At 64.9% G+C, this 115,343-nt stretch carries 103 protein-coding genes and 4 tRNA genes (1 of these 107 cut by a window edge); 51 read left to right on the top strand and 56 right to left on the bottom strand.

Features of this window, described 5'->3' with window-relative positions:
* The 3 genes from H292_RS0112820 to H292_RS0112830 form a co-directional block, all read right to left on the bottom strand.
* On the bottom strand, positions 1-1,519 hold the 5' portion of the coding sequence (locus H292_RS0112820) for a prolyl oligopeptidase family serine peptidase (protein WP_051127754.1). 509 nt of this gene lie to the left of the window's left edge; the window shows 1,519 of its 2,028 coding nt (coding positions 1-1,519); it begins with the start codon at positions 1,517-1,519; the stop codon falls past the left edge of the window.
* Between the two features lie 35 nt (positions 1,520-1,554).
* Entirely contained in the window at positions 1,555-2,262 is a 708-nt protein-coding gene (locus H292_RS0112825) for a SigB/SigF/SigG family RNA polymerase sigma factor (protein ID WP_230593920.1), read from the bottom strand.
* 74 nt (positions 2,263-2,336) lie between these two features.
* Positions 2,337-2,759 carry an ATP-binding protein gene (locus H292_RS0112830; RefSeq protein ID WP_019664732.1) on the bottom strand — a complete coding sequence of 141 codons (423 nt, stop codon included), beginning with the start codon at positions 2,757-2,759 and terminating at the stop codon, positions 2,337-2,339.
* A 160-nt stretch (positions 2,760-2,919) separates the two neighbouring features.
* Between H292_RS0112830 and malQ the strand changes: the two genes are divergently transcribed.
* Together malQ and fdhD are read left to right on the top strand one after the other, a co-directional pair.
* Positions 2,920-5,193 carry a 4-alpha-glucanotransferase gene (gene malQ, locus H292_RS0112835; RefSeq protein ID WP_020111670.1) on the top strand — a complete coding sequence of 758 codons (2,274 nt, stop codon included), beginning with the start codon at positions 2,920-2,922 and terminating at the stop codon, positions 5,191-5,193.
* A 16-nt stretch (positions 5,194-5,209) separates the two neighbouring features.
* A complete protein-coding gene (gene fdhD, locus H292_RS0112840) occupies positions 5,210-6,034 on the top strand; it encodes a formate dehydrogenase accessory sulfurtransferase FdhD (RefSeq protein WP_020111671.1) in 825 nt (274 codons plus the stop codon).
* Here fdhD and H292_RS0112845 read toward each other — a convergent pair.
* Both H292_RS0112845 and H292_RS0112850 read right to left on the bottom strand, forming a co-directional pair.
* Positions 6,024-6,662, bottom strand: a complete 639-nt coding sequence (locus H292_RS0112845; protein WP_019664735.1) for a CoA transferase subunit B — start codon at positions 6,660-6,662, stop codon at positions 6,024-6,026. The two genes, fdhD and H292_RS0112845, sit on opposite strands and share 11 nt — an antisense overlap.
* Positions 6,659-7,405, bottom strand: coding sequence for a CoA transferase subunit A (locus tag H292_RS0112850; RefSeq protein WP_026347735.1), 747 nt, complete (start codon positions 7,403-7,405; stop codon positions 6,659-6,661). Before H292_RS0112850 ends, H292_RS0112845 begins: the two co-directional genes overlap by 4 nt.
* A 188-nt stretch (positions 7,406-7,593) precedes the next feature.
* On the opposite strand from H292_RS0112850, the gene pcaH reads away from it, so the two are divergent.
* The 6 genes from pcaH to H292_RS0112880 are packed head-to-tail and all read left to right on the top strand — an operon-like array spanning position 7,594 to position 13,540.
* Positions 7,594-8,340: a protocatechuate 3,4-dioxygenase subunit beta gene (gene pcaH, locus H292_RS0112855; protein WP_019664737.1), complete on the top strand. Its 747-nt coding sequence runs from the start codon at positions 7,594-7,596 to the stop codon at positions 8,338-8,340.
* The gene (gene pcaG / locus H292_RS0112860) at positions 8,333-8,986 is read left to right on the top strand and encodes a protocatechuate 3,4-dioxygenase subunit alpha (protein WP_037141649.1); all 654 of its coding nucleotides are present in this window, start codon (positions 8,333-8,335) and stop codon (positions 8,984-8,986) included. The genes pcaH and pcaG overlap by 8 nt, the downstream gene beginning before the upstream one ends.
* A gap of 16 nt (positions 8,987-9,002) precedes the next feature.
* Positions 9,003-10,340: a lyase family protein gene (locus H292_RS0112865; RefSeq protein ID WP_019664739.1), complete on the top strand. Its 1,338-nt coding sequence runs from the start codon at positions 9,003-9,005 to the stop codon at positions 10,338-10,340.
* Complete coding sequence (gene pcaDC / locus H292_RS0112870) at positions 10,337-11,509, top strand: bifunctional 3-oxoadipate enol-lactonase/4-carboxymuconolactone decarboxylase PcaDC (RefSeq protein ID WP_020111674.1); 1,173 nt, start codon at positions 10,337-10,339, stop codon at positions 11,507-11,509. The genes H292_RS0112865 and pcaDC overlap by 4 nt, the downstream gene beginning before the upstream one ends.
* Positions 11,506-12,336: an IclR family transcriptional regulator gene (locus H292_RS0112875; protein WP_019664741.1), complete on the top strand. Its 831-nt coding sequence runs from the start codon at positions 11,506-11,508 to the stop codon at positions 12,334-12,336. Before pcaDC ends, H292_RS0112875 begins: the two co-directional genes overlap by 4 nt.
* Entirely contained in the window at positions 12,329-13,540 is a 1,212-nt protein-coding gene (locus tag H292_RS0112880) for an acetyl-CoA C-acetyltransferase (RefSeq protein ID WP_020111675.1), read from the top strand. The genes H292_RS0112875 and H292_RS0112880 overlap by 8 nt, the downstream gene beginning before the upstream one ends.
* Positions 13,541-13,585: 45 nt before the next feature.
* On the opposite strand, the gene H292_RS0112885 is transcribed toward H292_RS0112880, so the two are convergent.
* A complete protein-coding gene (locus tag H292_RS0112885; protein ID WP_020111676.1) occupies positions 13,586-15,475 on the bottom strand; it encodes a sugar phosphate isomerase/epimerase and 4-hydroxyphenylpyruvate domain-containing protein in 1,890 nt (629 codons plus the stop codon).
* Complete coding sequence (locus H292_RS0112890) at positions 15,472-16,362, bottom strand: shikimate dehydrogenase (protein WP_020111677.1); 891 nt, start codon at positions 16,360-16,362, stop codon at positions 15,472-15,474. The genes H292_RS0112885 and H292_RS0112890 overlap by 4 nt, the downstream gene beginning before the upstream one ends.
* 127 nt (positions 16,363-16,489) lie before the next feature.
* On the opposite strand from H292_RS0112890, the gene H292_RS0112895 reads away from it, so the two are divergent.
* The 3 genes from H292_RS0112895 (at position 16,490) to H292_RS0112905 (ending at position 19,568) form a co-directional block, all read left to right on the top strand.
* Complete coding sequence (locus H292_RS0112895; RefSeq protein WP_019664745.1) at positions 16,490-17,176, top strand: TetR/AcrR family transcriptional regulator; 687 nt, start codon at positions 16,490-16,492, stop codon at positions 17,174-17,176.
* Positions 17,177-17,369: 193 nt separating this feature from the next.
* The gene (locus H292_RS0112900; RefSeq protein WP_019664746.1) at positions 17,370-18,728 is read left to right on the top strand and encodes an MFS transporter; all 1,359 of its coding nucleotides are present in this window, start codon (positions 17,370-17,372) and stop codon (positions 18,726-18,728) included.
* A gap of 6 nt (positions 18,729-18,734) precedes the next feature.
* Positions 18,735-19,568 carry an N-acyl homoserine lactonase family protein gene (locus tag H292_RS0112905; RefSeq protein WP_020111678.1) on the top strand — a complete coding sequence of 278 codons (834 nt, stop codon included), beginning with the start codon at positions 18,735-18,737 and terminating at the stop codon, positions 19,566-19,568.
* Between the two features lie 69 nt (positions 19,569-19,637).
* Here the strand turns inward: H292_RS0112905 and clpX are convergent, their stop codons facing one another.
* The 5 genes from clpX to H292_RS0112930 form a co-directional block, all read right to left on the bottom strand.
* Positions 19,638-20,918, bottom strand: a complete 1,281-nt coding sequence (gene clpX / locus H292_RS0112910) for an ATP-dependent Clp protease ATP-binding subunit ClpX (protein WP_026347736.1) — start codon at positions 20,916-20,918, stop codon at positions 19,638-19,640.
* A gap of 343 nt (positions 20,919-21,261) precedes the next feature.
* On the bottom strand, positions 21,262-21,903 hold the full coding sequence (locus H292_RS0112915; protein WP_019664749.1) for an ATP-dependent Clp protease proteolytic subunit: 642 nt from the start codon (positions 21,901-21,903) through the stop codon (positions 21,262-21,264).
* Positions 21,904-21,951: 48 nt separating this feature from the next.
* Positions 21,952-22,602 (bottom strand): ATP-dependent Clp protease proteolytic subunit, encoded by a 651-nt coding sequence (locus H292_RS0112920; protein WP_019664750.1) that lies wholly within the window; start codon positions 22,600-22,602, stop codon positions 21,952-21,954.
* Positions 22,603-22,684: 82 nt separating this feature from the next.
* Positions 22,685-24,061, bottom strand: a complete 1,377-nt coding sequence (gene tig, locus H292_RS0112925; RefSeq protein ID WP_019664751.1) for a trigger factor — start codon at positions 24,059-24,061, stop codon at positions 22,685-22,687.
* A 150-nt stretch (positions 24,062-24,211) separates the two neighbouring features.
* Positions 24,212-24,285, bottom strand: a tRNA-Pro gene (locus H292_RS0112930).
* 201 nt (positions 24,286-24,486) lie between these two features.
* Between H292_RS0112930 and H292_RS0112935 the strand changes: the two genes are divergently transcribed.
* Positions 24,487-24,560: transfer RNA gene (locus H292_RS0112935), tRNA-Gly, on the top strand.
* A 96-nt stretch (positions 24,561-24,656) separates the two neighbouring features.
* On the opposite strand, the gene H292_RS0112940 is transcribed toward H292_RS0112935, so the two are convergent.
* The gene (locus H292_RS0112940; protein ID WP_020111679.1) at positions 24,657-25,409 is read right to left on the bottom strand and encodes a maleylpyruvate isomerase family mycothiol-dependent enzyme; all 753 of its coding nucleotides are present in this window, start codon (positions 25,407-25,409) and stop codon (positions 24,657-24,659) included.
* 128 nt (positions 25,410-25,537) lie between these two features.
* Between H292_RS0112940 and H292_RS0112945 the strand changes: the two genes are divergently transcribed.
* Positions 25,538-26,344, top strand: a complete 807-nt coding sequence (locus H292_RS0112945; RefSeq protein ID WP_020111680.1) for a hypothetical protein — start codon at positions 25,538-25,540, stop codon at positions 26,342-26,344.
* Between the two features lie 59 nt (positions 26,345-26,403).
* Here the strand turns inward: H292_RS0112945 and H292_RS0112950 are convergent, their stop codons facing one another.
* Both H292_RS0112950 and H292_RS0112955 read right to left on the bottom strand, forming a co-directional pair.
* The gene (locus H292_RS0112950; protein ID WP_020111681.1) at positions 26,404-27,201 is read right to left on the bottom strand and encodes an Fpg/Nei family DNA glycosylase; all 798 of its coding nucleotides are present in this window, start codon (positions 27,199-27,201) and stop codon (positions 26,404-26,406) included.
* A gap of 3 nt (positions 27,202-27,204) precedes the next feature.
* Complete coding sequence (locus H292_RS0112955; protein ID WP_019664755.1) at positions 27,205-27,696, bottom strand: ribose-5-phosphate isomerase; 492 nt, start codon at positions 27,694-27,696, stop codon at positions 27,205-27,207.
* A 16-nt stretch (positions 27,697-27,712) separates the two neighbouring features.
* On the opposite strand from H292_RS0112955, the gene H292_RS0112960 reads away from it, so the two are divergent.
* Positions 27,713-28,390 (top strand): DUF429 domain-containing protein, encoded by a 678-nt coding sequence (locus H292_RS0112960; protein WP_080738204.1) that lies wholly within the window; start codon positions 27,713-27,715, stop codon positions 28,388-28,390.
* Between the two features lie 52 nt (positions 28,391-28,442).
* Here H292_RS0112960 and H292_RS0112965 read toward each other — a convergent pair whose 3' ends face one another.
* Complete coding sequence (locus H292_RS0112965) at positions 28,443-29,060, bottom strand: mycothiol-dependent nitroreductase Rv2466c family protein (RefSeq protein WP_026347738.1); 618 nt, start codon at positions 29,058-29,060, stop codon at positions 28,443-28,445.
* A gap of 162 nt (positions 29,061-29,222) precedes the next feature.
* Here H292_RS0112965 and pepN point away from each other — a divergent pair, with 162 nt between their 5' ends.
* Positions 29,223-31,799 (top strand): aminopeptidase N, encoded by a 2,577-nt coding sequence (pepN, locus tag H292_RS0112970; protein WP_027498797.1) that lies wholly within the window; start codon positions 29,223-29,225, stop codon positions 31,797-31,799.
* A gap of 75 nt (positions 31,800-31,874) precedes the next feature.
* On the opposite strand, the gene H292_RS0112975 is transcribed toward pepN, so the two are convergent.
* The 3 genes from H292_RS0112975 to H292_RS0112985 all read right to left on the bottom strand — a co-directional run bounded on the left by H292_RS0112975 (position 31,875) and on the right by H292_RS0112985 (position 33,192).
* Positions 31,875-32,351 (bottom strand): DUF5130 family protein, encoded by a 477-nt coding sequence (locus H292_RS0112975; protein WP_020111684.1) that lies wholly within the window; start codon positions 32,349-32,351, stop codon positions 31,875-31,877.
* Positions 32,338-32,592, bottom strand: coding sequence for an aa3-type cytochrome oxidase subunit CtaJ (gene ctaJ / locus H292_RS0112980; RefSeq protein WP_019664760.1), 255 nt, complete (start codon positions 32,590-32,592; stop codon positions 32,338-32,340). Before ctaJ ends, H292_RS0112975 begins: the two co-directional genes overlap by 14 nt.
* 72 nt (positions 32,593-32,664) lie before the next feature.
* A complete protein-coding gene (locus H292_RS0112985; protein WP_020111685.1) occupies positions 32,665-33,192 on the bottom strand; it encodes an HNH endonuclease in 528 nt (175 codons plus the stop codon).
* Between the two features lie 331 nt (positions 33,193-33,523).
* On the opposite strand from H292_RS0112985, the gene H292_RS0112990 reads away from it, so the two are divergent.
* The gene (locus tag H292_RS0112990) at positions 33,524-34,498 is read left to right on the top strand and encodes a mechanosensitive ion channel family protein (protein ID WP_020111686.1); all 975 of its coding nucleotides are present in this window, start codon (positions 33,524-33,526) and stop codon (positions 34,496-34,498) included.
* Between the two features lie 52 nt (positions 34,499-34,550).
* On the top strand, positions 34,551-34,946 hold the full coding sequence (locus H292_RS0112995; protein ID WP_019664763.1) for a globin: 396 nt from the start codon (positions 34,551-34,553) through the stop codon (positions 34,944-34,946).
* Positions 34,947-34,956: 10 nt separating this feature from the next.
* Here H292_RS0112995 and H292_RS0113000 read toward each other — a convergent pair whose 3' ends face one another.
* Positions 34,957-35,445 (bottom strand): cupin domain-containing protein, encoded by a 489-nt coding sequence (locus H292_RS0113000; RefSeq protein WP_019664764.1) that lies wholly within the window; start codon positions 35,443-35,445, stop codon positions 34,957-34,959.
* A 263-nt stretch (positions 35,446-35,708) separates the two neighbouring features.
* Here H292_RS0113000 and H292_RS0113005 point away from each other — a divergent pair, with 263 nt between their 5' ends.
* Positions 35,709-37,292, top strand: coding sequence for a glycoside hydrolase family 13 protein (locus H292_RS0113005; RefSeq protein WP_020111687.1), 1,584 nt, complete (start codon positions 35,709-35,711; stop codon positions 37,290-37,292).
* Between the two features lie 7 nt (positions 37,293-37,299).
* Here the strand turns inward: H292_RS0113005 and H292_RS0113010 are convergent, their stop codons facing one another.
* From H292_RS0113010 to H292_RS0113045, 7 genes are all read right to left on the bottom strand, one after another.
* On the bottom strand, positions 37,300-37,986 hold the full coding sequence (locus H292_RS0113010) for a hypothetical protein (protein ID WP_020111688.1): 687 nt from the start codon (positions 37,984-37,986) through the stop codon (positions 37,300-37,302).
* A complete protein-coding gene (locus tag H292_RS0113015) occupies positions 37,979-38,443 on the bottom strand; it encodes an acyl-CoA thioesterase (protein WP_020111689.1) in 465 nt (154 codons plus the stop codon). Before H292_RS0113015 ends, H292_RS0113010 begins: the two co-directional genes overlap by 8 nt.
* Before the next feature lie 46 nt (positions 38,444-38,489).
* Complete coding sequence (locus H292_RS0113020) at positions 38,490-43,358, bottom strand: NAD-glutamate dehydrogenase (protein ID WP_020111690.1); 4,869 nt, start codon at positions 43,356-43,358, stop codon at positions 38,490-38,492.
* Positions 43,359-43,494: 136 nt separating this feature from the next.
* A complete protein-coding gene (gene ettA, locus H292_RS0113025) occupies positions 43,495-45,174 on the bottom strand; it encodes an energy-dependent translational throttle protein EttA (protein WP_019664769.1) in 1,680 nt (559 codons plus the stop codon).
* A 152-nt stretch (positions 45,175-45,326) separates the two neighbouring features.
* Positions 45,327-45,863 (bottom strand): single-stranded DNA-binding protein, encoded by a 537-nt coding sequence (gene ssb, locus H292_RS0113035; protein WP_020111692.1) that lies wholly within the window; start codon positions 45,861-45,863, stop codon positions 45,327-45,329.
* 171 nt (positions 45,864-46,034) lie between these two features.
* Positions 46,035-46,658, bottom strand: a complete 624-nt coding sequence (locus tag H292_RS0113040) for an IMPACT family protein (RefSeq protein ID WP_020111693.1) — start codon at positions 46,656-46,658, stop codon at positions 46,035-46,037.
* Between the two features lie 52 nt (positions 46,659-46,710).
* Positions 46,711-48,474 carry an ABC transporter ATP-binding protein gene (locus tag H292_RS0113045; RefSeq protein ID WP_020111694.1) on the bottom strand — a complete coding sequence of 588 codons (1,764 nt, stop codon included), beginning with the start codon at positions 48,472-48,474 and terminating at the stop codon, positions 46,711-46,713.
* Between the two features lie 116 nt (positions 48,475-48,590).
* Between H292_RS0113045 and H292_RS0113050 the strand changes: the two genes are divergently transcribed.
* Positions 48,591-49,019 (top strand): MarR family winged helix-turn-helix transcriptional regulator, encoded by a 429-nt coding sequence (locus H292_RS0113050; RefSeq protein WP_020111695.1) that lies wholly within the window; start codon positions 48,591-48,593, stop codon positions 49,017-49,019.
* A gap of 18 nt (positions 49,020-49,037) precedes the next feature.
* On the opposite strand, the gene H292_RS0113055 is transcribed toward H292_RS0113050, so the two are convergent.
* The 3 genes from H292_RS0113055 to H292_RS0113065 all read right to left on the bottom strand — a co-directional run bounded on the left by H292_RS0113055 (position 49,038) and on the right by H292_RS0113065 (position 52,509).
* Positions 49,038-51,071 carry a cytochrome c oxidase assembly protein gene (locus H292_RS0113055; protein ID WP_020111696.1) on the bottom strand — a complete coding sequence of 678 codons (2,034 nt, stop codon included), beginning with the start codon at positions 51,069-51,071 and terminating at the stop codon, positions 49,038-49,040.
* 92 nt (positions 51,072-51,163) lie between these two features.
* Positions 51,164-52,315, bottom strand: a complete 1,152-nt coding sequence (locus H292_RS0113060; RefSeq protein WP_037142065.1) for an XdhC family protein — start codon at positions 52,313-52,315, stop codon at positions 51,164-51,166.
* A 121-nt stretch (positions 52,316-52,436) separates the two neighbouring features.
* Positions 52,437-52,509, bottom strand: a tRNA-Arg gene (locus H292_RS0113065).
* A gap of 220 nt (positions 52,510-52,729) precedes the next feature.
* On the opposite strand from H292_RS0113065, the gene H292_RS0113075 reads away from it, so the two are divergent.
* Positions 52,730-53,848 carry a N(5)-(carboxyethyl)ornithine synthase gene (locus tag H292_RS0113075; RefSeq protein WP_051127759.1) on the top strand — a complete coding sequence of 373 codons (1,119 nt, stop codon included), beginning with the start codon at positions 52,730-52,732 and terminating at the stop codon, positions 53,846-53,848.
* Positions 53,849-53,938: 90 nt separating this feature from the next.
* Here H292_RS0113075 and H292_RS0113080 read toward each other — a convergent pair whose 3' ends face one another.
* From H292_RS0113080 to H292_RS0113095, 4 genes are all read right to left on the bottom strand, one after another.
* Entirely contained in the window at positions 53,939-55,117 is a 1,179-nt protein-coding gene (locus tag H292_RS0113080) for a PucR family transcriptional regulator (protein ID WP_020111699.1), read from the bottom strand.
* 216 nt (positions 55,118-55,333) lie between these two features.
* A complete protein-coding gene (locus H292_RS27135) occupies positions 55,334-55,561 on the bottom strand; it encodes a hypothetical protein (protein WP_033190614.1) in 228 nt (75 codons plus the stop codon).
* Between the two features lie 46 nt (positions 55,562-55,607).
* Entirely contained in the window at positions 55,608-56,786 is a 1,179-nt protein-coding gene (locus H292_RS0113090; protein WP_019664781.1) for a fatty acid desaturase family protein, read from the bottom strand.
* Positions 56,787-56,833: 47 nt separating this feature from the next.
* Positions 56,834-57,946: a ferredoxin reductase gene (locus tag H292_RS0113095; RefSeq protein ID WP_027498800.1), complete on the bottom strand. Its 1,113-nt coding sequence runs from the start codon at positions 57,944-57,946 to the stop codon at positions 56,834-56,836.
* A 199-nt stretch (positions 57,947-58,145) separates the two neighbouring features.
* Between H292_RS0113095 and H292_RS0113100 the strand changes: the two genes are divergently transcribed.
* Together H292_RS0113100 and H292_RS0113105 are read left to right on the top strand one after the other, a co-directional pair.
* Entirely contained in the window at positions 58,146-58,772 is a 627-nt protein-coding gene (locus H292_RS0113100; protein WP_019664783.1) for a TetR family transcriptional regulator, read from the top strand.
* A 42-nt stretch (positions 58,773-58,814) separates the two neighbouring features.
* A complete protein-coding gene (locus H292_RS0113105) occupies positions 58,815-59,648 on the top strand; it encodes an alpha/beta hydrolase (RefSeq protein WP_019664784.1) in 834 nt (277 codons plus the stop codon).
* A 2-nt stretch (positions 59,649-59,650) separates the two neighbouring features.
* On the opposite strand, the gene H292_RS0113110 is transcribed toward H292_RS0113105, so the two are convergent.
* A complete protein-coding gene (locus tag H292_RS0113110; RefSeq protein WP_020111701.1) occupies positions 59,651-60,973 on the bottom strand; it encodes an MFS transporter in 1,323 nt (440 codons plus the stop codon).
* Positions 60,974-61,067: 94 nt separating this feature from the next.
* Here H292_RS0113110 and H292_RS0113115 point away from each other — a divergent pair, with 94 nt between their 5' ends.
* The 3 genes from H292_RS0113115 to cmrA are packed head-to-tail and all read left to right on the top strand — an operon-like array spanning position 61,068 to position 64,484.
* Positions 61,068-61,595 carry a PadR family transcriptional regulator gene (locus tag H292_RS0113115; protein ID WP_019664786.1) on the top strand — a complete coding sequence of 176 codons (528 nt, stop codon included), beginning with the start codon at positions 61,068-61,070 and terminating at the stop codon, positions 61,593-61,595.
* Entirely contained in the window at positions 61,565-63,628 is a 2,064-nt protein-coding gene (locus tag H292_RS0113120; RefSeq protein ID WP_051127755.1) for an NADPH-dependent 2,4-dienoyl-CoA reductase, read from the top strand. The genes H292_RS0113115 and H292_RS0113120 overlap by 31 nt, the downstream gene beginning before the upstream one ends.
* Before the next feature lie 52 nt (positions 63,629-63,680).
* Positions 63,681-64,484 carry a mycolate reductase gene (gene cmrA / locus H292_RS0113125; protein ID WP_019664788.1) on the top strand — a complete coding sequence of 268 codons (804 nt, stop codon included), beginning with the start codon at positions 63,681-63,683 and terminating at the stop codon, positions 64,482-64,484.
* Between the two features lie 4 nt (positions 64,485-64,488).
* Here cmrA and H292_RS0113130 read toward each other — a convergent pair whose 3' ends face one another.
* Entirely contained in the window at positions 64,489-65,100 is a 612-nt protein-coding gene (locus H292_RS0113130; RefSeq protein ID WP_020111703.1) for a hypothetical protein, read from the bottom strand.
* Positions 65,101-65,213: 113 nt separating this feature from the next.
* Between H292_RS0113130 and H292_RS0113135 the strand changes: the two genes are divergently transcribed.
* Complete coding sequence (locus H292_RS0113135) at positions 65,214-65,726, top strand: hypothetical protein (protein WP_020111704.1); 513 nt, start codon at positions 65,214-65,216, stop codon at positions 65,724-65,726.
* Positions 65,727-65,757: 31 nt separating this feature from the next.
* Here the strand turns inward: H292_RS0113135 and H292_RS0113140 are convergent, their stop codons facing one another.
* Positions 65,758-67,524, bottom strand: a complete 1,767-nt coding sequence (locus H292_RS0113140) for a helicase HerA-like domain-containing protein (protein ID WP_020111705.1) — start codon at positions 67,522-67,524, stop codon at positions 65,758-65,760.
* Positions 67,525-67,628: 104 nt separating this feature from the next.
* On the opposite strand from H292_RS0113140, the gene orn reads away from it, so the two are divergent.
* The 3 genes from orn (at position 67,629) to H292_RS0113155 (ending at position 69,439) form a co-directional block, all read left to right on the top strand.
* Complete coding sequence (gene orn, locus H292_RS0113145) at positions 67,629-68,231, top strand: oligoribonuclease (RefSeq protein WP_027498801.1); 603 nt, start codon at positions 67,629-67,631, stop codon at positions 68,229-68,231.
* A gap of 87 nt (positions 68,232-68,318) precedes the next feature.
* Positions 68,319-68,394 (top strand) — tRNA-His (locus H292_RS0113150).
* A 304-nt stretch (positions 68,395-68,698) separates the two neighbouring features.
* Positions 68,699-69,439, top strand: a complete 741-nt coding sequence (locus H292_RS0113155) for a M23 family metallopeptidase (RefSeq protein WP_019664793.1) — start codon at positions 68,699-68,701, stop codon at positions 69,437-69,439.
* Here the strand turns inward: H292_RS0113155 and H292_RS0113160 are convergent.
* From H292_RS0113160 to uraD, 8 genes are all read right to left on the bottom strand, one after another.
* Positions 69,436-70,629 (bottom strand): Ig-like domain-containing protein, encoded by a 1,194-nt coding sequence (locus H292_RS0113160; RefSeq protein WP_027498802.1) that lies wholly within the window; start codon positions 70,627-70,629, stop codon positions 69,436-69,438. The two genes, H292_RS0113155 and H292_RS0113160, sit on opposite strands and share 4 nt — an antisense overlap.
* 189 nt (positions 70,630-70,818) lie before the next feature.
* Entirely contained in the window at positions 70,819-72,300 is a 1,482-nt protein-coding gene (locus tag H292_RS0113165) for a flavin-containing monooxygenase (protein WP_020111708.1), read from the bottom strand.
* A 28-nt stretch (positions 72,301-72,328) separates the two neighbouring features.
* Complete coding sequence (locus H292_RS0113170) at positions 72,329-73,189, bottom strand: SDR family oxidoreductase (protein WP_019664796.1); 861 nt, start codon at positions 73,187-73,189, stop codon at positions 72,329-72,331.
* 105 nt (positions 73,190-73,294) lie between these two features.
* Positions 73,295-74,044, bottom strand: a complete 750-nt coding sequence (locus H292_RS0113175; RefSeq protein WP_019664797.1) for an IclR family transcriptional regulator — start codon at positions 74,042-74,044, stop codon at positions 73,295-73,297.
* Positions 74,045-74,109: 65 nt separating this feature from the next.
* Positions 74,110-75,543 carry a nucleobase:cation symporter-2 family protein gene (locus tag H292_RS0113180; RefSeq protein WP_155949796.1) on the bottom strand — a complete coding sequence of 478 codons (1,434 nt, stop codon included), beginning with the start codon at positions 75,541-75,543 and terminating at the stop codon, positions 74,110-74,112.
* An 11-nt stretch (positions 75,544-75,554) separates the two neighbouring features.
* Entirely contained in the window at positions 75,555-76,445 is an 891-nt protein-coding gene (gene pucL, locus H292_RS0113185) for a factor-independent urate hydroxylase (protein ID WP_020111709.1), read from the bottom strand.
* A gap of 2 nt (positions 76,446-76,447) precedes the next feature.
* Entirely contained in the window at positions 76,448-76,780 is a 333-nt protein-coding gene (gene uraH, locus H292_RS0113190) for a hydroxyisourate hydrolase (protein ID WP_020111710.1), read from the bottom strand.
* On the bottom strand, positions 76,781-77,311 hold the full coding sequence (gene uraD, locus H292_RS0113195) for a 2-oxo-4-hydroxy-4-carboxy-5-ureidoimidazoline decarboxylase (protein WP_081631869.1): 531 nt from the start codon (positions 77,309-77,311) through the stop codon (positions 76,781-76,783).
* Between the two features lie 220 nt (positions 77,312-77,531).
* Here uraD and H292_RS0113200 point away from each other — a divergent pair, with 220 nt between their 5' ends.
* From H292_RS0113200 to allB, 6 genes are read left to right on the top strand one after another with little or no spacing between them, the layout of a single operon-like run.
* The gene (locus H292_RS0113200) at positions 77,532-77,924 is read left to right on the top strand and encodes an allophanate hydrolase-related protein (protein WP_019664803.1); all 393 of its coding nucleotides are present in this window, start codon (positions 77,532-77,534) and stop codon (positions 77,922-77,924) included.
* 14 nt (positions 77,925-77,938) lie between these two features.
* The gene (locus tag H292_RS0113205) at positions 77,939-78,766 is read left to right on the top strand and encodes a hydroxypyruvate isomerase family protein (protein WP_020111712.1); all 828 of its coding nucleotides are present in this window, start codon (positions 77,939-77,941) and stop codon (positions 78,764-78,766) included.
* Between the two features lie 9 nt (positions 78,767-78,775).
* Positions 78,776-79,657: a 2-hydroxy-3-oxopropionate reductase gene (locus H292_RS0113210; RefSeq protein WP_020111713.1), complete on the top strand. Its 882-nt coding sequence runs from the start codon at positions 78,776-78,778 to the stop codon at positions 79,655-79,657.
* A 1-nt stretch (position 79,658) separates the two neighbouring features.
* Entirely contained in the window at positions 79,659-81,449 is a 1,791-nt protein-coding gene (gcl, locus tag H292_RS0113215; protein WP_020111714.1) for a glyoxylate carboligase, read from the top strand.
* Positions 81,450-81,460: 11 nt separating this feature from the next.
* Positions 81,461-82,513 (top strand): allantoicase, encoded by a 1,053-nt coding sequence (gene alc, locus H292_RS0113220; RefSeq protein WP_020111715.1) that lies wholly within the window; start codon positions 81,461-81,463, stop codon positions 82,511-82,513.
* The gene (gene allB / locus H292_RS0113225) at positions 82,503-83,801 is read left to right on the top strand and encodes an allantoinase AllB (RefSeq protein WP_020111716.1); all 1,299 of its coding nucleotides are present in this window, start codon (positions 82,503-82,505) and stop codon (positions 83,799-83,801) included. The genes alc and allB overlap by 11 nt, the downstream gene beginning before the upstream one ends.
* A gap of 66 nt (positions 83,802-83,867) precedes the next feature.
* Here the strand turns inward: allB and H292_RS0113230 are convergent, their stop codons facing one another.
* Genes H292_RS0113230 through H292_RS0113255 form a run of 6 tightly spaced genes read right to left on the bottom strand, consistent with a single transcriptional unit; the run spans position 83,868 to position 91,436 of the window.
* Positions 83,868-84,944 carry an XdhC family protein gene (locus H292_RS0113230; RefSeq protein ID WP_020111717.1) on the bottom strand — a complete coding sequence of 359 codons (1,077 nt, stop codon included), beginning with the start codon at positions 84,942-84,944 and terminating at the stop codon, positions 83,868-83,870.
* Positions 84,944-86,380, bottom strand: a complete 1,437-nt coding sequence (locus tag H292_RS0113235; RefSeq protein ID WP_019664810.1) for an NCS2 family permease — start codon at positions 86,378-86,380, stop codon at positions 84,944-84,946. The genes H292_RS0113230 and H292_RS0113235 overlap by 1 nt, the downstream gene beginning before the upstream one ends.
* An 8-nt stretch (positions 86,381-86,388) precedes the next feature.
* Positions 86,389-88,743, bottom strand: a complete 2,355-nt coding sequence (locus H292_RS0113240; protein ID WP_230621100.1) for a xanthine dehydrogenase family protein molybdopterin-binding subunit — start codon at positions 88,741-88,743, stop codon at positions 86,389-86,391.
* Positions 88,740-90,083, bottom strand: coding sequence for an 8-oxoguanine deaminase (locus H292_RS0113245; protein WP_020111719.1), 1,344 nt, complete (start codon positions 90,081-90,083; stop codon positions 88,740-88,742). Before H292_RS0113245 ends, H292_RS0113240 begins: the two co-directional genes overlap by 4 nt.
* 8 nt (positions 90,084-90,091) lie before the next feature.
* Positions 90,092-90,565 (bottom strand): (2Fe-2S)-binding protein, encoded by a 474-nt coding sequence (locus H292_RS0113250; protein WP_019664813.1) that lies wholly within the window; start codon positions 90,563-90,565, stop codon positions 90,092-90,094.
* A 4-nt stretch (positions 90,566-90,569) separates the two neighbouring features.
* On the bottom strand, positions 90,570-91,436 hold the full coding sequence (locus H292_RS0113255; protein ID WP_020111720.1) for an FAD binding domain-containing protein: 867 nt from the start codon (positions 91,434-91,436) through the stop codon (positions 90,570-90,572).
* A gap of 112 nt (positions 91,437-91,548) precedes the next feature.
* Between H292_RS0113255 and H292_RS0113260 the strand changes: the two genes are divergently transcribed.
* Both H292_RS0113260 and H292_RS0113265 read left to right on the top strand, forming a co-directional pair.
* Entirely contained in the window at positions 91,549-93,069 is a 1,521-nt protein-coding gene (locus H292_RS0113260; protein ID WP_027498804.1) for a PucR family transcriptional regulator, read from the top strand.
* Positions 93,070-93,121: 52 nt separating this feature from the next.
* The gene (locus tag H292_RS0113265; protein WP_020111722.1) at positions 93,122-93,769 is read left to right on the top strand and encodes a TetR/AcrR family transcriptional regulator; all 648 of its coding nucleotides are present in this window, start codon (positions 93,122-93,124) and stop codon (positions 93,767-93,769) included.
* Between the two features lie 13 nt (positions 93,770-93,782).
* Here the strand turns inward: H292_RS0113265 and H292_RS0113270 are convergent, their stop codons facing one another.
* Positions 93,783-94,424: a pyridoxamine 5'-phosphate oxidase family protein gene (locus H292_RS0113270; RefSeq protein ID WP_019664817.1), complete on the bottom strand. Its 642-nt coding sequence runs from the start codon at positions 94,422-94,424 to the stop codon at positions 93,783-93,785.
* 70 nt (positions 94,425-94,494) lie between these two features.
* Here H292_RS0113270 and H292_RS0113275 point away from each other — a divergent pair, with 70 nt between their 5' ends.
* Entirely contained in the window at positions 94,495-95,220 is a 726-nt protein-coding gene (locus H292_RS0113275; RefSeq protein WP_020111723.1) for an SDR family NAD(P)-dependent oxidoreductase, read from the top strand.
* Between the two features lie 7 nt (positions 95,221-95,227).
* Here the strand turns inward: H292_RS0113275 and H292_RS0113280 are convergent, their stop codons facing one another.
* Positions 95,228-95,860: a TetR/AcrR family transcriptional regulator gene (locus H292_RS0113280; RefSeq protein ID WP_019664819.1), complete on the bottom strand. Its 633-nt coding sequence runs from the start codon at positions 95,858-95,860 to the stop codon at positions 95,228-95,230.
* Positions 95,861-96,012: 152 nt separating this feature from the next.
* On the opposite strand from H292_RS0113280, the gene H292_RS0113285 reads away from it, so the two are divergent.
* Complete coding sequence (locus H292_RS0113285; RefSeq protein WP_020111724.1) at positions 96,013-97,473, top strand: MFS transporter; 1,461 nt, start codon at positions 96,013-96,015, stop codon at positions 97,471-97,473.
* Here H292_RS0113285 and H292_RS0113290 read toward each other — a convergent pair.
* Positions 97,434-98,561: a cellulase family glycosylhydrolase gene (locus tag H292_RS0113290; protein ID WP_020111725.1), complete on the bottom strand. Its 1,128-nt coding sequence runs from the start codon at positions 98,559-98,561 to the stop codon at positions 97,434-97,436. The two genes, H292_RS0113285 and H292_RS0113290, sit on opposite strands and share 40 nt — an antisense overlap.
* Positions 98,562-98,678: 117 nt before the next feature.
* Here H292_RS0113290 and H292_RS0113295 point away from each other — a divergent pair, with 117 nt between their 5' ends.
* From H292_RS0113295 to H292_RS0113340, 10 genes are all read left to right on the top strand, one after another.
* Positions 98,679-99,386, top strand: a complete 708-nt coding sequence (locus H292_RS0113295; protein ID WP_019664822.1) for a GAF domain-containing protein — start codon at positions 98,679-98,681, stop codon at positions 99,384-99,386.
* 190 nt (positions 99,387-99,576) lie between these two features.
* Complete coding sequence (locus H292_RS0113300) at positions 99,577-101,031, top strand: sugar transferase (protein WP_020111726.1); 1,455 nt, start codon at positions 99,577-99,579, stop codon at positions 101,029-101,031.
* A 49-nt stretch (positions 101,032-101,080) separates the two neighbouring features.
* Positions 101,081-102,481 carry an O-antigen ligase family protein gene (locus H292_RS0113305; RefSeq protein ID WP_020111727.1) on the top strand — a complete coding sequence of 467 codons (1,401 nt, stop codon included), beginning with the start codon at positions 101,081-101,083 and terminating at the stop codon, positions 102,479-102,481.
* The gene (locus tag H292_RS0113310) at positions 102,373-103,446 is read left to right on the top strand and encodes a glycosyltransferase family 4 protein (RefSeq protein ID WP_019664825.1); all 1,074 of its coding nucleotides are present in this window, start codon (positions 102,373-102,375) and stop codon (positions 103,444-103,446) included. Before H292_RS0113305 ends, H292_RS0113310 begins: the two co-directional genes overlap by 109 nt.
* Positions 103,443-104,993 (top strand): flippase, encoded by a 1,551-nt coding sequence (locus tag H292_RS0113315; RefSeq protein ID WP_020111728.1) that lies wholly within the window; start codon positions 103,443-103,445, stop codon positions 104,991-104,993. The genes H292_RS0113310 and H292_RS0113315 overlap by 4 nt, the downstream gene beginning before the upstream one ends.
* Complete coding sequence (locus H292_RS0113320) at positions 104,990-106,078, top strand: glycosyltransferase family 4 protein (RefSeq protein ID WP_020111729.1); 1,089 nt, start codon at positions 104,990-104,992, stop codon at positions 106,076-106,078. Before H292_RS0113315 ends, H292_RS0113320 begins: the two co-directional genes overlap by 4 nt.
* 277 nt (positions 106,079-106,355) lie before the next feature.
* The gene (locus H292_RS0113325) at positions 106,356-107,636 is read left to right on the top strand and encodes a hypothetical protein (RefSeq protein ID WP_230621121.1); all 1,281 of its coding nucleotides are present in this window, start codon (positions 106,356-106,358) and stop codon (positions 107,634-107,636) included.
* Positions 107,626-108,735: a glycosyltransferase gene (locus tag H292_RS0113330; protein WP_020111731.1), complete on the top strand. Its 1,110-nt coding sequence runs from the start codon at positions 107,626-107,628 to the stop codon at positions 108,733-108,735. Before H292_RS0113325 ends, H292_RS0113330 begins: the two co-directional genes overlap by 11 nt.
* Positions 108,722-109,999: a hypothetical protein gene (locus H292_RS0113335; protein WP_231383833.1), complete on the top strand. Its 1,278-nt coding sequence runs from the start codon at positions 108,722-108,724 to the stop codon at positions 109,997-109,999. Before H292_RS0113330 ends, H292_RS0113335 begins: the two co-directional genes overlap by 14 nt.
* Positions 110,000-110,005: 6 nt before the next feature.
* Entirely contained in the window at positions 110,006-111,196 is a 1,191-nt protein-coding gene (locus H292_RS0113340) for a lipase family protein (protein WP_020111733.1), read from the top strand.
* 6 nt (positions 111,197-111,202) lie between these two features.
* Here the strand turns inward: H292_RS0113340 and H292_RS0113345 are convergent, their stop codons facing one another.
* A complete protein-coding gene (locus H292_RS0113345; protein ID WP_020111734.1) occupies positions 111,203-112,387 on the bottom strand; it encodes a PP2C family protein-serine/threonine phosphatase in 1,185 nt (394 codons plus the stop codon).
* Positions 112,384-113,184: an alpha/beta fold hydrolase gene (locus tag H292_RS0113350; protein WP_019664833.1), complete on the bottom strand. Its 801-nt coding sequence runs from the start codon at positions 113,182-113,184 to the stop codon at positions 112,384-112,386. Before H292_RS0113350 ends, H292_RS0113345 begins: the two co-directional genes overlap by 4 nt.
* A 35-nt stretch (positions 113,185-113,219) precedes the next feature.
* On the opposite strand from H292_RS0113350, the gene H292_RS0113355 reads away from it, so the two are divergent.
* Positions 113,220-114,134 carry an aldose 1-epimerase family protein gene (locus H292_RS0113355; RefSeq protein WP_020111735.1) on the top strand — a complete coding sequence of 305 codons (915 nt, stop codon included), beginning with the start codon at positions 113,220-113,222 and terminating at the stop codon, positions 114,132-114,134.
* Between the two features lie 28 nt (positions 114,135-114,162).
* Positions 114,163-115,182, top strand: coding sequence for an LLM class flavin-dependent oxidoreductase (locus H292_RS0113360; RefSeq protein WP_019664835.1), 1,020 nt, complete (start codon positions 114,163-114,165; stop codon positions 115,180-115,182).
* Positions 115,183-115,343 lie beyond the last annotated feature (161 nt).

Consider the following 115,343-nt stretch of genomic DNA (forward strand, 5'->3'; position numbering starts at 1 on the left):
CGTCCGTGATGGCCATGAGGTCCGTGAACGGCTCCTTGCCCCATCGTCCCCAGCCTCGCTGCACGAACTCCTGCCCGTAGCCCGTCGACAGTGCCGGATCCGGAAGCAGGACCGCGTATCCCCGAGCGACGAGGAGCCACGGATTCCACCGCCACGACCATGTGTTCCACGATCCGAGGGGCCCGCCGTGCACCCAGAGCAGGAGTGGGGCCTTCTCGGCGTCGGACGCGCCGTGCGGCCGAGCCACGTAGCCACGGAGCCGGTGGCCGTCGTCCGCGGTGGTCTCGATCTCGGCCAGAGTTCCGGGCAGGTCCGGAGCGTCCAGTCCCGAGCGCAGCCGGGTGATCTCGCCCGTCGCGACGTCGATGCGCACGGGATGCGCTGGTTCGAGATACGACGCCTCCAACGCGAACACGACACCGTCCGCGGCGGCATGGACATGCGTGTAGGCGGAATCGGTGTCGGTCACCCGGCGCGCCGCGCCACCCGACACCAGGAAGATCGGCGCTCGTCCGTTCTCGTCGGCGACCACGAGAACGCCGCTACCGTCGGCGAGCCACACCGGTTCGGACGGCCACCGATCCCACCCGGGCGCGGATTCGGTCACGGTTCCGTCGGCGAAGGCGTACTCGTGCAACGACACTCGCGGTGCATCCTCGGGGGTCGACCGAGATTCGCGCACGAACGCGACCCTCGTACCGTCCGGGGAGATCGCAGGCGACGAGAGGTCGGCATCGCTGTCGTCGACGATGATTCGCTGCTCCCCCGTGTCGAGGTCGATGCGAATCAGGACGGTGCGCGACGTCGCGAGGGCGCCGGCGATCGTCCACGTCGACACCAGAAACCTTCCGTCGTCACTGATGTCGTACGACGCTTCCTGCAACGCGCCGGCCGCCGCGTCGGTGAGTCGACGCACGGGCGAGCCGTCCTCGGAGGCGAACAGGTGCGGCGTTGCCGGGCCGAGGTCGTGGTCCCAGTACCGCACCGGATAACCGGTGTGCAGGACAGCGTCGATCTTGCCGTCCTTGCGCAACAACCGGATTCGATCGTCGTCCGCGTCGGTTCGAGCCGACGGGTGCACGGCGGAGACCGCCACGAACGTCGGTGCGGCCGTTGCCGTGACGACGCCGGAGAAGCCGGCGCCGCGTGAGGCGACGACGTACGCTTCACCTCCGCCGGAAGGCAGCGACCATATCGCCGACGATTCGTCGTCCTTCGACGCCCGACGAGTGAACAGGAGATCACCCGAGGCGGTGAATGTCGGGCCGCTCGAGCCGTCGTCGTTCCAGGTGAGGCGCCGCGCGTCGGACTCACCGGTCGCGTCGACCTCCCAGAGGGCACCGACGTACTTCGACCCGGCGGAATCGGGCCGCGAGATCGTGACCACGACGCGACGACCGTCGCGTGCGACGGCGAGATCGGTGACCCGCGGTTCGGCGACGTACCGATCCAGGTCGTCGAAAATTCCGGTCGGTCGCTGTGGCACGGGCGCGCTCCTCGGTGATCGAAGTCCAGGCATGCCCGGCCGATGTTACGGACCGGACACGCGTGGGATCACCTCGGTCCGAGCTCTTCCCTCAACTGCGTGAGAGTCCGGGCCAGGATACGAGAGACGTGCATTTGCGAGATGCCCATCCGCTCGGCGATCTGTGTCTGCGTCATGGACCCGAAGAACCGGAGGATCACGATCTGCCGCTCACGCTCCGGCAGTTTCTCGAGCGCGGGCCGGACGGTCAGGTAACTTTCCATCTTCTCGAGCTCGGGATCGTTGGAGCCCAACGTGTCCATCAGCGGCAGGCGGTCGTCGCTGACGACGGAGTCGACGGAGACGGTCTGGTAGGCACTGCGCGCAAGCAGGGCCTGCGTTGCTTCCTTGACGTCGATGTCCAGTTCCGCGGCGATTTCACTCGCGGTCGGGGCTCGTCCCAACTTCTGCGACAGCGTGCCGACAGCGCCGGAGATCATCGAGTTGAGTTCTTTCATGCGCCGTGGCACACGAACCGACCATCCCGCGTCGCGGAAATAGCGTCGAGCCTCACCCATGATCGTGGGGACGGCGAAGGAGACGAAGTCGGATCCGCGCTCGATGTCGAATCTGTCGACGGCGTTGACCAGACCCAGCCGGGCGACCTGGAGCAGATCCTCGTGCGCTTCGCCTCGACCACCGAAGCGCCTCGCAATGTGCTCGGCGAGCGGTAGGCAGCGAGTGATGATGCGGTCGCGGAGCACTTGCTTCTGAGGAGAATCCTCCATCGCCTGCATCTGCTGGATGAGAGGAACGACTTCGCTGTAGTCGTCCGACTGACGCCGCGTAGATTTTTCGTACGGCACGGGCACTAGGAGCTGCTCCTCCGCTTGACCACGTCGACTACCACCGACGAGCCGCCCTCGACCGAGGACGCGGCAAGCGAGATCGAGTCGGTGAGGGTCTGAAGCACGTGCCAGCCGAAGCTGTCTCCTCGCGGAATGCGGTCGGAGTCCACCACCGACGTCGTGGAGATTCGAATGCCACCGTCGCTGACGAGAAACGAACACGACAATTCCGCACCCGGCAGCGCGCCGGAGATCAACTCCGAACACACCTCGTCGACGACGAGCTTGATGTCGGCGATGTCGTCGAGGGTGAAGTCCCCCAGTACCGCAAGCGTTTCGGCCACCGCGCGCACCACCGGAAGCTGATCGGCGTCCGCGACCACCCTCAGCTCGACCGGTGCGCCGGAATTTCGTTCCAGCTCTTCGATCTTGCCGACGCCAGTCATTCGCGCTCCCTATCCATCGTTTCGCAACAATCGCTGTCGTTTCCCTCGGGCTGAACATAGAGGCCACACAGCTCGAGTGCGCGCCGCGATCAGAGTACCCGGGGCCGTCACGTTCAATCCTGCGAGATCCTCCCCGCGAATGTGCGCCGTCCGTTCGGACATGACGACGGCGGTGGATGCTGGCACGATCGGGAGCGTGACCTACACAGCGCTGCTGCGCGATCTTGCCCGTGAGTGTGGAGTGTCGACGGCCTACCGAGGCTGGGATCGCCGAGAGCACGAGGTATCCGAGGACACACTGCGCAGAATTCTCGCTGCGCGCGGAATCTCGGCGTCCGACGAGGCGGAGGTTCGGCAGGCGATGGCCGACCTCGAGCAGTTGCCGTGGCGTCGCATGCTTCCTCCGGTCGTCGTCACCGTGGAGGGTGACGGTGACGCGACGATCGCCGTACACGTTCCACACGGTGATCCGGTGGACGTACACCTCGAGACGGAGTTCGGGGAGCGCAGATCGCTCGTCCAGCGCCAGGTCTGGGTGGAGCCTCGCGAGATCGACGGATCACTCGTCGGGCGAGCGACCTTCGAGATTCCCGCCGACCTCCCACTCGGCTGGCACACCGTGGTGGCGGTCAGCTCGCCGGACGGCCGAGAACAGCGGACCGCGAGCGGCGTGGTCGTGACGACGCCGCAGCGGCTGTCGCCCAACGACGCCATTCTCGGTCGGAGCGGGAGTGGAGCCGGCAGGAACGACCCAGAAGGCGGGAGTGGAGCCGGCAGGAACGACCCAGAAGGCGGGAGTGGAGCCGGCAGGAATGACCCTGGGTTCAGGCAGCGGCTCGGATCGATGACGCAGTTGTACTCGATCCGATCCGATCGATCCTGGGGTGTCGGGGACTACGGCGATCTCGCCGACCTCGCGTCCATCACCGGCCGTCACCATGATTTCGATTACGTCCTGGTCAATCCGCTGCACGCGCAGAGGCCGGTTCCGCCTGTCGAGGCGTCGCCGTACCTCCCCACTACTCGACGCTTCTTCGATCCGATGTACATCCGAATCGAGGACATTCCGGAAACTGCGTACCTCCCTCGGGATCAGTACGCGAAGGTCAGGGAAGCCGCTCGGTCGTTCGCGCGGGCCAACAAGCGGACCGGCCGCATCGATCGTGACCCGTCGTTCCGGGCGAAACTGAAATCGGCCAAAAGAATCTTCGCGGTTCCGCGATCCGCGGCCCGGCAGGCGGAGTTCGACGCGTTCTGCGAACGTGAGGGAGGCGGCCTCGACGACTTCGCCCTGTGGTGCGCGCTCGCGGAGAAGTACGGACCCGAGCACGCTGTGTGGGCGGACAAGGCGTCGCACCCGGGGACCTCGTTCGCGTCGGAGTTCCGCACGACTGCCGCCGAGAAGATCCTGTTCCACAAGTGGCTTCAGTGGATCTGCGACGAGCAACTGGCACGCGCGCAGCGCACCGCGACGGCCGCGGGGATGGACATCGGGATCATGCACGATCTGGCCGTCGGTGTGCACCGTCAGGGGGCGGACGCCTGGACCTTGGGGTCGGCCTTGACCACGGGGGTGACCGTCGGCGCACCGCCGGACAATTTCAATCAGCAGGGACAGAACTGGAACCAACCGCCGTGGAATCCGGACGAGCTCGAAGAGCGGGCGTACGGGCCGTATCGGGACATGTTGCGGACGGTTCTTCGGCATGCGGGCGGTATTCGAGTGGACCACATCCTCGGCCTGTTTCGACTGTGGTGGATCCCGGAGGAGTCGTCGAGCGCTGCGGACGGGGCGTACGTCGAGTACGACCACGAAGCGTTGATCGGAATCCTCGTGCTCGAAGCGGAGCGGGCCGGGGCGGTCGTCGTCGGGGAGGATCTCGGGGTGTTCGAGCCGCGGGTGCAGGAGTATCTGGGCAGGCGTGGACTGTTCGGCACCTCGATCCTGTGGTTCGAGAACGACGGCGATGCCCCCATTCCGCCCGAGGACTACCGGGAACTCTGCCTGACGACGGTGACCACACACGACCTGCCGCCGACGGTGGGATACCTACGCGGGGAACATATTGCGCTCCGCTCGCGTCTCGGGTTGCTCGAGCGCGATCTGGAGGCCGAGATCGAGCAGGATGCCGCCGGGCGAGAGGCGGTGCTCGACCTTGCTCGGACCCGAGGACTTCTCGCCGCGGACGCGTCGGAGAAGGAGACGGTGGAGGCGCTGTACCGGCTGCTTCAGCGCAGTCCATCGACCCTGCTCGGGATAGCGCTCGTGGATCTCGTGGGCGAGAACCGGATTCAGAACCAACCCGGCACCGACGAGACGCAGTACAAGAATTGGCGGATTCCACTCGCCGATCACAAGGGCAAGGCGGTATGGGTGGACGATCTGGTCGACCACCCCAGGCTGGTGTCACTGGTTCGGGCGCTTCGCGAGTGAGGCGCATAATCGACTCATGGGACGTATAACCGCTCGCCGTCCGGTCGTCCGGATTCGCGGCTCTCACGAGTCATCCCGTCCCGACACCCTCGTCGTGGAGGAACCGCTGGAGATCAGGGTGAACGGGTCCGCGCTCGCGGTCACGATGCGCACCCCCGGCCACGACGTGGAACTCGCGCACGGGTTCCTGTTGACCGAAGGCGTGATCTCGGGCCGAGACAACATCGCTGTCGCGCGGTACTGCGACGGTGTCGACGACGAGGGGCAGAACACCTACAACGTCCTCGACGTCACACTGGCCGAGGGCGTCGCACCGCCCGAACCCGGTGTGGAACGCAACTTCTACACCACGTCGTCGTGCGGGGTGTGCGGCAAGGGGTCGCTCGACGCGGTCCGACTGAAGAGCCGTTTCTCCCCCGCCGGCGACGACGTCCGCGTGAAGGCGTCCGTCCTGGCCACGATGCCGGGGACCCTGCGTGAATCTCAGAAGGTGTTCGACTCCACCGGCGGACTGCACGCGGCCGGTCTCTTCGACGCGGACGGCACCATGCTCGCGCTGCGCGAGGACGTCGGCCGTCACAACGCGGTCGACAAGGTCGTCGGTTGGGCTGCGTCGCAGGATCGGATCCCGGCCGCAGGCACGGTGTTGATGGTGAGTGGCCGCGCATCGTTCGAACTCGCCCAGAAGGCAGTGATGGCGGGCATACCCGTCCTGGCCGCGGTGTCGGCGCCGTCGTCGCTGGCGGTGGATCTCGCCGACGAGTCGGGCCTGACGGTGGTCGGGTTCCTACGTGGCGAGAACATGAACCTGTACTCGCACACGCACCGCATCACACGCTGAGTGTTGCTCCCGTCGCCGCGCGCACCTCGTCCTCGGTGATCCCGGGGGCCGTCTCGACGAGCCTCAAGCCGTCGGCCGTCACGTCGAGCACGGCCATGTCGGTGATGATTCGCTGAACGCACCCGACGCCGGTGAGCGGAAGAGTGCAGGAGTCGAGGATCTTGGGCTCGCCCTTCTTCGACACGTGCTCCATCATGACGATGACTCGGCGAGCTCCGTGCACCAGATCCATCGCCCCGCCCATGCCTTTGACCATGTGGCCGGGGATCATCCAGTTCGCGAGGTCTCCCGTGGCGCTGACCTGCATCGCGCCCAGTACGGCGACGTCCACCTGACCGCCGCGGATCATCCCGAACGATTGCGAGGAATCGAAGTACGACGCACCGGGGAGAACGGTGATGGTCTCCTTGCCCGCATTGATGATCTCGGGGTCGAGTTCGTCCTCGGTCGGGTACGGCCCGACTCCGAGAACCCCGTTCTCGGAGTGCAGGATCACGGTGATGTCGGTCGGTAGGTAGTTCGGCACGAGGGTGGGCATACCGATGCCGAGGTTGACGTATTCACCGTCGTTCAGTTCCTGGGCCACACGAGCAGCCATCTGCTCACGCGTCAGTTTCGGGGAAGTCATGATCGCACCGTCCGCTGCTCGATTCCTACGTGTACCGGCCCGACGTGCACCACTCGTTGGACGTGGATCCCGGGCGTGTGGACGTCGTCGGGGGCGATCTCGCCCGGCTCGACGAGGTGCTCGACCTGCGCGATGGTGACGCGACCCGAGGCCGCGGCCGGAGGATTGAAGTTTCTGGCGCTGGCGTGGAAGACCAGGTTGCCGTGCCGGTCGCCCTTCCACGCGTGGACCAGCGCGTAGTCGGCGACGATGCCGCGTTCCATGACGTAGGTGACCCCGTCGAACTCGCGCGTCTCCTTGGGCGGACTCGCCACCGCGATTCCGCCGCTGCCGTCGTACCGGAGTGGCAGACCACCGTCGGCGACCTGCGTTCCGACGCCGGCGGGCGTGAAGAACGCCGGGATGCCCGCTCCCCCGGCCCGCAACCTTTCCGCGAGCGTTCCCTGCGGCGTCAGTTCGACCTCGAGTTCACCGGCCAGATACTGGCGGGCGAACTCCTTGTTGGAGCCGACGTAGGAGCTGATCGTTCGACGGATGCGTCGTTTCTCCAGCAGGATTCCCAGACCGAATCCGTCTGTGCCGCAGTTGTTGCTGACGACCTCGAGGTCGGTTGCTCCCTGCTGCAGCACCGCGTCGATCAAGATCTCCGGGACCCCGACCAGTCCGAATCCTCCGACGGCGACGGACGCCCCGTCGGGCATGTCGGCAACGGCTTCGGAGGCACTCGCCACCACTTTGTCCATCATGCCGCCGACCATACCAAAAATGTGCGCTGTGTGAACACCTCGCCACCATGCGAACATTTATGGGTGTTTTTGTTGCCTGGCCCACTACCGGCGGTCTACGATCGTTCGCATAGCGGCGAGAAGTCCACATCACGAACATGCGGTCGCCGCGCACCGTCACGTAACTTTCCCGTGAGGAACCACCGATGCTCCCTCTACCGCCGAACCACTCGATCACCGTCGACCCGGCCGGCCCGTACCGCGACCAGACCGGCGTCAACGCGCCGCGTGATTTCGCCGAGTACCGCACCACCGCACTGCGTCACCCCAAGCAACCATTGATCCTTCTGCCCCAACGCCTCACCGAGATCACCGGACCGGTGCTCGGCGAAGGACGGGTCACGGCCGCGGACGCCGACCTGACCCTCGTGAACGGCGGTGAGGCGCAAGGACAACGCATCATCGTGCACGGCAGAGTGCTCGACAGTGACGGGAAAGCCGTGCCTGACACACTCGTCGAGGTATGGCAGGCCAACGCAGGCGGACGATATCGTCACGCCGGTGACACCTGGCCCGCTCCACTCGACCCCCATTTCGACGGCGTCGGCCGAGTGCTGACCGACTCGGCAGGCAACTACCGCTTCACGACGATCAAGCCGGGCGCCTACCCGTGGGGCAACCACCACAACGCGTGGCGACCGGCGCACATTCACTTCTCGCTGTTCGGCCAGGCGTTCACGCAGCGCCTCGTCACGCAGATGTACTTCCCGGACGATCCGATGTTCTTCCAGGACCCGATCTTCAACTCGGCGCCCGAGGATGCCAGGGCCCGCATGATCAGCGCGTTCGATTACGAAGCGACGCAGGACAACTGGGCATTGGGTTTCCGATTCGACATCGTTCTTCGCGGACGCAATGCCACTCCGTTCGAAGGGGACGACCACGATGACTGAGCCTGTGTCCGACAGCGGCGCCCTTGCCCCTCGATACCCGGTTGCGCCGGGAAGCAACTTCACGACGGTCCCGTTCGGCCAGACACCCTCGCAGACCGTCGGACCCTACCTGCACATCGGGTTGCCGTGGCCGGACGGGCCAGACGTGGTTCCGGCGGGCACCGCAGGCTCCGTGGACATCTCGGTGACCGTCCTCGACGGCAATCGCACGCCGCTGGCCGACGCGATGATCGAGACGTGGCAGGCGGATGCGTCGGGCCGGTTCGATCACGCCGACGACCCACGTGGCCGCCGGACACCGACTCCGGCGGGTTTCCGCGGGTTCGGCCGAGCTGTCGCGGACGCGACCGGCACCGCAACTGTCCACACCGTCAAACCTGGCGCCCTCCCCGCCGAGAACGACATGATCGAGGCCCCGCACATCGACGTCGGCATCTTTGCTCGCGGCGTGCTCGAGCGACTCGTCACCCGCCTCTACTTCCCCGACGAGACCGAGGCCAACGCGTCGGATCCGGTGTTGTCGAGGTTGGACGCGCGCCAGGCCGCGAAGCTCGTCGCGACGGCGACTCCCACCGGATATCACCTGAATGTGGTACTTCAGGACGAGAACCCGAACGGCGACGAAACTCCGTTCTTCGAGCTGTGACGAACGAAAGCGAGTCATGACCACCACGCGAGGACCGTTGTTCGATCCCACGTTCGGTGCTGCCGCCGCTGCTGCGTTGGTATCGGACCAGGCCTGGGTGACGGCGATGCTGGACACCGAGGCGGCGCTGTCACGTGCGGCCGCCGAGCACGGCGTCGTCGAGTCGGCGCATGCCGCACAGGTGACCGAGGTCGCGTCCGAGCTTAGGCGACCAGGAGCAGTAAACATCGTGCACCTCGGTGCGCTGTCCGCCGCCGGGGGCAATCCGGTCATCCCGCTGGTGAAACTGCTGCGCGCGGCGGCGGCCGAGCACGGCGTCCCCGGCAGCGCGGTTCATCCCGGAGCAACCAGCCAGGACATCGTCGACACCGCTCTCATGCTTCTCACCTCACGCGTTCTCGCTGCAGTGCGTGAATCCCTCGCCGACGCCGTCGCCGCGGGGGCCGCTCTCGCGCGTCGACATCGCGACACGCCGGTTGCAGCGAGAACTCTCGGCCAACAGGCACTTCCGACGACGTTCGGTGCCGTTGCCGCGAGTTGGACGGCAGGCCTCCTGCGAGCCGACGACGATCTGGCCCGGGTCGAGGCGTCCGCGTCGGTCCAGTTCGGCGGTGCTGCAGGCACGTCGGCGGCCGTGTTCCCTCACGGCTTCGAGGTGGCCGACTCTCTCGCCGACCAGTTGGGCCTCGCTCGGCAGACCATTCCCTGGCACACCGACCGGACCCGGATCGGCGAGATCGCGTCCGCCCTCGGGATCGCGGCGGGGGCCATCGGCAAGCCTGCTCTCGACATCACGCTCCTCGCGTCCACCGAGGTCGCCGAGGTCTCCGAAGCCGCTCCTGGCGCCTCTTCGGCCATGCCGCACAAGCAGAACCCCGTCGCCGCCGTCGCCGCACGGGCAGCATCCGTTCGGGTGCCGGGCCTCGTGTCGACGATTCTGTCCGCGATGGCGCACGATCACCAACGTGCATCGGGGGCGTGGCATGCGGAATGGGAGACACTGACGGACTTGCTTCGACTGACTGCGGGTGCCGCCGACCGATTGGCGGTGAGCATGTCCGGTCTACGCGCGAATCCCGACGCGATGGCCCGTAACCTCGCCGCCACGCACGGACTTCTGCTCGCCGAACGAGTCACCACGGCACTCGCGGCCCACACCGACGACGCACGATCCATCGTCACCGCCGCATGCGCGTCCGGCCTTCCCCTCGAATCCGATTCCTCCATCACCGCATTCCTCGAACCCGCCGAAGTACGTGAACTGCTGGACCCGGCAGGCTATCTCGGCCATGCCGGCGACATCGTCGATCGTGTACTCGACCTGGTCCGAGCTCGACACGAAGGAACAGCATGACCGTCGACCTGTCCTACGACCTCGTACCCGGAACCGAGAACCGCGGCACCACAGTGGTGCTCGTCGGATCGCTCGGGTCGGACCGCTCGATGTGGGACCCGCAGGTGGCGGGTCTGGTCGAGTTCGCCGACGTCATCGCCGTCGACCTTCGCGGTCACGGTTCGTCACCTGTGCCCGACGGCCCCTACTCGGTCGGCGACATGGCCGAGGACGTTCTGGCCGTGATGGATTCGCTCGGGCGGGACCGAGTGCATCTGGTCGGCCTCTCGCTCGGCGGCGCGATCGCACAGTGGATCGCCGTGCACCGCCCGGCGCGGGTCCTCGGCCTCACCCTGCTGTGCACGTCTGCTCGCTTCGGAGACCCGCAGTCCTGGATCGACCGCGCGGCAACTGCGCGCGCGACGGGGACCGATTCGCTGGCGGACACCGTACTGGCCCGGTGGTTCACCGCTGAACTGATCGCTCGCGACGGTGAACTCGCCGCGCATCACCGATCGATGATCTCGTCCACGTCCGACGAAGGCTATGCCGCAGCGTGTGAAGCGTTGTCGCAGTGGGACAACCGCGCAGACCTCGGCCGAATCAGTGCGCCCACCCTGGTGGTGGCAGGTGAGCAGGACCCGGCAACGACGCCGTCGGACATGCAGGTGCTCGCCGACGGTATCGCCCGCTCGGACTTCCATGTCCTCCCCGGCGCCGCGCATCTGGCGAACGTCGAACAAGCGGGACACATCACGCGATTGGTCGTGCGACACATCGTCGGCGACACGTACGACGCAGGCCGTGCAGCAGCGCATCGAGCGGGAATGCACGTGCGGCGAGCGGTACTCGGCGACGCACACGTGGATGCCAGCATCGAGCGCACCACGGCGTTCACTGCGCCGTTCCAGGATTTCATCACCCGCACCGCGTGGGGCGACGTCTGGACCCGCGACGGTCTCGACCACCGCACCCGACGTCTGCTGACACTCGCCATTCTGACCGCCGTGGGCAATCAGCACGAGTTGGACATGCACATCAAGGCGGCCCTGCGGGCAGGATTGGATCCCGACGAGATGGCCGAGGTCTTCCTCCACACTGCGGTGTACGCGGGGGTACCGAACAGCAATGCGGCGTTCGCGCTGGCCAACACGGCACTGGCCGAACACACGGGATCGGAGACGACATGACCCAACCCGGTTCGAGCGAGCAGCAGGGTCCGTCGCCGGACTACGTGCAATCTCTCGCCCGTGGACTCGCCGTGATCCGTGCCTTCGATGCCGAGCATCCGCGCCGTACGTTGTCGGACGTCGCGAAGACGACCGATCTGACCAGGGCGACGGCGCGAAGGTTTCTGCTCACGCTCGTGGAACTGGGGTACGTGCGCAGCGACGGCTCGATGTTCTGGCTCACTCCTCGCGTCCTCGAGTTGGGGTACAGCTACCTGTCCTCGCTCTCGTTGCCGGACGTCGCAGGCCCACACCTCGAAGCTCTCGCCGAGCAGGTCCGCGAGTCCTCGTCGGTGTCGATCCTCGACGGCGACGACGTCGTGTACGTCGCCCGTGTTCCGGTCAGCCGAATCATGACCGTTGCCATCACCATCGGCACTCGCTTCCCGGCGTTCGCGACGTCGATGGGGCGCGTCCTGCTCGCCGGGTTGCCCGAGGACAAACTCGACGCCTACTTGCGCCGGGTGGAGCTGAGCCCTCTCACCGGCCGCACCATCACCGATGTTTCGTCGTTGCGCGCAGAGCTCGATTCCGTACGCGCGCAGGGGTACTGCCTCGTCGACCAGGAACTGGAGGAAGGTCTGCGGTCGATCGCGGCCCCGGTACGGGATCACGCCGGCGACGTCGTCGCGGCTGCGAATGTCTCCACTCAAGCTGCCCGCCACAGCGCGGACGCCGTACGCGAACATCTGTTGCCCGCTCTGCTGCGCGCGACGGCGGCGATCGAAACAGATCTCTACCGCGTGCAATCACAGTCCACCGATCACAAAGGAAGTCGTCATGCCTGACGCCGTCGTCTGCGAACCTCTCCGCACCCCCATCGGCCGATTCGGCGGTGTCTTTCGCGATGTCACGCCCGAATCGCTGGCGGCAACGGTGATCACCGAACTCGTCACGCGCACCGGCATATCGGGATCGGACGTCGACGACGTCATCCTCGGCCAGGCATCGCCCAACGGTGACGCCCCCGCAATCGGACGGGTTGCCGCGCTGGACGCCGGACTGGGAATCGAGGTCCCCGGTCAGCAGATCGACCGTCGATGCGGGTCCGGGTTGCAGGCCGTTCTCCAGGCGTGCATGCAGGTACAGTCCGGCGGCAGTGACCTCGTCCTCGCGGGCGGGGTGGAAAGCATGAGCCAAGCGGAGTTCTACGCAACGGGGATGCGGTGGGGAGTCAAGGCAGAAGCCGTGGCCCTGTCCGATCGACTCGCCCGCGCACGTGTCACCGCGGGCGGAAAGAACTTTCCGGTTCCGGGCGGCATGATCGAAACGGCCGAGAATCTTCGTGCCGAGTTCTCGATCAGTCGACGCGACCAGGACGAACTGGCCGTGCTGTCGCATCACAAGGCCGTTGCCGCGCAGAAGAACGGCGTCTTCGCCGAGGAGATCGTCGGGGTCTCGGTACCGCAGCGCACAGGTGATGCGCTGGTGGTCGACACCGACGAGCACCCCCGCGCGGACACCAATGTCGAGACGCTGTCCGCACTACGCCCCATTCGCGGGAAGATCGACCCCGACTCGACGGTGACCGCGGGCAACGCCAGCGGGCAGAACGACGGGGCAGCGCTGGCCATCGTCACCACACCGGAGAAAGCTGCGGCACTGGGCCTGCGTCCGATAGCCAAACTTGTCAGCTGGGCCGTGGCCGGCGTGCCTCCGCGCACCATGGGCATCGGACCGGTGCCCGCAAGCGAAAAGGCACTCGGCCGCGTCGGACTCACGCTCGCCGACATGGACGTCGTCGAACTCAACGAAGCGTTCGCCGCACAAACTCTTGCGGTGCTGCGCACCTGGGGAATCGAGCCCGACGACCCCCGGCTCAACCCCAACGGTTCGGGAATCTCGCTGGGTCACCCCGTCGGCGCGACCGGCGGACGGATCCTCGCGACACTGCTGCGCGAGATGAACCGTCGACAAGCGCGGTACGGCCTCGAAACCATGTGCATCGGTGGCGGTCAAGGCCTCGCCGCGGTATTCGAACGCCTGAGCTGACCATTCTCGGACGTGGGATGCACCGTGCATCCCACGTCCGAGATCTCACCTCTGCAGCTGGGCCGCGAGCCGCACTGCCGAGTTGACCTCGCCGTAACCGTCGTACCCACCTCGGCGTTCGCACACCTCGAAAAACAGGTCCTCCCCCACCACAGGGGTGAAGAAGTGGAAGAACTCGCCACCGGAACCGTCGGCGTCGTAAAGGATTCCGTGCTTCTCCAACTGAGTCAGCAGGTCCTGGTCCAGATCGAACCGGGCAGCGAGGTCGAGGTAGTAGTTCGGCGATATTCGCAGCGATCCGAACCCGCGCGCCGTCATCTGCTCGGCGGCGCTCAGCACATCGGCACACGCGAATCCCACGTGGCTCACTCCGCCTCGCCGTGCCGCCGGAAGCGTGTCCGTCGACGACGACCGACCGGGAACCATGTTCAGCGAGAGCCGAACAGTACCGTTCTCGGTCGGCAGCGTCAGAGCTTGGCTACGGACGGTGCCGACGGCGTCGACCACATCCTGGCCCTCGTGCGGGGTCATGCCGAACACCGACCTCAGCAACAGCATGATGCCGTCCCAACTGTCTGCCGGTACGGCAAGGGCGATGTGGTCGACCGACTCGACGATAGGAGCGGCGGGGGAATCCGGCTGTCGTGGAACGAGATCGAATGCGGACTGCCACGCCCCCGCGCTCGCGCGACTGCGAAGATCGAGTGATGTCGCGCCGGTGACGCTCATTCTGACAACATCGTGATCGGTTCCGGCGACGCCGGGCATCGAGACCGAGTCGGCGGAGACACCGAATGCTCGGGCCCGGGTCTGCCACTGGGCCGGGTCGTCGCTGCGCACCCCGATCTGGGCCACGGCGGGCAGATGCGCGGGCACCCCGGGCGACGTCCAGAGACTGTCGACGGTGGTGTCCACGGCGACGGCGAGCGGACCCTGCGTGAACAACTGCAGACCGTGACGACTGTGCGCGGCGGTCATGTCGAACCCGAGATGACGCAGGGTCCGGCCGAGTCCACCCGCCTCGACGGGACCTGCGGCAACGCGCAAGGACACGATGTTCTCGATCGGTCCCGCTGCCGGCGCCTCGAACAGCGTCGACGAGGTCGGCGATCGGCGCTCGGCCACTTTCTCCTGCAGGTACAGCAGCGATCGGTGAGCGTCGGCGGCAGTGCGGCCGGTGGCGGATTCGCGGAACACGTCGTTGAAGATCTCCAGGGACCACGGGCCGGCATACCCGGAATCGACCACCCGGGAGCCGAATTCGGGGAGGTCGAAATTGCCCTGCCCCGGGAAGCACCGGTGATGCCTCGACCACTGCAGCACATCCATCTTCAACCGCGGCGCGTCGGCCAGCTGCAGGAAGAAGATCTTCTCCCCCGGAATGTCGGAGATGCCGGCCGGGTCGTCACCGCGGGACAGGATGTGGAAGCTGTCCAGGCACGTGCCGAGCGCGTCGTGATCGGCGCGCCGCACGACGTCCCAGGCATGGCGGTAGGTGTTGACGTGGGTTCCCCACGCCAATGCTTCGTACGCCAGCCGCATTCCGCGTTCCTGCGCGATGTCCGCGGCCCCGAGCAGTTGTTCGACGAGGCGCTCGTCCTCGGTCACCGCGCCGGGCAGCGGCGACGAGCAGACCAGAAGCAGATTGCACCCGAGTTGCTCCATCACGTCGAACTTGCGCTGCAGCCGACCGAGATTGCGCTGATATCGACGGTCGTCGGCGCTGTCCAGGTCGCGGAACGGTTGGTACAGATCGACGCTCAACCCGAGATCTGCTGCCTGCTTCGCAATGTCGGACGGTGAGAACGGCGACGCGATCAAGTCGGCCTCGAAGACCTCGAATCCGTCGAATCCCGCGTCGGCGATGGCCGTCATCTTCTCTCGCAACGACCCGCTGAGCGACACCGTGGCCACGGACGTGCGCGGGGCGGTCACGACGACACTCCGGTCAGTGCCGACTCTTCCTCCAGCAAGATCAGCTCACGCATGTGCGCGGACATGCGGTCGGCGTCGGCCGCTCTGCCGGTGAAGATCTCGAACGCGTCGGCTGCCTGGTGCACTGCCATACCCGTCCCCGCCAGCGTCCGGCATCCACGTGCCGCGGCGGCGGCCAACAGTTCGGTCTCCGCGGGGCGGTAGACGACCTCGGCCACCCAGTGGTCCGGTCGCAACAGCGTCGGATCGAACGCGATACCGGGATGTGCGGCCATCCCGACCGGTGTCGCGTGCACGATTCCGTCGGCAGCGGACAGCAGTCGCGAAAGGTCGGCCGGCGCAGCCGCGGCGAACGTTGTTCCGGGGAACACTGCCTGCATCGACGACAACAGGGCGCGCGCCCTCTCTCCGTCGGCGTCGACCACGGTGACCTGCCCAGCGCCTGCTTCGGCCATCGCGTACGCCACCGCCGCTCCCGCACCGCCTGCTCCGAGCAGGACCACGTCCCGGGTCGACGCCCCGGCCAGACCGAGTTCGAAGCTTCGACCGAACCCCGACCAGTCGGTGTTGTGACCGATCTTCTTGCCACCGTCGAACAGAACCGTGTTCACTGCCCCGAGCCTGGCCGCATCGTCGGACAGTTCGTCGAGGTGATCGATGACGATCTGCTTGCACGGATGGGTGATGTTGAGGCCACGGAAACCGAGGTCGGCAGCTGTGTCGACCAGACGTGCCAGGTCGTCGGGGGTCGCGCCGACGGCGTCGAGGTCGACGATGCGGTAGACGTAGCGCAGGCCGTGCGCGGCACCCTCTCGTTCGTGCATCGCCGGGGTCAGCGACCTGCCGATGCCCGTGCCGATCAGACCGCAGACCAGTGAATCGTCCACTTCCGGACTCCCTCGATTGTGCGTATGTTCGTAATGTACGAACTAGTAAGTTATTCGAGCGTACTACGAGAATGTCCGCTACCCCACACTTCGTGAACGATTTTTTGCAGGGATAGAGTTTCGGATCATGACGTCCACGCGCCCGGGAAGCGACTCCGCTCCAGCAAGAACGAGCGCGGAGGGCCCCAAACGCAGGCGAAACAGCGATCTGACGCGCAGCAACATCCTCGACGTCGCCACCAGCGAATTCGCGGACAAGGGATACGCGGGAGCACGTGTCGACGAGATCGCCGAGCGGACGCACACGACGAAGCGGATGATCTACTACTACTTCACCGACAAAGAGCGCCTCTACCAGGCGGTACTCGAACGTTCCTACAGCGCGATCCGCGCCCGCGAACGTGAGCTCGACACCGAGGGACTCTCCCCCACCGACGCGATTCGGGCGATCGCGTCGCTCACGTTCGATCACCACGAACACAATCCGGATTTCATCCGATTGGTGTCCACCGAGAACATTCTTCGCGGTGAGCACATCAGCAAATCCGAGGCACTGAGCAACCTGGGCAACCCTGCGGCCGAGCTGCTCGAGAGCATCCTGACGCGAGGCCAGGCCGATGGATTGTTCCGAACCGACGTCGATGCTCTCGACGTGCACATGGCCATCAGCAGCTTCTGCGTGTTCAGACTCTCCAACCGGTACACCTTCGAAGCACTGTTCGGGCGCGACCTCACCGCCCCCGCGCACCGTGAGCATCTGCGGAGAATGTTGGGCGACATGATCATTGCTTTTCTGACCTCGACCGAGGTCTAGTTTCGACCTCTCTGCCGGTGTTCGTATCACGAACATGTAGGCCATACCGCATCAGGGCTTGACACGTGGCCCGGGTCACGTTCAGTATCTAGTGACGCCCAGTTTTAACCGTTTAGTACATTACGGTCCGATCGGGATGAACCCGGCTCCGTCGACCTTGTGTACTCCCCCTTCACGCGAAAAGAGACCGAAGATGAGCGATCCCGTGACGCAGCATCCCGACCCCGCCGGTGGGCGGGCCACGGCCAACCCGAAGCGCGCGGCCACCGCAGCCTGGGTGGGCAGCGCACTCGAGTACTACGACTTCTTCATCTACGGCACCGCCGCCGCATTGGTGTTCGGTCGAGTGTTCTTCCCCAGCTCGAGCGCTGCCACCGGTACGCTGCTCGCCCTGGCGACGTTCGGCGTCGGCTACCTCGCCCGCCCACTCGGCGCACTCGTCCTCGGGCACATCGGAGATCAGTACGGCCGAAAACGAGTGCTCGTTGCCACCGTCCTGCTGATGGGCGTCGCTACCCTCGGCGTCGGCCTGCTCCCCTCCTACGAGACCATCGGCATCGCGGCCCCGATCATCCTCGTCGTTCTCCGTCTGTGCCAGGGCTTCTCGGCCGGCGGTGAGCAAGCAGGCGCGAACTCCATGACTCTCGAGCACAGCCCGGACAACCGCCGCGCGTTCTTCACCAGCTTCACCCTGAGCGGCACCCAGGGTGGACAGATCCTCGCAACGGCCGTCTTCCTCCCCGTCGCCATGCTTCCCGAGGACCAGCTCCTGTCCTGGGGTTGGCGAATCCCGTTCTTCCTCAGCGCATTCGTTGTTCTCGCCGCATTCCTCATCCGCCGCTCGCTCGACGAGACCCCGGTGTTCGAAGAGGAGGTCGCCACCGGCGAACAGCCGAAGATGCCGCTCTCGGTTCTGCTCACCGATCACTGGCGTGCAGTGCTGCGCGTCGTGTTCGCTGCCGTGATCGCCTCTGTCAGTACCATTTTCAGCGTCTACGCGCTGTCCTACGCGGTGAACACGGTAGGGCTGGAACGCACGCCGATGCTCTGGGTCGGAGTGCTCGCCAATGTTGCTGCGCTGTTCGCCCTTCCGTTCTTCGGTGCCCTTTCCGACCGTATCGGACGCAAGCCCGTCTTCATCTTCGGTTCCACCGGCTGCGCGGTTCTGATGTTCGGGTACCTCTGGTCCATCTCGACCGGAAACTACCTCCTGATCTTCGCATTCGGCATCGTGATGTTCGGCATCGTCCACAGTGCCACCGGCGGCGTCTGGCCCGCGTTCTACGGCGAGATGTTCCCCGCCAAGGTCCGACTGTCCGGAACGGCGATCGGCACCCAGATCGGCTTCGCCATTGCAGGTTTCGCACCCACCATCGCCAGCGCGATCGCCGGCGACGGAATCGGAGCGTGGTTCCCGGTGGCTGTGGTGACGGCGGTCTTCTGTGCCATCAACATCACCATCGTCGCAACCTCGCGCGAAACGTTCCGAGTCCCCACCGAAAAGCTCGGACTCACCAAGAGAGAGGCAGCGGCCGTCCCGACGACGGTGTGACCTCTCATGACGAGCTTCCACCACACCTCCCCGACGGCGGCCGCGATCCGGCCGTCGTCGGACGAGCACTTCCGTCTCTACGCGGTGCAGTACGCATCGCGAACCGGTACACGCGAGCAACATTTCCACTACTGCGACGGGCGAGGGCAGGAACCACACCCGACGGCGTACTACGTGTGGCTGGCCGTCTCCGCATCGCACACGGTCCTCATCGATGCCGGAATCTCGCCCGAGACCGCCGCAGGGATGGACGGCCTGAACTACCACGGTTCGCCGCTGGAACTCGTTGCAGCACTGGGCATTGCCGCCGATCGGATCGACCTGTCGATCCTCACGCACCTGCACTACGACCACACCGGAGTCGTCGCGGACCTCCCCGAGGCACGATACGTCCTTCAAGCCGACGAGCTCGAGTACTGGACCGGCCCATGGGCACGTCGGATCGTTCGCGAACAGTGGCTGAACTCGGAAAAGGATGTTGCACACCTGCGTTCGGTCGGCGACCGGCTGCAACTCGTCGACGGTGACGCGGAGCTCCTACCGGGCATATCCGTACACCGCGTCGGTGGTCACACGGCCGGAATGCAGGTGGTGCGCGTCAAGACAGCCGACGGATACGCTGTCGTCGCCTCGGACGCGAGCCACTTCTACGAGAACATCGAGAACGACTCACCGTTCGCGATCCTTCACGACATTCCAGGCATGTACTACGCGTTCGACCGAATCAACGAACTCGCGGATTCTCCGAGCCTGGTGGTTCCAGGACACGATCCCGAGGTGGCCGAGCGCCACGCCCTGCTCGACGCATATCCCGACGCGCACGCGTTCATGATCGGCTGAGCGACAGAATCCACGAAGAAGGCCCGGTCGGATTCGACCGGGCCTTTCTCGTCTGTCGCTTGTTCCGCGCTACGCGGACTTGTCGCGGCGCTCGGGACGTTCCGGCTTGCGCGGAACGATAGTCGGGAGCACGTTGTCGTTCACTGTCTCGGACGTGACGACGACCTTCGCCACGTCGTCACGGCTCGGGATGTCGAACATCACGGGGTTGAGCACCTCTTCGAGGATGGCGCGCAGGCCACGAGCACCGGTGCCGCGCAGGATCGCCTGGTCCGCTATGGCTTCGAGTGCGTCCTTCGTGAACTCCAACTCCACGTTGTCCATGTCGAACAAGCGGCTGTACTGCTTGACCAGAGCGTTCTTCGGCTCGGACAGGATGGTGACGAGCGAGTCCTTGTCCAGGTTGGTCACCGACGCCACGACGGGGAGGCGTCCGATGAACTCCGGGATCAACCCGAACTTGATCAGATCCTCCGGCATCACCTCGGCGAAGTGATCCTGCGTGTCGATCTCTGCCTTCGAGCGGACCTCGGCGCCGAAGCCGAGTCCACGCTTGCCGACACGATCCGACACGATCTTCTCCAACCCAGCGAAAGCGCCGGCCACGATGAAGAGCACATTGGTGGTGTCGATCTGAATGAATTCCTGATGGGGGTGCTTGCGGCCACCCTGGGGCGGGACGCTTGCCTGCGTACCCTCGAGAATCTTCAGCAGCGCCTGCTGAACACCCTCGCCGGACACGTCGCGGGTGATGGACGGGTTCTCGCTCTTGCGGGCGATCTTGTCGACCTCGTCGATGTAGATGATGCCCGTCTCGGCGCGCTTGACGTCGTAGTCGGCGGCCTGGATGAGCTTCAGCAGGATGTTCTCGACGTCTTCACCGACGTACCCTGCCTCCGTCAACGCGGTGGCGTCGGCGATCGCGAACGGGACGTTGAGCATCTTCGCCAGCGTCTGGGCGAGATAGGTCTTGCCGCACCCGGTGGGGCCGAGCATCAGAATGTTCGACTTCGCCAGTTCGACGCTCTCGCCGCGGCCGTCGCGCGCTTTGTCTCCGGCCTGGATGCGCTTGTAGTGGTTGTAGACGGCCACAGCAAGCGTGCGCTTGGCCGTGTCCTGTCCGATCACGTAGTTCTCGAGGAAGTCACGGATCTCGGAGGGCTTGGGCAGGTCGTCGAGCTTGACCTCGCTCGACTCCGCGAGCTCCTCCTCGATGATCTCGTTGCACAGGTCGATGCACTCGTCGCAGATGTACACCCCAGGACCTGCGATGAGCTTCTTGACCTGCTTTTGGCTCTTTCCGCAGAACGAGCATTTCAGCAGATCGCCACCGTCACCGATGCGTGCCATGTTCGAGGTTCCTACTTCCTTGTCCGCGTCTGGCCGTGCGACACCCAACGGATGCCGACCCGACCGTGAGCAACTTCTCGATCGACAGCGCCTGAGCCCTGATGCGACCGTACCCGTGATCCGGAGATCAGGGCGAGTTGTTTCCGGTGATTCGTCGTCCGAATTCTCGCGGAACTCGGGAACCGACTCTCACCACAGCGCTACCGACCCACCGCAGCACTGTCCATTTGTCGCCTCGATGGCCTCGAAGCGTTACCTCGGCCCCCGCTCGACGTGTACCGGAGGCCGAGATCGACTCGACCCCCGGCCTCCGTGCCGCGTCCTGCGAAGATACCCGCTGCCGCTACTTCTGTGCGGACAACTTGCGGTACTCGAACACCGTGTCGATGATTCCGTATTCCTTCGCCTGCTCGGCGGTCAGAATCTTGTCGCGGTCGGTGTCCTTGCGAATGACATCGGGGTCCTTGCCGGTGTGGCGTCCGAGCGTGGTCTCCATCAAGCGACGCATGCGCTCGATCTCGGCCGCCTGGATCTCGAGGTCGGACACCTGGCCCTGAATTCCACCGCTGGCCGGCTGGTGGATCAGAACGCGAGCGTTCGGGAGAGCTGCGCGCTTGCCCGGCGTTCCCGCTGCGAGCAGCACTGCTGCCGCGGAGGCGGCCTGACCGAGGCACACCGTCGCGACGTCGGCACGCACGTACTGCATCGTGTCGTAGATCGCCATCAGCGAGGTGAACGATCCACCGGGCGAGTTGATGTACATCGTGATGTCGCGGTCGGGGTCGAGGCCCTCGAGCACGAGCAGCTGAGCCATGATGTCGTTCGCGGACGCGTCGTCGACCTGAACGCCGAGGAAGATGATGCGTTCCTCGAACAGCTTGTTGTACGGGTTGGACTCCTTGACGCCGTAGCTGGAGTGCTCGACGAAGGACGGCAGGATGTACCGCGAGGACGGCATCTGAGTGGGATCGAACAAGTTGGTCATCGTTTCTCCAAGAAGTGAGGTTTCAAGGGACGGAGTTCGAAGGGCGATCTACTCGCCGACTCCGCCTGCCTGCCGTGCGCGCGAGACGACGTGGTCCACGAAGCCGTATTCCTTCGCTGCTGCGGCCGTGAACCAGCGGTCACGATCGGAGTCCTCGGTGATCTGCTCGACGGTCTGTCCGGTGTGCAGCGCGATCAGCTCCGCCATTTCGCGCTTGGTGTGAGCGAACTGCTCGGCCATGATCGCGATGTCGCTGGCACTACCACCGATACCGGCGGACGGCTGGTGCATCATGATCCGCGCGTGCGGGAGTGCGTAGCGCTTGCCCTTGGCGCCTGCCGACAACAGGAACTGACCCATCGACGCGGCGAGACCCATTCCGTAGGTGGCCACGTCGCACTCGGCGAATTCCATCGTGTCGAAGATCGCCATACCTGCGGTCACCGAACCACCGGGCGAGTTGATGTAGAGCGAGATGTCGCGTGTGGGGTCCTCCGCCGACAGCAGGAGGATCTGTGCGCAGAGCTTGTTCGCAATGTCATCGTCGACCTGAGTACCGAGGAAGATGATGCGATTCTGAAGCAGACGCTCGTACACCGAGTCGCTGAGATTCAGGCCGGAAGCGGCCGAAGTCATGACGGGACTCTGCTGGTGCGAAGCCGCCGGATTCTGAACAGTCACGGTACCTGCCTTTTCCATACTGATCGTTGGTTCCTGATACAGACACTAACGAAAGACGGCGGCCCCGGAGTCCCGGAACCGCCGTCGTTCGCTGTCAGCGTTACTTCTCTTGTTCACCCTCGGCAGAATCGCCTGCTGCAGGCTCTTCTGCGTCTGCGGGGCTACCGAAAAGCTCGGAGGTGTCGACCGAAGCACCGGTGGTGTCGGTGACGTTCACGCGGTCGACGACGGATGCGAGCGCCTTGCCGCGACGCACGTCGGCGAAGACTGCACCGAGCTGGTTGGCCTGCTGGACTTGCTGGATGAACTCTTCCGGCGAGATGCCGTAGCGCTGCGCCTGGAAGATGATCCGCTCGGTCAGCTCGTCCTGGCCGACCTGCGTGCCTTCCGCTTCGGCGATGGCATCGAGCAGCAGCTGGGTGCGAACCGACTTCTCGGCCGCTTCCTTGACGTCCTTGTCGAACTCCTCGCGACTCGAACCCTGCGACTCGAGCAGCTCGGCAAGCTTGGCCTCGTCGTGGTCGAGACCGTGAATGGCCTCGTGCACCTGGTTGTCGACCTCGGCCTTGACGACGGCCTCGGGAGCCGGGACCTCGACGGTCTCGAGAAGCGTCTCGAGAACCTTGTCGCGGATCTGACCGGCCTGCTCGACCTTCTTGACCCGCTCGACGCGCGTCTTCAGGTCGGCGAGGAGCTCGTCGAGAGTGTCGAATTCGCTGGCAAGCTGCGCGAACTCGTCGTCGGCCTCGGGAAGCTCGCGCTCCTTGACCGAGACCACCTTGACGGTGACGACTGCTTCCTTGCCCGCGTAGTCGCCCGCGACCAGCGTGGAGGTGAAGTCCTTGGACTCGTCGACCGACACACCGACGATGGCGTCGTCGAGGCCTTCGATGAGCTGACCCGAACCGACCTCGTGCGACAGGCCGTTGGCCGACGCCTCCTCCACGGTCTCGCCGTCGACGGTCGCGGACAGATCGATGGACACGAAGTCACCGGACTGGACCGGGCGATCGACACCGGTGAGGGTGCCGAAGCGCTGACGCAGGGACTGGAGCTGCTCGTCGACTGCCTCGTCGGTGATCTCGAGCGGATCGACCTCGACCGAGATGGTCGAGTAGTCGGGCAGCGCAATCTCCGGACGAATGTCGACCTCGGCGGTGAACGTCAGCTCGTCGCCGTCCTCGATCTTGGTGATCTCGATGTCCGGCTGGCCGATGACCTTGATCTGCTCGGCGCTGACGGCCTCGGAGTACCGGGCGGGGAGAGCGTCGTTGACGACCTGCTCGAGCACTGCGCCACGACCGACCCGTGCTTCGAGAAGCTTGGCCGGAGCCTTGCCCGGACGGAATCCGGGGAGGCGGATCTGCTGGGCAAGTGCCTTGTAGGCGCGGTCGAAATCAGGCTTGAGCTCCTCGAAGGGCACCTCAACGTTGATACGGACTCGCGTCGGGCTGAGCTGCTCGACGGTGCTCTTCACGGGACATGCTCCTTCTGGTGGTCGTGCTGTGCTGTCGGTCCGATTCACCGTCACTCGCTGACATACCGCGACCAAGTGCGACGGCGAACCAGCGGCGAAGTGAACCACTCGGCGAAACCGGGCCCCTTCGAGGACCCGGTCTCATCTTTGTCGGGGTGACAGGAATTGAACCTGCGACCCTCCGCTCCCAAAGCGGATGCGCTACCAAGCTGCGCCACACCCCGTCTTACCGACGCTGTTCAAGCCGCCCGCCGATCAACTTACAGGCTCCATTGAACAGCAGACACCAGCGGTACCCGTGGGCGGGCCACCGCATCCGTCTCGACAGACTCTACATGCAGGCAATTTGTATTCTCGATCCGAGGTTATGTAGAGTTTCGAATCGCAAGCGGCGCCGATGGCGATCCCATCAACGTCGCATGCACGCCGATGTAGCTCAATGGTAGAGCCCCTGTCTTCCAAACAGGCTACGCGAGTTCGATTCTCGTCATCGGCTCCAGAAATAGCCCGCCGATCGCACTGCGATCGGCGGGCTTTTTCGTGTTCGCTCCCCTTCGCTGGAATATCACCGACGGGCGCGCCGGCACCGAAATCTCTACAGCCGAACACCGTCGTACAGCGCCTCTGCCACCGACCGGTCGCCGACGACGTCGAGCACATTCAGCGGGCGCCTGCGCCACACTGCGAGCATCAGATTCTCTGCCGAACCGCGCAGGGCGACGTCGCCTTTGCGGTGCTCGTGCGTGACCGTCACCCGGTCACCGCCGAAGTCGAGGAACAGTTCCATGGCAGTGTCGTCGACGGTATGCAGATGGACGGTGCGGCCCGCGAGTTGTGGAAGTTGTTCCAGCGGAACCCTTGTCAGGAAGTCCTCGGCCCATTCGACTACTCCGTCGGCCGCGCTCTCGTGATCGAGTGGATCGGGCTCTGCTCCCCCACGGATGTGAATTCCGCTCTGCGCATCGAATCGATGCACGACGATTTCGTGCAACTGGCGCCGAATCCAGTAGTCGGCGGTGCCCGGGCCCGCCCACGTCGGGACGGCGCGATCGAGCGGCGCGTCGCGGTAGGCGTCGAGCGCGAGGGAGGCGGACTCGCGGTACTCGTCCACTACCCGAGGTCCGCGTTCGGGCTTCTCCACCGCAGCAAGCACATTCGCCATTCCGCCGTCGGCAGGCGCATCCAACGCGGACCTCGCCATTCGATGGACGAACGTGACGTGTCGAATCAACTTATCGACGGTCCAGTCTGGCATGGTCGGGACGTCGGCGCAGACGTCGTCCAGCGACACCGCCCCCATCCTCGAGCATTCGAGTTCCAGCACTTCCAACTGACGTTCGGGGGTCATAGTCTCGATCGAAGCACGTCGGACGGTACGCCCGCGCATCGATCGGCACGCGTATCGTGAAAAGTGTCCGATTTGTCCTGAGGCGGTCGGGCACGTGCCTGAAAAATTCCCACAAGGAAGCGGTAACAGTGGAAGCTCTCTTACTCGTCGTCGTCATCGTCGCAGCAGTCGTGTTCCTGGTCGTCCGCAGTCAGAAGAACGCGGCGGCGAAGTCGGCCAGCACACTGGAGGACGCCAAGGCAGATGCTCGCCAGTCCATCGAGCGGCTCGGCGGGCAGGTCTACAACCTGATCGGTAGCGACACCGCGTCCAAGCAGGCACTCGCCGACGCGTCGGAGCGCAACATCGCGGCCGGATCGCAGATCGACCAGGCCAAGACGGTCGAGCAGGCACGGCTGGCCAAGCAGACTGCGCTGGAAGGTCTGTACTACATCCGCGCGGCGCGGATCGCGATGGGCATGGACCCCGGTCCGGAAATTCAGGGCATCGACGGCCAGAAGTCCGCGGGTCAGGTCACCGAGGACCGCAAGGTCGAGTTCGAGGGCCGCAACGTCGAGGCCTCGCCCAATCCGTCGGACCGCACGCCCAACTACTACCCCGGCGGCAAGGTCGCCGGCCGTCCCGTGCCGGCCGGCTGGTACTCCGAGCCGTGGTGGCGCCCCGCCCTCGTCGCGGGCGCCTGGGGCGTCGGATCGATGTTCCTGTTCTCGGCGATGTTCTCGGGAATGGCAGGAGTCGGCTACGGCGAACAGGAGTTCGCGAGCGGAGCCGGTGACGGTTCGGAAGGCGGCGGCGCCGACAACGGCGAGTTCGGCGACTCGGGTGACGCCGGTGGCGAGGAGTACGGCGCCATGGACGGCGGCGGCGACTCGTTCGGTGGAGATTCGTTCGGCGGGGACGGCGGCGGAATGTTCGACGGCGGGTTCGACTTCTGACGTCCCGGCTCGCTCGCCCTACCGTCTAGCTCGCCTGACCGTCTAGCTCGCCTGACCGTCTAGCTCGCCTGACAGACAGGGCACCAGAACAGATTTCGCGCCTGCATCACCGAATGCAGAATCTCGGCTCCACAGATTCGACACGGACGCCCCGCCCTGCGATACACGTAGGTGCGGGGTCGTTTCGGAGCGTAACCGGAATCTCCGTGGTCGTCCTCTGGTCGGATCGTGATGATCCTGCCGCGTCGTACACCGATCTTCATCAGGTCGACCAGGTCCAACCAGATCGCGTCCCATTCACTTCGATCCACGTCCTTACCCGGACGCATCGGGTTGATCTCGTGCCGGTACAGGATCTCCGCTCGGTACACGTTGCCGACTCCGGCGAGGACCTTCTGATCCATCAGAAGTGTGCCGATCGGCGTCCTCGATCTGGAGATGCGATCCCACGCTCGATCGGGATCGGCGTCCTTCCGGATCGGATCCGGACCGAGTCGACTCAGCAGAGCGTCGACCTGCTGCTCCGTATAGATTTCACAGGCTGTCGGTCCGCGCAGATCGGTACCGAAAGCCTCGCCCACCATCCTCAATCGAACGGCACCGACCGGTTCCTTCATCGGCAGCGTCTGATCGGTGAACTTTCCGTACAGACCGAGGTGGATGTGCACGATCAGGTCCGACTCGTAGCGATGCAGCAAGTGCTTGCCCCAGGCCTCGGCCCTCACGAGCACCAGGCCGTCGACCAACGCGGCCCCCGAGGTGAACCGCCCTTGCGGGCTGCTCACCTCGACGGGCGCGCCGGCGAATTTACGCTGATGCAGCCGCGCGAGGCGGTGCAGCGTATGCCCTTCGGGCATCGATCAGGAGCCGTCGAACTTCTGTCCGCCCGGGACGTCGGGTGCGTCGCCGCTCCGCTCGTACTCCGACAGAATGTCGATACGACGCTGGTGCCGCTCCTCGCCGGAGAACGGGGTTCCGAGGAAGGCATCGACTATCGCGAGGGCCTCTGGAAGGGTATGCATGCGTCCGCCTATACCGATCAGCTGAGCATCGTTGTGCTCGCGCGCGAGCTGCGCGGTCTCGACGCTCCACGCGAGTGCGCACCGGGCACCGGGGACCTTGTTGGCCGCGATCTGCTCGCCGTTGCCGGAGCCTCCGAGGACGAGGCCGCGGCTACCTGGATCGGCGACGACCCGTCGTGCCGCGTCGATGCAGAAGGCCGGGTAGTCGTCGACGGCGTCGTATTCGAAAGCGCCGCAGTCGACGGGCTCGTGCCCGGTCGCGGTGAGGTGTTCGATGATCTGGTTCTTGAATTCGAGGCCGGCATGGTCCGCACCCAGGTATACGCGCATGCATAGAGTCTGACAGGTGGGATTTCAGGGACGAAAAACGGTCGCCGGAGTCGACGGCGCCAAAGGCAAGTGGGTTGTGGCACTGTTCGACGGCCAGGATCTGCAGATGTCCGTCGAGCCCGACGTGCAGGCGGTGCTGGTCGCGACACGTCGGTGCGACGTCGTCGGGGTCGACATGCCGTTGTCGTTGCCCGAGAGCGGGTACCGGGCCAGTGAGCTGGAAGCGAAGAGTTTTCTCGGGCGGGCGCGATCGTCGATCTTCCATACACCGGTACGCGCTGTTCTCGACACGACGACCTACGAGGATGCGTGCGCAGTGTCCAGACGAATCACCGGCAAGGCGATCAGCAAACAGACCTGGTATCTGATGTCCTCGGTCCGGCAGTGGCAGGACGTGTCCTTCGACCCCGAACGGGTGGTGGAAGTGCACCCGGAATGCTCGTTTCGGCACATGGCACCGGATACGTCGTTCGTGTCGAAGAAGTCCGCGCGTGGCGTCGGCCAGCGTCTGAGCGCACTGTCCACGTGGCTCGATCCGGTGTCCGTACACGACGCCATGGCATCACTGCCGGTCGAGCCCGCAGCCGACGACGCGCTCGACGCCGCCGCGGCTGCCTGGTCCGCGTGGCGTTTCAGCCGTGGGAAGCACCGATACTTCGGTACGTCCGACGGCGTCGATCGCATCGTCGCCTGACCCGCTGTGAGCGGAAATATAGGTCCTGACCTACATTTCCGCTCACCTGGGGTCAGTCGAACTCGGGGTCTTCGTGACGGGTGCGCTTGAGCTCGAAGAAGTGCGGATACGACGCGAAGATGACCGAGGCGTCCCACAGCTTTCCGGCTTCCTCGCCGCGCGGGATGCGGGAGAGGACGGGCCCGAAAAACGCGACACCGTTGACGTGAATCGTGGGCGTTCCGACGTCGGGACCGACCTTGTCCATGCCCGCGTGGTGGCTGGTGCGCAGCGCTTCGTCGTACTCGGTGCTGTCGGCTGCCTTCGCCAACTCAGCAGGCAGACCCAGTTCCGCGAGGGACTGCTCGATCACCTCGGGGAAATTCTTGTTACCTCCGTTGTGGATACGGGTACCGAGTGCCGTGTACAGCGGCGACAGGATTTCGTCGCCCTTCTCCTGGGCCGCGGCGATGGCGACTCGCACGGGTCCCCATGCCGTCTTCATCATCTCGGCGTACTGCTCGGGGAGGTCGCGGCCCTCGTTGAGGACTGCGAGGGACATGACGTGGAAGTTGACGTCGATGTCACGGACCTTCTCGACCTCCAGAATCCACCGCGACGTGATCCAACACCATGGGCACAGGGGGTCGAACCAGAAATCGGCGGTGTCCTTCTGTCCGCTGCCGCTCACGTGAAGCTCCTTCGTGTCGAGATACGAGTGGGTGTCGACCGAGAACAACCCAGGATGCGGCAGAACAATTCCGCGCCGCGTCCCTACGCAAGCATGCCCGACCCGCGCCGTGATGGGATGGTGTCATCACACGATCCCTACTCGAGAAGGTGCATGACTGACGTGGTTGCTCCCAACCTGACACGCGATCAAGCTGCCGCACGGTCGACCGTGCTCGGCAATTCCACCTATTCGATCGTCCTGGACCTCACCGACGGGTCCGGCAATCCCAGCGAGAAGACGTTCCTGTCGACGACGACCATTGCGTTCGCGGCACAGGCGGGCGCATCGACGTTCGTCGACATCGTCGCCGACGGCATCAGATCCGCCACTCTGAACGGGGTGGACCTCGACGTTTCGGGCTACGACGAGGAGACGGGGATAGCGCTCGACGACCTCGCCGAGGACAACGAACTCGTCGTCGTCGCAGACTGTGTCTATTCCCACACCGGTGAGGGTCTGCACCGGTTCGTCGACCCGTCCGACGGCTCGGTGTATCTCTACTCTCAGTTCGAGACGGCGGATGCCAAGCGGATGTTCGCCTGCTTCGACCAGCCGGATCTGAAGGCGACATTCGATCTGAAGGTCACCGCTCCGGACAGCTGGAAGGTCATCTCCAACGCTGCGCATGCCGCGGAACCTGCTGCGGGAGAACACGTTTTCGACACCACCCCACTGATGAGCACGTATCTGGTGGCGCTGATCGCCGGCCCGTACGCGGAGTGGACGGATTCCTACACCGACGAGCACGGCACCATCCCGCTCGGAATCTACTGCCGCGCATCGCTTGCCGAGCACATGGATCACGAGAGGTTGTTCACCGAGACCAAGCAGGGATTCGGTTTCTACCACGCCAACTTCGGCACCCCCTACGCGTTCGGCAAGTACGACCAGTTGTTCGTGCCCGAGTTCAACGCGGGCGCAATGGAGAACGCGGGCGCCGTCACCTTCCTGGAGGACTACGTCTTCCGGTCCAAGGTCACCCGATACTCCTACGAGCGCCGCGCCGAAACGGTTCTGCACGAGATGGCGCACATGTGGTTCGGCGACCTCGTGACGATGACGTGGTGGGACGACCTGTGGCTCAACGAGTCGTTCGCGACGTTCGCATCGGTCCTGTGCCAGTCCGAGGCCACCGAGTACACCAACGCATGGACCACGTTCGCCAACGTCGAGAAGTCGTGGGCCTACCGGCAGGATCAGCTGCCGTCGACACACCCCATCGCAGCCGACATTCCCGATCTGGCCGCGGTCGAGGTCAACTTCGACGGCATCACGTACGCCAAGGGTGCGAGCGTTCTGAAGCAACTCGTCGCTTATGTCGGCAAGGAGGATTTCCTCGCCGGCTTGCGTGCGTACTTCGTCGACCACGCGTTCGGCAACGCCACGTTCTCCGACCTCCTCACCGCACTGGAGCGGTCGTCCGGTCGGGACCTGTCGGATTGGGGCAGCCAGTGGCTGCGCACGACCGGACTCAACACCTTGAGCCCTGACTTCGACGTCGACGCGGACGGCAAGTTCACCCGCTTCGCGGTGAAGCAGAGCGGCGCGGCACCCGGCGCAGGCGAGCATCGAGTGCACCGGATCGCAATCGGCATCTACGACGACGGAGACGACGGCAAGCTGGTGCGTACCGAGCGTGTCGAGATCGACCTGGAGGCGTCGGACAGCACCGACGTTCCGTCACTGGTGGGTGTGTCGCGGGGCAAGCTGGTTCTCGTCAACGACGACGACCTCACCTACTGCGCCGTGCGTCTCGATCCGGAGTCTCTCGACGTTCTGCTCGCCCGTATCGGCGACATCGCGGAATCACTCCCCCGCACCCTTGCGTGGTCGGCCGCGTGGGAGATGACTCGCCAGGCCGAGATGCGTGCACGCGATTTCGTCGCGCTCGTTCAGCGCGGTATCGGTGCGGAGACGGAGGTCGGCGTCGTGCAGCGTCTGCTCCTCCAGGCGCAGACGGCCATCACGAGCTACGCCGAGCCGCAGTGGGCGCAGGAGCACGGTCAGCCCGAGTTCGCGGACACGCTCCTCGAGCTCGCGCGCGCCGCCGACGCAGGCTCGGACCACCAGCTGGCGTTCGTCAACTCGCTGACCGGTTCGGCCTTGTCCGACAGGCATGTCGCGGTGTTGCGCGGCCTCCTGGACGGCGACGTCGACGGCCAGGAGCTCGGCGGTCTCGAGGTGGATACCGACCTGCGTTGGCGTCTGGTGTCGGCGCTCGCTGCAGCAGGTGCGATCGACAGCGACGGCATCGAGTCGCCCGAGATCGACGCCGAGGCCGCCCGCGACAACACTGCGGCCGGCGCTCGTTCGGCAGCCGCTGCGCGTGCCGTTCGGCCGAGCAGCGAGGTCAAGGAACATGCATGGACGACGGTCGTCGACGACGATTCCGTCCCCAACATCACCGCGCGATCGATCATCGGTGGGTTCGCCGGACCGGGACAGGGCGAGCTCCTCGAGCCGTACGTGTCGCGGTACTTCGACTCGATCGAGGGCGTGTGGTCGAGGCGGTCCAGCGAGGTCGCGCAGACCGTGGTGGTCGGGCTGTACCCCTCCTGGTCGATCAGTGCGGACTCGGTCGCGGCTGCGGATGCGTTCTTGGAGAAGGATCTGCCTCCCGCACTGCGGCGTCTGGTGATCGAGGGACGCGCGGGCATCGTGCGCTCGCTCGCGGCCCGCGAGTTCGACGTGACGTAAGCACTGCGCTGGAAACGAGAAGAAGGCGCCGCCCGGGTTTCCGGGCGGCGCCTTCTTCGTGTCGATTCGATCCGGCTACGGGCTCACGATGGCGGCGGCCATGACACGAACCGCGCTGACCAGTCCGTCGATGAGGTTGCCGTCGCGGAACGGCCCCGTTGCGGCAGTGATGCCGAGCTGCGCCACCCGGTCGGTCGCGCGATCCGAGACACGGCGTCCGGTGCGGATCTCGATGCCCTTGTGGTTCGGGTCCACGGCGATCAGCACGGAACGAATTGCGTCCGGCGTTCCGGGGAAGAGCGCGTCTGCACCTGCGGCGACGTCCTCACCCAGGTCTCCGAGGTAGACGTTGAAGCGAATCTGCGTCGCCCGGGTCGCCTCGGTCAGTGCGACGTCGAGGGACACGAGGTCCTGCGTGGCGAACGGAAGGTGCGCCGGGCTGGCCGTTCCGAACTCGTGAGCACCCGACACGCGTCCGCTGGACGTCAGAGCCGAGCCGTAGGGCAGGTCCTCCGCGTCGATGTCACTCTTGACCAGTTCACCACTTGCCACTTGCCGACCCTCCGATCGAATCTGCAGCGGATGCATGCGAATCGCCGTGGCCGCCACCGTGCGGTGTCACCTCGTCGGTCGCGCTCCACAGAATTGGTTCACGTGTCCATTCGTCGGTCAACCGGTACGGGGTGATGTCCAGTCCCGGCTGCCTTTCCCCCACGTAGGACAACGCTCCGATGATTCCGATGATTGCAGCCGGAATCACCCCGAAGATCAGGATCGTCTCGAGAATGCTCACAGGGTGTGAGATTAGTCGACTTTTCACCCCGAAGCGACAGCGGGGCCGGTCGGATCGATTCGAGACCGGCCGCTACGCCGCGCCCTCACCCAGGTACGCCAACCAGGACGGATCGAGTTCCTTGTTGCTGGCGAGCAACCGCCAGTGCGGCCCCTTCGGTGGAACGAGTTGCGCGCGCAGAGTCCATCCCAGCTCACTGAGCATTTTGTCTGCTTTGCGATGGTTGCACGAGGCGCAGCACGCAACGCAGTTCTCCCACGAGTGCTCGCCCCCACGACTCCGCGGGATGACGTGGTCCACGGTTTCCGCTTTGGCGCCGCAGTACGCGCACCGGAAACGATCTCTGTGCATCAGCGCAGCCCTCGTCATCGGCACGCGAGCCCGGTACGGCACTCGAACGAACGTCCTCAGACGAATAACCGAGGGCACTTGAACGGAGAAGTCGGCGGATCGAATGTACGGACCGGAGGGGTCGTCGTGGACGACGTCGGCCTTGTTGCACACAAGCAGTACCACTGCGCGACGCATCGGCAGCGCGGTCAAGGGCTCGAAAGTGGCGTTCAGAAGCAGCACTCGGCGCTTGACCCAGGCAGGAACCATGTTGTCGCTGGGAGACACCGTCTCGCCAGGAGAAACGACATGTAGTGGAGACGCCCCCGATATCCGTTCCCGCTGGTCTGCGGTGTCATGGACATCGATGGGCGGGAGTTGTCGGTGTCGGTGTTGCTTGTTCTTCACTTCGGTTCTCCCAAAAGCGTCGGCGTCCGCGCATGGCTTGCGCGGAACACGTGTCACAGTGGAACACGAAAACGCCGGGTCTGCACACCCCTTTTCCGGATCGCGGTGATGACCGATCGGTGAACTCACAGCCAACGAGCAGGTCCGCTACCAGCACGGTGGCGAGAATCCGCGCCTTCCGTAGACTCTGCAAGTGTCTGTATTCGAATCGAACTCATCGACCTACCTGACGGGCTCGTCTCTCGACACACGTGCCTTCGAACTGACCGAAACCGGTCGAGACTGGCTGGTGGACAGACCTTTACAGGTTCTCGGCTACCTTGCGCTCGCGGTGGTCCTCCGACTCGTACTGCACAAACTGATCGACCGTTTCACCAGTCGCAGCGGATCGGCGTCGGACAAGGCGCCTGCGCTTCTTCGACCACTGCGCGAGCGTGCACCGTCGACGCTGCAGAGCTCGATCCTCTCCGAACGCCGTCGCCAACGCGCCAAGACCATCGGCTCGGTCCTCAAGTCCGGCGTGTCCGTCGTCATTCTGACGTGGTTCGTACTGTCCGTGCTCGACGTGGTCGGAGTGAACGTCACCCCGTTCATCGCCTCCGCGGGCATCGTCGGAGTGGCGCTCGGCTTCGGTGCGCAGAATCTCGTCCGCGACTTCCTCTCCGGAATCTTCATGCTGCTCGAAGACCAGTACGGCGTCGGTGATGTCGTCGATCTCGGCGAAGCAGTGGGCACGGTCGAAAGCGTCGGACTGCGCGTGACGACGATCCGCGACGTCAACGGCACCGTCTGGTACTGCCGCAACGGCGAGGTCCTTCGCGTGGGCAACATGAGTCAAGGTTTCGCGGTGGCGGTTCTCGACCTGCCCGTCGCGCACACTGCCAATCTCGACGAGGCCTGCGAGGTGGCCGAGAAGGCGACGCTCGACGTCGTCGAATCGGGAGCGTTCGCGGAGGATTTGCTCGGGGATCCCGAGATGCTCGGCGTCAACGCCGTGAGCGCCGACACGGTCACCATCCGCATCACCGTCAAGACCAGGCCCGGGATGCAGTGGGCGGTGCAGCGACGGCTCCACCGCGAGATTCTCCAGGCCTTCGACGACGCCGGAATTCAGGCCCCGTACCCGCAAGGCCGACCGGCCGGCGCGATCGTCGACCTGGCAAAGTAGGCACCACCCGGCCGCACCCCGCCCGACCTCGAACGACTGGAGAGAAGCACCGATGACCGAACCGCAACAGACCTTCTACGACGCGGTCGGTGGTGCGGACACGTTCTACAAGCTGACGGCCAAGTTCTACGAGGAAGTGGCGAAGGACGACGTCGTGCGACCGCTCTACCCCGAGGAAGACCTGGGGCCTGCGGAGCGACGCATGCGAATGTTTCTCGAACAGTACTGGGGAGGACCGCGCACCTACTCGGACGAACGCGGGCACCCTCGCCTCCGCATGCGGCACTCGCCGTTCCACATCGGCCCGATCGAACGGGACGCATGGCTGCGGTGCATGCACAGTGCCATCGCGTCGATAGACGATTCCGTCCTCGACGCCACGCACCGGGCACAGTTGGTCGACTACATGGAGATGGCAGCCAACTCCATGGTCAACTCGTCGTTCTAGGAACCGGTCCTCACAGACGAGGCGCAGATCCCTCGCGCTGCGCGGTCGTCGGCTGGGCGGCGCTGCGCCCGAGTCCCTTCGCCCGTCGGAGTGCGCCACGCACGTTGCCGGCGAACTTCAGGGCGAGCAGGAGCGAGCCGGGAAGATGCTGGCGAAGAATTGCGTGCTTGCGGACGTAGTCCTGGACGTGCCACTCGGACCAGGTGCCGGCGCGGAACAGCGCCGCATCGCCGGCCACCAGCGTGCGTTCAGGATGGTCGTCGGACGAGACCGTCACCGAGCCGTCCATGATGTGCACGATCTCGTCGACCGAGAAGTACCAGCGGAAGCGACCGGCCGTGCAGTCCCACACGTTGGTGGTGGTCGTCCCGTCGATGCTGCGTGACCACTCGGCCACGCGGGCGCGGGGTTCGCCCTCGAGGATCCAGTCCGGATCGATGGGACTGTCCTGCAGAAGCACTTCACTCAAACGGACTGCTTCGATCGACTGCTCGGCCATGTGATTCCTCGTGCTCCTCGTTCCGGTTCGACGGGTACGGTACCTCATCAATCGGACAAAGCGGCTGTTTTCGGGAGAGAAACCGGGGAAACGGTATGCCTTCCTGAGCGTCGCTCGCACGTCCGCCCGGGCGTGAGCCCGCATCTTGGCCGGGCGTGAGCCCGCATCTTGGCCGGTCGTGAGCCCCCAGCCTTACGAGGTGACGAAGATCAACCCGGTCCCTGATCGAGGTCGAGCGTCCGCGTTTGGCAGACTTGACCGTTGTGACCGATCGACTCGAACCTCAGCCCGAACCGTGGTGGAAGGACGCGATCTTCTATCAGATCTACCCGCGTTCGTTCGCCGATTCCAACGGCGACGGCGTCGGTGATCTCGGCGGCGTTCGGGACAAGCTCGGCTACCTCGAACTACTCGGAATCGACGCGATCTGGCTGAGCCCGATCATGAAGTCACCGATGGCGGACCACGGGTACGACGTGTCCGACCCGAGAGTGATCGACCCCCTGTTCGGTGACCTCGCGGTGATGGATTCGCTGATCGAAGAGGCACACGCGCGCGACATCAAGGTCACCATGGACCTGGTGCCCAACCACACGAGCGACCGACATCCGTGGTTCGTCGCAGCGCTCGACTCGGCTCCCGGAAGTCCGGAACGAGCCCGCTACATCTTCCGCGACGGCAAGGGACCCGACGGCTCCGAGCCGCCGAACAACTGGCCGAGTATCTTCGGCGGCCCCGCATGGACCCGCATTCGCGAAGCCGACGGAACGCCGGGACAGTGGTATCTGCACATCTTCGCGGCCGAACAACCCGATCTCGACTGGACCAACCCCGAGGTTTTCGAGGACTTGGCCACGACGCTGCGCTTCTGGTTGGACCGGGGAGTCGACGGCTTCCGGATCGACGTCGCACACGGAATGGCCAAGCCCGAAGGCCTTCCGAACATGAGCCTGGAAACGAACGAGCTCATGAAGAACGACGACACCGATCCACGGTTCAACAATCCGGCCGTGCACGAGATACACCGTGGTATCCGAAAGATCATGGACGAATACCCGGGCTCGACGACGGTCGGTGAAATCTGGGTGCAGGACAACGTCAGGTTCAGTGAGTACATTCGCCCCGACGAGCTGCACCTCGGCTTCAACTTCCGCCTGGCCGAAGCCGAGTTCGACGCAGCAGCCATTCGAAACGCAGTGTCCAACTCGTTGGACGCGGTGGCCCTCGTCGACGGCACCCCGACGTGGACGCTGTCCAACCACGACGTCGTCCGCGAAGTCACTCGCTACGGCGGAGGCGCCCGCGGCACAGCCCGCGCCAGGGCGATGATTCTGCTCGAATTGGCGCTGCCAGGAACGGTGTTCGTCTACAACGGCGCCGAACTGGGCCTTCCCAACGTCGACCTGCCCGACGAATCCTTGCAGGACCCGGTGTGGGAGCGCTCCGGCCACACCGAGCGTGGCCGAGACGGATGCCGTGTTCCCCTCCCGTGGGAAGGAACCGAGCCGCCGTTCGCGTTCAGTTCGTCCCCGGCGACCTGGCTGCCGATGCCCACGGAATGGTCGTCGCTCACGGTGGAAGAACAGCTCGAAGACGTCGACTCCATGCTGAGCCTGTACCGGTCGGCCTTCGAACTCCGCGCACTGCGGCCGGAATTCGCCGGAACCGGAGTGGATTGGTACGGCAGCCCACCCGGATGCCTTGCGTTCCGACGACCGGGCGGGCTGATCTGCGCCCTCAACGCGACCGACGTTCCGATCCCCCTCCCGCCGGGCGAGGTCCTGATGTCCAGCGCGCCTCTCGTCGACGGGCAACTTCCCGCCGACGCCGCAGCGTGGTTGGTCTAGAGCCGTTTCAGCGCTCCACCGTGAGGGAGAGCGCGTTCTCTCGGCGGCAGAAGACCGAGCCGTAGCGCGCGTCGAGGCGTAGCCACACCTTGGTGGCGCGCACGCGCACGATCTCGTTCGAGTCGATGCGCGCGAGGTCGACGTCGGCCTTGAGCGGGTCCTCCCCCGTGTGCGGCACGAAACCCATTGCCGTGAGGGCGAATACCGTTCTCATCGTGACCGACACTCCGCCCGCGGCACCGTCGACGTGCAGGACCTGCTGATCGAGCAGCGACACCGGCGGACCGTGGCTGCTCCCGTGCTCCTTCGCCAGCGCAGCACCGCGCTGAGCGAGGTCGATCAAGACCCGAGCAGGTACGTCGTCGACATGCTCGAATCCCTGGTCGGGAGGCAACGCGCCCTTCCATGCCGAATCCATCGAGAAGCCCGGGTCGACTCTGCCGTCGACGGCCGACCCGAGAGCCGCGATCAGCTGATCGGCTGCCGCCGAGGTGTCGTCCGGAACGATCGATCCGGCGACGACCCGCACGGCGAGCGCGTCGAAACCCGTCGATGCCCAGGCCGACAGCCGCCCGTCGGTACGCGTCCTCAAGCGCACCACCGCAGCTTCGTCGAGGCGCAGCGCCTTGCCGAGGAACGCAGTCAGATTCTCCCGTTCGACCGGGTCCGGAATGGTGAGTACACGCTCAAACACGCTGCCAGCCCTCGAGATACTCGCGCTCTTCAGCGGTGAGGCGTCGCAGCTTCTGAGTGTCGATGTCGAATGCTGCAATCTGAGTCGACGCGATGATGGCCGCCGGAGTGTCCAGCGACGCACCGTTGGCGCGCACCTCGTAACCGGCCACGAAATCCACGGCCCGCACCTTGTCGATCCACATGAAGACGTCCAGGGGGCCGTCCTCGTGTCGAAGCTGACCGCGGTACTTCACGTGCAGATCCGCGATGACCGCGCCGTGCCGCAGGTTCGCCGTCGGTCGTCCGTCGACGAGAAGCCACGGTATCCGCGCCTCCTCCAGCAACGTCACCATGCGGGCATGGTTGATGTGCTGGTACACGTCCATGTCCGACCAGCGAACATCCACGCTGGTATGAAAACCGATGCGTTCCTCCGGCTCTCGATGGTCGGACAGATGGTCGGCGGGCACACTCACAGCAGTCGTCCTTCTTTCGTCGATGGCACGCTACGGGCAGAAAATGCTACGGAACCATACTGCGCACCTGCCGCGCAGCGACGGACAGTGTAGCGAGGTCGAGGGTTCCCGAGTCCGAGATCTCGCGGAGCGCAGCGCGAGCACGTGCGAGGCGGGACGAGTTGGTCGATTCCCACTCCGCGATTTTCTCCGAGGCACTTTCGTGCGGTTCGCCGCCCAGGAGAACTTCTTTGGTGATCGCCCGTAGGGAGGAGTACAGGTCGTCGCGAAGCGCCAACCGCGCCAACGAATGCCAGCGATCCCCTCGGGCAAGTCCGGACACCGATGTCAGCAACCAGTCGATGCCGATGTGCGCGTCCAGTGCGAAGTACAGCTCGGCGACTTCGGCGGGGTCGTGTTCGGTGATGTCCGCGACGTCGATGATGTCGAGCAGACTGTAGTTGTCCAGCAGTCGATACACCGCGGACGCGAGCTCCCTCGGAGCACCACGTTCGACGGCTGCCTGCACGCGGGCCTCGACGTCGCGTGCCTGATAGGTGTCGATGTACTCGCCGACGACGGCACTCAGGGATGCGACTTTGCCTGCGTACCGGCTGATCTCGGCGCCGACGGCAAGGGGTTGCGGTCGATTGGTCAACAACCACCGGGCGACGCGGTCGAGTACCCGTCGGGATTCGAGCAACAACTCGTCGGACGACGCCGTCGGCATACCCGCCGTCCGGATGTCGTTCCACAGCTCGTCCAAACCGAAGATCGCCGTCGCAGCCGCGAACGCACGCACGGCGTCGGTGCCCGTTGCGCCTGCGTCCTCGGCGAGTCGGTAGACGAAGGTGATGCCGCCCCGATCGACGGTCTCGTTGGTCAGCGTGGTCGCCACCAACTGCCTACGCAGTGGGTGCGAGGTGATCTCGTTCGCGTAGGGCTCGCGAAGAACGTCCGGGAAGTACTTCGGCAGCCGCGAGGCGAACACGTCGCTGTCCGGCAGTTCGCTGGCCAACAGATCACTTTCCAGGCTCAGCTTCACGTGAGCCATCAACGTCGCGAGCTCAGGGGAGGTAAGTCCGCGGCCCTCCGACTTCCGCGTGCGGATCTCCTGTTCGCTGGGCAACGCTTCGAGTTCGCGGTCGAGCCCTCGTCGTTCCTCCAGGTCCTCGATCACCCGTCGGTGCACGGTGAGCAACGACGGCGCGTCGAACCGAGAGGTCCCCAGCAGTTCGTTCTGCATGAAGTTGTCCCACAGCACCAGTCGGCCGACCTCGTCCGTCATCGACGCGAGGAGTTCGTCGCGATCGTCTCGGTCCAGCACACCGTCGGAGATAGCCGACTCGAGGAGGATCTTGATGTTGACCTCGTGATCGGAGCAGTCGACGCCCGCCGAGTTGTCCACGGCGTCGGTGTTGATCCGTCCGCCTGCGAGGTCGTACTCGATGCGTCCGAGCGCCGTCGCACCGAGGTTTCCGCCCTCGCCGACGACCGTGGCCCGAACCTCGTTGCCGTTCACCCTGACAGCGTCGTTCGATTTGTCGCCGACGTCGGAGTTCGATTCGGTGGACGCCTTGATGTAGGTACCGATTCCGCCGTTCCACAGCAGGTCGGCTGGAGCAGTGAGGATGGCACGAACCAGCTCCGGGGGCGACAACGACGTCACGGTGTCCCCCAGCCCCAACGCCGCGCGCGCCTCGGGGCTGATCGGAACGGATTTCACGGTCTTGTCCCACACTCCGCCGCCCCGCGAGATCAATGCCGAATCGTAGTCCGCCCAGGAGGAACGAGGGAGTCCGAACAGACGCTCACGTTCGGCGAACGACGCCGCCCTGTCCGGGTTCGGATCGAGGAAGATGTGCCGGTGGTCGAACGCCGCCAACAGCCCGATGTGGCGGCTGAGCAGCATTCCGTTTCCGAACACGTCGCCGCTCATGTCGCCGACGCCGACGACGGTGAAGTCCTCGGTTTGAGTGTCGACGCCGATTTCACGGAAGTGCCGCTTGACGCTCTCCCACGCACCCTTCGCCGTGATTCCCATCGCCTTGTGGTCGTACCCTGCCGAGCCGCCGGACGCGAAAGCGTCGCCGAGCCAGAAGTCGTACTCGGCGGCAACGGAATTGGCGAGGTCGGAGAACGTCGCAGTTCCCTTGTCCGCGGCGACGACGAGGTAGGTGTCGTCGCGGTCTCGGCGTACGACGCGGTCGGGTGGGATCACCGATCCGCTTGCACGGTCGAGGTTGTCGGTGACGTCCAGTAGCCCGGCGATGAACAACCGGTAGCAGGATTTGCCTTCGTCCAGCGCCGCAGTCCGATCAGCGGCAGCATCCCCGGTGGTCGCGGGCGGACGCTTGACGACGAATCCGCCCTTCGCGCCCACCGGAACGATGACCGCATTCTTGACCATCTGAGCTTTGGCGAGTCCAAGGATTTCGGTGCGGAAATCCTCGCGACGGTCCGACCAGCGCAACCCGCCTCGGGCGACGGCTCCGAACCGAAGGTGAACACCTTCGACGCGAGGGGAATAGACGAAGATCTCGAATGTGGGCTTGGGCTTGGGCAGTTCCGCGATCTTCTGCGGATCGAACTTGATCGAGAGGAACTCGCGCCGAGTGCCGTGCGCATCCACCACGTAGAAGTTGGTGCGCAACGTCGCGCGGACCAGCTCGAAGATCGATCGCAGAATCCGGTCCGCGTCGAGGCTGATGACCTCGTCGATCAAGGACTGGAGCTCGTCGCTCAGTTCCTCGGAACGGGATTCCGACGCCCGCTCGGGGTCGAACTGCGCCTCGAAGAGCCCGACCAGGAGTCGTGCGGTCCGCGGGTGTGACAGCAGGACACCCTCGATGTTGAACTGACTGTACGGAAAATTGGCCTGGCGCAGATATTTCGCGTACGCCCGAAGGATCATCGCTTGACGCCAGTCGAGGGCCGCCCGCATGACCAGTTCGTTGAACCTGTCGGCCTCCGCCCGACCCTCCCACACGGCCGTGAAGGCATCGGTGAAGCGCAGCTGGACCCTCGATTCGCGATCGGTCGCACCGGCACCCTGCAACTCCGAATCGAGATCGCCGTCGATCGCCGCGTTCAACATCTCGCGCGATGCGGACACCCCGAAATCGTATATCCAACACTGCAATCCGTCGGGACGGACCACCGGATAAGGACGCTCGTCGTCGACCTCGACACCGAGGCTCTGCAGCACGGGCAGCACCTGGCTGAGCGATACTCCCCTGCCTCCGATGTAGAGACTGAACCGCCAGCTACCGACCTCGGAGTCGGCGTTTCGGTAGAGCTGCATGTCGATGGCGCCGTCGGACAGGGCTTCGAAACGAACGATGTCGAAGACTGCACGCTCGGGCCGGAAGTCCTGCTTGTAGGCCTCGGGCAACGCGTCCGCGTAGCGCGAGGCAACGACGGTATCCGCCGAGTCGATACGCGAGACCGCCTCCGACAGCGCGTCTTCCCAGGTTCGGATGGTCTCGGTGAGCAGAGCTTCGATCCGGTCGACGTTGTCCCGCGAGAGATCGAGCGCGGACGCCTGCTCGTCGTCCCGGCGGACCGTGACGTGCAGCAGTGCCAGGTCGGATTCCGTGACGCGGGCGGTGTAGTCGATACCGGACCCGGCCAACTCGTCGAGCAGGCACTTCTGCACCGCCAGTCGCACCCGTGTGGTGTAGCGATCACGCGGCAGGTACACCAGCGCGGACACGAACGATCCGCCCGCGTCTTCGCGCAGGAACACCTTCACCTTGCGCCGACGTCCCAGGGCAAGTACGGCCGTCGCCGTTTCGTACAGGGAATGCGCATCGGTGGCGAACAGCTCCGACCGCGGCATGGACTGGAGAACTTCCAGCATCGCCTGGCCCGAGAACGATTGCAGGTCGTACCCGGCGCGATCGACAGCGGAACGGACGCGCCGCTCGATCACCGGGATGTCGAGAACGTTCTCGTGCAACGCGGTCACGGTGAACACACCGACGAAGCGATGTTCCCCCAGCTCCGGATTCGACGGGTCGAACAGCGTCACGAAGTAGGGATAGACGGCACGGTGCACCGTCGCTGGGCTGGAACCCTGAACGAGGGTGACGATGTCGCTACGATCATCCAAAGAGCTTGTATCGGAAGCGATTCGGTGATCGTCCCGCAACACACCCAAACCACTGTCCGCGACCGGTACCGCGGTCAGGGATCCGTCGGAGGATTTCTCGGCCGAGTAGCGACGGTAACCGAGCAACGTGTAGTGACCGTCGGCGAGCCAACGCAGCAGGCCGGCGGCATCTCGCTGCTGAACAGCGGAAGAGTCCGTGGAATCGGCGGCGGCGGCCTCGAATGCGTCCGCGATCTCGCTCTGCACGCGGCGCATCCCGTCGGTGTCCGCGATGACCTCGCGGACATCGGTCAAGACCGCGGCCACAGCGCCTTCCACCGTGTCCGCGACGTCGTCGGGCACCGCGGGATTGAGTTGCAGATGCATCCAGGATTCGCGGATCGTCCCGTCCGAACCGGGCCCGTTGCTCGATCCGGCGGACAGCAACCTGTCGTCGCCGTCGCGTGTGACGTCGAGGATGGGATGGACGACGTCGCTGACCTCGACTCCGATCCGAGACAGCTGCGACACCACGGACTCGACGAGCAGCGGCATGTCGTCGGTGACGATCTGCAGTGCGAGCCCTACCGCACCCGACGTCCCGTCGGAGTTGTCGGCACCGGGGCGATACAGGCGGATGTTCGCGGTCCCCGCGGTACGCCGCGCAGCGAGTAGCACGTGACGCCGGAACATCGTTCGTTCGGCCTGCTCGATCGATCCGTCCTGATCGGCCGAGTCGACGTGCGCGAAGTACGCCGCCTTCACCTGCGACAGGGATGTGACCAACTCCCCCGGCAGTTCGCTCGTCCAGTCGATGTCCGTCGTACCCGCCGAGTTCGGCATGTGTTGAACCACTCCCTTGTGAGGACCTTCTTCGTCGTAACGACGAGCCTATAGGGGAAGGCGTCACTCGATGGGCGTGTGGTCCGGCCTGTTTCGCGTACTCGTCGGTAGGCGAAACAGGCCGGACAGCTCGCGGCTAGTCGCGGGTCAGCTTGCGGTGCGTCACCCGGTGCGGGCGAGCGGCATCGGGTCCGAGGCGCTCGACCTTGTTGGCCTCGTATCCCTCGAAGTTGCCCTCGTACCAGTACCACGCGGCTTCGTTGTCACCGAACCCGCCTTCCCACGCGAGGATGTGGGTACACGTCCGGTCGAGGAACCACCGGTCGTGCGAGATGACCACCGCGCAGCCCGGGAACTCTTCGAGCGCGTTCTCGAGCGAACCGAGAGTCTCGACGTCCAGGTCGTTGGTCGGCTCGTCGAGCAGAATCAGGTTTCCGCCCTGCTTGAGCGTCATCGCCAAGTTGAGACGGTTGCGCTCACCACCGGACAGCACGCCCGACGGCTTCTGCTGATCGTGGCCCTTGAACCCGAACGAGCTGATGTAGGCGCGCGACGGAAACTCGGAGTTGCCGACGGTGATGAAGTCGAGGCCGTCGGAGACCGTCTCCCAGACCGTCTTCTTGGGGTCGATACCGGATCGGTTCTGGTCGACGTAGCTGAGCTTGACCGTCTGCCCGATCTTGACCTCGCCGCCGTCCGGCTCCTCGAGTCCGACGATCGTCTTGAACAGCGTCGTCTTACCGACACCGTTGGGGCCGATGACGCCGACGATGCCGTTACGCGGGAGCGTGAAGGACAGGTCCTTGATCAGCACGCGACCGTCGAAGCCCTTGTCGAGATTCTTGACCTCGACGACGACGTCGCCCAGACGCGGCGGGTTGGGGATCTGAATTTCGTCGAAGTCGAGCTTGCGAGTCTTCTCGGCCTCCGCGACCATCTCGTCGTAGCGCGCGAGACGCGACTTGCTCTTGGCCTGACGCGCCTTGGCGCCGGAGCGCACCCAGGCGAGCTCGTCCTTGAGTCGCTTCTGGAGCTTCTGGTCCTTCTTGCCCGCGACTTCGAGGCGCTCTGCCTTCTTCTCCAGGTACGTCGAGTAGTTGCCCTCGTACGGGTAGAGGTGGCCGCGGTCGACCTCGGCAATCCACTGGGCGACGTGGTCGAGGAAGTACCGGTCGTGAGTGACGGCGAGGATGGCGCCGGCGTAGGCAGCGAGATGCTGCTCGAGCCACAGCACCGATTCTGCGTCGAGGTGGTTGGTCGGCTCGTCGAGGAGCAGCAGGTCCGGCTTGCTCAGGAGCAGACGGCACAGAGCGACACGACGCTTCTCACCTCCGGAGAGGTTGGTGACGGGCGATTCCGGCGGCGGGCAACGCAGTGCGTCCATCGCCTGCTCGAGCTGCGAGTCGATCTCCCATGCGTCCGCGTGGTCGAGCTTCTCCTGGAGCTCACCCATCTCCTCCATGAGCTCGTCGGAGTAGTCGGTTGCCATGAGCTCGGCGATCTCGTTGTACCGCTTGAGCTGGACCATCACGTCGCCGAGTCCGTCTTCGACGTTCTCTCGAACGGTCTTGGCGTCGTCGAGCTCCGGCTCCTGCATGAGGATGCCGACCGACGCGCCTGGCGCGAGGAATGCCTCACCGTTTCCTGGCTGGTCGATCCCGGCCATGATCTTCAGGATGCTGGACTTGCCGGCGCCGTTGGGGCCGACGACGCCGATCTTCGCTCCCGGATAGAAGCTCATCGTGACGTCATCGAGGATGACCTTGTCGCCGTGCGCCTTGCGCACCTTCTTCATGGTGTAGATGAATTCCGCCATGTGGGCCAGCTTATCGGTCCGAGGGCTCACCGACACCATCGCCGTCGCGGACCGACTCGCGCGACCGACGACGGCCGTATCCAGCCGCGATGCAGGTCCGGACCCGACCGACCCTCGAATCGAGTCCGGACACGCGCATCGCAGGAAGGCCCCTACGAGACAGCGGCGGCGGTCCGCTCGCCTCCGGATGCGTCCGACGAGTCGAAGTCGGGCTCGTCGTCCATCTCAACTCCGTCCGCTTCCTCGGTGTCGCTGCTGTCTCGGAGGTCGCCGGGATCTCCCGATTCCGTGGCCCCGCTCTGTTCGTCCGACTCGCCACCGATCACGGTCCTGGCTCGTTCGACCTTGACGATGCACCGGGCGAGGTCGGGTCCGATTGCGCTCGCCGTCATTTCGACCGCGGACCGTTCGATTCCTTCCCTCGTCGTGTATTCGTTCGTTCTGAGTTGGCCGTACGCGATGACCGGATCGCCCTTCATGAGCGATCCTCCGACGCCTTTGACCAGCCTGCGCCAGCAGGTCACCGTCAGGAACAGCGTCCCGCCGTCGGTCCATTCGCCCGTCGCGCGATCCTGACGGCGCGCGTTGCTCGCCATCCGGAAGCTCAGTACTTCGTCGCCGGATGCGGTCGATCGTTTGACCGGGTTGGTGATCACGGTCCCCACCACCGCACATTGTGCCTCGTACATGTTCGTCCCCCTTGCTTCGGTGTTCGGCCGAGCACCACTCGACCCACGTCGAACTGTGCCGCGAAAATCGACCCTGCGGTGCCCCGAAACGAAATCTGTGGATGGAGCCTGTACCTGTGGACAACCGACTCTCGAACGCCGGTTCGCGGTGAGGGGTGTCGGGTTGCCGTGCTATACGGCTGCGTCGACGTAGTCGGTGCCGAGTCGTACCGGTTCGGCACTGCCCGCGGTGGAACCCGCGAGGGCACTTTCGATCATGCCGTACTCCGCTGCCGCGAGCGTCAACACCGCCGTGGAGAGATAGTCGACGGACACGATGTCGATCCCTCGCGCACGCAGGTCGGCTTCGATCCTGCCGACGTCGGCGTGATCGAGTTCCACTCTCACACGGCGTCTTTGGACCCTGCGACGCACCGTGGCCGTCGCCAGAGCTTCGACGACCGCCCCGGCGTACGCGCGCGCCAGCCCTCCGGTGCCCAGTTTCGTTCCGCCGTAGATTCTGCTGACGACGGCGACCACATTGGTGAGTTCGCGCCCGGTCAACACCTCGAGGATCGGTGTTCCGGCGGTACCACTGGGCTCACCGTCGTCGCTGGCCCGCGCGATTCGGCTACCGGGGAGGTCGCCGACGACGAATGCCGAACAGTGATGCCGCGCAGCGCTGTTCGATTGTCGAGCGGCCGCGATCACGGCTCGTGCGCGGTCCTCCGTGTCCGCCCGCGCCACGACTGCGAGAAATCGCGACTTCTTCACCTCGATCTCGGCGGTAGTTCGATCGACGACGGTCAAGAACATCGTCGGTCTTCTCTCGCCGGTGTCGCGAGGGTAGCTCCTCGGCACGAGAAGTTCACGCCGCGACCGATTCCGAGACGGTGTTGTGCGCGGAATCGCCGGATGCGTGTACCAGGTCGGCGTATCGACCACCCTTGTCGACGAGCTCGGTGTGGTTACCGATCTCGACGACGCGTCCGCCGTCGAGGACGGCAATGCGGTCGGCGGCCCGGACCGTCGAGAGCCGGTGGGCGACGATGATGGTCGTGCGCCCCACCATCAGCTCGTCGAGGGCGGTTTGCACGGCGCGTTCGGTCGAGTTGTCCAGCGCACTGGTCGCCTCGTCGAGTACCAGGATCGGCGGGTTCCGCAGTACCGTGCGCGCGATCGCGAGACGCTGCTTCTCGCCGCCTGAGAATCGGTAGCCGCGTTCCCCGACTACGGTGTCGTATCCGTCGTCGAGGCCCACGACGAAATCGTGAATCTGCGCGATACGTGCGGCGCGCTCGATCTCGGCGTCGGTTGCGTCGGGTTTCGCGAACCGCAGGTTGTCTCGAATGCTGGCGTGGAACAGGTACGTCTCCTGCGACACGACGCCGACCAGGTCTGCGACGACAGCTGTCGGCAGGTCTCGGATGTCGATGCCGTCGATGGTGATTCGGCCGTGGGTGGGGTCGTGCAGCCGCGCGGCGAGATATCCGAGCGTGGTCTTGCCGGACCCCGTCGATCCGACGAGCGCCAGGGTGCTGCCCGCGGGGACGTCGATGTCGATGTCGGACAACGCGGGCCGCGAGGCGTCGGCGTAGGAGAACTCGACGTGTTCGAACCGTACGTGCCCCGACACGTCCTCTCGGGCGAGCAGGGTCGGAGCGATCGGTTCGTCTATGTCGACCGGCAGGTCCAGGTACTCGAAGACGCGCCCGAACAGTGCCAGGGAACTCTGTACTTCCACGCCGGTGCTCAGCAGCTGCATCGTCGGCCTGAACAGCTGAGTTTGCAGGGTCGTGAAGGCGACGAGTGTGCCGACGGTGAGCGCACTGCCGTTCCCGATGGTGATTCCAGCGAACCAGTAGACGAGCGCGGGCATGATGGCGAAGCTGATCTGCATGCTTGCCATGCGCCACTTACCGGCCATCATGGCTTTGAGTTCGACGTCGGCGACTTCGTCGGAGCGCGCTGCGAATTGCTGCGTGAGAACGCCCGACGACCCCGTCGTCTTGCCGAGCAGGATGCCGCTGACGGACAGCGATTCCTCGATCTGAACCGACAGCTCGCTCAGCAGCTTCTGCCGAGTCGTCGAGATCTTTCGTCTCTCGTTGCCGATCTTTCGAGCGATGCGGACGAACACCGGCAGGATGATCAGCGAGAACAGCGCCAGCCGCCAGTCGAGCAGGAACAGCGCCACGACGGTCGCTGCAACCGTCGTGGCGTTCTGGGCGATCGACGTGGCGGTATTGGTGACCACGGATTGCATTCCGCCGATGTCGTTGGCGATTCTGGACTGCACCTCGCCGGTGCGGGTGCGCGCGAAGAAGCCGAGAGATTGACGTTGCAGGTGACCGTAGACGGCGACACGAAGGTCGTGCATCAGCGTCTGACCGACGCTGTTGGACATCCAGGTCTGGAGTACGCCGAGGGTGTTGGTGACGACGGCGACTGCGATCATGCCCAGCGCGATCAGCGTCACGAGCGTGACGTCGCGATCAGGGATGGCGTGGTCGAGCAGTTCACGAAGGAGCAGTGGTGAAGCGAGCGCGACGACGGCACTGACGACGATGATCGAGGTGACGAGTGCGATGCGTGCGCGGTAGGGACGGAACAGCGCCAGAACCCTACCCACGGGGCCGGGTCGGCGACTTTCGATTGATTGCGTACCAAGAAGACCTCCTGGGTCGACGAACATAAACGAGAGGTTACCTCACTATGAGGTTGCGATCAAGCGGCTATGCTGTCGACATGCACACGGGAGACACCCCGAACCTGGCCGATTCCTTCATGGCCGTCGCGCGGCGGATCCGCCATACCCACATGAGCGCGCTCGAACCGTTCGGACTCAATCCGTCACAGAGCCGTGCGCTGCACGTGCTGGCTCGAGAAGGGCGCCCGATGCGACTGCGCGCCTTGGCGGATCACCTGCGCATCGTGGCCCGGTCAGCCACCGACATCGTCGACTCACTCGAAACCGCCGAGCTGGTGGCGAGGGAGAACGACCCGGCCGACCGACGGGCTGTCCTCGTCTCGCTCACCGACACCGGCCGGGTCCGACTACGTGACATCGACGCGGCCCGCGCGAAGGTGGCCGTCGAGTTGTTCGACACCCTCGACCCGTCGGAGCGCCACGATCTTCAGCGCATTCTCGCCAAGATCACGGCCGATCCGCTCTGACCTGTCGGAGAAATGCAGTTACCGCCCGTTGTCCCGATCGCGTCGTGCCAGCTCGGCGAACATTGCGTTGTGTGCAGCCAGGTCTGCGTCGTGGTCGCGGTCCGCGGCGCGGTCCGAGCGCTTGGCGTTGCGATCGTCACTGCGCGACCACTGAATGAGCAGGGCCAACATCACCAGGACGAGTGGAATCTCGCCCGTGGCCCAGGCGATACCACCGCCCAACTTCTGGTCGCCCATGAGATCGCCGTTCCAGTCCAAGCCGAGCGTGCGGTAGTACCAGCCACCCATGACGGTGTTCATGCTCATCAACGCGACGCCGAAGAAGGCGTGGAAGGGAAGCGACCCGAAGACCATGGCCAGTTTGGTGATGGGTTCGATGTGCCGCGGCGACGGGTCGACACCGATCACGACCCAGTAGAAGAGGTAACCGCTGAGAATGAAGTGCGCGTTCATCAGCAGGTGCGCCGAATGGTTGTCCAGCACAGCACCGAAGATGCCACCGAGATACAGCACGTAGAAGCCGCCGACGAACAGGACCGCCGCGACGACGGGGTGCGTCAGGAATCGCGAGACCGGGCTGTGCAGCGCCTGCAGAAGCCACTCACGCGGACCGGGAATACCGTCCTTGCCCGCTACCGGCAATGCACGCAGGGCGAGCGTGAGGGCGCCGCCGAGTGCGAGCAGAACGGGCACCAGCATCGACAACGCCATGTGTGCGCCCATGTGCACGCTGAAGGTCGCCGGCGAGTACTTGCCGACACCGGAGGACGTGGCCACGAGCATCGTCGCGCACCCGAGGAGGAACGCGATCGTCCGCCCGACAGGCCATGCGTCGCCTCGTCGACGGAGACGCCGAACACCGAGCAGGTACACGACGGCCAGCACGATCGAGGCCGTTCCGAAGATGAGGTCGAACCGCCAATCGAACATCAGCCGGGCGAAGGTGGGCGGATCCGGGAGGTCGTACCCGAGGGCTGCTTCGGACAGCGAGAGATCGGGGTCGACGTCCGACGGCGGCGGAGTCCGACCCAGACCGACCGCGAGGCCGATCGTGGCCGCGAGAACGAGAACTTCTCCCCCGGCGAACCTGATCAGCGCACTTCGGGACGACGGGTCGGATGCGAGAGCAGGTAGTGACCTGCGCCGCTGGATCCACCCGAAGAATCCCAGCGCGACCAGGGCGAGAACCTTGGCCAGAATCAACCGACCGTAGAGCGTCGTGAACAGGTCCCCGACGGACACACGAACCAGAGCGTTGATCACACCGGAGGCTGCCATCACGACGAAGCAGACGGTTGCCACGGCCGAGAATCGCCTGGCCGCGACGTCGGTGTGTGCGCCCCGGCGTCGGGCGTGAGCAAGAACGGCGAAGAGGCCGCCGGCCCACAGCGTCGCACCGACGAGATGCAGGATCAGACTGTTGGTGGCGACGTCGTGCGAACCTCCCGACGAGGAGTGTCCGGTCAGCGCGATGGGCATCAACGTACCGAGCGCGAAGAGCAGAAGCAGCGGCGTCCACGACCACCGCAGTACCGCCCGCGAGACGATCGCGAGCACCACGGCCAGAATCGCCGTCCAACGCCAGGCTCCGGCGATTTCCACCTGATCGAGGGCAACCCACAGGTTGCTGGGTTGGATTGCGACGGTGAACGGCTGACCCGACGTGTCCGACAAGGTCAGCGGGACGAGTACCAGTGCGCACGCAGCCCACACGATCGCCGCAGCCGATCCGGTGCGCACGGCGCGGTATCCGCCGACATCGAGCACTCCGGACTTCTGCGGAGGCACCAGGAATGCTGCGAGCAGGAAGGAACCGATGGCGATGGACGCCGCTATCTCGCCGATGGCACGGATGGCGGGAAGCCCGTACGTGGTGGCCGGACCGGGGTCGGGAATACCGAGGAGAACGAGCGCGTCCGACGCGGACAGACTGATGACGAGCGCTGCAACGACAGCACCGATCAATCCCGCCGTCACGAACACGGAGGTCGATGCGGTCCCCGGAGACTCGGCCGGTGGTGTCTCGACGGTCTCGACGTCTGGTGCTGCCATGACAACCAGAGTAAGAGGTGTCGAGTGCTCCCGTAGCCGGCGCCCTGCCGGATTCGAGCCTGGTGAAGGCGCGAGCGCCGGAAAGTCCTACGCTACGTCGTAGATCGTGTGACCTCGCCCACCGGAAGATCGTGATGAATCCGTCCGCTTCCACCGGCGAGAGGGGCGCCACTGCCGCCCCACCGCTTGGCAACGATTTCGGCCGCGATGGAGACCGCCGTCTCCTGGGGAGTACGCGCCCCCAGGTCGAGCCCGATCGGACTGGACAACCGGGCCAGTTCGGCCTCGGTCAGCCCCGCGTCACGCAACCTGGCGACGCGATCGTCGTGGGTACGACGGGACCCCATCGCTCCGACGAACGCGAACTGTGGCCGACGTAACGCGACCTCGAGCAACGGCACGTCGAATTTGGCATCGTGGGTCAACACACACACGATGGTGCGTTCGTCGACTCTTCCAGCGGCAATCTGGTCGGCGAGATACCGATGCGGCCACTCGACGACGACCTCAGCCGCCGCCGGAAATCGCTGGGCCGTGGCGAACCGTGCCCGTGCGTCGCACACCGTCACTCGATATCCCAGAAACGCGCCCTGCTGGGCGACGGCAGCCGCGAAGTCGATGGCACCGAACACGAGCATTCTCGGCCGGGGGGCGTAGCTCGACACGAAGACCTCCATACCGACGCCGAGACGTTCCCCCTCCGGTCCGTACGTCAGCGTCTCCGTGCGCCCGGACGCCAGAAGTCCACGCACGTCGTCGATCACGGCTGCGTCGAGTCGGTCGGTTCCGAACGTGCCCGACGATGCGTTCTCCTCGATCACCAGGTGCCGTCCGAGGCGAGCCGGATCCGGATGACCGACAATGGTTGCGACTGCGATCGGCCGCTCGGCAGCGATCGCGTCGGCGACGGCTCCCAGTTCGGGGAACGTCGTCCGCGAGATGGGCTCGATGAACACATCCAGGGTGCCGCCACAGGTCAACCCCACCGCGAACGCGTCGTCGTCGCTGACACCGTATCGCTCGAGGACCGGTGCGTCCGATGCGATCACAGCCGTCGCGGCCTCGTACACCGCGCCCTCGACGCATCCACCCGACACCGAGCCGCTGACTGTTCCGTCCGGTCCGACGACCATCGACGCCCCCGCTGGTCGCGGAGCGGAATCGAACGTGCGAACCACGGTCCCGACGCCTGCGGTGACCCCGGCACGCCAGAGCGCGATCACCTCGTCGAGGACATCTCTCATCGACAGAATCCTCTCGTCCGAGCACGGACCCGGGCGCTCGCGATGTAGAAGCGCCACGGTGTTCGTGTTCCACCGACTATGCCCGTTGCAGCGGGCGACGAATCGTCGATCGTGTTCTCGGTGCCCCCGGCAGGATTCGAACCTGCGACCAAGGGATTAGAAGGCCCTTGCTCTATCCCCTGAGCTACGGAGGCGTGGCCCGGACGGGTCCGAGCACGGTGGATCAGTCTACCTGCTCGGTCGGCGGGTCGACGAAGGGCAACGGGTACGACCGGAAATTCGGTCCGAAATCCGATGCGAGCCCGGTCGATCCTGTGCCTACGGGCAGCATCACGTGCGAATGCGCACTGCCGAACGTGTGGTTGACTGAGCACAACCGAAGGGGCCACCGTGCACCAGCTCACCCTCGGCGTCATGTCTCGGTCGTCGAAGCCGAACGAACGTCGCCTCCCGATTCATCCGCATCATCTCGAACGCATTCCCGACGAGCTACGACGCCGCATGTTCTTCGAGGCGGGGTATGGACTTCCGTTCGGGATCTCCGACGACCACATCGCCGCGTCGACCGGAGGCATCCGTTCGCGCACGGAGCTGATCGCCGAGTGCGATGTCGTTCTGTTGCCGAAACCGCAAGCGTCGGACCTGGAGTCGCTTCGCCCAGGTCAGATCCTGTGGGGTTGGCCGCATTGCGTCCAGGATGTCGAGCTCACTCAGGTGGCCATCGACCGCAAGCTGACGCTCGTGGCCTTCGAAGCGATGAATCATTGGTCCGCGGAGGGCTCGTTCAATCTCCACGTGTTCCACAAGAACAACGAGTTGGCCGGTTACTGTTCGGTGCTGCACGCGTTGCAGTTGATCGGGTCGACCGGAGACTACGGGCGCCGGTTACGCGCGGCGGTGATCGGCTTCGGTGCGACGGCGCGGGGTGCGGTGACGGCTCTGAACGCCCATGGCGTGCACGAGGTCGACGTACTCACTCAGCGCGGTGTCACTGCTGTCGGTTCGCCCATTCACTCGGCACGCATCGTCAATTTCGATCTCGACGGCGAACACCCACGGCGCAGCCGTGCATTGACCGACGAAGGCCGAATTCCGTTGTCGCAGTTCCTCGGCGACCACGACATCATCGTCAACTGCGTACTGCAGAACACGAATGCCCCGCTGACGTTCCTGCGCACGGAGGATCTCGACTCGATCGATCCGGGCACGTTGATAGTCGATGTCTCGTGCGACCAAGGAATGGGGTTCGAGTGGGCCCGCCCCACGTCCTTCGACGCTCCCATGTTCACTGTCGGCGACAACGTTCGGTACTACGCGGTCGACCACAGCCCGTCTTACCTGTGGGACTCGGCGACCTGGGAGATCAGTGAGTCGCTGCTGCCGTACATCGGCACCGTCCTGGGCGGACCGACCAGCTGGGACGCCGACGCGACCATTCGTCGATCCATCGAGATCCGCGACGGCGCGCTGGTCAACCCGGACATTCTCGCCTTCCAACACCGAAGCGCCGAGTACCCCTACCTGGTGGCCTGAGCCAGGCGCACGTTGGCGGTGCCGGACCGAGAAATCGGCACCGCCCTGGCGATCGACCCCGCGCACGACGCTCGTCGGTGCGGGTGCGGATCAGGATGCCTCGGCAACCATGTCCGACATGGCCCCGCCCGGTTCGTTTGCCCGCGACAGACAATCGACGACGAGTGCAGCATGCAACGACATGAGGCCCGCGGAACTGAGCGGGTCCACGCCGGTCAGCTGCTCGATCCGCTTGAGGCGGTAGTCGACCGTATTGGGGTGTACGTACAGCAGTTTCGCACTTGCGCGCCTGTTGGCCTCGCTGCCGACGAAGGTCTTCAGGGTATGCATCAACTCCGGAAAGCCGTCGAGAGGCGCGATCACCGAACGCAACCGCGAACGGCCGGGGCCCGGCCGCGAGAGCTGGTACTCCAGAGCAAGATCGCTCGTCCGGTACAGACGGGGTTCCATGCGCAGCGACCTGGCCAGATCCACCAACTCGCGGCAATGTCCGAGTACGCCGTTCAACGAACCGAGAGTGCCCCGTGCCGTGGCCGCGACGGTATCGACGTGCAGAGTCGCGGCGAGCCTGGTCAGGCAATCCTCGACGACGCTTGCGGGCGACGACGGAACGAGGACGACTCCCCCGCCCGTGGTCAGCGACAGCAGTGGTCCGCGAACGCCCGAGGCCGCAGCCATCGTGCTTTCCGCCGCCGCCAAGGCCGCGTTGTCGACGGAGCGTACGTCGGTCCTGGCGGCGCCCGGCCTATCGGCGTCCGACGCCGCGGTGACGAACCGTACGAATATCACGTCGTATTCCGTGGCCACCTCGATTCCGTTACGTTCCGCAATCCCACGGGCTTCGGGGTCGTCCGCGACGAGCAGGTCGACCAATTGGGCAACGCGCTCGCCGTTGGACCCTGGGTCCTGACGGCAGAACTCCATGTACGCGGCCGAGACTGCGTTGCCGAGAGATTCGAGGACTCGCATCATGAACACTGCGTTGTCGACCACGCCGGATCGATCGACCTCGGCGACACTGCCTTTGAGTCCAGCGGTGGCCGCGGCGTGGACGAATCGCTGCGCGTCCCGTAGCGGCACCCCCTCGCGCGCAAGGTCTTCCGCGGCGCGACGGACAGGTTCGAGCTCGGCAGGGGCCGGGAGCCGGCCGGCGCGAAGGCAACGGTCGACGACAGCACCGCTGCGCCCTTCCAACGCGGATGACCGTCCGCGAGGGACCTCGGTGACAACAGTGCCGGGGGAATGCGTGAACGAAGTGTCCAACCGCATGTCGAGCCGCCTTTCCTACCGCTTGTGTGGTTCGTGAAGTAACGGTAACTCATCGAGCGGTCCGAAGGTATGAAAATGGAGGTGCAAACATTCTTGAAGTTTGTTTTTTCCGGAACGTTCTACCCGAGACAGCGAACAGCCGGGCCGCTCGCCCCGGTGAAGGGCGAACGACCCGGCGTCCGAGACTCGGTCGATTGTGCCGCCGCGGCCGAGTTGCTACCTGTTCTCGAACTCGCCGTTGATGACTTTGCCTGCAGGAGTGTCCTCGCGGGCCTTCTTCGCAGCCTCCCGCATCTCGATGCCGTCCGAGATGAGATCCCCGATCTCCCGGGTCACGTCCCGCACCGCCCCGGCGATGATGACGGCGATCCGGCCGACGTGCGTGGCCGCGGACTCCGTCAATTCCTGCACGGTGTCCTTGTTGCGTTCGAACTTGCCGACCACGACGTTCACCCCTGATTCGGTATTCGGTCCGCTGGCGCCGGCCACGTCAGGCCGCGACCTTCTTGCGCTCGACGATAACACCGACCGTCGGCTTCGATCCGGTCAGAGAATCCGGCAATGCGAGCTTGAAGATCTTGCCCCACACGGTACCGATCTGCTTGAAGAAACCGCCGGTGTTGTACGGAAGGCCGTATTTGCCGCACAGTGCCTTCACTTCAGGGGCGAGCTCCGGGTAGCGGTGCGCAGGCAGATCCGGGAACAGGTGATGCTCGATCTGGTGCGACAGGTTGCCGGACATGATGTGGAACAGCGGCGATCCCTCGATGTTCGCCGATCCGAGCATCTGACGGACGTACCACTCGCCACGCGACTCGTCTGCGGTCTCGTCCTCGGTGAAGGTCTGCACCCCCGTCGGGAAGTGTCCGCAGAAGATGATCGAGTAGGTCCACAGGTTGCGGATCAGGTTGGCGCCGACGTTCCCCACCAGTGTGGTGACGAAGAAGGGACCGGACAGCGCCGGAAAGATCACGTAGTCCTTGAGTACCTGACGACCGGCCTTGCGCCACATTCCCTGCAGCAAAGGCTTGACGTCGTGCCACTTGCGCTTGCCCTGGACGATGTTCTCCGCTTCGAGGTCGTGCAGCATGACGCCCCACTCGAAGAACGTCATCAGCAGGAACGCATAGACGGGGTTGCCCAGGTAGTACGGATTCCACTTCTGGCCCTCGTCCATCCGCAGGATTCCGTAACCGATGTCGCGGTCCTTGCCGACGATGTTGGTGAACGTGTGGTGCATGTAGTTGTGCGAATGCTTCCACTGGTCGGCCGGGCAGACGGTATCCCATTCGAACACTTCGGAGTTGAAGCCGGGCTCACGCATCCAGTCGTACTGGCCGTGCATGACGTTGTGGCCGATCTCCATGTTGTCGAGGATCTTGGAGACGCCGAGGGCGCCGACTCCGGCGAGCCACACCGGAGGCAGGAACGGCAGGTACATCATGGCCCGACCGGCGATTTCGAGGCCGCGTTGAGTCTTGACGATGTTGTAGATGTATTCGCGATCCTCCTCGCCCAGCTTGGCGACGGTGCGAGCACGGAGCTCGTCGAGCTCGCGGCCGAGGTCTTGGACCTGCTCGTAGGACAGGACCGTCGGTGGCAGCGCCTCGGGCTTCTCCGCGGATCCGAAGAAGGGCAAAGACAGTGAGGGCAGTGGGATTCCGAACATTTGAAACACTCTCCGTTTCGGTTGTCGAAGATTGTCGGTCGGGTCGGTCAGATTTCGATTTCCACGTCACCGACAGGGACCGACACACAAATCTGGATCTTCTTGTGCGGTTCGGTGTCGGTCTCCCCGGTCTTGACGTTCCGGGTGCATCCCGAGGTCTTCACCGACGTGCAGGTGAAGCAGATGCCCATCCGGCAGCCGTAGGACGGCGTCAGGCCCGCGTCCTCCGCCTGTTCGAGGAGGGTCTTTCCCGAGTTGGTTGCGACGACGTCACTGCCGGAGAAGTTGACGTCTCCGTCTGCATCGGCGTCGGCGGTCGGTGCCGGCGCGGCGAACTCCTCGAAATGGAGTCGGTCGGCAAGTCCGAGATCGTCGTAGACGCCCCGGACCGACCGCATCAGTCCCGGCGGACCGCACAGGAACGTCCGAGCCTCCGCGAACCACGGTGCCACGGCGTTCAAGTGCTCGGTTCCGAAGAACCCGTGAAGGTCTCCCCCACTCGTCTGGTCCGTGTACGCCAGGACGATTCGGACTCGATCGTGCTCGGCTGCGATCTGCTCCAACTCGGCGCGGTACGAGACGTCCTTTTCCGAGTAGGCGTAGTGCAGGAAGGTGAGGTCGCCGCTGTACCCCTCGTCCAGCAGCGACCTCAACATGGACAACACGGGCGTGATCCCGCTTCCGCCACTGATCAGTAGAACCGATTCCGGACGAGGCGTCGGCAGGTGAAACACGCCGTCGGCCTGCGACAGGCTGACGACGAGGCCCACCTGCGCGTTCGCGTGAAGATATCGCGAGACAAGGCCTTCCGGATGCGCCTTGACGGTCAGTTCGATGAGACCGTCGGCGCGGTACTGCGAACATGCAGGCGAGTAGCACCGTGTGTGGCGCACCCCGTCGATGACGACGCCGACCTGCACGAACTGGCCGGCCTCGAAGCCCCTCCACTGGTGCGTCGGGCGCAACGTGAGGGTGACCGTGTCGGCAGTGGACCGGTGTACATCCGTCACTTCTGCCCGAAGATCCCTTACCGTGGTCATCGGGTCGACGAGCTCGAGGTAACGGTCGAGGGCGTGAGGCGTTGCCATGGCCTCGAACAGGGAAAGCAGCGAAAACTTGCGGCGAATGCCTGACTGTCGAGACTTCTGCTGAATTGCCATCTCGCCTCCCGGTTCGAGGAACTTCTTCAGTGTACGTCTGTGCACTAGAATCCCAGTGTGGCAGATCCGTACCGGAATCTGTCAACGTGAAAGTGATGGCACCGACATAGCACGGCGCACGTGTCCTGGATCACACTCGCCCTGAGACGACGTCGAGACCGGAGGAGGTCACAGAGTGGACAGCAATAAACTCGAACATGTGACAGAACCGGGTACGCGTGCGGAACGCAAGGAACGCACACGACAAGCGCTCATCGACGGCACCCTGGATCTGTTGCGCGACCGGTCGTTCGCGAGCGTCAGTCTGCGCGAGGTCTCACGATCGGCCGGCATAGTGCCGACTGCGTTCTATCGACACTTCGCGTCCATGGAAGATCTCGGCGTAGCTCTGGTCGAGGACTCGATGCGGACGCTTCGTCAGATGCTGAGGGACGCGCGCAAGGATCCCACGGTCAAGAACGCAACCGAATCGCTCCGGATCCTCGTGCGCGCCGTTCGCTCACACGAGGATCAGTTCCGATTCATCGCCCGCGAACGCTACGGCGGAGTCACCGAGGTACGACGCGCATTCGCGACCGAGCTCCGCATGTTCGTCAGCGAACTGACCATCGACCTCGCCCGCATGCCAGGACTCGAATCCTGGGACATCAGCGATCTGGAAATGGCCGCGGATCTGATCGTCTCGACCATGCTCACCGCCACCGTCGGCCTGTTGGAGATCGACCGCCCCGGCAGCTCGAGCGAACGCGAACTCCTGGCACGCACCGAGCAGCAGGTCCGCCTCGTGGTGTTGGGCATGGGAGCCTGGAGATCGAACCACGGTTGATTCGACCCGAGGTGCACTCGACCTCAGCTGAGAGGACCGAACATGACGATGACCGAAGTAACCGTCGACGATCTGGTGTTCGACGTGTCGATCGCCGGCGAGGCGAACGCGGAACCGGTGGTGCTGCTGCACGGGTTCCCTCAGACTCACGCGTGCTGGGATCGGGTCGCGCCGACGCTCGTGGAACACGGCTTGTTCACCATCGCACCCGACCAGCGCGGATACTCACCGGGCGCACGTCCGCTCGGCACCGATGCCTACCGCGTGGAGAATCTCGTCGGCGACATCGTCGGGATACTGGACGCACTCGGCCTGGAGTCGGCGCACGTCGTCGGACACGACTGGGGTGCCGCGGTGGCGTGGCAACTCGCAGCGCGGCACCCGGAACGCGTTCGTTCGCTCGTCGCGGTGTCCGTGCCGCACACGGCTGCGTTCAATCAGGCTCTCCGCGAGGACGCGGACCAGCGTGAGCGCTCGACCTACATGGGGCTGTTGCGACAGGCAGGCAAAGCCGAGGAGGTGCTGCTCGAAGACGATGCACGTCGGCTGAGGGCCATGTTCTCCGAACGCAGCCCGGACGACCGTTACGTCCGGCACCTGCAGGAGCCGGGGGCGCTGACCGCGGCGTTGGAGTGGTATCGGGCGATGACGAACGAGTTCGGACGCCTCGCACCGGTGACCGTTCCCACGACCTACGTGTGGAGCAATCAGGACTCGGCCATCGGCCGTGCGGGCGCCGAACGGTGCGGCGAACACGTGGACGCCGACTACACATTCGTCGAACTCGACGGAATCTCGCATTGGATTCCGGAGGAGGCCCCGGACCGACTGGCCGACGAGATCCTGCGGCGGGTCGCCCAGTCGAGGGTGTCGTGAGATCAGACCTTGTCGGGCGCTTTCACTGCGAGCAACGCGAGTAACCCGACGAACAACACGACGAGCAGACCACCGATGCCCGCACGGTCCGCGTCGAACAGCCACACGAACAGCCCGAACAATGTGGGTGCGAGGAACGAGACTGCACGGCCGGTCGTGGCGTACAGACCGAAGAACTGACCCTCGCGCCCCGGTGGTGCCAGACGCGCCAGGTAGGTCCGCGACGACGACTGCGCCGGCCCGACGAACAGACACAGCACCAGGCCGAACACCCAGAACAGCACCGGGCCGGACACGAACAGCAGCACGATTCCCGCGACGATCATCGACACGAGTGAGAACACGATGACGGATTTGGGTCCGGATCGATCGTCGAATCGGCCGGCGGTCACCGCGCCCAGACCGGCGACGACGTTGGCGGCGACGCCGAAGAGCAGCACGTCTGCCGAGCTGATGCCGTAGACACTCACCGCAAGAACAGCACCGAACGTGAACACCCCGGCCAGACCGTCGCGGAACAGCGCGCTCGCGATCAGGAAGTAGACGCTGCGCCTGTCGGCAGTCCACAGCTCACGCAGGTCGCGGAACAGAACTTTGTAGGATTCCAGCATTCCGGCCTTGGCGGCGCCTGGATCCTGTTCGGTGGACGGCAGTTCGGGAACGGTGAGCAGGACGGGAATCGCGGAGACTGCGAACCACACCGCGGCCAGCAGGGCGACGAGCCGGATGTTCATGCCGCCGTCGGTGGTGATGCCGAACTGTCCTCTGGTGTCACCGTCACCGGTGATGAAACCGAAGTAGCAGATCAACAGCAGAACGATGCCGCCGAAATACCCCATCGACCAACCGAATCCGGACACGCGGCCGATGTTGGCCGGCGTGGAGACCTGACGAAGCATGGCGTTGTACGGAACACTGGCCAGTTCGAACAGGATCGAGCCTGCGGCGAGCAGCACCAGGCCCAGCCACAGGTAGTGATAGTCGTCGGCGACGAAGTACAAGCCTGCCATCGACGCGACAGTGAGTCCGGTCAACAACGCCAACGAGCGCTTTCGGCGGCCACGGGCGTCGAAGCGTTGGCCGGAGACAGGCGCAAGTATCGCGATGACGACGCCTGCTGCTCCGATCGCCCAACTGAACCACGACGTCGCCGAGATCGACCCGGGCAGATCGTCGCCCACCGCATCGGTGAGGTACACCGAGAACACGAACGTCAGAATCACCGCGTTGAACGCGGCCGATCCCCAATCCCAGATACCCCAGGCGAATACCTGCTTTCGGGTCGTTGCGACGCCTACGACGGCAGTGTCGGCCGGAGTGTTCATGGGCAAAGCCTAAGCCAGCACGTGCAGCACAGCATCGTACTGCGGTATATGCACCTGGTTGCATAGTCACCCTGTTGCATACATACTGGCTGTCGTGGCACTCGAGCACGCGATACTCGTTTCCCTGACCGAATCGAACGGCTCCGGGTACGAACTGGCGCGCCGATTCGACAAGTCGATCGGCTTCTTCTGGAGTGCAAGCCATCAGCAGATCTACCGGGTGCTGACGCGTATGGACGCGGCCGGATGGATCGTGGGCAACTCCGTCGTGCAGGACGGCAGGCCGGACAAGAAGGTCTATTCGGTCAGCCGGAGCGGGCTCGACGAGCTGGATCGCTGGATCGCCCGACCCACCGATCCGAGTGCGCTCCGGGAGGAACTGGCCGTCAAGATCCGGGGCGCAGCACACGGTGACGTCGAGGCATTACGCACCGAGGTCCGCCGACACCGGGATGTCCATGCGGACAGGCTCGAGCTCTTTCGACTCATCGAGAAACGCGATTTCCCATCACCGTCCTCCCTCTCGGGTACCGCACTGCATCAGTACTTGGTGCTGCGCGGCGGAATCCGTGTCGAGGAGGGCTTCGCCGAATGGTGCGACGAGATATTGGAGCGATTGTGACCGGTACCGAGAACTATCCGATTCTTCTGTCGCCGTTGAAGGTCGGCAACACGACGTTGAAGAATCGCGTCATCATGGGATCCATTCACACCGGTTTGGAGGACCGAGCGCGTGACACCACTCGACTGGCGGCCTATTTCGCCGAACGCGCGCGCGGTGGCGTCGCGCTGATCGTCACCGGTGGCTATGCACCCAACCGCACCGGATGGCTCCTCCCGTTCGGCGCCAAGCTCACCAACCGAGTCGAGGCGCGGCGGCATCGCACGATCACGGACGCGGTGCATGCGGAAGGCGGCAAGATCGCACTGCAGATCCTGCACGCAGGTCGGTACTCGTATCAGCCGTTCAGCGTGTCGGCGTCGTCGATCAAGGCCCCCATCAATCCATTTCGCCCGCGGCGCCTCACTGCACGAGGTGTCCGGTGGCAGATCCGCAATTTCGTGAGGTGTGCGCGGCTCGCTCGGTCCGCCGGGTACGACGGCGTCGAGATCATGGGCGGCGAGGGATACTTCATCAACCAGTTCCTCTCCGAGCGCACCAACAAGCGGCGCGACGAGTGGGGCGGTAGCGCAGAGAACAGGCGTCGTATCGCGGTCGAGATCGCCCGTCGTATCCGTGCGGAGGTCGGCACCGACTTCCTGGTGATGTTCCGATTGTCCATGGCCGATCTCGTCGAAGGCGGACAGAGCTGGGACGACATCGTCGCCCTGGCACAGGATTTGGAGAGCGTCGGTGTCGACGTCATCAACACCGACATCGGCTGGCACGAATCCCGCGTGCCCACCATCGTCACGTCGGTTCCGCGCGCAGCATTCGCCGACATCACCGGAAAGCTCGACAAGCACGTCGACATCCCGGTGGCGGCGTCGAATCGAATCAACATGCCCGACATCGCGGAAGGGATTCTCGCACGCGGGGACGCGCAGCTGATCTCGATGGCGCGGCCGATGCTCGCCGACCCGTTCTGGGTGCGCAAGGCCGAAGCGAACGCAGCGGACTCCATCAACACGTGCATCGCGTGCAACCAGGCGTGTCTGGACCACGCGTTCGTCCACAAAACAGTCTCCTGCCTGGTCAACCCCCGCGCGGGACGTGAAGTCGAACTGCAGTTGCTGCCTGCCCGCAGAACCAAGAAGGTCGCGGTCGTGGGCGGCGGTCCGGCAGGGCTGTCCGCCGCGCTCGAAGCTGCCCGACGCGGCCACGCCGTCAGCCTGTTCGAGTCCAGGCCGGCATTGGGTGGCCAATTCGGTATCGCACAACGCATTCCGGGCAAGGAGGAGTTCTCCGAGACCATCCGATACTTCACGACAGCGCTGCGCGACGCCTACGTGGCCGTCCACCTCGGCAGGCGCGTCACCGCCGCCGAGCTCGTCGCAGGCGACTTCGACGAGGTGATCGTCGCGACCGGCGTGATACCGAGAATCCCGTCGATATCCGGAATCGATCATCCGTCGGTGCTGTCCTACGCCGACGTCGTCGAACACGGAAGACCGGTGGGTGACCGCGTGGCCGTCATCGGTGCGGGCGGCATCGGCATCGACATCTCGGAATTTCTGACGACCGATGCCTCCCCCACGCTGGACCTGAAGGAATGGAAGCAGGAGTGGGGTGTCACCGAACCGGAAGCGGCGCCGGGAGCGCTCACCACACCCGTCCCCGCGCCGTCGCCGCGTGAGGTCTACCTGTTGCAGCGCAAGAAGGGGCGAATCGGCGCGGGGCTGGCGAAGACGACGGGATGGGTGCACCGCGCAGCGCTGAAAGCCAAAGGCGTGCACGAGCTCTCCGGTGTGAACTACGAACGCATAGACGACGAGGGTCTGCACATCACCTTCGGCGAGCGCCACGAGCGTCCACGCACACTTGCCGTCGACACCGTCGTCGTGTGCGCGGGCCAGGAACCCGTCCGCGATCTCGTCGACGACCTACGAGCCGCGGGAACGACGGCCCACGTCATCGGGGGCGCGGATGTCGCTGCCGAACTCGACGCCAAGCGCGCCATCGAGCAAGGAACACGCCTCGCCGCGTCCATCTGATTCCCACCGGGTGATTCCAGCCGGGTCGATCCATCCACTACCCTGTCTCAGCGTGAGCCTGCCCAGTCCTGCGCCCGAAGCCCGTGCTGTCGTCACCGGAGCGTCCTCCGGAATCGGCGAGGCACTGGCCACAGAACTCGCCGCCCGCGGTCATTCGCTGATCGTCGTGGCGCGGCGCGGGGAGTTGCTCGAGGCACTTGCCACCGAGCTCCGCGCCGCGCACGGAGTGACCGTCGAGGTCCGAGTTCTCGATCTCTCCGACCGGGATGCCCGCGTCTCGTTCGCCGACGAGTTGGCGCAGCGGGAGATCAGCATTCTGTGCAACAACGCGGGTATCGCCACGTTCGGGCCGGTCGCGAACCTCGACCCCGCGTACGAACGGGACCAGGTGGAATTGAATGCAGTCGCCGTGCACGACCTCACGCTCGCAGTCATTCCAGGGATGGTGGCGCGCGGCAGCGGCGGAATTCTGATCACGGGTTCGGCGGCCGGGAACATGGCCATCCCGAACAATGCGACCTACGCGGCGACGAAGGCGTTCGTCAACACGTTCTCCGAGTCGCTGCGGCTCGAACTCAAGGACAGCGGAGTGAACGTCACCCTGCTGGCCCCCGGCCCCGTTCGCACCGAGACTCCCGATCCCGCCGACGCGTCCATAGTGGACAAGCTGGTCCCGGATTTCCTGTGGATCGACAGCGCCTACACGGCCAGGCTGTCACTGGATTCGTTGGCGAAGAACAAGATGCGGGTGGTGCCGGGTCTGCTGTCCAAGGGCATGTCGATCGCGGGCCAGTACAGTCCGCGGGCCATCTCGGCCCCCATTGTCGGAAGCTTCTACAAGAAGCTCGGCGGCTGAACACTCACCGCGGGCGGAAGTGATCCAGCGAATCGGACACGATCGACAACGCGGTGTCGGTATCCACCGACGGGGCCAGTTCCGGGATCAGCACCGTCACCCCGTCGCGGACGCCTTGGCACCGCAGCACCGTGGAGTCCGGTCGCGTCGGGCCTGTACTCCTGCCTGATTCGGTCGATTCCCCAGGCTCCACTCCGGCCGGCACGGGCGAGTTCACCGTCACCAGGCACTCGGCGTCACCCGAGGTCTCGATACGTTCTGGCGGCGACGGCAACCGAAGCCGTTCGGCACTGGCATCGCCCGCCCGTGTGCTCCACAAGCGAGGACTCGGCGCCTCGACGGCATAGACCGTCACCAGAACCCGGAGCGACTCGTCCGCGTAGCCCTGCGCGGCGGCGTCGGCCCCGTCGTACGCGGCGCTGAGCCCCGCGACGGCATCCTCGCGCTGCGGGCCGGTGTCGTCGTCTCGTTCGAATCGCTCCATCTGCTGCTGCATCGTCCGGAGCCCGGCGACGGAATCCGGGAACTCCAGAGCCTGCTGCGCATTCGCCGAACCCGAACTGCAGCCGACGACGGCCGCGATCGCAACGGGTGGTACCAACCAGGATTTCTTCATGCAGTCGATCCTCTCGCTGACGCGGGGCGGCCGATATGAGTAGTTCTACCGGTTTCGCGGGGTGAAACCACCTCCTAGGCTAAACGGACAAACCGCCCGGGAGGACTTGTTCGATGATCGACCGCACACCCATCGTGTCCATCGCTGTCGTGGCCGCCGCCGTGCTGATCGGAGGATGCAGTCGGTCCGAGGTCACCCACACGGTGAACGGCGAGACGGTGCAACCCGATCCACCGGCCGGCGCAGCCGCCGAGGTGGACCCCTGCTCGGTCCTGTCCGAGAACACGCGCATCCGTCTCGGATTGGCGGACATCGAGCCGGTCGAACTGCCGAAGACACCGGACGGGGGCTGCACCTGGGACGGCAACAGCCGCTACCTCCTGCCGAATCTGACGCTGTGGGTGAGCGGGCAGACCGACGCCGATCCGAACGACGACGTCGTCGACATCGCGGGCGTTCCGGTCAACGTGTACAACATCGCGGGCACGTCGGGGCGACTCATCGCGTACTTCGACGACCTGACGCTCAGCCTGAACTACATCAAGGCAAAGGTGGAGATCGACACCTTCGATGCACTGGAGGCCGCGATGACCGACGTGTTGGACGGGTACTCCCGCACCGCGTGAACCAATCGCTCACGCGGCTGCGGCCGTACCCTCACCGTCGACGCCGACGACCTGTGCCGAAAATGCTTCGTGAAATCTCCCGTCCGGCAGCCGAAGCCGCAGAGCGGAGGAAACTCTTGACTGCGGGGTTGCCCATGATTCGTTCCGCCGCTGAGGGCCCTTCGGGTTCCGATGGCGGTAGATCGGGCAGGTCCGCAGGCAACGGCGGCAGATCGAACGTTTCGGTCGGCGCGGGTACGTCGGTGACACGGGCCTCCAATTTCTCGTAGGCCGACTCACGATCGATGGTCTCGCGATACTTGGGTCCGAGAGTGCTCGCCGAGGCCGCAGCACCGATGGCGTCGTTGCCTATGGTGTCCATCAGCGAGCGCGGCGGGCGGATCTTGGTCCATGCCACCGGCGTCGGCTCGCCCTTCTCCGACAGTACGGTGACGATGGCCTCGCCGGTGCCGAGCGAGGTGAGCGCCTTCTCGAGGTCGTACGCTTCGGTTTTCGGATAGGTGCGGACGGTCTTGTTCAGCGCCTTCTGGTCGTCGGGCGTGAATGCCCTCAGCGCGTGCTGAATTCGCGCGCCCAGCTGTGACAGCACTTCGTTCGGCACGTCCGTCGGGAGCTGTGTACAGAAGAACACACCGACGCCCTTCGAACGAATGAGCTTGACGGTCTGTTCGACCTGCTGCAGAAAGGCTTTGGAGGCGTCGGCGAACAACAGGTGAGCTTCGTCGAAGATGAACACCAGCTTGGGTTTGTCGATGTCACCGACCTCGGGCAGGGTCTGGAACATGTCGGCCAGGACCCACATCAGGAACGTCGAGAACATCACCGGCCGGGCGGCGTGTGCCCCCAGCTCGAACAGCGTGATGATGCCCTTGCCGTCGGCGCCGACCCGGAGCAGATCCTCGGTGTCGAGCTCGGGTTCGCCGAAGAAAGTGTCCCCTCCGTCGGCTTCCAGGTTGACCAGGGAACGCAGGATGACGCCCGCGGTCGCAGCCGATACTCCTCCGATGCCCTTCAGATCCGCCTTGCCCTCGTCACTGGTGAGATGGGTGATGACGGCACGCAGATCCTTGAGGTCCAGCAACGCCAAGCCTTGCTTGTCCGCCCAATGGAAGATCAAGCCGAGTGTCGATTCCTGAGTGTTGTTGAGACCCAGCACTTTGCTCAGAAGTATCGGACCGAACGCGGTGATGGTCGCGCGCACGGGGATACCGATGCCGTCGGTGCCGAGCGAGAGGAATTCGACGGGGTGACCGGTCGGACTCCACTCGGAATCTCCGGTCTCCACTGCACGCGCCCTGATCTTCTCGTTGTCCGCCCCTGCTGCCGACAACCCGGACAGGTCGCCCTTGATGTCGGCCATGACCACGGGAACGCCTGCACTCGACAACTGTTCGGCGATCCCCTGCAGTGTCTTCGTCTTTCCGGTACCGGTCGCTCCCGCGACCAATCCGTGCCTGTTCAGCGTCGCGAGGGGAATACGAATCCCCGCGGCTGGATCCGTCACGCCGTCCAGGACGACGGTCCCGAGCTCCAAGGCGGCTCCCGACGACTGATAACCCGCCGCTATCTCGGCTGCGACACCAGCCGGTACCTCAGCGCCCTGGGTTTCGGCGCCGTCGGCTTCGATGACCTCGGTTTCGGCGGCTTCGGCGTCCAGCGCTTCCTTCTCGGCCGCCTCTGCTGCAGCCAGGGCCTCGGCGGCAACTCGGGCCGCTTCGACGGCAGCGGCCTTGGCAGCCTTCGCCTTCTCCGCGGGGGTGAGAGTGGTGGAACCTTCCGACGCCGGATCGACCGTCATGTCTATCGATGCTCCTTGGTTCTCTTGCTTGCTGTCGTTCGGCTCGCACTGCGATCGCCACCGCAAACCTTAGCGGTGAGCATGGTCGCACTAGTCTGTGTCGTGTGCAGGACAAACTTGTGTGGATCGATTGTGAAATGACCGGCCTGGATTTGTCGAAGGACAAACTCATCGAGATCGCGGCGCTCGTCACCGACAGCGAACTGGAGATTCTCGGCGAGGGCGTCGACATCGTGATCCACGCCGACGACGACGCGTTGGCGTCGATGCCGGACGTGGTGAAGAAGATGCATGCCAAGTCCGGGCTGACCAACGAGGTGCGTGCGTCGACGGTGACGCTCGAGGAGGCGCAGCAGCAGGTGCTGGCGTACATCCGCGAGCATGTCCCGGTGGCCGGCACCGTGCCTCTGGCAGGAAACTCCATTGCGACCGACCGCGGTTTCATCTCGCGTGACATGGTCGAGCTGGACACCTACCTGCACTACCGCATGATCGACGTCAGTTCCATCAAGGAGCTGTCGCGTCGGTGGTACCCGCGGATTTACTTCGGGCAGCCACAGAAGGGGCTCGCGCACCGCGCCTTGGCCGACATCAAGGAGTCGATCAAGGAGTTGAAGTACTACCGCCGGACGGTGTTCGTACCCGAGCCCGGCCCGTCGACCAGCGAAATTGCCGCGGTCGTCGAGGGGCTCGACACACCGTCGTAGGGGCGATTCGCAACTGACGAATCGAACCGCTAGTATTGTCGTCGCTGCTGAAACAGAGCCTGAACGGGCGAAGAAGATGTGGCTATGGTGGGTGTAGTTCAGCTGGTAGAGCACCAGGTTGTGATCCTGGGTGTCGCGGGTTCGAGTCCCGTCACTCACCCCATAGAAGCAAGAGAGCCGGTCTCCGCACGGAGGCCGGCTTTCTTGTCGTTCGAGGCGTCCTCCTCCTCCACGTCGACCGGCAGTCCGTAGTCCTGGCCGCCGAATTACGTTGTTGTAATTCAACTTTCGAGTTTCCTATGAGGTTCATGTGACGTACGGTTACAAATGGCACTTTTGGGGAAGAAAAGTACCAACGTGATAGCTGTGAACACGCAGCGTTGATTCAACGCGCCCCGAAACGCGCCACCAGCAGTTCTGAGCCCAGTTTTCGTTCGAGTCGGGCACTAGATCAGGAGGCAGTTCACGTGGGTCGAAGAGTTCACAAGGCGATTGCGGGTTCGATGTTGTCGGCGGCGCTGTGCCTCGGTACCACGGGTCTGATCAACCCGGCCGTAGCCACGGCGCAGCCGACCATCGAGCTGCCCGTCATCCCGATTCCACAGCCCGACGCGCAGCAGAGAGCGGCCATTCTCGCCGCGGTGCTGGACGCTACCGGGGTGCTGATCAACGAGGTCGCCTCCGTCATTCTCGACTCGGACTTCGGGCCGGCACCGGACACGGCTCCCGACGAGCCGGAGACTGCGGCCGCTCCCCCGTCGGTGGGTCTGGGTGGCTCGATCCTCCCGCTCCCCGCCAGAAGCTACGAAATCTCGTCCGGCTACGGCAGTCGCAACAATCCCACCGGAAACGGCGGCCAGTTCCATCAGGGCGTCGATTTCGCTGCGCCGTCGGGAACGCCGATCTACGCGGTGACAGGGGGAACCGTCGAACAAGCCGGAGATGCGGGTGACGGATACGGCACTCTCGTGCGCATCAAGAGTGGCAACACCGTCACGTACTACGGGCACCAATCGAGCGTGGACGTAGAGGTCGGCGACACCGTCGAAGCAGGCGACCGGATCGGGTCCGTCGGCAGTACCGGCAACTCGACAGGGCCGCACCTGCACTTCGAGGTCAGGAACAACGGATCGAGCATCGAGCCGGTGGCCTACCTGAAGACACTGGGCATCGATCCCGCTCGGTACGAGAAGCAGGGCTCCGACTAGACGCTCGACGCGTTGCCGGCTTTCCATTCCTCCCACGGAATGTTCCAGTCGCCGAGCCCGTCGACGCCGGACAGCGTGCCGCCCACGGTGTTCTTGACGACGACGATGTCGCCGCGCTTGGTGTTGTCGAAGACCCACTTGGCGTTGGACGGGCTCAGGTTGAGGCATCCGTGGCTGACGTTGGAGTAGCCCTGCTGTCCCACGGACCACGGGGCGGAGTGGAAGAAGATGCCGCTGTAGGACATTCGGACGGCCCAGTCGACGGGGGTGCGGTAGCCGGCCGAGGAGTTGACAGGCACTCCGTAGGTGGACGAGTCCATGACCAGGTGATCGAAGCGGTCGCCGATGATGTAGACGCCGTTGTCGGTCGGTGTGCTGTCCTTGCCCATCGAGGTGGGCATGGTGATGACGTCCTGGCCGTTGACGTTGAAGGTCACCTGCTTGGTGTTGTCGTCGGCCGTCGCGACGACGGCGTCGCCGATGGTGAAGGACGTCGACGCGTTCTCCTGGCCGTAGATACCGTCGCCGAGGTCACGGCCGTACACGTTGACCGCAACGTCGACGCGGGTTCCCGACGCCCAGTAGTTCTGCGGCCTCCAGCGGACCTCGCGGTCGTTGACCCAGTAGAACGCGCCCTCGACGGCGGGCGTCGTGGTCACCTGGATGGCCTTCTGAGCGGCGATCTTGTCGGTGATCGTTTCGTCGAACTGGACAGCGACCGGCTGACCGATGCCGACGACGGCGCCTTCGCTCGGCAGAACGTACGGCTTGGTGAAGTTACCGGGCTGACTGGTGGTGAACGAGCTGACGGTCGTGCTCGATCCGCCGAGCCCGTACGCGTCGGCCTGCACGCGGTACTTTCGGTTGTATCCGAGCGGCTCGGTGTTGGTCCAGCTCAGACCGTCCGGGGAGATGGCACCCGATACGGGCACGCCCTCCGGGTTGAGCATCGTGACGCCTGCGAGCTTGCCGTCGACGACGCTCACGGTGACCGGATCCGCCGGGGAGAATCCGACCGCTCCGTCGTCGACGGTGGAGGTCAGCTTGGGCTTGAGGAGTTCGGCGATCGGGTTGGAGTCGATCGGGGCAGCGTCGATCTTGCTGTCGTTCGTCGGTGCACATCCGGACAGAACGACGGTTGCCGCCACCGATGCGACAGCCGCCAACACGACTCCGCGCGAGATCCTCATGCGCCACTCCACTTCACGACCGACCGATTGCCGAGCACCCATCGAAAACGGACACTTCGACCACATAATGCCAGGCCATCACCTGCGCATCCAATTGAAATGCCGCTCCGAGAGTAACGTTCGAATACCAATCGGCCCGTTACCGACCTGTGTTACCTCACAGGCCGTGTCGGTGTCGCCGGTGACGCATCACCGGAAGCTCATGTTGTCGTCGACCAGCTTGCCGTACCGCAGAGCAGGCAGGTCGCGGAAGTAGTTCATGCGCAGTTTCCACGGAGCGGACGATCCCTGCTTGGGGAACGAATCGACCGAGCGGAGAACGTAACCGGCCGCGAAGTCGAGGAACGGTTCCTCCCCTATCGAGGCGTCCCGCTTCAGCCGCACTTCCCGCGCGCCGTTCCTGTCCATGTGTGCGAGCAGCCTGGCGACGTAGTCGGACACCAGGTCGGCCTTGAGGGTCCACGATGCGTTGGTGTAGCCGACGACGAACGCGAAATTCGGCACGTCGGTCAGCATCATGCCCTTGTACGCCATCGTGTCCGTGAGGTCGACGACGCGGCCGTCGACGGAGAGCGTCACGTTGCCGAACGCCACGAGGTTCAGTCCTGTCGCGGTGACGACGATGTCCGCGTCCAGATGTTCGCCGGACTTCAGATCGATGCCGGTGTCGGTGAACTTGTCGATGTGATCGGTGACGATGTCCACTTCGTTCTTGCGGATCGATCGGAACAGATCGTTGTCGGGAACCAGGCAGAGCCGTTGATCCCACGGGTTGTACCGGGGGGTGAAATGGGTGTCCAGGTCGTACCCCTTCGGGAGCCACCCTTCCTGGAGCTTCCTGATCTGCTTCTTCATGAACTTCGGGTAACGCTGGCACAGAACGTACAGTCCTATCGCGGTCACAGCGTTCTTCGTCCTGGTGATTCCGTACGCGGCACGCGCAGGTAGGTACTTGCGCAGACCGAGCGCAACCGGGTCCTCGGACGGCAAGGACATGATGTAGCTGGGTGAACGCTGCAGCAGCGTGACGTGCGATGCTTCACGAGCCAGGTTGGGCGCCAACGTGATCGCTGTCGCGCCACTGCCGATGACGACGACCTTCTTGCCGGAGTAGTCGAGATCCTCCGGCCATTTCTGCGGGTGGATCACGGTCCCACCGAAATTCTCGATGCCCTCGAACTCCGGAGTGAATCCCTTGTCGTAGTCGTAGTACCCACTGCAGCACATCAGGAACGACGCCTCGAAGGTCACGATCTCTCCGCCGGAACGCTGAGCAGTCACCGTCCACTTGGACGTCGCGGAGGACCATTCGGCGGACACGACCTTGTGGTGGAACCGAATGTGACGGTCGATCCCCTCGTCCTTCGCGGTGTCCTCGATGTACTCACGGATGTCCTTGCCGTCGGCGATCGACTTGTCGCCCGTCCACGGTCGGAAGTTGTACCCGAGGGTGTACATGTCGGAGTCGGACCGAATTCCTGGATATCGGAACAGGTCCCACGTACCGCCGATCGCGCCGCGGCTCTCGAGAATCGCGTACGTCTTGCCCGGCAGTTTCGCCTGGAGATGATGCGCCGCACCGATGCCGGACAGGCCTGCGCCGACGATGAGGAAGTCGACCGATTCCGTTTCGGTTCGCGATGAAGTGTCCGAGGGGGATGTCGTTGTCATCGGGTCTCTTTCGTCCGTGCCGTCTGGTCTACTTGTTGCGTGCGCTGGTCGAGCGCCCGAGAGCGGCGACTTCGGCGTCCATCTTGGGCAGCAATCTCGGTACGTGCTTCAACAGCGCCCTGTCCCCCACTGCCGAGTTCAGGACGGCACGGAACTTGCCCGCCACTCCGACCCAGCCGGGCACGTACACCTTCCGCTTGCGACCTTCGAGCCCCGCGACGAAGGCGTCGACGCATGTGTCGACGGTCATCGTTCGCCCGAACGGCCCCGGCATGACCTCGAGCATTTCACGGAACGCACCGAGATCGGATTTGGCGTCCTGAACGAGTGGAGTGTCGATCCAGGCCATGTGCGCAGATCCGACGCCAACGCCCTGGTGTGCGACCTCGAGCCGCAGCGCGTTCGCGAACTGCTCGACTCCGGCTTTGCTCGCGTTGTACGCCGCCAGGCCGGGGCACGCAGCGAATGCGGCGAGCGACGACACGACGAGGACATAGCCGTTGCGCTCGATCAACGACGGCAGCGCCGCCCGAACGGTGTGGAACACCCCGAGGACGTTGATGTCGATCACTCGCGCGAACGTGGCGGGGTCGACCTGGAGTACCGAGCCGTAGCTGGAGATGCCGGCGTTGGCCAGCACGAGGTCGATACCGCCGAAGCGCGCAATGCCTGCGTCGACCGCGGCCTGCGTCGCGTCGAGGTCGCGGACGTCGGCCACGACGGTGACCGCGGCGTCGCCCAGCTCGACGCCCAGCGCCAGCAGTGGCTCCTCGTCGACGTCGGTCAACACCAGCTTGCTCCCCCGGGCCGCCAGTGCACGGGCTGTTTCCGCACCGATACCGCGCGCCGCGCCCGTGATGAAGACAACCTTGTTCGAGAGTGTGGGCATCGCCCGTCACCTCCAGTCTCCGTTCCCCCCGTATTGGGAACTGCTAGGTGTCACTTTCCATCTGATACGGACGGGTGTCAAGATTGGAACGAGCACACGGCGCCGTCAACGAGGCTGGAGGTCCTTCGACAACCGTTCGGCTGCGGACACCAGAAGTGGAACGAACTGCTCAGCGGACTCCAGGGTCACCCGCGCGGTCGGCCCGGCGATGGACATGGCGGTGAGCGTCGGAGCTCCGATCACGGGAACTGCGAAACACCGAACACCAACCTCCTGCTCACCGTCGTCGATCGCATACCCGCGCGATCGGACGACGGCGAGATCCGCGAGCAGTGCATCGAGGGAGTTCAGCGTGTTGACCGTCCGCGGGGCCATGCCGGTCCGCGAGACGAGGGCACGGACCTCGTCGTCGGGCAGCTGAGACAAGAGGGCCTTGCCCACTCCGGTGGAATGCGGAAGCACACGCTGACCCACTTCGTTGAACATCCGCATGGCGTGCTCCGACGGCACCTGAGCGACGTAGACGGCCATGTCGTCTTCCAGAAACGCCATGTTCGACGTCTCGTGCGTCTGCCGAACGAGCTCGGACAGATACGGTTTCGCCCACCCCCCGATCAATTTGGTTGCGCTGTCGCCCAACCCGATCAACTTGGTGCCCAACGCGTACCGGCGGGTGGCGAGCCGGCGAACGTAACCGAGCGTCACCAGGGTTCCGATCAGTCGGTGCACCGTGGGCATCGGAAGATCTGCGGCCTCGGCGAGTTCACTGATACCGATCGATCCTCCCGAGGCCGCCATGATGTCGAGAAGCTCGAATGCCCGCTCGACCGACTGCACTCCGCCACCCACCGCCATGGATCACCTCTCGACTCGTTCGGTTACCGCTACCCTATTTCACCTGCCGACCTCCACCGCTCGACTCAGGTGGAATGGTGTCGCGTGGCCACGGGCGGTGCCGCGGTGACCACGGACGGTGATGCCTTGTTTCCCTTGGTCAACACGTTGAAGGCGATGTTCAGAACCACGGCCACGATGCTGGCAGCGCTGATTCCCGAATCGAAGACCACGTGTACCCACTCGGGGAAGGCCGAGTAGAAGCCCGGCACCGCGATCGGAATGACGCCGAATCCCAGGGCGACCGCGACGATGACGAGATTCAGGTTGCCGTCGAAGTTCACTTTGGACAGTGTTCTGATTCCGCTGGCGGCGACCGAGCCGAACAACACGATCCCCGCGCCACCGAGCACGGGCAGCGGCACCGACGCCACCACCCGGCCCAACACCGGAAAGAGACCGAGGAACAGCAACACCGAACCGCCGGCAGCCACCACGTAGCGACTCTTGATCCCGGTGACGGCCACGAGTCCGACGTTCTGCGCGAAGGCACTCGCCGGGAAAGTCCCGAACACCGGTGCAACCGTCGTCGCGATCATGTCCGCCCGGAGCCCGTCCCCGACCCGCCGAGCATCGACGTCCGTGCCGACGATCTCGCCGACGGCAAGGATGTCCGCCGTCGTCTCGGTCATGATGACCAGAATGACGACGACCATCGAGATGATCGCGCCGATCTGAAAGACGGGCGCCCCGAATGCGAACGGCTCCGGCAACGCGAAGAAGCTGCCGGTCCCCACATCGGAGAAGTCGGCCTTGCCGACGGCGAACGCGAACCCGGTACCGACGACGATTCCGATGAGTATCGACAGGCGAGAGAGCGTTCCCTGCACGAACCGGCTGACCAGGAGCACCACGGCGAGGCTGAAGCCCGCGAGACCGATGTTGGACATCGACCCCCAATCGGCAGCGCCCTGATCGCCACCCATCGCCCACCGCACCGTCACCGGAAGAAGCGAAATCCCGATCACCGTGATGATCGTGCCCGTCACGACCGGTGGGAAGAACCGGACGATCTTGCTGAAGAACGGCGTGATCAGAATTCCGATCGCACCGGCCGCGATGATGGCACCGAACACCGAGTTCAAACCGTCGGGACCACTGGCGATCGCAACCATCGTCGACACGGAAGCGAAGGAAATACCCTGGACCAACGGCAGTTTCGCGCCGACGTACGGAAGCCCGAGGGTCTGGAGCATCGTCGCAGCACCACTGACGAACAGTGCAGCCGACACCAGAACCGCAATCTGGGTGCCGTTCAACCCGGCCGCACCACCGACGATCAGAGGCGGCGCGATCACCCCGCCGTACATCGTCAGGATATGTTGCAATCCATAGAGATACGACCTACCGATCGACAGGCGCTCGTCCTCCGGACGACCCTGATCACCCTTGTCATCTCCGCTCCCGGCCTTGCCCTGGTCACTCCTGCGGGCTCCGCTCCCGGTATGCCTCAGCTTCATGGCCTTCGCTCCTAACAGAATCCGGGTACGGTGGCCCACACGTGCCCGGCGTCGGGAACGTCGTCGCGTTTCACCGTCGCCTCGATCAGTCCGTACGGCCGGTCGGCGACGTAGAACACTTCACCTGGGTTGTCGAGTCCGAACGGCTCGAGATCGACGAGGAAGTGGTGGATGTTGGGCATGGAGAACTTGATCTCGCCGATCTCCGGGTGCGCTTCGAGGACTTGGGTTCCCATCTGGAACAGACTCTGCTGCAACGCCAACGAGTGGGTGGATGCGAAGGCGTCGAGCATGATCGACCGGACGTCGTCGAAGACCTTGTCGAAATCGAGGTCGGTGGACAGGTACCGCCACCGCGCGCTGACCGATGTCGCGAGAATGCGGTCGGTCGTCTCCTTCAGCGTCGTGTACCGATCCTTGGGGTATCCCCAGAACTCCGATGCCGTGGAGTTCAGGACGACGAGATCGCTGACGCCGGAGATCACCGTCGGGCCGGTTTCGTCGATGGTCACGACGGTGTTGCGCTTCTCGTCACTGCTCTTGACGAACGAGTGGTCGTAACCGTCGGTGCCCGACGGTATTCGCGCCCAGCTGTACTGCTCGATCTCCCACCTCCCGCCGTCGATCCAGTCGAAACTGTCGGTGAAGTGCCGGCCGAGACGCAGAGCGAAGTCCTCGATTGCGCCGAGTCCCTCCCGAGCGAAGGCGTACACGGTGTTCTTCTGGGTGTCCGTCGCGACGACGTGACTGTTGTCGCCGACGGTGTGGGCGGCTTCCAGATCACCCCGCAGCTGGGAGGTGACGCTGACGTCGGTGATGCGGTGACGCGGAGTGTCCCGATCGATTCTGACCAGGCGGCATTCGGCCTTTCCGTACTGATTTGCTCCGAGAACGATGCTCATGTCTAGCTCCCTCGATAGGTCGTGAATGCGAACGGGCTGAGAAGAAGTGGTACGTGGTAGTGCGAGGCGTCCGGGGCTGTCTCGAAGACGATCTCGACTGCGGGGTAGAAGGTGTGGACGTCACGGTCGGCGTAGTAGCGGCCGGTGTCGAAGGTGAGGCGGTATCGGCCTGGGTCGAGAGCGTCGGGGCCCAGGCTTTCGATGCGCCCGTCGGAATCGGTGACGCCCTGGGCGATCTCCTGCCGAGCATTCGAGAGTACGACCGAAACGCCCTGTGCAGGAGCGCCACTGGACGAGTCGAGCACGTGGGTGGTGACGAAGCTACGTCCGGGCATCTACGACTCCATCGCCAATCGCACGGCGGCGATCTCACGGAGTTCACGCTCGACGACGCGCTCCTCGACATCCGGTTCGTTGCCGAGGCGATGCTCCAGCATGTCGACGATGTCGTCGATGCTCCGGCCGGCAGCGCGAACGAGAAACACCCGGTCGAAGCGCCTCTCGTAGGCGATGTTTCCGTCGCGTAGCCGCCGCCGGACGTCGGTGGCCGACATGTCGAGGCCCGCCTGCTCCGCCCGGGCACTGCGTGCGTGGTCGTCGTCGCCCTCCGGGCGTTCCCCGATGCGAGGGTGCACGTCGAGCGCTCGGTCGATCTCGTCGGTGGTCAGCGGGGCTGCCGCAGCGAACACGGCCCGGCGTAACTCATCGTCGTCCTCGTACGGCAGGTGCCCGACCATGTGCTCGATCCAACGAGGAACGTCCAGTGCCGCTGCAAGCATCCTCCGCACGTCGGGTTCGGCGGCTGCGTTCAGACGCTCCGCCGCGCCCGCCTCACCTAATTCCGTAATGCGAAATGTCGATTCCATATATTGAGCGTGACAGCCATCACATATTGCTGTCAAGAGTTTGTGCCGACGAGTTTGCCGAGAAGTCATGCCTATTGGAACGCAACGGATTTCGCATCATGGAATTGCCATCGACAGGGGTCCGCACGGTTGACAGATCGCCGTGCGGTGGATCACACTTTCCTCATCGCTGGAATTCATATTCCACAATGCGAAAGTCAATCGAACCGAGGAGGCATAGATGACCGAGCTGTTCTGCAACGGCGGAGCCATGCGCGGCGGCAACCTTCACCACAACGTCGCCGGCCACCCATTCGTCGGAACCGCCAGAACGACCGCCAAGTACCGCTTCTACTCGGTTCGCGACGAGTTCCCGGCACTATTGCTGGACGACGCTTCAGGAGCGGCGATCGACGGCGAGCTCTACGACATCCCACTGGACGACATCCGGACTGCGTTTCTGCCCGACGAGCCACCGGAGCTCGAGCTGACAGTCGTCGAACTCGAGGACGGGCGTTCCGTGCTGGGCGTGGGACTGCGCCCCTGGGTTCTCGAGGAGCATCCGGACGATCTGACCGACATCACTCACACTGGAGGTTGGCGACAATATCGCGGGCTCCCGGTCCCGAGATGACGAAAGGTACAGCAATGCAGAACAACTCGTACACGGTCAACTGCTCCATCCTGTTCACCGACATTCCGCTGCTGGAGCGACCGGCTGCCGCGAAGGCGGCGGGGTTCGACGCCGTGGAATTCTGGTGGCCGTTTCCGACTCCGGTTCCCGGCGACAGCGACGTGGACGCGTTCGTCTCCGCCGTCCGGGATGCAGGCGTTCAGCTGACCGGGCTCAACTTCGCCGCGGGCGACATGCCTGCGGGCGACCGCGGAATTCTGAGCGACCCCTCGCAGGTTCGTGCCTTCCGTGACAACATCGACGTCACTGTCGGCATCGGGAAGACGCTCGGCACCGGCGCATTCAACGCGTTGTACGGAAACCGAATCGAGGGCATCGACCCCGCCGAGCAGGATCGTGTCGCGGCCGAGAACCTGGCTGCCGCCGGAGCCGCTGCAGCCGACATCGGCGCCGTCGTGCTGATCGAGCCGGTCAGCGGTGCACCGGCATACCCGCTCCTGACCGCCGACGACGCCGTGGCCGTCATTCGACGCGTCGAGCGCGACCACGACGTACACAGCCTTCGTCTGCTGGCCGATCTGTATCACCTCGACGTCAACGGCGACGACGTCGCCGCCGCACTCGACTCCTACTCCGACCTCATCGGTCACGTTCAGATCGCCGACTCCCCCGGCCGCGGCGAGCCCGGAACCGGAACGCTCGACCTGCCCACCTACCTGTCGCAATTGAGCGGCAACGGCTACGACGGCTACATCGGCGTCGAGTACAAGGCCACTCGCCCCGACACCTTCTCCTGGCTGCGCGATACCTCGTCCTGGGTCGCCGCCCCCACCTCCACGTAAGGAATCTCCATGAGCACAATCGCTTTCATCGGTCTCGGAATCATGGGAAGCCCCATGTCCGTTCATCTCGCCGAGGCCGGACACCATGTCGTCGGCTACAACCTGACGCCCGACCGCACCGGCCCACTCGTCGCCGCCGGTGGCACCGCCGCGGACTCCATCGCGAAGGCCGTCGCCGACGCCGACATCGTGGCGGTCATGGTCCCCGATTCCCCCGACGTGCAGGAGGTGCTGCTCGGTAAGGACGGCGTGTTCGACCATGCCCGCCGCGGCACCCTCGTCATCGACTTCTCGAGCATCAGGCCGGACGTGACCGCCTCGCTCGCCGAGGAGGCCGCGACCCGCGGGTTCCGTTTGATCGACGCGCCCGTCTCGGGAGGCCAGGCAGGCGCCGAGAACGCCACGCTGTCGATCATGGTCGGTGGAAGCGCGGAGGACTTCGCCTCCGCCAAGCCGGTTCTGGACGTGGTCGGAAAAACGGTGGTACACGTCGGTCCCAGCGGGTCGGGGCAGACCGTCAAGGCCGCCAATCAGTTGATCGTCGCCGGCAACATTCAGGTGCTCGCCGAGGCCATCGCATTCCTCGAGGCGTACGGAGTGGACCTCGCGGCGTCGGTCGAGGTGCTCGGCGGAGGCCTCGCCGGGTCAGCAGTGCTGAACCAGAAGGCACAGAAGATGCTGGACAGATCTTTCGAACCGGGGTTCCGAATCGACCTGCACCACAAGGACCTCGGCATCGTCACCTCCGCTGCCCGAGAGGCAGGCGTCGTCGTGCCGATGGGTGCTGTCCTGGCCCAGCTGATGGCGTCGGCCCGGGCCAACGGCGACGGCGGGCTGGATCATTCGGCTCTCTACCGCGGGGTCGCTCGCCTGTCCGGAACGGTGAACTGACATGCCCAAGATGCGCGCGGCCGATGCGGCCGTCAAGATTCTCGAACTCGAAGGCGCAACGACCGCGTTCGGTCTGCCCGGCGCGGCGATCAATCCCTTCTACGCCGCGATGCGTGACCACGGCGGCATTCGCCACGTCCTCGCGCGCCACGTCGAAGGTGCCTCACACATGGCCGAGGGGTTCACCCGCGCCGCCGCGGGCAACATCGGAATCTGTATCGGAACGTCCGGCCCGGCCGGCACCGACATGATCACCGGCCTGTACTCCGCGATGGCCGATTCCATCCCGATCCTGGCCATCACCGGCCAGGCTCCCGTCGCACGGCTGCACAAGGAGGACTTCCAAGCCGTCGACATCGCCGCGATCGCCGGGCCCGTCACCAAGATGGCGATGACCGTTCTCGAACCGGCGCAGGTACCAGGCGCGTTCGCTCAGGCATTCCACCTGATGCGGTCCGGCCGACCTGGACCGGTCCTGATCGATCTGCCCATCGACGTACAGCTCGCCGAAATCGACTTCGATCCCGATACCTACCAGCCTCTACCGGTGCACAAGCCGCTGTGCTCTCGGGCGCAGGCCGAGAAGGCGATCGACATGCTCCTCGCCGCCGATCGCCCGTTGATCGTCGCCGGCGGCGGCATCATCAACGCCGACGCATCCGACCTCCTCGTCGAACTGGCGGAAATCCTCGACGTCCCCGTCGTTCCGACCCTGATGGGATGGGGCACCATTCCCGACGACCACCGCCTCGCCGCGGGGATGGTGGGACTGCAGACCGCACACCGGTACGGAAACGCCACGTTGCTGGCGTCGGACTTCGTGTTGGGCATCGGCAATCGTTGGGCCAACCGGCACACCGGGGGCCTCGACACCTACCGCAAGGGGCGCAAGTTCATCCACGTCGACATCGAACCCACCCAGATCGGACGCGTCTTCGCGCCCGACTACGGAATCATCTCCGACGCCAAGGCTGCCCTCGAGCAGTTCATCGCGGTCGCCCGGGAACGCAAGGCAGCGGGAACACTGCGCGATCTCGGTGACTGGGTCGCGGCGTGTGCCCACCGCAAATCCACCATGCACCGACGCACCCATTTCGACAACGTGCCGATCAAGCCACAACGCGTGTACGAGGAGATGAACAAGGTCTTCGGCCGGGACACCCGATACATCAGCACCATCGGTCTGTCGCAGATCGCGGGCGGACAGTTTCTGCACGTGTTCTCCCCGCGCAACTGGATCAACTGCGGGCAAGCCGGCCCGTTGGGTTGGACCATTCCGGCCGCCCTCGGTGCCGTCGCCGCCGATTCGTCGGCGAACGTCGTTGCCCTCTCCGGTGATTACGACTTCCAGTTCATGATCGAGGAACTGGCCGTCGGAGCGCAGTTCAACCTGCCGTACGTGCACGTCGTCGTCAACAACTCCTATCTCGGTCTGATCCGTCAGGCGCAGCGCGCCTTCGACATGGACTTCTGCGTCCAACTCGGATTCGACAACATCAACACCCAGGAAGCAGAGGAGACCCTGCCCAAGGGATACGGCGTCGACCACGTCCGTGTCGCAGAAGGATTGGGATGCAAAGCACTTCGCGTGACCGAGCCGGAGCTGATCGGTGAAGCACTCGTCCGTGCCCGGACCCTGGCGTCGGAACACAAGGTCCCGGTCGTCGTGGAGATCGTGCTCGAGCGCGTCACCAACATCGCTATGGGCACCGAGATCGACAACGTCGGTGAGTTCGAGGAACTGGCCGTCACGTCGGCCGACGCACCCACTGCCCTGCTGATGATGGACTAGGAAAGGCACAGATGACCATCAAGGATTTCACTCACCTCACCGATCTCGCCTCACGCGCCCTGGGCGGAAGCGTCTCGGCCGCCAACGACGAACTGTTCGCCCAGCGGGAGAACCTGATTCGTCCCGAAGCACCGTTTTTCGATCCCCACGATTTCGGACACAAGGGCAAGGTGTACGACGGCTGGGAGACGCGGCGGCGACGCGACGACGGTGGCCACGACTGGGCAATCGTTCGTCTCGCGGCGCCGGGCATCGTCCACGGCGTGGTGGTCGACACCGCGTACTTCAAGGGCAACTATCCGCCTTTCGTGTCGGTCGAGGCCGCATTCGTCGACGGCTACCCGTCGATCGACGAGGTGATGAAGGCCGACTGGCAGACCATCGTCGCCAAGTCCCCGGCGGACGGCGACACTGCGAATCTCTACGAGGTCGCCGATCGACACCGCTGGACGCATGTCCGGTTGTCGATCTACCCGGACGGAGGTGTCGCTCGATTCCGTGTACACGGCAAGGTCGTCCAGGACCCTCGATTCCTCGGCGGCACAGTGGACTTGCTCGCCGCCGAGAACGGGGCCTCCCTGACCGAATGCTCCGACGCTTTCTACTCCTCCCCCGCCAACATCATCCTTCCGGGGCGCGCACGCAACATGGGCGAGGGCTGGGAGAACTCTCGTCGGCGCGGCGGCGGAAACGACTTCGCGATCTTCGAGCTGGCAGCAGCCGGCGTTCCCCGTCACGTGGAGGTCGACACCAGCTACTACGTCGGCAACGCGCCGGGATGGATCCGGCTCAGCGCGGTCGACTCTCGTCGGCGACACAAAGCGGACCACACCGCGTGGACCGAGATCCTCCCGCGCACAGCCGTACAACCGGATACCCGCCATCGTTTCCTGATCGATCGAGCCGAGTCGTACACGCACCTGCGCCTCGACGTCTATCCCGACGGCGGGCTGTCCAGGCTCAGACTCTTCGGCGAACTGGACGCCGAAGCGTTGGACAGCGTCGATCAGGCCTGGCAGGCGGCGTCCCCCTTCGAACTGGTCGGAGCCGACGGTGGCCGATAGGTTCGACCTGCTGATCAGGGCACCGCGCGCGATCGTCGACGGATGGGAGTGCGCGGTGTCGGTGGGAATTCGAGACGGGCGCATCGCTTCCCTCGATGCTCGGCACGCCGACGACGTCGTCGAACTCTCCGACGACGAAGTGCTGCTCCCTGGTCTCGTCGACACTCATGTGCACGTCAACGAGCCCGGACGCACCGAGTGGGAAGGCTTCGCCAGCGCCACCCGTGCCGCGCGGGCCGGCGGCATCACGACGATCGTCGACATGCCACTCAACAGCATTCCGCCGACCGTGGACGTGGACGCTCTCGAGATCAAGCGACGGGTGGCGGCCGATCGATCGGTGGTGAACGTCGGCTTCTGGGGTGGCGCAGTGCCGGGCAACGTCGACCAACTCCGTCCGCTGCACGACGCCGGTGCCTTCGGGTTCAAATGTTTCCTGCTGCACTCCGGCGTCGACGAGTTTCCACCGCTCTCGGCACCGGAACTCGAGAAGGCACTCATCGAAATCGCGTCGTTCGACGGGTTGATGATCGTCCACGCCGAGGACGCGGGCGTGATCTCGTCCGCGCCCCCGCCGTCGGGCACCGCGTATTCGGGTTTCCTCGATTCGCGACCCCGCGCAGCCGAGAACCTCGCCATCGCACAGGTCGTCGAGTTGTCCCGGCGCACAGGATGTCGTGTGCACATTCTGCACCTGTCGAGCTCGGACGCGCTGCCGCTGATCGCTGCGGCCAAGCAGGACGGAGTGCGCGTCACCGCCGAAACATGCCCGCACTACCTGTGTTTCGACGCCGAGGACATCCCGCCCGGTGCCACACAGTTCAAATGTTGTCCCCCGATCCGTGAGGCAGGCAACCGAGAACTGCTGTGGCAGGGCCTCGCCGACGGCATCATCGACACCGTGGTGACCGACCACTCCCCCTCGACCGTCGACCTCAAACGACTCGACACCGGCAATTTCGCCGACGCCTGGGGCGGGATCGCGTCGCTCCAGGTCTCACTGCCCGCAGTGTGGACCGAGGCGTCGCGTCGCGGACACTCGTTGGCCGACGTGGTGCGCTGGATGGCGGTGAACACCGCAGACCAGGTCGGCCTGCCCGACCGGGGGCGCATAGCCGTCGGCGCCGTGGCCGACCTCGTCGTCTTCGCCCCGGACCAGGAGTTCACCGTGGACGTCGCCTCCCTGCACCACAAGAACCCCGTCACCGCGTACGACAAGCTCGGCCTTCGCGGTGTGGTGCGTCGTACCTTCCTCGCCGCTCCGCAGCTCCTCTCCCGCAGGACCTGACCCGTCAATGCACACGAGTCCGCCCCGGAAGCCACATTCGGCCCCGGGGCGTCGACTTGTGTGCAGTCAGGACACGCGTGCGTTCTCGATGTCGCGGTGAATCGGACCTGTGGACTGCACGAGGGGCAGGCAACTGCCGTCCCGTCGCAGTGCGGTGAATTCCGCGGCGATGGACAGGGCTGTTTCCTCCGGGGTGCGGGCGCCGAGGTCGAGGCCGATGGGCGATCGCAGCCGCGACAGCTCGCGGTCGGTGAGCCCGACGTCCCTGAGACGGCTCAGCCGGTCGAGGTGCGTTCGCCGCGAACCCATGGCTCCGACGAACGCGACGGGTAACCGTAGCGCCACATCCAGCAACGGAACGTCGAACTTCGCGTCGTGCGTCAGGACGCAGACGACGGTGCGCGAATCCACCGGTGTGCGTGCGAGGTAGCTGTGTGGCCACTCCACCACCACCTCGTCGGCGTCGGGAAAGCGGGCCTCGGTCGCGAAGACCGGACGAGCGTCGCACACGGTCACTCGGTAACCCAGGAACTTCCCCAGCCTGGCCAGTGCGCCCGCGTAGTCGATGGCACCGAAGATCAGCAGTCGCGGCGGCGTGGCGTGAGACTGGACGAACACCTCGGCGTCGGGGCGGCATCGTACCGAACGGATGCCGGACGACCCACTGTCCAGCATGGCGAGCGCTTCGCTGGAGACCACGGCGTCGACGTCCGCGAAACCCGTTGTTCCCGTTGTCCCGTGCGCGCCGACCATCAGCACCGCACCGGTGGCGTCCAGCAGCTGGGCCACCGCCACGTCGGCACCGGTGGCCACCGCGTCGACGACGGACGCCGGCGGCGCGGTGGAGACGAACACCTCGATGACGCCGCCGCAGGTCAGTCCGACCGCGAAGGCGTCGTCGTCGCTGTATCCGAAGCTCTCCCTGACGGGCACACCCGTTGCGAGAACGTCGCGGCACAGCTCGTAGACAGCACCTTCGACGCATCCGCCGGACACACTTCCCACTGCTTCGCCGTCGGCTGCGACGGCCATCGCCGCCCCCGGCAGGCGAGGTGCGCTGCCGGAGACGGAGACGACGGTGGCGATGGCGTACGGCATTCCGACGGAATTCCAGGTCGCCAGTGACGATGCGATGTCGCGCATCAGGAGATCCCGAGCGCTTCCTCGATGGGATGCAGTGCGAAGTAGACCAGGAAGACAGCGGACATCACGTACAGCAGCCAATGTGTCTGTCGCACTTTGCCCTTGGCCACGCGAACCAGGGTGTAGGCGATGACACCGGCTGCGACGCCGACGGTGATGGAGTAGGTGAACGGCATGAGCACGATCGTCAGGAACGCGGGGATCGCGATGTCGGTGTCCGCCCAGTCGATCTTGCGTACGTGGGTCATCATCAGCGCACCGACCAGCACCAGTGCGGGTGCTGCCGCTCCGACCGGCACCACTCCGGCCAACGGGGTGAAGAAGATCAGGCTGGTGAGCAGTCCTCCGGTGACGACGCTTGCCAGTCCGGTCCTCGCTCCTTCGGTGACACCGGCCGCGGATTCCACCACGGCGGTGTTCGCGGATCCGTTGAACGCGCCGCCGACGATGGCACCGATGCCGTCGACGGTGAGGATGCGGCTCAGTCCTGGCATCTTGCCTTTCTTGTCGACCAGGCCTGCTTCCTCGCCGACACCGAGGATGGTGCCCATGGCGTCGAAGAATCCGGACAGTACGAGGGTGAACAGGACCACCGAGGCGGTGACGACTCCGGCTCGGGCGAACCCGCCGAAGATGTCCACGTCGAACAATAGGCCGAATTGCGGTGTGGCGACGATGGAGTCCGGCACCTTGGGCACGACGGGCCCCCACGCCTTCGGGTCGATGTCGATCACCGCGTTCAGAACGATCGCCAGATTGGTGGCGACGAAGATCCCGATGAGCATGGCGCCGGGTACGCGTCGGACGAACAGCATGAGCATCACGACGAGACCGACGCAGAACACGAAGACCGGCCAGCCGGCGAGTTTGCCGAACGTCCCGAGAGTCACGGCGGTGGCGGCAGATTCGTGGTGTCCGACGAAGCCGGCGTCGACCAGTCCGATCAAGGCGATGAACGCGCCGATACCCACTCCGATGGCCTGCTTGAGCACCAACGGTATGGCGTCCATGATGAGCTGTCGAACTCCGGTGAGCGCGAAGATCACGATGACGACGCCTTCGAGTACGACGAGTCCCATTGCCTGCGGCCACGTCATGTAGGGCGCGGCCTGGAACACCACGATGGGGGTCACACCGAGGCCGGCGGCCATGGCCAGCGGTGCGTTGCCGACGACGCCCATCAGTATGGTCGTGAGCCCGGCGGACAGCGCCACCATCGTGGACAGCTGTGCCGGATCGAGGGTGGCACCGGTGACGTCCTTGGCGTCACCGATGATGAGCGGAATCAGGACGATCAAGTACGCCATGGCGACGAATGTGGTGATGCCGCCACGGATTTCTCGGGACACGGTGGATCCGCGCAGGGAGATCGAGAAGAACTTGTCCAGCGGCGAGGTACTGCGTTCGCGCGTGCCGGACGAATCGAGCTGAGTCATGTGCCCTCCTAGGGCGCGACGATGTGTTCGGGGCGGATGGGGACACGGGTCAGGGCAAGCCCGGTCGCGTCGCGGATGGCAGCGACGACGGCCGGCGTCGAGGACAGGGTGGGCGGCTCGCCCGCACCACGAAGGCCGTACGGCGCCAATGGGTCTGCATTCTCCAGGATGTCGAGTTTCATGGGCGGCATGTCGAGGATCGTCGGGATGAGGTAGTCGGTGAAGGAAGGGTTCTTCACGAGTCCGTCCTTCACGACGATCTCCTCCATGACGGCCAGACCCAGGCCCTGCGCCGATCCGCCGTGGATCTGTCCTTCGAGCGAGAGCCGGTTGAGGATCTTGCCGACGTCCTGCACGGCGGCCATTTCGACGACCTTCACCAGACCCAGCTCCACGTCGACGTCGACGACCGCTCGGTGCACGCACAGTGCAAGCTGCGTGTGGCTCGCACCCTGACCGGTGACGGGGTCCATCCCGCTGGTCGGTCGGTGGTGAAATTCGCGTGTCTGCTCGATCACGCGGTCGCCCAACACATCCTCGATCGTCGCGAGTACTTCACCCGACGACACGATCTTTCCGCCGTCGAGGGTCAGTCCGCTGACGGCTCGTCCGAGGTGCAGGCTCGCAAGTACGAACACGGCGTCACGGACGGCCTCGCACGCGGCCTTGACGGCTCCGCCGGTCATGTAGGACTGACGCGACGCCGACGACGAACCTGCGTTCCCGACTGCAGTGTCGGCCGGATGAATGACCACCTTGGTCACACCGAGCTCGGTGCGCGCGATCTGCGCCTCCAACGTGACCAACCCTTGACCGACCTCGGCCGCCGCGGTGTGCACCAGGGCGGTTGCCTCCCCGCCGATGACTTCGAGACGTACTCGGGCGGTGGAATAGTCGTCGTAGTTCTCGGAGAAGCAGATGTTCTTGATTCCGACGCCGTAGCCGATGCCGCGTACGACGCCTTCGCCGTGCGTGGTCTGGGAGGCACCGCCCGGCAGGTTACGGATGTCCGACGCGTCGAGCGGGGCCGGCAGTGCCATTGCCTCGGCCCGGGCGAGCATGTCGGCCAGCGGCGCGGGTGCTTCGATGACCTGTCCGGTCGCCAGGATCGATCCTTGGCTGACGGCGTTGATCTGCCGGACTTCGACGGGGCTGATTCCGCAGGCCTCGGCGAGTTTGTCCATCATCGACTCGTATGCGAAACATGCTTGTACTGCGCCGAATCCACGCATCGCCCCGCACGGTGGGTTGTTGGTGTACACGCCGTACGCGTCGATCTCGATGTTCGGGATCACGTACGGCCCGACGCCGAGGGACGCCGCATTGCCTACGACGTTGAGCGTTGCCGACGTGTACGCACCTCCGTCGAGGATGATCTCGACGTCGGCGTACAGCAGCTTGCCGTCGCGGCTGGCGCCGTATTCGTAGTGCATCTGCGCGGGGTGGCGGTGGACGTGGCCGAAGAAGGATTCGTAGCGGTTGTAGACGATCTTCACGGGCTTGCCGGTGTACATCGCGAGCATGGCGGCGTGGATCTGCATGGACAGGTCTTCGCGTCCGCCGAACGCGCCGCCCACGCCGGCCAGGGTCATGCGGATCTTCTCGTCGGGCAGGCCGAGGCACGGTCCGATCTGGGCCAGGTCGTTGTGCATCCATTGAGTGGCGACGTAGAGGTCGACACCGCCGTCCTCGCCTGGAATCGCGAGGCCGGATTCAGGTCCGAGAAACGCCTGGTCCTGGATGCCGACGGAGAAATCGCTGGAGACGACGATCTCCGCGCGCTCTCTCGCCGAGGCGACGTCGCCCACGCGTACGGGCTGATGCCTGGCTACTCCCCCACGCTCCTGCACCTTCGGATACGTCGGGTCGAGCGCCGCGCGCCGTGCATCCGTCAAGGGCTCGAGTATCTCGTACTCGACGGCGATCTTCTCCATTGCGCGGCGAGCGGTCTCGGGGTGGTCGGCGGCGATCAAGGCGATCGGCTCGCCTTCGTGGCGTACCTCGTCGAATGCGAGAACGGGCTGATCCCACGTGTGATCGAGGCCGAAGCACTTGCGGCCCGGCACGTCCTCGTGCGTCAGTACGGCTTCGACGCCCGGGGTGGCCAGAGCCTTCGAGATGTCGATCGACAGAATTCGCGCACGTGGATGCGGACTCCGAAGCGTTGCGCCCCACAGCATCCCGTCGATGAACAGGTCCGACGAGTACGCGAACTCTCCCTTGACCTTCAACGTCCCGTCGGGACGCAACGGGCTGTCACCGACGCGTCCTTGTCCCGGGGCTGCGATGTCGTGGGGAGCCCTGGTAGGAGCAGACCTGGCAGGAGCTGTCTTGGCAGGAGCGGTGTCGGTCGGGGCGCTCACAGTACATCCTTCGCAAGTGTCATGAGCCGACGGTGCGCGTCGGCTCCTTCTCGGGCTACCGCGTCCTGCGGTGCGCTGACCAGAACGTCGTCCTCGACGATCGTGCGGCCCCCGACCAGCAGCCGGGCCAACGGTGGGGTCTGTCCGTAGGCGAACGCGACGATCGGATCGTCGACCGCGGCGTAGAAGCCGTCGGTGCGCCACAGCGCCAGATCGGCCACCTTGCCGACCTCGATGGACCCGATCTCGTCCTGACGACCGAGTACTGTTGCGCCGCCGAGCGTCCCGATCTCCAATGCCTGGCGTGCGGTGAGCGCGGTCGGACCGTACTTGGCGCGCTGCATGTACATCGCCTGACGGATCTCTCCGGCCAGCGGCACCATCTCCGCGGACGCGCTTCCGTCCACTCCGAGGCCCACCGGAGCGCCTGCGGCGAGCAGATCCGAGATCCGCGCGATCCCTGCTCCGAGGCGTGCGTTGGAGCTCGGGCAGTGGGCGGCTCCGGTCCCGGTGGCCGCCATCTTCGCGATGTCGGAGTCGTGCAGGTGCACCGCGTGTGCGAACCACACGTCGTCCCCGAGCCAGCCGACCTGCTCCATGTACTCGACGGGGGTGCAGCCCATCTGAGCGACACAGTGCTCTTCCTCGTCCAGCGTTTCGGCCAGATGCGTGTGCAGCCGAACGTTCTTGCTTCTCGCCAGAGATGCGGACTCGACGAGCAGGTCCTTGCTGATGGAGAACGGCGAACACGGAGCGACGGCGATCCGCAGCATCGAGCCGAACGAGCTGTCGTGGTAGGTGTCGATCGCGTCCGACGTCGCGGTCAGGATGTCGTCGAGGCTCTCGACCACCTCGTCCGGTGGCAGACCACCGTCGGACACCCCTCGGTCCATCGAACCGCGACACGGCTGGAATCGCACTCCGATTCGGCTCGCGGCGTCGATCTCGGCGGCGAACAGGTCACCCCGCCCCTTCGGGAAGATGTAGTGGTGGTCGGTGGTGGTCGTGCATCCTGATTTGGCGAGCCAGGCGAGGCCGGCCGCAGCGGCTCCGCCGACCACCGCCGCGTCCATCTTCGACCAGGGCTTGTACAGCGCGACGAGCCACTCGAACAGGGTGTTGTCCTTGGCCAGCCCTTGTGACGCCCACTGGTAGAGGTGGTGGTGGGTGTTCACCAGCCCTGGCGTCAGAAGAGCTCCGCCCGCGTCGATGATCTCGGCTCCGTCGGACGCAGGTGCGTCTCCCGATCCGATCGCGGCGATGACGCCGTTCTCGATCACGACGTATCCCCGCGGGATCTCGTGCCCGACGATGGGTGCGATGTATGCGTTCCGAATCACTGTGCGTGTCACTGGGCTTCGGCCTTCCTGGTTGCGGCGAGACGCACTGCGTCGAGGATCTTCTCGTATCCTGTGCAGCGGCAGAGGTTTCCGGCGAGTGACTCGCGAATCTCCGCGTCGGACGGATTCGGTACCCGCTCGATCAGATCGTGAGCTTGCACGACGAGACCCGGAGTGCAGAATCCGCACTGCACCGCTCCGCATTCGACGAAGGCCTCCTGCATCGGGTCCAGCTTCTCTCCCTCCGCCAGTCCTTCGACGGTCCTGACCTCGCGCCCTTCGACCTGACCCGCCGCCACCAGGCAGGCGCAGGCGGGTACTCCATCGAGATACACCGTGCACGAACCACATTCACCCTGTTCGCATGCATTCTTCGATCCGGGCAAGCCCATACGTTCGCGGAGCAGGTACAGCAGGCTCTCTCCTTCCCACACGTCGTCCGCTTCGAGTTCCTTGCCGTTCACAGTGCAGTTGACTCGCATGAGATCACGCTGCCTTTCCGTTGTCGCCGAGCTCTTTCCAGGACCAGCCCAGAGTTCTCTTGGCCATGACAGCCAGTGCGTGCTTGCGGTACTGCGCTGTGCCGCGCACATCGTCGATGGGGCTTGCTGCTTCCGAGACCAACTCGCCGAAGCGGACAGCGATCCGGTCGTCGAGCGGACCGGACCAGTCGAGCTCGCCCGCCAGAAATTCCTCGGCAGCATAAGCCCGCCGGGGCGTGGGCGCAGCGGAGCCGAGCCCGGTTCCCACGCGCTGTTGCTCGGGGAACAGTGCGATGGAGAACGAGCACACGGCGATCACCATGGCGTTGCGAGTACCGATCTTGGAGAAGTACTGCGGGCCCGCCGCAGGCCGTACGTGAAACGCGCGGATCAGTTCGTCCGGTGCGCACGAGTTCCGTTTGACTCCGACGTAGAACTCGGTCGCAGGAATCATCCGAGTTCCGCGGGCAGCCGATTCGACCTCGACGACGGCACCGGCGGCCAACAGGGGTGCGTGAAGGTCTCCCGCGGGTGATGCGCCACCCAGATTGCCCCCGACGGTGCCGCGGTTACGGATCTGCGGGGAGCCCACTGTCCGCGACGCCTGCGCGATACCCGGAAGCCGGTCGCCGAGTTCGGCGATGATGCGCACGTACGGGACACCCGCCCCGACGCGCAGCGTCCCGTCGGGCAGCTGCTCCCAGTCGGCGAGTTCGGTCACCGGGTTCAGGTCCAACAATGCGCCCGGGCGATGCACGTCGAAGTTCATCTCGACCATGACGTCGGTTCCGCCTTGAATCGGCACCGCGTCGACGTCGTCCGCCTTGGCGGACAGCGCCTCGGTCCAGGTCTGAGGCCGTAAGAATTCCATGCACCAAGTACAGCCGCGGGCGTCCGAAGGATCGAGAGACAAGAACGACGAACTATGACGCCGATCACAGTGTAGGTTCTGGAGGTTCCTACAAGAGCAAGGAAGACACGCGGTGAGGCTGCACGATTTGATGGGTTTGTCGGACCTGAACCTGCAGCAGGTGGTTGCTCCCGAACATTTCGACCCCGTCATCAGATGGGTCGTCACGACGGACATGCTGGATCCGAGTCGCTACCTCAGCGGCGGTGAACTGGTGCTCACCGGACTCATGTGGCGTACGGGCCCGGGCGATTCACACGAGTTCGTAAAAGCCGTCGCCAAGGCAGGCGTCGCCGCGCTGGCGGCGTCCGAAGGTGGATCCGTCCCGGACGACCTCGTCGACGCGTGTCGCGCCCACGGACTTCCACTGTTCCGTGTCCCCGCGGACGTTGCGTTCGCAACGGTCACCGAGCGGGTGGTCCGGCAGTTGTCGGCGGCACGGGCGTCCGACGTGAAGGCGGTGTTGGAGCGGCACCGGAGATTGGTGGAGGGTACGGGAACAGGTGGGATCGGTGCGCTGCTCGATCTGGTCGCAGCCGAGCTGGGCATCGAATGCTGGATCCTCGCAGCGACGGGTCGCGTGGTTGCCGGCTCCGAATCCGTGCCCGACGCGGCACTGCTCGCACACGAGTTCCTGACCGCGCGTCGGCTTCCGCATTATTCGCCCGCGCTCGACATGTCGATGCTTCCCGTCGACAGGAATTCCACAGCCCGCGTCGTCGATTGGTTCGTGGCGGTCGGAAGCGATTGGCAGACGTGGCACCCCGAGCGCCGCGCACTGGCCGAGCAGGTCTGCTCGATCGTTGCCCTCGAACGAAACAGGTTCGACGACAGGCTGACCGGGGCCGGAATCCTCGCCCAGGAATTCATCCGTGCCCTCGGCGAGGGTGTCGATGCTTCGTTCGTGACGCAGCAGATGGGGCTTCTCGGCCTGCCCGTCGACTCGCACTATCAGGTGATCGCCGCCTCGGTGTCACCGTCTGCACACTCGAAGCAGGACGTGCTGCGCCCGAGCGAGGTTCGTCGTCTGGTACAGGAATTGTCAGTGCCCCACATGTCGACGGTCGGCATCGTCGGTGGTGAGGTGCTGGCCGTAGTGGCAACCGACATCGATGCGACCGCGTCGATCGGTAGAGGGGTGGACATTCTGTCGCCGGGGCTGGCCGGTACCGGGCTGGCCGTCGGAGTGAGCGCCCTGGTCGGTGCGCGGGACCTTCGCAGCGCCGTGGAGGAAGCGCGCCATGCGCGCAGGTTGGCCGCCGGGCGAACCGACGGTCGGTACGTCGTCGGGCACTCCGAGCTCGCGACTCTGGTGTTGCTGCTGGCAGGTGTTCCCGACGACGTTCGGCTCATGTTCAGGTCGAGGCTGCTGGCGCCGCTGACCGAGTACGACGAGGTCCACGGCAGTGACCTCGTCAGGACGCTGGCCGCATTTCTCGACACCAACGGTTCGTGGACGAAGTGCGCCGAGCAGATGCACCTGCACGTGAATTCCGTGCGCTACCGAGTCCAGCGAATCGAGGAGTTGACCGGCAGGGATCTGTCGCTGCTCGAACATCGTGTCGAGTTCTATCTAGCCCTGCGCTTGAGGTGACCGAAGTGTCTGTCACTTCCCATCTGATACCGATCGGTGTCAGTATCTTTCCGTGAGCTCTTCCGAAACCGAGATCGCTCCCGGCAGGCCCTACCGCGGGTCGAGCGCGGAGGCGCGACGTGATGCCCGCCGAGAGAGGCTGCTGGACGCAGCCGTGGACATCTTCGGCACGAGCGGCTACCGGTCCGCGTCGATCGATCGGATATGCAGCGCCGCCGGACTGACCAAACGCTACTTCTACGAGTCCTTCGACAGCAGCGAGGCACTTCTGGAGGCCGTGTACCGGCGAGCAACCACGACGATGCTCACCAGCATCCACGTCAGCAGCGACGCGCACATCACCGGCGCCGAGCATGTTCTGCAATCGGCGTTGTCGAACTTCTTCCGCACCATCGCCAACGACCCTCGATCCGCGCGCATCGTGCTGCTCGAGGTTCTCGGCGTCTCCGCCGAAGTGGACGCGCTGTACCGGCAGACCACAGGACTGTTCGTCGACGCCGTCCTCGCCGTCGCGGATTCGGTCGGAACCGCTCGCGGCCTGGCCGGGCCCAACCGTCGAACACTCGCGGTCGGTCTCGTCGGTGCCGTGCTCATGATGACCCAGCAGTGGTTGCTCGCACCCGACTCCGAGCCGTTGGACGGGGTCATCGCGAGCGCCCACACCATCCTCGGCGCCGTCGCATTCGGTCGGCTCGACTGACGCATCTATCCCGCTACTGGGGCTGTTGGCGCTGGTACAGCTGCTTCTCGTAGGACGGGCCGTAGTACTGCTCCAGCTCGGCGAGAGTTTCGGGCGAATCCGGCATGACCGCTTTGGTGATCCGAGCGACCGTCGGGAGTGCCGACGGATTCCAGGTGTCCGGCTCCCAGAGCCGTGACCGCATGAACGCCTTGGCGCAGTGAAAGAACACCTGCTCGATGTCGACGAGCAGACACAGGATCGGACGATGCCCCTTGACCTTCATGTCGTCGAAGAACGGCGCATCCTTGAGCAACCGCGCTCCGCCGTTGACACGCAGAGTGTCTCCGCGGCCGGGGACGAAGAAGTTGATTCCCACGTGCGGGTTCAGCAGGACGTTGCGGTAGCCGTCCATCCGCTTGTTTCCCGGCCGTTCGGCTATGGCGAGTGTGGTCTCGTCGAGCACGTGAACCAGCGCCCCCGCCGGGTCCCCCTTCGGCGACACGTCGCATCTTCCGGTGTCGTCGGCCGTTCCGATGAGGCAGAACGGAGACATGGACAGCCACTCCCGGTGGATCGGCAACAGTGCATCGCGGTCCTTGTTGGCCGCCCGGTAACTCGGCGTGCCGAACAGTGCGGTCAACTCGTCGGTGTCGGTGATCTCGTCCCATGCCACGCGAGGAAGCCTAACAACGCCGGGGCACCGAGTCATCGGACTTTCGGGCGCATCTGGCACAGTGACGTGCATGACCGCTCGCACCACCGTCGTCACCGGAGGAAGCCGTGGCATCGGGGCCGCGGTGTGCAGACGGTTGGCCGCCGACGGCCACGACGTCGTCGTCACGTACGTGCGTGACCGCGCAGCCGCCGAGTCCGTTGCCGCAGACGTCGAAGCTGCGGGACGTCGTGCGTTGGTGTGCCGCGTGGACACGACCGACGAGGAATCCGTTATCGCGATGTACGGAGAGGTCGCGGATTTCGGGACGCTCACCGGGCTGGTCACCAATGCCGGGGCCGCCTCTGCCGTGGGCGATCTCGTGGACAACGATCTCTCCGACATCAGGGCCGACATCGACCTCAACCTTGTCGGTGTTCTCGCCTGCATCAAGTACGCCATCGCGCCGATGACGCACTCGGGTGGCTCGATCGTCAACATCTCCTCTGCCGCAGCCACTCTCGGAAGCCCCGGGATGTACGTTCATTACGCGGCGTCGAAGGCGGGAGTCGACGCACTCACCGTGGGGTTGGCCAAAGAGTTGGCGGACAGAAACATTCGCGTCAATGCCGTTGCACCCGGGACCATCTGGACCGATTTTCATCGAGATCCGAACAGACCGGCGAAGGTCGCTCGGTCGGTGCCCATGAAGCGTGCGGGCACTCCGGACGAGATCGCGGGCGCCGTGTCCTGGTTGCTGTCGGACGACGCGTCCTACGCGACGGGTACGACCATCCGCATCGCGGGCGGTCAGTAGCCTCGAATCACGACCGCGACACCGGCGCCCGCCAGATCCCTACCGTCGCGTCGATGAGATCGGTGCCGCAGTCGGTCCAGTTGGGCGGGACGTCCGGATTCTCCGCGAACTCCATTTCCTTGTCGGCGCAGGTGTGCATCATCAGGTTGCGGGCCATGTCTCCGCGAATCTTTCGGACACTCACCGGTAACTCGGGCAGACAGCGCTCCAGTCCCGCGAGGGTGGGTTTCAGCGCCGTCAACTCGCCGGCACGGGCGTAGGCGACGGACCGCAGCACCGGGTCGGATATCAGTTGGACGCTGAATCTCCCGTACCAACTGGGCGATCCGAGAGAGTCGAGATGCGAGACGTAGGGCCTGATGAGGCACGCAACCCAATCCTGCAGATCATCCGAACCCTCCACCCGCGCGACCATCTGCGATCGAATCTCTTCGATCGATCGCGAATGTTTCTCCAGAATTGCTCGCACCAGATCCGTCTTCGTCCCGAAGTGGTACGCGACAGCGGCGTTGTTGCCCTGGCCTGCCGCCTCGCTCACGTGCCGGTTCGAAACCGGATGGATACCTTCCTCCGCATACAACCTCTCGGCCGTGGCCAACAGCGCCTCACGCGTATCGAGGTTGCGGTCTGCACGCGTCATGTGGACCAGCCTTCCACAGTCATCACCGTCTGATTCGTCATCAATCGGACATACCGACCACAGTGAACAACGCCACTTTGACCTGCGTCAAGCAGTTGCTTTAAATTGATTCAGTCAATTGCTTTAAAACTAACGCCGGGAGGCTCGAACCCATGTCGACCACTGCCCCACCACCCGACAACGCCACGGTGGCACCAGCAGGCGTCGTCGTTGCCGTGCTTGCGTTCACCGGAATCGTCGTCTCACTGATGCAGACGCTCATCATTCCGTTGATTCCCCAACTTCCGACCCTGCTCGACGCATCGGCATCGAACACCGCCTGGGCCATCACCGCCACTCTTCTTGCAGGCGCCGTCGCTGTTCCGGTGATGGGTCGTCTCGGCGACATGTTCGGCAAGCGATTGCTGTTGATGGTCAGCCTCGTCCTGATGATCTCGGGCTCGATCGTCGGCGCGCTCAGCGAATCACTGGTTCCGCTCGTCGTCGGCCGTGCGCTGCAAGGGCTGGCGGCCGGTGTCATTCCCCTCGGCATCAGCATCATGCGCGACGTTCTTCCACGAGAGAAGCTTGCCGGCGCGACAGCCACGATGGGCGCTTCCCTCGGTGTCGGCGGTGCGCTGGGGCTTCCCGCAGCGGCGCTCATCGCGGAGTACGCCGATTGGCATTTCCTGTTCTGGGTGTCCGCCGCACTCGGCGTGATCGTCGCGATCCTGGTGCTGACGCTCGTGCCCGAGTCCGAGGTGCGGACCGGCGGAACGTTCGACGCGGTCGGAGCGGCCAGTTTGTCCGTCGCTCTCGTGACTCTGCTGCTGGCGATCTCCAAGGGCGCGACATGGGGGTGGAGCAGTTCCACCACGCTGGGTCTGTTGGCCGTCGCCGTCGTCTCCCTCGGTTTCTGGGGATGGTGGGAACTGCGCACGAAGCAGCCACTGGTGGACCTCCGCGTGTCGGCTCGCAGGCAGGTGCTGTTGACCAACCTCGCATCCGTCGTGTTCGGCTTCGCGATGTTCGCCATGACGCTGGTCTTCCCGCAGGTTCTTCAGTTGCCCGTCGAAACCGGCTTCGGACTGGGCCGCTCGATGCTGGTGACCGGTCTCGTCATGGCCCCCTCCGGCATCGTCATGATGCTGGTCGCGCCGATCTCGTCCAAGATCACCACGACGAGGGGCCCGAAGACGACGCTGATGCTCGGCGCGATCGTCGTGGCCGTCGGCTATCTGTTCGGTGTCGTCACGATGAGCGCTGTGTGGCAGCTCGTTGCCATCTCCTGCATCATCGGCGCAGGCATCGGTCTGTCGTACGGCGCGATGCCCGCCCTCATCATGGGCGCGGTCCCGCCCTCGGAGACCGCCGCGGCCAACAGCCTGAACACGCTGATGCGTTCGCTCGGGACATCGACCGCGAGCGCCGTGGCAGGCGTCATCCTGGCACAGATGACGATCACGCTCGGATCGGCGGAACTGCCGTCGCAGCAAGGGTTCCGGGTGACGATGGCCGTCGCCGCAGGCGCTTCGCTGATCGCACTCGCGCTCGCCGCGTTCCTACCGAGATTCGCGCCGGCAGCCCCCAGCCGTCAGGAGTACGCCCCCGTGAAGGCCGCGACGCGCCCGTAGGCGGACTTCGGCGTGAAATCGCGCCGAAGCAGCCCGAAGTTCTGTTCCGGATCGGCCAGGTTCGTGCCTGCATCTCGCAGGCTGTACACGTAGGACGGCCCGATCCACGCATTACCGAGGACCGCATCCATCACGATGACGATCGAGTCCGCTTGGACCTGTTCGCTCACCGCGTTGGATGCGGTTCCCGTCGGCGCACCGAACTCCGTCAACCAGATCTGCTTGCCCGCATCGCCTCCGGCAACCATGGTGTCGCGCATCGGCCACAGCGCGAACGCTGTACTCCATTCCTGGGTACTCGGGTCGTTCGGCAGCCACGGGTAGGTGTACGGGTGAACGTTGAACGCGTCGAAGTACTTGTTCGCGCCGAGCTGGTACATGGCGGAGAGAAACGACTTGGGGTTCATGTTCGTGCCGTTGTCCGTTGCGGGAGCCAGCCCACCGCTGAGGACCGTCGACGCCGGCTGCACCTGCTTGATCGCCTGATAGGCCGCGCGCAGCATTATCGAGTACGCAGCCACGTCGGGCTTCGGTTTCCAGAATCCGACGATGTTCGGCTCGTTCCAGATCTCCCACAGATTCATGTGGTCGCGGTACCGGGTGACGACGGTACGCGCGAATGCGGCGTAGACGTTGGGGTCCGCGGGCCGTGAATGCGAGTCACCCATCGCCTCGGGTACGCGCGCCCACTGCGGTGTGTAGGCGATGACGCCGAGCGGACACATACCGTGCGCCACCACAGCGGCCAGCACACGGTCGGTGTTCGTCCAATCGAACTGCCCGCGATTGCGTTCGATGGTCGACCAGTCGATGTCCACCCGAACCGAGAACAACCCGGCGTCGCGCGCCAGATCCAACTCCGCGTTCAGATCCGCGTTCGACGCCGCAGCCAGTGTGGCACCGGGCGAGGCACCGATGCGAGGGGAGCTGGTCATTCCGGAACACCGTCCGTCCGGTGACGAGGGCGCTGTGCGCCCGGGCGTCGTAGGTGACGCGTGCGTGGGTGTGATCACCGCAGCGATGGAGACAAGCAGAAGTGCAAGCGTGACCACGATCTTCGGCACGCTCAGCGTTGCGCGCCGAAACATCGGCAGAATATAACAGCAGTTCTGCCGAATACCATCATCTGTTCGAATTACTGCCACCGACACGACCTCGAGTGAATGAATACGCCGACTTCGTTCGACTGCATTACCATCGGGAAAATGACAGACGTTGTTTCCGGGTTCGACGACCGCTTACACGAAATTCTCGCGCAACAGGCGGAAAAAGCCGGGGAATCGGTCGAAGCGTATGTGCGCCGCGCGGTTGTCACGCGGCTGGTTCAGGAACTCACCGCCGACGACGATTCCGAACTCGGCCAACTGCTGCGCCATCTGCAGGCCGCACGGATCGAGGTACCGACCTCGGACGAGGAGCAGCCCGAGTCCGATCGCCCGTTGCACAACCGCGACCGCGTCAAGGCCGTCGAGAAGACGGGCCTGATGGACACACCGAAGGAAGACAGTTACGACCGACTGGTATCCATGGTCGCCGACGCCTTGATGGTCCCGTCCGCGGCCATTTCCCTGATCGACGACAAGCGCCAGTTCTACAAGAGCGCAGTCGGTTTGCCGGCCGAGATCGCCGAGTCGCGCCAGCTGCCGATCGACCAGAGCATCTGCCAGTACACCGTCGACGGCGGTGAACCACTCGTCGTCGAGGACGCCCGTCTGCACGAACTACTGAAGAATCACCCGGCAGTCCTCGGCAATCTCGCGGTGTCCTACATGGGCATCCCTCTCGACGACGGCCAGGGCCACACGGTGGGGACTCTGTGCGTCTGGGACGAACAGCCCAGGCAATGGACTATCGGCCATCAACAAACCCTTCAGGATCTCGCGTGGATTGTTCGCGAGCGAATATTCGGATGAGAACGTCTATCCAGAACTTTCACCCCGGTATTTCGATCGATAACGGGAAATCGGTCGCTTTTCCGTAACACGATCGATAAAGCAAAAGGGGGTTCGGGCCAAATGTCTGAGATAGCCTTTGACGGTGCTTGGAACACGAACTGGGTCCCGTACGGAGTAATGGCCCGTGTCTAAAACTCTCGAATCACCCTTGGCGACTGCCGACGCACTGCGCGAGGTCCAGTCACGTCCGCGAAGCCTGACGGACCGACTGCGCGTCGATCCACTGCACACGGTGGTGACAATCTCGGTCGACGTGATCGCCGCAACCATCGCCGTGATCGAGGGGGTGCTCTGGCGAACCGGAAGCCTCACCGAGTTGGGATGGCTGCCCTGGCTGTTCATCCCTCTGGTGATTGCTTTCCTCGGCGCCGGAGGAATGTACCGACGGAGCCTCCGGAAGAACTTCCTCGACGAGATCGGCCCGGTCGAGACAGCCATCGCGTTCGCGACTCTTGCACTGCTGTCGATCATGATCGTCGTCGACACCGAGTACCGCCCCGGCGCACTGATGGTCCGCATCTGGATCTGTGCAGCGGTGTCCATCGCAATAGGACGCTTGATCCGCGTGATCATCCAACGTCGCATCAGGGCGAAGTACAACTCGGCGGCACCGACGCTCGTCGTCGGTGGTGGACCGATCGGTCATCAGCTCGTCGCACGGATGCGTCAGTTCCCCGAGTACGGGCTGAACCCCATCGGTCTCGTGGACGTGACACCGGTGGCACCGGTGGACCCCACCGCGCCGGACTTCATCGACGTTCCCTACCTCGGCACACCGAGCCAGTTCGAGATGATCGCCAAGACGACCGGGGCCGAGGAAGTCATCGTGGCGTTCTCGTCCGTTCAACACGAGGAGCTCGTGGCTGCCGTCAGGTCCGCCCACAAGTTGGGTATCCGAGTCTGGGTTGTGCCGCGTCTGTTCGACACCGTCGGACTCAAGACGCGTGTCGAGCACATCGGCGGACTCCCCCTCATGGTTCTTCCTCACGTCGATCCCAAGGGATGGCAGTTCCTCCTCAAGGGACTCACCGACCGGGTGCTGACCAGCATCGGCCTGCTACTGATCTCACCGATCTTCCTGCTGCTCATGCTGCTGGTGAGGTTGAGTTCGCCCGGCCCCATCTTCTTCGCTCAGGAACGCATCGGACGTGACGGAATTCCGTTCGACTGCCTGAAGTTTCGGTCCATGCGTCCGCCACGGGCGTCCGATGCAGAGTTCGTGCGAGTCGAGGGCGCTGCGCCGGGCGGCGTGGAAGGCGTGGATCGCCGTACCAAGATCGGCAAGATCATGCGGCAGACCTCGCTCGACGAACTGCCACAGCTGCTCAATGTGATCCGCGGCGACATGAGCCTCGTCGGCCCGCGACCCGAGCGGCCCGAGTACGTGGACCTGTTCGCCATGCAGATCCGTCGCTACGGAGAGCGCCATCGAGTGAAGGCCGGTGTCACGGGCTGGGCACAGGTACACGGCCTCCGGGGACAGACGTCCATCGCGGACCGTGCGGAGTGGGACAACTACTACATCGAGAACTGGTCCATCTGGCTCGACATCAAAATCCTGTTCCTGACCGTTCTGGCCGTGCTGAAGCGGGCCGAGGACTGAGTGTGAACATCGCTCCAGGCCAACCACACTCACGAGCCCCGGGTCGTCCGTGATCGCGTACGTCGCGATCGCCTTCGCCGCCGTTGCGGTGGTGGGGGCGGGTCTGTTCGTTGCCCGTGCGATCCTGCACCGCCCCCAGCGAGGCCTGCTGCTTCTCGCGGCATTCGTGCCGCTCAACGGCCTGCTGGCCATCCTTCCCCTCCCCGGCGTCGTGTCCGGATGGAAGGAAGGCCTTGTGCTGTTCACCCTCGGCTGTGCGTGGTTGCGGCGGGTCAGGCCGCGACCACGGACACCGACACCACGCCCACATCCGCCACTGACCATGCCCTGGTGGCCCGCGGCCGCCTTGTTCGTCGTCTTCGGAGTCGTCTCGGCGCTCGTGTCGTTCGGGCTCATCGGATTCGTGGCCATCAAGGTGACGTTCTTCTACATGCTGCTGGTGGGGATCCTCTGGCTTTCCCCGTTCGACGCCCGTGACCGCGACAATCTGGTCAGCGTGCTCATGGGGATGGGCGTGTTCACCTCGTTGGTCGGCATCGCACAACTGGTGCTCGGCCCGGCTTTTCTGGTGTCGCTCGGATACGAGTACGGCACACAGGTCAGAACCTCCGGCGGTCTGCTTCGAACGTTCAGCACGTTCAACCTCCCGTTCCCGTTCGGCCTGTACGTGATGCTGGCGCTGCTCGTCGGCGGCGCCGTCGCCCTGGCCGATCCGGCCCGCCGTCGCAACGCCGCGTTCCTGTGGATGACACCGATCATGGTCGTCGCTATGGCAAGTTCGATCGTCCGAGGCGCAATCCTCGGCTTGCTGGTCGGTTTGATCTACCTCATTGCCATTCGTTTTCGCTTCCTGGCCGTGCCGCTGGTCGTATCCGGTGTAGCTGTCGCAGTGATCGTTCCGTTCGTGCCCAAGATCTCGTCCGTCTTCTTCTCGTCGAGCAGTCTGAACGAACGCGGTGACGGATGGAACGACATCATCGCGAGCATCCTGATCCACCCGTTCGGTCAAGGTCTCGGTGCGAGCGGTGCAGCAGCCGACCGTATTTCGACCGCCTCGGGCGTGACGTTCAGCGGCCTGTCCACCAACTACCAGCCGGACAACTACTACGTGAAATCTGCGCTCGAACTCGGCCCTGTCGGATTGTGGGCGGTCGTTGCGCTTCTCGTCACGGCTCTGCTGTGGTGCACACGCCTGTCCAGATCTCTGCCCGAGGGCGACGACGCCCTTGCACTCGGTGTCGGTTCGTCGATCGTCGCGGCGATGTTCGCGAGCCTCATCTCGACCTATTTCGAAATTTTTCCGATCGACGTTTATTTCTGGCTTCTGTTAGGAGTGGTGGGATGCGCAGCAGCGCAACACGAATCAGCAGCAACCCCCGGATCGTCTACGGGGCGCTCGCCCTTCGGCCGGGCGGCAGCGGGGTCCAGACCTACATCCGCGAGCTACTGAACGAGATTCCGGCGCTGCTCCCCACAGCAGATCTCGCGGCAGTCGTCCAACGCGATGCCGTGGCCGAACTCCCGGGTGACGTGCACCCACTCCCCCGCCGTGTGGCCGACGGCGCGGTGCGTGCCGTTCTGGGGGCACTGCCCGTCGGTGACTGCGATATCGTCCACGGCCTCGATGTCGACCTTCCTCTCGTGACCAAGGCAGCCACCGTGGCGACCGTCCACGACCTGTCCGTGATCGACATGCCGTCGGCGTCCAGCAAGTTCCGGGCGTTCGGTGAACAGAAACTCGTCCGGCGTGCGCTGCGGAAAGCCGATCTGTTGATCGCGGTGTCGCAGTTCACCGCAGATCGCATCAAGGCGGTCAGCGGCCGAGAAGCCGCCGTCGCGGAACTGGCGCCCGCAGCATGGGCGACGCCGCCGGCGGAATCCGCCCTCGACGCCGTCCGCGAGAAGTACTCCCTTCCCGAGAGATTCGTTCTCCAGGTCGGCACCGTCGAACCGCGCAAGAACGTGCAGCTCGTCGCCGACGCGGCCGAACGACTCGGCATCCCGTCGGTGCTGGCAGGCGCTGGATCGAAGGGGCCGAATGCTCCGACGTCGTCGATCGGTCTCGGATACATCGACGTCGAGGACCTGCCCGCTCTGTACGCCACCGCCACGGTCACCGCCTACGCCTCACGCTACGAGGGGTACGGACTTCCACCCGTCGAGGCGATGGCCTGCGGCGGGGCGGTCGTCGCCAGTGCCGTCGGCGCCCTGCCCGACGTCGTCGGCGACGGTGCTGTGCTTCTCGGCTCGGAGCGGGTGGACAACTGGGCGGACGCCATGCGTCCCATCGTGTTCGACGCCGATGCTCGCGCCGCCCTCGTGTCGAACGCCGCGGCAGTCTCCGCGGGCCTGACCTGGCGGCGCACGGCCCAGCGCACGGTCGAGGCCTACCGAAAAGCGGGGATCGTCTCGTGACCGAGGACCCCTCGCTGGAGGGTACCGAACAACCGCCCGATTACCGTGCGATAGCTGCGGACCCTAAAGCGGCTGCCCGAGCCACCGCTGCGGTCCTGATGAGCCGCGTCGTCATTGCGGGACTGGGCTGGGTCGGCAGTGTGATCGTGGCCCGTTCGCTCAGCCCCGAGGGTTGGGGCCAGTTCAGTTTCGTGTTCGCCCTGCTGGGGCTGATGTCCGTCGTCACCGATCTCGGGGTCGGCCGAGTGGTATTGGCACGCTTGATGGACGGCAGCCTGGAAGAGATTTCGAGGACCGCGTCGTCGTTCCTGGCCTTGCGCACTGTTCTCGGCCTGGTCGGGTACGTGCTCGCAGTGGGGTACGTACTCGTGCTCCGGTACCCCACCGAGGTCGTTCTGGCGACAGCGGTGGGCGGTCTGGTCGTCGTCTTCGCCACGCCGAGTCATGCACTGTCGGTTCTGTTCCAGAGTCGCCACCGACTGCTGATGGTCGCCATCGCCGAGAGTCTGGGCCAAGCTCTTCAGCTGGCATTGACCATCCTCGCCGCGGTCTTCGCGCCGACGCTGCTCGTGTTCGTGCTGCCTGCCGTGATCAACGAGATCTTCAAACTGGTGTCGAAGTCGATCGGTATCAGGCGACGATCGCTCGGGCTGAGGCCGTCCCGGCACATCGATGTGCACCGGTGGGGCCCGTACCTGCGCGAAGCGATACCGCTGGCAATCGGTTTCGCACTGACCATCGCGATGCTGAAGATCGACGTTCTGATGCTCAGCCTGCTCGATACGTTCGACGCGGTCGGACTGTATTCGATCGGCTACAAGTTCTCGGACATGATGGACACCATCATTCTGGCCGCGGTCGCCCCCATCAGCACCCTTCTCATCGCCGCGTGGCCCGACGACCTCGCGACGTTCCGCAAGCGAACACGTTCGGCAGCAACTCTGTTCGCGCTGTTCGGAGCTGCGGCGGTTGTCGCGTTCTGGCCGTCGGCCGACCACCTGATCGAGCTTCTCTACGGCGAGCGCTTCGTGGCGGGCGCGGACGCTGCTCGACTTCTCGTCCTCGGCGCTGCCCTGATGTCACTGATCCTCCTCGGAATCTTCCTCCTCGCGTCGGCAGGCATGCAGCGCCACTACCCGGTCGTGGCGCTGTTCGGTCTCGCACTCAACGTGGGGCTCAATCTCGTTCTCATACCGCGCATGTCCTACGACGGAGCCGCCATCTCCACCGTCGCGACGCTGGGAACGACCGTCGTGCTGCTGTGGATCGTCATTGCCCGAACGGTTCCGGTGTCGACGTTGCTCCCGCTGGGGCCCATCGCACTGATCGTGGTCCTTGCGGCTGCGTTGTCCTTCGCCGGTTCGCTTGCCGTCTCGGCATTTCCATCCCTGTGGCTCGTGGTGTCCATCGCGTTCGCGCTCCTGCTGGTCGTCATCGTGTTCGGTGCCGCGAAACTCGGACTCGTCGAATCACCCTTGGGCAAGGACACTCCCCCCGGCGCGGCCACACCGCGGGCCGGCGGCCGACACCGAGCGGAGAAACGATGACCGACACGTCCACCGTTGTGTTCGTCGCCCACACCGGACAGGTGTCCGGAGCGGAGAAGATGCTGCTCGCGCTCGTCGATCGCGCGTCGGAAACGGGACACACCGTCGTGGTGGCCAGTCCCGGAGGCGCGCTGGCGACAGCACTTCCCGACGGCGTTCGGCACGTGACCATCCCGGAACTGGGGCTCGGTGGGCAGCGGGGCGTCGCACGGGTGATGGCGGCCGGCCAGATGCTGGCCCGCTGGTGGTCGGCGGGACGAACCCTGCGCCCCCTGGTGCGAGGAGCGGGGACGGCGACCGTCGTGAATTCCCTTTTCGCACTGCCGGCTACCCGCATCGCACGGCCACCTCGCGGTGCGTCGTGGCTTGTCCACGACGTGATGGCGAGCGGGCGGCAACGCGCGGTGACGAGGCTCGGGCGCGGTGTCGTACGCAGAGCAGTGGCGTGCACCGAGGCGGCCGCCGCTCCCGTCCGCGCTGCCGGTCTCGACGTCGAACTCGTGCCGTACGGCGTGCCCTGGCCCGTCGAGGATTTCGGCCGCGAGAGTGTCGGCACACCTCCTGTCGTCGGCATGCTTGCGCTGCTGACTCCGTGGAAGGGACACCGGGTACTCCTCGACGCGCTGGCGCTGACCCCTGGGGTGGAGGTCGAACTCGCCGGAGGCAGTTTTCCCAGCGACGAGACCTACGTCGCCGAACTGCGCGAGCGCGCAAGCGAACCGGATCTGTCCGGCCGGGTCAGGTTTCTCGGCCATGTGAAGCTCGACGATGCGCTTCGGCGATGGGATGTGGTGGTGTCGACGAGCGTTCTCCCCGAGGCCGGTCCGCTGGCCGTGCTGGAAGCGATGTCGCATGGACTGCCCGTGATCGCAACCGATCACGGTGGGCCGACCGAGTTCCTGCGCGACGGTGCAGGTGTTCTGGTCCCCCCCGGTGACCCGACGGCGTTGTCGCGGGCGGTTCAGGACGTGTTGTCGGACGGGACGCGCCGGGCCACGCTCGGGGCTCGCGCCCGCGCGAAAGTCGGCGCCGAACACAACATCTCCATCACGATGCCCGCGTTGCTCGAGGCTCTGATCGCATGACGCCGGTCTCGGGCTTCGTTCCGCCACGGACTCTCGAACCAGAATCCGTCCGGTTCTCGCCGGTCGAAACCGCGCCTCCGACTGCTTCCGGCCGCCCGAAAGAACTGCAATCCCGTTTCACAGCAGTGATTTTCGAAAAGCTTCCGTTCACGCGCCACTTCGGGCGTACCGAAGCACCGAGAGGCGGTTTGGGTATCATCGCACCTGTCCGGTCTTCACATTCGAGTGAAGGAATCTCTGCCCATGTAGGCGATCAAAGGAGCTTCGGTTGGCATCCGTGAACGATCCAGTGCACCGTAGCGACGTGCCGCCGCCGATCGACCTCGCCGGGCACATGAGAGAACTCGGTCGTGCTTTCCTTCCCGCGCTCGTCATCGGCTTGCTGGTGGGCGCTGCGGTGTTCTTCGCCCGAACCGAGTTGAGCGAGAAGCAGTACTCGGCATCGATCGTCACCGAAATCAAACCTGCGCAAGCTCTGGTGCCCGGTGATGCGTTCATCGAGCAGATGCGAGCACCCTTCATCGGTCTCGCGTCGGACAACGACGTGCTCGAACAAGTGGTTTCGGAGGTGGACACGGACTGGACCGCGGGCACGCTCGCGTCCAACCTGGCACTCGAGCCCGGCACCTCGCCTGCTCTGCTGGTCTTCACCGTCACGGCGCCGTCACCGGAACTTGCCCTCCAGTTGACCCAGTCGACGGTCTCGACGGTTGCGCAGGCCGCCAACGCGAACAGTGCACGCGACACCCAGAGCCAGCTCGAACAGCTCCAAGCAGCGGTGGCTGCGGAAGAAGCGCGGAACAACGCGCTTCCGGACGGGGACGCCAAGACTGCATCGAACGCCACTCTGAGTGATCTTCGAGGCCAGCTGGCACAGGTACAGAGCGGCGGTGGTGATCAGCTCGTCGTTCTGTCGACTCCCGAACAAAGCGATACCCCGGTCTCCCCCAAGCCGTTCTCGGAGGCGTCGGTTGCCGCGCTCGCGGCATTGGTCATCGCTGCAGAGCTGATCGTGCTGCTGCGCAGCAGAATCGGATCGCGGCCGACGCGGGCGTGGGCAAGCCGGGTCGCCAAGAAGTACCGTGCCAGTTTCGATCCTCAGGGCGGAGATGCGCTACCTCCGTCGGTGGTCGGCAGAATTGCAGCACGCGAGCGCGGGGGGCCCCGCACGTCGGGTTCGGCGCGGCATTCCGCTCCCGGACGCGACGGCTACGAGGCCGTCATCCTCATCGGCCAGGACGCCGAGTCCAACGCAGGCAGCACCACCCCGATCGCCGGATACGCGGTCGCCGAGGCGGTACCGCCCCAGGACGGGCGTGCGTTCATCGAGGGAGGTCTGGCGAGCGAGTGGTGGACGGTCGTCGATGTCGCGGACGTCGAGAGTGCCGTGGTGATTCTCTCGAAGGGCGGCAAGGACAGGAAGGCCGCCGAGCACGCACTTCGCCGCCTGCACGAGTTCGCCGTACCCACGTATCTCGTGCTGCAACAAGCCAGTAGCAAACGACGCAAGAAGTCTGCCGAGCCACAGAATGCGGAGGCCCCGAGCAATGACAACTGACCGGGTTGCAATCGTCCACGAGCGACTGACCGAGATCGCAGGTTCGGAACACGTCATCGAACAGCTCGCGCTGCAGTGGCCCGAGTCCCAGGTGTATGCCGCGGTCGCACGGGCACAGGGCATTCCGAAGGACCTGCCTCGCCCACCGAAGACGACGTTCCTCGACAGGGGATACAAGGCACTCGGCGAGCGCTCCTACGCCCCGCTGCTCCCGCTGATGCCCACGGCGTTTCGGCACTTGGAACTCGGCGACATCGACGCCGCCATCGTCAGCCACCACGCGTTCGCGACGCAGGCTGTGTTCGCCACCGACGCACCCGTCGTTGCGTACGTGCACAGTCCGGCGCGATGGGCGTGGGATCCAGCGCTGCGCGCGGGCGAGGGCGGCGGCAAGGCAGGTGCCGCGATTCTCACCGCGTTGTCCGCTGTCGCGCGCAAGTGCGAGATCGCTGCCGCCCCGAAGCTCCGCACCGTGGTGGCCAACTCGTCCGCGGTCGCCGATCGGATCTCCAACTGGTGGGGACGCGACGACGCCGTGGTCGTTCATCCCCCCGTCGACACCGAGGGATTCACACCCGACGCGTCGGTCGAGCGCGAGGATTTCTTTCTGCTGGCGGGCCGTCTCGTGCCCTACAAACGGCCGGACATCGCGGTGAAGGCCGCCGCGGCGGCCAACATCAAACTCGTGGTTGCGGGCGACGGTCGCGCGATGAACGCATGCCGAGAGCTCGCCGGGCCCAACACCACGTTCCTCGGTCGTGTGTCGCACGAAGACCTGCTCGGGCTTCATCGCCGCGCTCGCGGCCTGCTGATGCCCGGTGTGGAAGATTTCGGGATCGTGCCGGTGGAGACGATGGCGACGGGCACTCCGGTGATCGCTCTCGGTGAGGGCGGAGCGCTCGACACGGTCGTCCCCGGAGTGTCCGGTCGACTCGTCGCATCCGGTTCCGACGAGGAGGTGGTCGACGGGTTCGCCGCGGCGATGTCGTCGTTCGATCCGTCGGCGTTCGACCGGCACGAGATCCGCGCCTGGGCGGAAGGGTTCTCCCGGGCCAACTTCCGAGCCAAGATGCAGGAGGTTCTCGATGACATCGTCTGACCGCACGACAACGTATCGATCCACCGCGATGGATCGAGTGTTCGCCGAAGCCCGCACCATTGCCGTCATCGGCCCGTGCGTGACGTTGGACGAGGACGCCATCCGCAAGGCCCTGACCGTGGCAGAGCAGAGCACGGCGACTCCTCGGCTCGCAGTGGAACCGGACACTCACACCGTCCAGTGGCGCTACCGTCGAAACCTGGGCGAGCGGACCCCGATCGCGCACCTACCCGCCGAGGACAGTCACGACCTGGGCCACCTAATGGGCGTGATCCGGCGTCGCCCGGGCGTTCGGGAGCCACTGGAGGTGGTCATCGCAGGCGACTACATCGCGGTGGACTACTCGCACGGCGTCGGTGACGGTCAGATGGGTGTGCTGTTGCTCGCCACTCTGGGCGGAAACATCGATTTCGGCCGCGCCCCGGCTCTCGCCAAAGGCTTGCCGAGCAACACCACGTGGACGGCGATTCGCCACCATTACTTGTCACGTCCTGCAGCACTCCGAGATTTCTGGCGCCTGCGCAAACAGAACAAGAAGCCGCCTCGCCTGGTAGCGGGTGCCACCAAGCGCATCGAGGACTGGGAGTCCGGCAAGACGTCGCGAGCGGACTTCATGGCCCCGGATCGTGTTGCCCAACTGAAGAAGTGGGCGTCCACCCAACCGGGCAAGGCGACGACCGCGTCGGTCACCATCGCGTTGTGGATTGCCGCACTGGAGGCAGAAGGCGTGACCGTCGACGAGTCGGTGATGATCCTCTTCAACAGCCGTCGCTACCTGCCGCCGAAACTTCAGGACGGCCACGGCAACTTCGCCGTCGGTATTCCCGTTCGGATTCCTCCGTCGCCGAGCGCCACGGACATCGCGGCCCTGATGCGGCAAGTGATCGATTCAGGTTGGCCCATAGCGATTCTGGGGATGTCTCAGATCAAAGCCGCTCTGAAGCGCTCGGCTCCGGCCGCGCACGCGTCGACCGAACCCTCGATCGAGGTCAACGACCGCATCCGCCTCGCAGTCAGCGATCTCGGCAAACTGACCATGTTCGACGACGGACTGTGGATTCGCGACGAGCGGCCGCCGCGCCTGGCCGCGTTCCTCGAACCGGACGGGCCCGACGGTGCCACTCTGCTGGTGTCGGAGATCGACAACGGGCGTACGTTCACTGCGTCGTTCTGCGACAAGATGATCGACCCCGCGGTGATCGAATCCGCTCTGCGTCGGATGTGCGACGACCCCGTCGGGACCCTGCAGGCCGAACCGAAGTGATGACCGATGATCCGTGGAGCGCTCCGTGCACGAGCAATCGCCGCTGCACTCGTCGGCGTCCTTGCACTGGCGGGGTGTTCGAGCTCGTCCGGTGACGGACCGAACGACGACGCCACGGCGACGGACGGGTCACCGGGTCGGTTGTTGGCCGAGCCGGTCGAGTTCCTGGGGTATCCCGCGCTGGCGGACCTGACCGGCACGTCGGTATCGGTGCGTTATGCCTCGACGTCCGGTATAGACGGCTCCCCCACCGAGGTCACGGGAGTAGTGTTCGCGCCCAAAGGAACTCCGCCCGAGGGCGGGTGGCCGATAGCATCCATCGGACATGCAACGACCGGGGTGAACAGTCGATGCGCCCCGTCGACCCGTATCGGCCTGCTGGGCAGCCTCACGACGATCATTCCGTTCCTGTCCAACGGGTATGCCGTCACGATGACCGACTACCAAGGCCTCGGCACCTCGGAAGTGCACCCGTACCTGGAGCCGACGACGGCCGGTTACAACATCATCGACGCGGTGCGCGCGGCGCGGGAGGTGCTGCCGGAGAGTTCCACAGACTGGGTGGGGTACGGGGTGTCCCAGGGAGGGCAGGCCGTGTGGTCGGCCAACGAACTGTCCGACGACTACGGCCAGGGCCTCCAACTGCTCGGCACGGTGAGCATGTCCCCCGCCACCGACCTGACCGGGTTGGTGGACGAGATGCAGAACGGCACCTTGACCACCGCCCAGATCGCGGCTCTGCCGTCCATCCTGAGCGGTATCGCAGCCAAACATCCCGAACTCGAAACGAGCGACTACCTGCACGGAGTGCTCGAACGCAGAAGCGACGCGTTTCTCACCTGCCTCGGCGAGAACTCCGCACTGCAGTCCACTCTGGCCGACTCCGTTGTTCCCGCCGACTACGCTCCGGTGTCCCCGCAGGCAGCGGACCGGTTACGGACGTGGCTCGCCGAGTACAGCATTCCGAAAGGGCCCGCGCCCCAGCCGATGTTCGTCGGTTACGGTGACCAGGATCAGCTCGTGGCACCGCAGTGGACGATCGATGCCGTCCGCCGGGGATGCGCCATGGGCGATGTCATCGAAGTGCAGGTTGCAGCCAACCAGGGCCACGGCATCCTGAATCTCGGTGCACTACCGGCACAATGGCTCGACGGACGTGCGGCAGGCACTCCGCCGCCGAACAACTGCGGCGGTTGATGGCCGCTACGCCAGGGGCTTCGGCGGCAACCCGAAGGACAGTATCGCGGTGTCGTCGGACAGCCCTTCGCCGAAGCCCGTCAACAGTTCTCGGAGATCGTCGACGAAGTCGAGGGGTGATGCGGGCGATCGGGCGGTGGCGAACTCCAGCAGTGCGCCCTCGTCGTCGTAGCGTTTCCGTCCCACTCCGGTCCGAGCCTCGGTCAGGCCGTCCGTGTACAGCACGAGTGTGTCCCCCGGCAGTAACTGCACGCGCAGCGACACGAACCGCGGCGCGGGGAGGATGCCGACCAGCTGGCCGCCGGTGGTGTCGAGATAGCTCGCGGTGCCGTCCGCTCGCATCAGCAGCGCAGGTGGGTGCCCGCCGCTGGCGAGTTCGACGTCGAGCCGGCCTTCGCGCACGGTCATGACGCCGAAGATCACGGTGCAGAATCGCGAGTCCTCGTGGCCGAATTCGTGGAGCAGAAGCGAATTGAGGTTGTGCAACACCTCGACCGGGTCCTGGGCGTACACCGCCGCCGTGCGCAGCGAGTATCGCGTCGCCGACGTGACGACGGCGGCGTCCGACCCCTTCCCACACACGTCTCCGAGGAAGAACCCCCATCGATCGTCGGACAGCGGGAACAGATCGTAGAAATCGCCTCCGACGTCGTCCTGCGACGCGAAGTGGTAGTACGCGGCGGAGTCGACGCCTGCGGGTGGTGACAGCGCAGGCGGCAGCAGCGAGCGTTGCAGTGTGCGTGCGAGCACCTCGACGCGCTCGCGCTCGAGCTCGGCACGCCGTCGTTCGGCGATCAGCTCCCGCTCGTACGCCCGCCGCTCGCCGGCATCGAGAGCGGTGATACGGACCAGAGCAGGAAGCCCGTCGGGTCCGCGACCGATGTTCGCCGTCACGAACATCGGGTGGCGCTCGCCGTCACGGGCTACGAGGTCGAGCGCGACGCTGTCCACCGTTCCGCGGGTGAACAGCAGGGGCACGAAGTGCGTTTCGTAATGGATCCGACCTCCCGCCGTCAACAACTCGGTGAAGCGCAGACCGAGCAGTTCCTCGCGCTCGAATCCGAGCCACCTGGTCAGCGTGGAGTTGACCTTGGCGATACGGCCGTCCGGCCACGTCGAGAGGTAACCGCACGGTGCGTTCTCGTACAGATCCTCCGCGGATTCGACGAGGAGCGGATCGACGTCGCTCACGTGCGGCCGACGAAGGACAGTATCGCGGCCGCCGTCAGGTCGGGATGGCTCACGTGCGGACAGTGTCCACTGGCGTTCAACGTGATCAGCTCACTGCCGACGATGTTGTCGTGGACGAAGCGGCCGACCTCTCGCGGCGCCAACGCGTCGTGCTCGCACTCGATGACGAGCGTGGGGGTCACGACGCGCCCGAGGTCGGTGCGGTTGTCGGAGAGGAACGTCGCGCGGGCGAACGACCGGGCACAGGATGGATCCGTCCGACAGAACGTGTCGGTGAGTTCGGCCGCCAGTTCGGGACGATCGGGGTTGTCCATGATCATCGGTGCGATCGCTGCGGACCAACCGAGGTAGTTCGCATCGAGCGATTCGAGTAGTTCGTCGATGTCGCCTCGGGTGAAGCCGCCCTGGTAGTCATCGTCGTCGATGTAGCGCGGTGACGGCGTGACCAAGACCAGCTTGTCGAAGAGTTCCGGGCGCTCGGATGCGGCGAGCACCCCGATCATCGACGCGACGGAATGGCCGACGTACACGACGGGACCGAAATCCAGATCGACGAGAAGATCGACGACGTCCGCTGCGTACGCGTCGAGTCCGGAGTAGTCCTCCTCGTTCCATGCGGCCAGGTCCGATCCGCCCGCCCCGACGTGGTCGAACAACACGACGCGGCAGGTGGAGGCCAACAGCGCGGTCACGCCGCGCCACAGATGCTGGTCGCATCCGAATCCGTGCGCGAGCACGACGGTCGGGCCGTCGGGAACCCCGGTGACCCTCACGTTGTTCTTCACACGCACATCCATCGGCACAGTCTCTCACCTGCTGCTACGTTCGGACGATGGTACCCACGACACCGGAGTCGCAGCCGCCGTCTTCCTCGGGTCCGCGCGGCGCGACATTGACCGGAGACGGCTGGACCGTGACCGTCGCGTCGGTGGGCGCGGAGTTGGTGTCCGTACGAACACCGTCCGGGCGAGAATTGTTGTGGGACGCGGGTCCGCAGTGGCGTCGGCACGCCCCGATCCTGTTCCCGTGCATCGGCCGATCGCCCGGTGATTCGGTCACCGTCGACGGGGTGGCGTATCCGATGCCGCAGCACGGGTTCGCCCGAGACATGGCATTCACACTCACCGCGTCGTCCGACGACACGTGCGAATTCGAGCTCGCCTCCGACGATCGCACTCGCCGTCATTACCCGTTCGATTTCGCGCTGCGGGTCCGTCACCGTGTGCGCGGCAGCGAACTGAGGTCCGACTACAGCATCGTCAACACCGGTTCGCGGATCATGCCCGCGTCCTTCGGGCTGCACACGGCGTTTCTGTGGCCCACCGAACCGGCTGCACGTGAAGCCAGCTCCGTCGTGTTCGCGGAGGCTCAGTCGGACCGTGTCCACCGCGTCGTCGACGGTGTCCCGCTGCCCGAGCCACAGCCGTCTCCGCTGTCGGGGCGAACCTTGGCCCTCTCCGACACACTGTTCGACGCAGGTGCCGTGGTGTTCGAGCGCGTCGCGGGGACCGAGGCCACATACAAGTCCGAAGCGACGGGAACGTTGACGCTGACGTGGGCCGGTTTCGAGCAATTCGCGGTGTGGTCTCCGCCGTCGCGTGCGGGTTTCGTGTGTCTGGAACCGTGGGCGGGGCTGCCCGCTCCGGAGACGTCGAACGGAGAGCTGGGCGCCGGACCGGCGACTCTGGTGATACCCCCGGGGCAGGAACGCGTGTTCTCCTGCACCGTCGACCTGGACGCGGAATAGTCGCGACAGACGAACAGTTGAAGCGACAATGAAGAAGATCGGGTTCCTTTCCTTCGGCCATTGGACGCCGTCGCCCCAGTCGCAGACACGCTCGGCCTCCGACGTTCTGCTGCAATCGATCGATTTGGCGGTCGCCGCCGAGGAGTTGGGTGCCGACGGGGCGTACTACCGCGTCCATCACTTCGCCAACCAGCTTTCGTCGCCGTTTCCGCTGCTCGCAGCCATCGGAGCGAAGACGAGCACCATCGAGATCGGCACCGGCGTCATCGACATGCGGTACGAGAACCCCTTCTACATGACCGAGGACGCAGGGTCTGCGGACCTGATCTCCGGAGGAAGACTGCAGCTCGGCATCAGCCGTGGATCGCCCGAGCAGGTCATCGAGGGGTACAAGTACTTCGGGTATTCCCCGAAGGAAGGATCCGATCATGCCGAGATGGCGCGCGAACACACCCGCGTCTTCCTCGACTTGCTGGAAGGTAAAGGGTTCGCGCAGCCGAATCCGCGGCCGATGTTCCCGAACCCCCCGGGGCTGCTGCGCCTCGAGCCGCATTCCGCGGGACTACGCGAGCGCATCTGGTGGGGTGCGGGCAATCGCGAGACTGCCGAGTGGACCGCACGGCAGGGTATGAACCTGATGAGCTCGACGCTACTCACCGAGGACACGGGCATTCCGTTCCATCGGTTGCAGGCCGAGCAGATCGAGCGGTTCCGCAAGACCTGGGCCGACGCCGGCCACTCGCATCAACCACGAGTTTCCGTCAGCCGCAGCATCTTTCCCATCGTCAGCGATCTCGACCGGGCTTACTTCGGACGTCAGGCCGACGGCCAGGATCAGGTCGGATACATCGACGGCGGCATCGCACGTTTCGGCAAGTCGTACGCAGGCGAGCCCGAGCAGCTGATCGAGGAGCTGGCGGGCGACGAGGCCATTGCGGCCGCCGACACCGTGTTGATCACCGTCCCCAACCAGCTGGGCGTGGACTACTGCGCACATGTCATGGAGGCTCTGCTCCGCGACGTCGCTCCCGCTCTGGGCTGGCGCTGACCGACGATGTTTGGGCCCCGGCCGGACCGGTTACTCGCGTAATCGGCTGCGGGGGCCCGGGCATTCGTATGCCCCCGAAATGAGCCAAACAATTTGAAATACAATTGATTTCGGCTCATTTTGCGGTTTCACGACACAGACGCGGTGTTGGCGTTACGTTT

Source organism: Rhodococcus sp. 114MFTsu3.1 (assembly GCF_000383555.1).
In the GTDB taxonomy this organism is placed as follows: domain Bacteria; phylum Actinomycetota; class Actinomycetes; order Mycobacteriales; family Mycobacteriaceae; genus Rhodococcoides; species Rhodococcoides fascians_E.

What these genes read in the sequence shown, in the direction of transcription:
- H292_RS0112850 (WP_026347735.1), bottom strand. Translation starts at nt 7,405, where the DNA reads ATGGACAAAGTGGTGGCGAGTGCCTCCGAAGCCGTTGCCGACATGCCC.
- H292_RS0113170 (WP_019664796.1), bottom strand. Translation starts at nt 73,189, where the DNA reads ATGCCCACACTCTCGAACAAGGTTGTCTTCATCACGGGCGCGGCGCGC.
- H292_RS0113230 (WP_020111717.1), bottom strand. Translation starts at nt 84,944, where the DNA reads ATGCGCGACATCGCATCGTCACTGGCGACCTGGAATTCCGTCGGAATG.
- H292_RS0112995 (WP_019664763.1), top strand. Translation starts at nt 34,551, where the DNA reads ATGACCGAACCGCAACAGACCTTCTACGACGCGGTCGGTGGTGCGGAC.
- H292_RS0113235 (WP_019664810.1), bottom strand. Translation starts at nt 86,380, where the DNA reads ATGACTCAGCTCGATTCGTCCGGCACGCGCGAACGCAGTACCTCGCCG.
- H292_RS0112920 (WP_019664750.1), bottom strand. Translation starts at nt 22,602, where the DNA reads ATGGAAAAGGCAGGTACCGTGACTGTTCAGAATCCGGCGGCTTCGCAC.
- H292_RS0112955 (WP_019664755.1), bottom strand. Translation starts at nt 27,696, where the DNA reads ATGCGCGTATACCTGGGTGCGGACCATGCCGGCCTCGAATTCAAGAAC.
- H292_RS0112915 (WP_019664749.1), bottom strand. Translation starts at nt 21,903, where the DNA reads ATGACCAACTTGTTCGATCCCACTCAGATGCCGTCCTCGCGGTACATC.
- H292_RS0112845 (WP_019664735.1), bottom strand. Translation starts at nt 6,662, where the DNA reads ATGACTTCCCCGAAACTGACGCGTGAGCAGATGGCTGCTCGTGTGGCC.
- fdhD (WP_020111671.1), top strand. Translation starts at nt 5,210, where the DNA reads ATGGGACGTATAACCGCTCGCCGTCCGGTCGTCCGGATTCGCGGCTCT.
- H292_RS0113340 (WP_020111733.1), top strand. Translation starts at nt 110,006, where the DNA reads ATGATCCGTGGAGCGCTCCGTGCACGAGCAATCGCCGCTGCACTCGTC.
- H292_RS0112940 (WP_020111679.1), bottom strand. Translation starts at nt 25,409, where the DNA reads ATGACCCCCGAACGTCAGTTGGAAGTGCTGGAACTCGAATGCTCGAGG.
- H292_RS0113355 (WP_020111735.1), top strand. Translation starts at nt 113,220, where the DNA reads ATGGTACCCACGACACCGGAGTCGCAGCCGCCGTCTTCCTCGGGTCCG.
- H292_RS0113040 (WP_020111693.1), bottom strand. Translation starts at nt 46,658, where the DNA reads ATGTTCTTGACCGTCGTCGATCGAACTACCGCCGAGATCGAGGTGAAG.
- ettA (WP_019664769.1), bottom strand. Translation starts at nt 45,174, where the DNA reads ATGGCGGAATTCATCTACACCATGAAGAAGGTGCGCAAGGCGCACGGC.
- H292_RS0113205 (WP_020111712.1), top strand. Translation starts at nt 77,939, where the DNA reads ATGCAGAACAACTCGTACACGGTCAACTGCTCCATCCTGTTCACCGAC.
- H292_RS0112895 (WP_019664745.1), top strand. Translation starts at nt 16,490, where the DNA reads ATGACGTCCACGCGCCCGGGAAGCGACTCCGCTCCAGCAAGAACGAGC.
- H292_RS0113250 (WP_019664813.1), bottom strand. Translation starts at nt 90,565, where the DNA reads ATGCGAGTCAACTGCACTGTGAACGGCAAGGAACTCGAAGCGGACGAC.
- H292_RS0113135 (WP_020111704.1), top strand. Translation starts at nt 65,214, where the DNA reads ATGATCGACCGCACACCCATCGTGTCCATCGCTGTCGTGGCCGCCGCC.
- H292_RS0113360 (WP_019664835.1), top strand. Translation starts at nt 114,163, where the DNA reads ATGAAGAAGATCGGGTTCCTTTCCTTCGGCCATTGGACGCCGTCGCCC.
- H292_RS0113320 (WP_020111729.1), top strand. Translation starts at nt 104,990, where the DNA reads ATGACCGACACGTCCACCGTTGTGTTCGTCGCCCACACCGGACAGGTG.
- ssb (WP_020111692.1), bottom strand. Translation starts at nt 45,863, where the DNA reads ATGTACGAGGCACAATGTGCGGTGGTGGGGACCGTGATCACCAACCCG.
- H292_RS0113050 (WP_020111695.1), top strand. Translation starts at nt 48,591, where the DNA reads ATGCACACGGGAGACACCCCGAACCTGGCCGATTCCTTCATGGCCGTC.
- H292_RS0112825 (WP_230593920.1), bottom strand. Translation starts at nt 2,262, where the DNA reads ATGCAGGCGATGGAGGATTCTCCTCAGAAGCAAGTGCTCCGCGACCGC.
- H292_RS0113060 (WP_037142065.1), bottom strand. Translation starts at nt 52,315, where the DNA reads ATGAGAGATGTCCTCGACGAGGTGATCGCGCTCTGGCGTGCCGGGGTC.
- H292_RS0113330 (WP_020111731.1), top strand. Translation starts at nt 107,626, where the DNA reads ATGACAACTGACCGGGTTGCAATCGTCCACGAGCGACTGACCGAGATC.
- pcaG (WP_037141649.1), top strand. Translation starts at nt 8,333, where the DNA reads ATGACTGAGCCTGTGTCCGACAGCGGCGCCCTTGCCCCTCGATACCCG.
- H292_RS0113095 (WP_027498800.1), bottom strand. Translation starts at nt 57,946, where the DNA reads ATGGCAATTCAGCAGAAGTCTCGACAGTCAGGCATTCGCCGCAAGTTT.
- H292_RS0113110 (WP_020111701.1), bottom strand. Translation starts at nt 60,973, where the DNA reads ATGAACACTCCGGCCGACACTGCCGTCGTAGGCGTCGCAACGACCCGA.
- H292_RS0113090 (WP_019664781.1), bottom strand. Translation starts at nt 56,786, where the DNA reads ATGTTCGGAATCCCACTGCCCTCACTGTCTTTGCCCTTCTTCGGATCC.
- H292_RS0113180 (WP_155949796.1), bottom strand. Translation starts at nt 75,543, where the DNA reads ATGAAGCTGAGGCATACCGGGAGCGGAGCCCGCAGGAGTGACCAGGGC.
- H292_RS0113140 (WP_020111705.1), bottom strand. Translation starts at nt 67,524, where the DNA reads ATGACGGTCGATCCGGCGTCGGAAGGTTCCACCACTCTCACCCCCGCG.
- pucL (WP_020111709.1), bottom strand. Translation starts at nt 76,445, where the DNA reads ATGAGCATCGTTCTCGGAGCAAATCAGTACGGAAAGGCCGAATGCCGC.
- H292_RS0113130 (WP_020111703.1), bottom strand. Translation starts at nt 65,100, where the DNA reads ATGAAGAAATCCTGGTTGGTACCACCCGTTGCGATCGCGGCCGTCGTC.
- pcaDC (WP_020111674.1), top strand. Translation starts at nt 10,337, where the DNA reads ATGACCGTCGACCTGTCCTACGACCTCGTACCCGGAACCGAGAACCGC.
- H292_RS0113335 (WP_231383833.1), top strand. Translation starts at nt 108,722, where the DNA reads ATGACATCGTCTGACCGCACGACAACGTATCGATCCACCGCGATGGAT.
- H292_RS0112830 (WP_019664732.1), bottom strand. Translation starts at nt 2,759, where the DNA reads ATGACTGGCGTCGGCAAGATCGAAGAGCTGGAACGAAATTCCGGCGCA.
- alc (WP_020111715.1), top strand. Translation starts at nt 81,461, where the DNA reads ATGACCATCAAGGATTTCACTCACCTCACCGATCTCGCCTCACGCGCC.
- H292_RS0113105 (WP_019664784.1), top strand. Translation starts at nt 58,815, where the DNA reads ATGACGATGACCGAAGTAACCGTCGACGATCTGGTGTTCGACGTGTCG.
- H292_RS0113295 (WP_019664822.1), top strand. Translation starts at nt 98,679, where the DNA reads ATGACAGACGTTGTTTCCGGGTTCGACGACCGCTTACACGAAATTCTC.
- H292_RS0113255 (WP_020111720.1), bottom strand. Translation starts at nt 91,436, where the DNA reads ATGGAATTCTTACGGCCTCAGACCTGGACCGAGGCGCTGTCCGCCAAG.
- H292_RS0113120 (WP_051127755.1), top strand. Translation starts at nt 61,565, where the DNA reads ATGGTGCGACGAGATATTGGAGCGATTGTGACCGGTACCGAGAACTAT.
- malQ (WP_020111670.1), top strand. Translation starts at nt 2,920, where the DNA reads ATGACGACGGCGGTGGATGCTGGCACGATCGGGAGCGTGACCTACACA.
- clpX (WP_026347736.1), bottom strand. Translation starts at nt 20,918, where the DNA reads ATGGCACGCATCGGTGACGGTGGCGATCTGCTGAAATGCTCGTTCTGC.
- H292_RS0113080 (WP_020111699.1), bottom strand. Translation starts at nt 55,117, where the DNA reads ATGCGGTTGGACACTTCGTTCACGCATTCCCCCGGCACTGTTGTCACC.
- H292_RS0113055 (WP_020111696.1), bottom strand. Translation starts at nt 51,071, where the DNA reads ATGGCAGCACCAGACGTCGAGACCGTCGAGACACCACCGGCCGAGTCT.
- H292_RS0113000 (WP_019664764.1), bottom strand. Translation starts at nt 35,445, where the DNA reads ATGGCCGAGCAGTCGATCGAAGCAGTCCGTTTGAGTGAAGTGCTTCTG.
- H292_RS0112875 (WP_019664741.1), top strand. Translation starts at nt 11,506, where the DNA reads ATGACCCAACCCGGTTCGAGCGAGCAGCAGGGTCCGTCGCCGGACTAC.
- uraD (WP_081631869.1), bottom strand. Translation starts at nt 77,311, where the DNA reads ATGGAATCGACATTTCGCATTACGGAATTAGGTGAGGCGGGCGCGGCG.
- H292_RS0113285 (WP_020111724.1), top strand. Translation starts at nt 96,013, where the DNA reads ATGTCGACCACTGCCCCACCACCCGACAACGCCACGGTGGCACCAGCA.
- H292_RS0113020 (WP_020111690.1), bottom strand. Translation starts at nt 43,358, where the DNA reads ATGCCGAACTCGGCGGGTACGACGGACATCGACTGGACGAGCGAACTG.
- H292_RS0112880 (WP_020111675.1), top strand. Translation starts at nt 12,329, where the DNA reads ATGCCTGACGCCGTCGTCTGCGAACCTCTCCGCACCCCCATCGGCCGA.
- H292_RS0113310 (WP_019664825.1), top strand. Translation starts at nt 102,373, where the DNA reads ATGCGCAGCAGCGCAACACGAATCAGCAGCAACCCCCGGATCGTCTAC.
- H292_RS0113280 (WP_019664819.1), bottom strand. Translation starts at nt 95,860, where the DNA reads ATGACGCGTGCAGACCGCAACCTCGATACGCGTGAGGCGCTGTTGGCC.
- H292_RS0113165 (WP_020111708.1), bottom strand. Translation starts at nt 72,300, where the DNA reads ATGACAACGACATCCCCCTCGGACACTTCATCGCGAACCGAAACGGAA.
- pcaH (WP_019664737.1), top strand. Translation starts at nt 7,594, where the DNA reads ATGCTCCCTCTACCGCCGAACCACTCGATCACCGTCGACCCGGCCGGC.
- H292_RS0112865 (WP_019664739.1), top strand. Translation starts at nt 9,003, where the DNA reads ATGACCACCACGCGAGGACCGTTGTTCGATCCCACGTTCGGTGCTGCC.
- H292_RS0113290 (WP_020111725.1), bottom strand. Translation starts at nt 98,561, where the DNA reads ATGTTTCGGCGCGCAACGCTGAGCGTGCCGAAGATCGTGGTCACGCTT.
- gcl (WP_020111714.1), top strand. Translation starts at nt 79,659, where the DNA reads ATGCCCAAGATGCGCGCGGCCGATGCGGCCGTCAAGATTCTCGAACTC.
- H292_RS0113350 (WP_019664833.1), bottom strand. Translation starts at nt 113,184, where the DNA reads ATGGATGTGCGTGTGAAGAACAACGTGAGGGTCACCGGGGTTCCCGAC.
- H292_RS0113175 (WP_019664797.1), bottom strand. Translation starts at nt 74,044, where the DNA reads ATGGCGGTGGGTGGCGGAGTGCAGTCGGTCGAGCGGGCATTCGAGCTT.
- uraH (WP_020111710.1), bottom strand. Translation starts at nt 76,780, where the DNA reads ATGCCCGGACGTAGCTTCGTCACCACCCACGTGCTCGACTCGTCCAGT.
- H292_RS0113210 (WP_020111713.1), top strand. Translation starts at nt 78,776, where the DNA reads ATGAGCACAATCGCTTTCATCGGTCTCGGAATCATGGGAAGCCCCATG.
- H292_RS0113200 (WP_019664803.1), top strand. Translation starts at nt 77,532, where the DNA reads ATGACCGAGCTGTTCTGCAACGGCGGAGCCATGCGCGGCGGCAACCTT.
- H292_RS0113275 (WP_020111723.1), top strand. Translation starts at nt 94,495, where the DNA reads ATGACCGCTCGCACCACCGTCGTCACCGGAGGAAGCCGTGGCATCGGG.
- H292_RS0112985 (WP_020111685.1), bottom strand. Translation starts at nt 33,192, where the DNA reads ATGGTTCCTGCCTGGGTCAAGCGCCGAGTGCTGCTTCTGAACGCCACT.
- H292_RS0113075 (WP_051127759.1), top strand. Translation starts at nt 52,730, where the DNA reads ATGTCTCGGTCGTCGAAGCCGAACGAACGTCGCCTCCCGATTCATCCG.
- H292_RS0112900 (WP_019664746.1), top strand. Translation starts at nt 17,370, where the DNA reads ATGAGCGATCCCGTGACGCAGCATCCCGACCCCGCCGGTGGGCGGGCC.
- H292_RS0112950 (WP_020111681.1), bottom strand. Translation starts at nt 27,201, where the DNA reads ATGCCCGAAGGGCATACGCTGCACCGCCTCGCGCGGCTGCATCAGCGT.
- H292_RS0113160 (WP_027498802.1), bottom strand. Translation starts at nt 70,629, where the DNA reads ATGAGGATCTCGCGCGGAGTCGTGTTGGCGGCTGTCGCATCGGTGGCG.
- H292_RS0112905 (WP_020111678.1), top strand. Translation starts at nt 18,735, where the DNA reads ATGACGAGCTTCCACCACACCTCCCCGACGGCGGCCGCGATCCGGCCG.